106 protein-coding genes, 1 pseudogene and 2 riboswitches (1 of these 109 cut by a window edge) are annotated in these 113878 nt (G+C 72.5%); of the genes and pseudogenes, 43 read left to right on the forward strand and 64 right to left on the reverse strand.

What is annotated here, in order from left to right; all coding sequences use genetic code 11:
• Positions 1 to 212: 212 nt before the first annotated feature.
• From VT52_RS00820 to rsmH, 16 genes are all read right to left on the reverse strand, one after another.
• Entirely contained in the window at positions 213 to 1397 is a 1185-nt protein-coding gene (locus VT52_RS00820) for a DivIVA domain-containing protein (RefSeq protein WP_046426750.1), read from the reverse strand.
• Between the two features lie 54 nt (positions 1398 to 1451).
• Complete coding sequence (locus VT52_RS00825) at positions 1452 to 1742, reverse strand: YggT family protein (RefSeq protein ID WP_037653106.1); 291 nt, start codon at positions 1740 to 1742, stop codon at positions 1452 to 1454.
• 59 nt (positions 1743 to 1801) lie between these two features.
• Complete coding sequence (locus tag VT52_RS00830; RefSeq protein WP_037653104.1) at positions 1802 to 2443, reverse strand: cell division protein SepF; 642 nt, start codon at positions 2441 to 2443, stop codon at positions 1802 to 1804.
• A 127-nt stretch (positions 2444 to 2570) separates the two neighbouring features.
• Positions 2571 to 3290: a YggS family pyridoxal phosphate-dependent enzyme gene (locus tag VT52_RS00835; RefSeq protein WP_046426751.1), complete on the reverse strand. Its 720-nt coding sequence runs from the start codon at positions 3288 to 3290 to the stop codon at positions 2571 to 2573.
• 6 nt (positions 3291 to 3296) lie between these two features.
• Complete coding sequence (gene pgeF / locus VT52_RS00840; RefSeq protein ID WP_046426752.1) at positions 3297 to 4025, reverse strand: peptidoglycan editing factor PgeF; 729 nt, start codon at positions 4023 to 4025, stop codon at positions 3297 to 3299.
• Positions 4022 to 5230, reverse strand: a complete 1209-nt coding sequence (ftsZ, locus tag VT52_RS00845; protein WP_046426753.1) for a cell division protein FtsZ — start codon at positions 5228 to 5230, stop codon at positions 4022 to 4024. Before ftsZ ends, pgeF begins: the two co-directional genes overlap by 4 nt.
• Before the next feature lie 278 nt (positions 5231 to 5508).
• Entirely contained in the window at positions 5509 to 6303 is a 795-nt protein-coding gene (locus VT52_RS00850) for a cell division protein FtsQ/DivIB (protein WP_063888378.1), read from the reverse strand.
• A gap of 26 nt (positions 6304 to 6329) precedes the next feature.
• On the reverse strand, positions 6330 to 7418 hold the full coding sequence (gene murG, locus VT52_RS00855; protein WP_046426757.1) for an undecaprenyldiphospho-muramoylpentapeptide beta-N-acetylglucosaminyltransferase: 1089 nt from the start codon (positions 7416 to 7418) through the stop codon (positions 6330 to 6332).
• Between the two features lie 6 nt (positions 7419 to 7424).
• Entirely contained in the window at positions 7425 to 8786 is a 1362-nt protein-coding gene (gene ftsW, locus VT52_RS00860; RefSeq protein ID WP_046426758.1) for a putative lipid II flippase FtsW, read from the reverse strand.
• 68 nt (positions 8787 to 8854) lie between these two features.
• Positions 8855 to 10291, reverse strand: coding sequence for a UDP-N-acetylmuramoyl-L-alanine--D-glutamate ligase (gene murD / locus VT52_RS00865; protein WP_206306405.1), 1437 nt, complete (start codon positions 10289 to 10291; stop codon positions 8855 to 8857).
• The gene (mraY, locus tag VT52_RS00870; RefSeq protein ID WP_046426762.1) at positions 10273 to 11346 is read right to left on the reverse strand and encodes a phospho-N-acetylmuramoyl-pentapeptide-transferase; all 1074 of its coding nucleotides are present in this window, start codon (positions 11344 to 11346) and stop codon (positions 10273 to 10275) included. Before mraY ends, murD begins: the two co-directional genes overlap by 19 nt.
• Positions 11343 to 12749 carry a UDP-N-acetylmuramoyl-tripeptide--D-alanyl-D-alanine ligase gene (locus VT52_RS00875; RefSeq protein ID WP_046426764.1) on the reverse strand — a complete coding sequence of 469 codons (1407 nt, stop codon included), beginning with the start codon at positions 12747 to 12749 and terminating at the stop codon, positions 11343 to 11345. Before VT52_RS00875 ends, mraY begins: the two co-directional genes overlap by 4 nt.
• A 4-nt stretch (positions 12750 to 12753) precedes the next feature.
• Entirely contained in the window at positions 12754 to 14274 is a 1521-nt protein-coding gene (locus VT52_RS00880; RefSeq protein WP_046426769.1) for a UDP-N-acetylmuramoyl-L-alanyl-D-glutamate--2,6-diaminopimelate ligase, read from the reverse strand.
• A 217-nt stretch (positions 14275 to 14491) separates the two neighbouring features.
• A complete protein-coding gene (locus tag VT52_RS00885) occupies positions 14492 to 16444 on the reverse strand; it encodes a peptidoglycan D,D-transpeptidase FtsI family protein (RefSeq protein WP_276207934.1) in 1953 nt (650 codons plus the stop codon).
• A 5-nt stretch (positions 16445 to 16449) separates the two neighbouring features.
• Complete coding sequence (gene ftsL, locus VT52_RS00890) at positions 16450 to 17010, reverse strand: cell division protein FtsL (protein ID WP_071387339.1); 561 nt, start codon at positions 17008 to 17010, stop codon at positions 16450 to 16452.
• A 57-nt stretch (positions 17011 to 17067) separates the two neighbouring features.
• A complete protein-coding gene (gene rsmH, locus VT52_RS00895) occupies positions 17068 to 18024 on the reverse strand; it encodes a 16S rRNA (cytosine(1402)-N(4))-methyltransferase RsmH (protein WP_079174767.1) in 957 nt (318 codons plus the stop codon).
• Between the two features lie 418 nt (positions 18025 to 18442).
• Between rsmH and VT52_RS00900 the strand changes: the two genes are divergently transcribed.
• The 4 genes from VT52_RS00900 (at position 18443) to VT52_RS00915 (ending at position 24039) form a co-directional block, all read left to right on the forward strand.
• Complete coding sequence (locus VT52_RS00900) at positions 18443 to 18991, forward strand: beta-class carbonic anhydrase (protein ID WP_046421351.1); 549 nt, start codon at positions 18443 to 18445, stop codon at positions 18989 to 18991.
• A 271-nt stretch (positions 18992 to 19262) separates the two neighbouring features.
• A complete protein-coding gene (locus VT52_RS00905; protein WP_046421378.1) occupies positions 19263 to 20303 on the forward strand; it encodes an AAA family ATPase in 1041 nt (346 codons plus the stop codon).
• On the forward strand, positions 20303 to 21664 hold the full coding sequence (locus tag VT52_RS00910; RefSeq protein WP_046421350.1) for a DUF58 domain-containing protein: 1362 nt from the start codon (positions 20303 to 20305) through the stop codon (positions 21662 to 21664). Before VT52_RS00905 ends, VT52_RS00910 begins: the two co-directional genes overlap by 1 nt.
• On the forward strand, positions 21661 to 24039 hold the full coding sequence (locus VT52_RS00915) for a transglutaminase TgpA family protein (protein WP_046421348.1): 2379 nt from the start codon (positions 21661 to 21663) through the stop codon (positions 24037 to 24039). Before VT52_RS00910 ends, VT52_RS00915 begins: the two co-directional genes overlap by 4 nt.
• A 182-nt stretch (positions 24040 to 24221) precedes the next feature.
• Here VT52_RS00915 and VT52_RS00920 read toward each other — a convergent pair whose 3' ends face one another.
• The 3 genes from VT52_RS00920 to VT52_RS00930 form a co-directional block, all read right to left on the reverse strand.
• The gene (locus VT52_RS00920) at positions 24222 to 24605 is read right to left on the reverse strand and encodes a DUF3040 domain-containing protein (protein WP_046421347.1); all 384 of its coding nucleotides are present in this window, start codon (positions 24603 to 24605) and stop codon (positions 24222 to 24224) included.
• 275 nt (positions 24606 to 24880) lie between these two features.
• Positions 24881 to 25708 (reverse strand): class I SAM-dependent methyltransferase, encoded by an 828-nt coding sequence (locus VT52_RS00925; RefSeq protein WP_046421346.1) that lies wholly within the window; start codon positions 25706 to 25708, stop codon positions 24881 to 24883.
• 135 nt (positions 25709 to 25843) lie between these two features.
• A complete protein-coding gene (locus tag VT52_RS00930) occupies positions 25844 to 26428 on the reverse strand; it encodes an SAV_6107 family HEPN domain-containing protein (RefSeq protein ID WP_046421344.1) in 585 nt (194 codons plus the stop codon).
• 163 nt (positions 26429 to 26591) lie between these two features.
• On the opposite strand from VT52_RS00930, the gene VT52_RS00935 reads away from it, so the two are divergent.
• The 5 genes from VT52_RS00935 (at position 26592) to VT52_RS00955 (ending at position 32585) form a co-directional block, all read left to right on the forward strand.
• Positions 26592 to 27368 (forward strand): ATP-binding cassette domain-containing protein, encoded by a 777-nt coding sequence (locus tag VT52_RS00935; RefSeq protein ID WP_046421343.1) that lies wholly within the window; start codon positions 26592 to 26594, stop codon positions 27366 to 27368.
• Positions 27355 to 29439 carry a YhgE/Pip family protein gene (locus tag VT52_RS00940; RefSeq protein ID WP_046421342.1) on the forward strand — a complete coding sequence of 695 codons (2085 nt, stop codon included), beginning with the start codon at positions 27355 to 27357 and terminating at the stop codon, positions 29437 to 29439. Before VT52_RS00935 ends, VT52_RS00940 begins: the two co-directional genes overlap by 14 nt.
• A 47-nt stretch (positions 29440 to 29486) precedes the next feature.
• The gene (locus tag VT52_RS00945; protein WP_046421340.1) at positions 29487 to 30116 is read left to right on the forward strand and encodes a TetR/AcrR family transcriptional regulator; all 630 of its coding nucleotides are present in this window, start codon (positions 29487 to 29489) and stop codon (positions 30114 to 30116) included.
• A 303-nt stretch (positions 30117 to 30419) separates the two neighbouring features.
• Complete coding sequence (locus VT52_RS00950; RefSeq protein WP_046421339.1) at positions 30420 to 31022, forward strand: DUF4126 domain-containing protein; 603 nt, start codon at positions 30420 to 30422, stop codon at positions 31020 to 31022.
• Between the two features lie 57 nt (positions 31023 to 31079).
• Positions 31080 to 32585 carry a phytoene desaturase family protein gene (locus tag VT52_RS00955; protein ID WP_046421338.1) on the forward strand — a complete coding sequence of 502 codons (1506 nt, stop codon included), beginning with the start codon at positions 31080 to 31082 and terminating at the stop codon, positions 32583 to 32585.
• A 72-nt stretch (positions 32586 to 32657) separates the two neighbouring features.
• Here the strand turns inward: VT52_RS00955 and VT52_RS00960 are convergent, their stop codons facing one another.
• The 6 genes from VT52_RS00960 to VT52_RS00985 form a co-directional block, all read right to left on the reverse strand.
• Entirely contained in the window at positions 32658 to 33569 is a 912-nt protein-coding gene (locus VT52_RS00960) for an SCO2102 family sporulation regulator (RefSeq protein ID WP_046421336.1), read from the reverse strand.
• A gap of 56 nt (positions 33570 to 33625) precedes the next feature.
• Complete coding sequence (gene metF, locus VT52_RS00965) at positions 33626 to 34549, reverse strand: methylenetetrahydrofolate reductase [NAD(P)H] (protein ID WP_046421335.1); 924 nt, start codon at positions 34547 to 34549, stop codon at positions 33626 to 33628.
• Positions 34550 to 34658: 109 nt separating this feature from the next.
• Complete coding sequence (gene thiE, locus VT52_RS00970) at positions 34659 to 35306, reverse strand: thiamine phosphate synthase (protein ID WP_046421334.1); 648 nt, start codon at positions 35304 to 35306, stop codon at positions 34659 to 34661.
• 86 nt (positions 35307 to 35392) lie between these two features.
• On the reverse strand, positions 35393 to 35758 hold the full coding sequence (locus tag VT52_RS00975) for an Rv2175c family DNA-binding protein (protein WP_046421332.1): 366 nt from the start codon (positions 35756 to 35758) through the stop codon (positions 35393 to 35395).
• Between the two features lie 133 nt (positions 35759 to 35891).
• Positions 35892 to 37124 carry an NAD(P)/FAD-dependent oxidoreductase gene (locus VT52_RS00980; RefSeq protein ID WP_206306407.1) on the reverse strand — a complete coding sequence of 411 codons (1233 nt, stop codon included), beginning with the start codon at positions 37122 to 37124 and terminating at the stop codon, positions 35892 to 35894.
• Positions 37125 to 37156: 32 nt separating this feature from the next.
• Positions 37157 to 37507 (reverse strand): avidin-fold protein, encoded by a 351-nt coding sequence (locus tag VT52_RS00985; RefSeq protein ID WP_046421330.1) that lies wholly within the window; start codon positions 37505 to 37507, stop codon positions 37157 to 37159.
• A gap of 53 nt (positions 37508 to 37560) precedes the next feature.
• Positions 37561 to 37672, forward strand: a riboswitch (TPP riboswitch).
• Between the two features lie 99 nt (positions 37673 to 37771).
• On the opposite strand from VT52_RS00985, the gene thiO reads away from it, so the two are divergent.
• From thiO to VT52_RS01010, 5 genes are all read left to right on the forward strand, one after another.
• A complete protein-coding gene (gene thiO / locus VT52_RS00990; RefSeq protein WP_046421328.1) occupies positions 37772 to 38938 on the forward strand; it encodes a glycine oxidase ThiO in 1167 nt (388 codons plus the stop codon).
• The gene (thiS, locus tag VT52_RS00995; protein WP_079174768.1) at positions 38935 to 39156 is read left to right on the forward strand and encodes a sulfur carrier protein ThiS; all 222 of its coding nucleotides are present in this window, start codon (positions 38935 to 38937) and stop codon (positions 39154 to 39156) included. The genes thiO and thiS overlap by 4 nt, the downstream gene beginning before the upstream one ends.
• Positions 39157 to 39159: 3 nt before the next feature.
• On the forward strand, positions 39160 to 39954 hold the full coding sequence (locus VT52_RS01000) for a thiazole synthase (RefSeq protein ID WP_046421326.1): 795 nt from the start codon (positions 39160 to 39162) through the stop codon (positions 39952 to 39954).
• Between the two features lie 160 nt (positions 39955 to 40114).
• Entirely contained in the window at positions 40115 to 42025 is a 1911-nt protein-coding gene (gene pknB, locus VT52_RS01005; protein ID WP_046421325.1) for a Stk1 family PASTA domain-containing Ser/Thr kinase, read from the forward strand.
• A 100-nt stretch (positions 42026 to 42125) separates the two neighbouring features.
• Positions 42126 to 43016, forward strand: a complete 891-nt coding sequence (locus tag VT52_RS01010) for a deoxyribonuclease IV (protein ID WP_079174769.1) — start codon at positions 42126 to 42128, stop codon at positions 43014 to 43016.
• Positions 43017 to 43028: 12 nt separating this feature from the next.
• On the opposite strand, the gene VT52_RS01015 is transcribed toward VT52_RS01010, so the two are convergent.
• On the reverse strand, positions 43029 to 43661 hold the full coding sequence (locus VT52_RS01015) for a sulfite oxidase-like oxidoreductase (protein ID WP_046421322.1): 633 nt from the start codon (positions 43659 to 43661) through the stop codon (positions 43029 to 43031).
• 189 nt (positions 43662 to 43850) lie between these two features.
• On the opposite strand from VT52_RS01015, the gene bfr reads away from it, so the two are divergent.
• Entirely contained in the window at positions 43851 to 44360 is a 510-nt protein-coding gene (bfr, locus tag VT52_RS01020; protein WP_046421321.1) for a bacterioferritin, read from the forward strand.
• Between the two features lie 9 nt (positions 44361 to 44369).
• Here bfr and VT52_RS01025 read toward each other — a convergent pair whose 3' ends face one another.
• Positions 44370 to 44597, reverse strand: a complete 228-nt coding sequence (locus VT52_RS01025; protein ID WP_046421320.1) for a (2Fe-2S)-binding protein — start codon at positions 44595 to 44597, stop codon at positions 44370 to 44372.
• A gap of 154 nt (positions 44598 to 44751) precedes the next feature.
• Complete coding sequence (locus VT52_RS01030) at positions 44752 to 46104, reverse strand: class II 3-deoxy-7-phosphoheptulonate synthase (RefSeq protein WP_046421375.1); 1353 nt, start codon at positions 46102 to 46104, stop codon at positions 44752 to 44754.
• A 104-nt stretch (positions 46105 to 46208) separates the two neighbouring features.
• On the opposite strand from VT52_RS01030, the gene VT52_RS39635 reads away from it, so the two are divergent.
• Both VT52_RS39635 and VT52_RS01035 read left to right on the forward strand, forming a co-directional pair.
• On the forward strand, positions 46209 to 46265 hold the full coding sequence (locus VT52_RS39635; protein ID WP_403427590.1) for a trp operon leader peptide: 57 nt from the start codon (positions 46209 to 46211) through the stop codon (positions 46263 to 46265).
• A 114-nt stretch (positions 46266 to 46379) separates the two neighbouring features.
• Entirely contained in the window at positions 46380 to 48239 is a 1860-nt protein-coding gene (locus VT52_RS01035; RefSeq protein WP_046421318.1) for an anthranilate synthase family protein, read from the forward strand.
• Positions 48240 to 48301: 62 nt separating this feature from the next.
• Here VT52_RS01035 and VT52_RS01040 read toward each other — a convergent pair whose 3' ends face one another.
• From VT52_RS01040 to VT52_RS01055, 4 genes are all read right to left on the reverse strand, one after another.
• On the reverse strand, positions 48302 to 49330 hold the full coding sequence (locus tag VT52_RS01040) for a 6-phosphofructokinase (RefSeq protein ID WP_046421317.1): 1029 nt from the start codon (positions 49328 to 49330) through the stop codon (positions 48302 to 48304).
• Positions 49331 to 49485: 155 nt separating this feature from the next.
• Positions 49486 to 50163 carry a response regulator gene (locus tag VT52_RS01045; protein WP_046421316.1) on the reverse strand — a complete coding sequence of 226 codons (678 nt, stop codon included), beginning with the start codon at positions 50161 to 50163 and terminating at the stop codon, positions 49486 to 49488.
• On the reverse strand, positions 50160 to 51380 hold the full coding sequence (gene macS / locus VT52_RS01050) for a MacS family sensor histidine kinase (RefSeq protein ID WP_046421314.1): 1221 nt from the start codon (positions 51378 to 51380) through the stop codon (positions 50160 to 50162). The genes VT52_RS01045 and macS overlap by 4 nt, the downstream gene beginning before the upstream one ends.
• A 29-nt stretch (positions 51381 to 51409) precedes the next feature.
• Complete coding sequence (locus tag VT52_RS01055; protein ID WP_420856251.1) at positions 51410 to 52231, reverse strand: lysophospholipid acyltransferase family protein; 822 nt, start codon at positions 52229 to 52231, stop codon at positions 51410 to 51412.
• A gap of 173 nt (positions 52232 to 52404) precedes the next feature.
• On the opposite strand from VT52_RS01055, the gene VT52_RS01060 reads away from it, so the two are divergent.
• Together VT52_RS01060 and VT52_RS01065 are read left to right on the forward strand one after the other, a co-directional pair.
• Positions 52405 to 53184 carry an alpha/beta hydrolase gene (locus tag VT52_RS01060; protein WP_046421313.1) on the forward strand — a complete coding sequence of 260 codons (780 nt, stop codon included), beginning with the start codon at positions 52405 to 52407 and terminating at the stop codon, positions 53182 to 53184.
• The gene (locus VT52_RS01065; RefSeq protein WP_046421312.1) at positions 53177 to 53815 is read left to right on the forward strand and encodes a hypothetical protein; all 639 of its coding nucleotides are present in this window, start codon (positions 53177 to 53179) and stop codon (positions 53813 to 53815) included. Before VT52_RS01060 ends, VT52_RS01065 begins: the two co-directional genes overlap by 8 nt.
• Positions 53816 to 53900: 85 nt before the next feature.
• Here VT52_RS01065 and VT52_RS01070 read toward each other — a convergent pair whose 3' ends face one another.
• From VT52_RS01070 to VT52_RS01095, 6 genes are all read right to left on the reverse strand, one after another.
• The gene (locus VT52_RS01070; RefSeq protein WP_046421311.1) at positions 53901 to 54677 is read right to left on the reverse strand and encodes an endonuclease/exonuclease/phosphatase family protein; all 777 of its coding nucleotides are present in this window, start codon (positions 54675 to 54677) and stop codon (positions 53901 to 53903) included.
• 107 nt (positions 54678 to 54784) lie between these two features.
• Positions 54785 to 55738 carry an ROK family glucokinase gene (locus tag VT52_RS01075; RefSeq protein ID WP_046421309.1) on the reverse strand — a complete coding sequence of 318 codons (954 nt, stop codon included), beginning with the start codon at positions 55736 to 55738 and terminating at the stop codon, positions 54785 to 54787.
• Positions 55739 to 55805: 67 nt separating this feature from the next.
• The gene (locus VT52_RS01080; RefSeq protein WP_046421308.1) at positions 55806 to 56309 is read right to left on the reverse strand and encodes a DUF5304 domain-containing protein; all 504 of its coding nucleotides are present in this window, start codon (positions 56307 to 56309) and stop codon (positions 55806 to 55808) included.
• 63 nt (positions 56310 to 56372) lie between these two features.
• The gene (locus VT52_RS01085) at positions 56373 to 57551 is read right to left on the reverse strand and encodes an ArsA family ATPase (protein ID WP_046421307.1); all 1179 of its coding nucleotides are present in this window, start codon (positions 57549 to 57551) and stop codon (positions 56373 to 56375) included.
• A gap of 265 nt (positions 57552 to 57816) precedes the next feature.
• A complete protein-coding gene (locus tag VT52_RS01090) occupies positions 57817 to 58254 on the reverse strand; it encodes an SRPBCC family protein (protein ID WP_046421305.1) in 438 nt (145 codons plus the stop codon).
• Between the two features lie 113 nt (positions 58255 to 58367).
• Positions 58368 to 59165 (reverse strand): metallophosphoesterase family protein, encoded by a 798-nt coding sequence (locus tag VT52_RS01095; RefSeq protein ID WP_079174779.1) that lies wholly within the window; start codon positions 59163 to 59165, stop codon positions 58368 to 58370.
• Between the two features lie 298 nt (positions 59166 to 59463).
• On the opposite strand from VT52_RS01095, the gene VT52_RS01100 reads away from it, so the two are divergent.
• Positions 59464 to 61260 (forward strand): AMP-dependent synthetase/ligase, encoded by a 1797-nt coding sequence (locus tag VT52_RS01100; RefSeq protein WP_046421302.1) that lies wholly within the window; start codon positions 59464 to 59466, stop codon positions 61258 to 61260.
• Positions 61261 to 61325: 65 nt separating this feature from the next.
• On the opposite strand, the gene VT52_RS01105 is transcribed toward VT52_RS01100, so the two are convergent.
• Positions 61326 to 62468, reverse strand: coding sequence for a glycosyltransferase family 4 protein (locus VT52_RS01105; RefSeq protein WP_046421301.1), 1143 nt, complete (start codon positions 62466 to 62468; stop codon positions 61326 to 61328).
• Positions 62469 to 62599: 131 nt separating this feature from the next.
• On the opposite strand from VT52_RS01105, the gene VT52_RS01110 reads away from it, so the two are divergent.
• Complete coding sequence (locus VT52_RS01110) at positions 62600 to 63829, forward strand: glycosyltransferase family 87 protein (RefSeq protein WP_046421300.1); 1230 nt, start codon at positions 62600 to 62602, stop codon at positions 63827 to 63829.
• A gap of 11 nt (positions 63830 to 63840) precedes the next feature.
• Here the strand turns inward: VT52_RS01110 and VT52_RS01115 are convergent, their stop codons facing one another.
• The 5 genes from VT52_RS01115 to VT52_RS01135 form a co-directional block, all read right to left on the reverse strand.
• Positions 63841 to 65028 carry a hypothetical protein gene (locus tag VT52_RS01115; protein ID WP_107481210.1) on the reverse strand — a complete coding sequence of 396 codons (1188 nt, stop codon included), beginning with the start codon at positions 65026 to 65028 and terminating at the stop codon, positions 63841 to 63843.
• A gap of 30 nt (positions 65029 to 65058) precedes the next feature.
• Positions 65059 to 66120: a C40 family peptidase gene (locus VT52_RS01120; protein WP_079174770.1), complete on the reverse strand. Its 1062-nt coding sequence runs from the start codon at positions 66118 to 66120 to the stop codon at positions 65059 to 65061.
• Between the two features lie 242 nt (positions 66121 to 66362).
• Positions 66363 to 67397 (reverse strand): C40 family peptidase, encoded by a 1035-nt coding sequence (locus tag VT52_RS01125; RefSeq protein WP_046421298.1) that lies wholly within the window; start codon positions 67395 to 67397, stop codon positions 66363 to 66365.
• Between the two features lie 211 nt (positions 67398 to 67608).
• Positions 67609 to 68952: an NYN domain-containing protein gene (locus VT52_RS01130; protein WP_046421297.1), complete on the reverse strand. Its 1344-nt coding sequence runs from the start codon at positions 68950 to 68952 to the stop codon at positions 67609 to 67611.
• A 52-nt stretch (positions 68953 to 69004) separates the two neighbouring features.
• Positions 69005 to 69244 carry a hypothetical protein gene (locus tag VT52_RS01135; protein ID WP_046421295.1) on the reverse strand — a complete coding sequence of 80 codons (240 nt, stop codon included), beginning with the start codon at positions 69242 to 69244 and terminating at the stop codon, positions 69005 to 69007.
• Between the two features lie 148 nt (positions 69245 to 69392).
• Here VT52_RS01135 and VT52_RS01140 point away from each other — a divergent pair, with 148 nt between their 5' ends.
• A complete protein-coding gene (locus VT52_RS01140; protein ID WP_046421369.1) occupies positions 69393 to 70178 on the forward strand; it encodes a rhomboid family intramembrane serine protease in 786 nt (261 codons plus the stop codon).
• Positions 70175 to 70456, forward strand: a complete 282-nt coding sequence (locus tag VT52_RS01145; protein WP_046421294.1) for an Lrp/AsnC family transcriptional regulator — start codon at positions 70175 to 70177, stop codon at positions 70454 to 70456. The genes VT52_RS01140 and VT52_RS01145 overlap by 4 nt, the downstream gene beginning before the upstream one ends.
• 40 nt (positions 70457 to 70496) lie before the next feature.
• On the opposite strand, the gene VT52_RS01150 is transcribed toward VT52_RS01145, so the two are convergent.
• The 6 genes from VT52_RS01150 to ctaE all read right to left on the reverse strand — a co-directional run bounded on the left by VT52_RS01150 (position 70497) and on the right by ctaE (position 77573).
• Positions 70497 to 71837 (reverse strand): aminotransferase class V-fold PLP-dependent enzyme, encoded by a 1341-nt coding sequence (locus tag VT52_RS01150; RefSeq protein WP_046421292.1) that lies wholly within the window; start codon positions 71835 to 71837, stop codon positions 70497 to 70499.
• 164 nt (positions 71838 to 72001) lie between these two features.
• Positions 72002 to 72118: riboswitch (SAM riboswitch) on the reverse strand.
• Between the two features lie 82 nt (positions 72119 to 72200).
• Positions 72201 to 73265, reverse strand: coding sequence for an anthranilate phosphoribosyltransferase (gene trpD / locus VT52_RS01155; RefSeq protein WP_046421368.1), 1065 nt, complete (start codon positions 73263 to 73265; stop codon positions 72201 to 72203).
• A 122-nt stretch (positions 73266 to 73387) separates the two neighbouring features.
• A complete protein-coding gene (gene qcrB / locus VT52_RS01160) occupies positions 73388 to 75025 on the reverse strand; it encodes a cytochrome bc1 complex cytochrome b subunit (RefSeq protein ID WP_046421291.1) in 1638 nt (545 codons plus the stop codon).
• Positions 75022 to 76080, reverse strand: coding sequence for a cytochrome bc1 complex Rieske iron-sulfur subunit (gene qcrA, locus VT52_RS01165; protein WP_046421289.1), 1059 nt, complete (start codon positions 76078 to 76080; stop codon positions 75022 to 75024). The genes qcrB and qcrA overlap by 4 nt, the downstream gene beginning before the upstream one ends.
• Positions 76077 to 76889: a cytochrome bc1 complex diheme cytochrome c subunit gene (gene qcrC, locus VT52_RS01170; RefSeq protein ID WP_046421288.1), complete on the reverse strand. Its 813-nt coding sequence runs from the start codon at positions 76887 to 76889 to the stop codon at positions 76077 to 76079. The genes qcrA and qcrC overlap by 4 nt, the downstream gene beginning before the upstream one ends.
• A 63-nt stretch (positions 76890 to 76952) precedes the next feature.
• Positions 76953 to 77573, reverse strand: coding sequence for an aa3-type cytochrome oxidase subunit III (gene ctaE / locus VT52_RS01175; RefSeq protein ID WP_046421287.1), 621 nt, complete (start codon positions 77571 to 77573; stop codon positions 76953 to 76955).
• Between the two features lie 157 nt (positions 77574 to 77730).
• Here ctaE and VT52_RS01180 point away from each other — a divergent pair, with 157 nt between their 5' ends.
• Complete coding sequence (locus VT52_RS01180; RefSeq protein WP_046421285.1) at positions 77731 to 78132, forward strand: response regulator; 402 nt, start codon at positions 77731 to 77733, stop codon at positions 78130 to 78132.
• A gap of 56 nt (positions 78133 to 78188) precedes the next feature.
• On the opposite strand, the gene VT52_RS01185 is transcribed toward VT52_RS01180, so the two are convergent.
• The 4 genes from VT52_RS01185 to ctaC all read right to left on the reverse strand — a co-directional run bounded on the left by VT52_RS01185 (position 78189) and on the right by ctaC (position 82694).
• Positions 78189 to 79448 carry a L,D-transpeptidase gene (locus tag VT52_RS01185; protein ID WP_046421284.1) on the reverse strand — a complete coding sequence of 420 codons (1260 nt, stop codon included), beginning with the start codon at positions 79446 to 79448 and terminating at the stop codon, positions 78189 to 78191.
• A gap of 161 nt (positions 79449 to 79609) precedes the next feature.
• Positions 79610 to 80008 (reverse strand): cytochrome c oxidase subunit 4, encoded by a 399-nt coding sequence (locus tag VT52_RS01190; RefSeq protein WP_046421283.1) that lies wholly within the window; start codon positions 80006 to 80008, stop codon positions 79610 to 79612.
• Positions 80005 to 81738, reverse strand: coding sequence for an aa3-type cytochrome oxidase subunit I (gene ctaD, locus VT52_RS01195; RefSeq protein ID WP_046421282.1), 1734 nt, complete (start codon positions 81736 to 81738; stop codon positions 80005 to 80007). The genes VT52_RS01190 and ctaD overlap by 4 nt, the downstream gene beginning before the upstream one ends.
• Entirely contained in the window at positions 81735 to 82694 is a 960-nt protein-coding gene (ctaC, locus tag VT52_RS01200) for an aa3-type cytochrome oxidase subunit II (RefSeq protein WP_046421280.1), read from the reverse strand. Before ctaC ends, ctaD begins: the two co-directional genes overlap by 4 nt.
• A 325-nt stretch (positions 82695 to 83019) precedes the next feature.
• Between ctaC and VT52_RS01205 the strand changes: the two genes are divergently transcribed.
• Positions 83020 to 84399 carry a cysteine desulfurase/sulfurtransferase TusA family protein gene (locus VT52_RS01205; protein WP_046421279.1) on the forward strand — a complete coding sequence of 460 codons (1380 nt, stop codon included), beginning with the start codon at positions 83020 to 83022 and terminating at the stop codon, positions 84397 to 84399.
• Positions 84400 to 84408: 9 nt separating this feature from the next.
• On the opposite strand, the gene VT52_RS01210 is transcribed toward VT52_RS01205, so the two are convergent.
• Positions 84409 to 85383, reverse strand: coding sequence for a carbohydrate kinase family protein (locus VT52_RS01210; RefSeq protein WP_046421278.1), 975 nt, complete (start codon positions 85381 to 85383; stop codon positions 84409 to 84411).
• Positions 85384 to 85513: 130 nt separating this feature from the next.
• Here VT52_RS01210 and VT52_RS01215 point away from each other — a divergent pair, with 130 nt between their 5' ends.
• On the forward strand, positions 85514 to 85750 hold the full coding sequence (locus VT52_RS01215; protein WP_046421276.1) for a hypothetical protein: 237 nt from the start codon (positions 85514 to 85516) through the stop codon (positions 85748 to 85750).
• 111 nt (positions 85751 to 85861) lie between these two features.
• Positions 85862 to 87259, forward strand: a complete 1398-nt coding sequence (locus VT52_RS01220; protein ID WP_046421275.1) for a hypothetical protein — start codon at positions 85862 to 85864, stop codon at positions 87257 to 87259.
• Between the two features lie 150 nt (positions 87260 to 87409).
• Here the strand turns inward: VT52_RS01220 and VT52_RS01225 are convergent, their stop codons facing one another.
• Positions 87410 to 87766: an iron-sulfur cluster assembly accessory protein gene (locus VT52_RS01225; RefSeq protein WP_046421274.1), complete on the reverse strand. Its 357-nt coding sequence runs from the start codon at positions 87764 to 87766 to the stop codon at positions 87410 to 87412.
• 274 nt (positions 87767 to 88040) lie between these two features.
• On the opposite strand from VT52_RS01225, the gene nadA reads away from it, so the two are divergent.
• The gene (gene nadA, locus VT52_RS01230) at positions 88041 to 89225 is read left to right on the forward strand and encodes a quinolinate synthase NadA (protein WP_046421366.1); all 1185 of its coding nucleotides are present in this window, start codon (positions 88041 to 88043) and stop codon (positions 89223 to 89225) included.
• Positions 89226 to 89313: 88 nt separating this feature from the next.
• Here nadA and VT52_RS35165 read toward each other — a convergent pair.
• The 5 genes and pseudogenes from VT52_RS35165 to VT52_RS01250 all read right to left on the reverse strand — a co-directional run.
• Positions 89314 to 89581 (reverse strand): annotated as a pseudogene (locus VT52_RS35165) (efflux RND transporter permease subunit); the annotation flags it as partial.
• Positions 89582 to 89601: 20 nt separating this feature from the next.
• A complete protein-coding gene (locus tag VT52_RS01235; RefSeq protein ID WP_046421273.1) occupies positions 89602 to 90282 on the reverse strand; it encodes a response regulator in 681 nt (226 codons plus the stop codon).
• On the reverse strand, positions 90279 to 91556 hold the full coding sequence (locus VT52_RS01240; protein ID WP_046421271.1) for a sensor histidine kinase: 1278 nt from the start codon (positions 91554 to 91556) through the stop codon (positions 90279 to 90281). Before VT52_RS01240 ends, VT52_RS01235 begins: the two co-directional genes overlap by 4 nt.
• Before the next feature lie 69 nt (positions 91557 to 91625).
• Positions 91626 to 91904: a PspA-associated protein PspAA gene (gene pspAA / locus VT52_RS01245; RefSeq protein WP_046421270.1), complete on the reverse strand. Its 279-nt coding sequence runs from the start codon at positions 91902 to 91904 to the stop codon at positions 91626 to 91628.
• Between the two features lie 37 nt (positions 91905 to 91941).
• A complete protein-coding gene (locus VT52_RS01250) occupies positions 91942 to 92739 on the reverse strand; it encodes a PspA/IM30 family protein (protein ID WP_071387340.1) in 798 nt (265 codons plus the stop codon).
• A gap of 266 nt (positions 92740 to 93005) precedes the next feature.
• On the opposite strand from VT52_RS01250, the gene VT52_RS01255 reads away from it, so the two are divergent.
• The 3 genes from VT52_RS01255 (at position 93006) to VT52_RS01265 (ending at position 95553) form a co-directional block, all read left to right on the forward strand.
• Positions 93006 to 93629: a DUF3043 domain-containing protein gene (locus tag VT52_RS01255; RefSeq protein ID WP_107481211.1), complete on the forward strand. Its 624-nt coding sequence runs from the start codon at positions 93006 to 93008 to the stop codon at positions 93627 to 93629.
• An 83-nt stretch (positions 93630 to 93712) separates the two neighbouring features.
• Complete coding sequence (locus VT52_RS01260) at positions 93713 to 94414, forward strand: class I SAM-dependent methyltransferase (protein WP_046421365.1); 702 nt, start codon at positions 93713 to 93715, stop codon at positions 94412 to 94414.
• Positions 94415 to 94470: 56 nt separating this feature from the next.
• Positions 94471 to 95553, forward strand: coding sequence for a S1C family serine protease (locus VT52_RS01265; protein WP_046421264.1), 1083 nt, complete (start codon positions 94471 to 94473; stop codon positions 95551 to 95553).
• Between the two features lie 66 nt (positions 95554 to 95619).
• Here the strand turns inward: VT52_RS01265 and VT52_RS01270 are convergent, their stop codons facing one another.
• The gene (locus VT52_RS01270; RefSeq protein ID WP_046421263.1) at positions 95620 to 95832 is read right to left on the reverse strand and encodes a hypothetical protein; all 213 of its coding nucleotides are present in this window, start codon (positions 95830 to 95832) and stop codon (positions 95620 to 95622) included.
• 80 nt (positions 95833 to 95912) lie between these two features.
• Here VT52_RS01270 and VT52_RS01275 point away from each other — a divergent pair, with 80 nt between their 5' ends.
• Positions 95913 to 97115: a bifunctional adenosylcobinamide kinase/adenosylcobinamide-phosphate guanylyltransferase gene (locus tag VT52_RS01275; RefSeq protein WP_046421261.1), complete on the forward strand. Its 1203-nt coding sequence runs from the start codon at positions 95913 to 95915 to the stop codon at positions 97113 to 97115.
• 63 nt (positions 97116 to 97178) lie between these two features.
• Here VT52_RS01275 and VT52_RS39640 read toward each other — a convergent pair whose 3' ends face one another.
• Positions 97179 to 97688 carry a methyltransferase domain-containing protein gene (locus tag VT52_RS39640; protein ID WP_420856249.1) on the reverse strand — a complete coding sequence of 170 codons (510 nt, stop codon included), beginning with the start codon at positions 97686 to 97688 and terminating at the stop codon, positions 97179 to 97181.
• A 136-nt stretch (positions 97689 to 97824) separates the two neighbouring features.
• Here VT52_RS39640 and cobT point away from each other — a divergent pair, with 136 nt between their 5' ends.
• The 3 genes from cobT to VT52_RS38385 all read left to right on the forward strand — a co-directional run bounded on the left by cobT (position 97825) and on the right by VT52_RS38385 (position 101588).
• The gene (cobT, locus tag VT52_RS01285) at positions 97825 to 98931 is read left to right on the forward strand and encodes a nicotinate-nucleotide--dimethylbenzimidazole phosphoribosyltransferase (RefSeq protein WP_046421260.1); all 1107 of its coding nucleotides are present in this window, start codon (positions 97825 to 97827) and stop codon (positions 98929 to 98931) included.
• A 77-nt stretch (positions 98932 to 99008) separates the two neighbouring features.
• A complete protein-coding gene (locus VT52_RS01290; protein WP_079174772.1) occupies positions 99009 to 100823 on the forward strand; it encodes a phosphatidylglycerol lysyltransferase domain-containing protein in 1815 nt (604 codons plus the stop codon).
• A gap of 24 nt (positions 100824 to 100847) precedes the next feature.
• The gene (locus VT52_RS38385) at positions 100848 to 101588 is read left to right on the forward strand and encodes a hypothetical protein (protein WP_046421257.1); all 741 of its coding nucleotides are present in this window, start codon (positions 100848 to 100850) and stop codon (positions 101586 to 101588) included.
• Here VT52_RS38385 and VT52_RS01300 read toward each other — a convergent pair.
• On the reverse strand, positions 101522 to 102292 hold the full coding sequence (locus VT52_RS01300) for a hypothetical protein (protein WP_046421256.1): 771 nt from the start codon (positions 102290 to 102292) through the stop codon (positions 101522 to 101524). The genes VT52_RS38385 and VT52_RS01300 overlap by 67 nt on opposite strands.
• A gap of 64 nt (positions 102293 to 102356) precedes the next feature.
• Between VT52_RS01300 and VT52_RS01305 the strand changes: the two genes are divergently transcribed.
• The 8 genes from VT52_RS01305 to VT52_RS01340 form a co-directional block, all read left to right on the forward strand.
• Positions 102357 to 103142, forward strand: coding sequence for an adenosylcobinamide-GDP ribazoletransferase (locus VT52_RS01305; RefSeq protein WP_046421254.1), 786 nt, complete (start codon positions 102357 to 102359; stop codon positions 103140 to 103142).
• Between the two features lie 279 nt (positions 103143 to 103421).
• Positions 103422 to 104957, forward strand: a complete 1536-nt coding sequence (locus VT52_RS01310; protein WP_046421253.1) for a leucyl aminopeptidase — start codon at positions 103422 to 103424, stop codon at positions 104955 to 104957.
• 367 nt (positions 104958 to 105324) lie between these two features.
• Positions 105325 to 106713, forward strand: coding sequence for a dihydrolipoyl dehydrogenase (gene lpdA, locus VT52_RS01315; protein ID WP_046421251.1), 1389 nt, complete (start codon positions 105325 to 105327; stop codon positions 106711 to 106713).
• 60 nt (positions 106714 to 106773) lie between these two features.
• Positions 106774 to 108540 carry a 2-oxoglutarate dehydrogenase, E2 component, dihydrolipoamide succinyltransferase gene (sucB, locus tag VT52_RS01320; RefSeq protein ID WP_046421250.1) on the forward strand — a complete coding sequence of 589 codons (1767 nt, stop codon included), beginning with the start codon at positions 106774 to 106776 and terminating at the stop codon, positions 108538 to 108540.
• Positions 108541 to 108817: 277 nt separating this feature from the next.
• On the forward strand, positions 108818 to 109441 hold the full coding sequence (locus tag VT52_RS01325) for a GntR family transcriptional regulator (protein WP_046421248.1): 624 nt from the start codon (positions 108818 to 108820) through the stop codon (positions 109439 to 109441).
• Between the two features lie 360 nt (positions 109442 to 109801).
• On the forward strand, positions 109802 to 112504 hold the full coding sequence (gene aceE, locus VT52_RS01330; protein ID WP_046421247.1) for a pyruvate dehydrogenase (acetyl-transferring), homodimeric type: 2703 nt from the start codon (positions 109802 to 109804) through the stop codon (positions 112502 to 112504).
• A gap of 80 nt (positions 112505 to 112584) precedes the next feature.
• Positions 112585 to 113562, forward strand: a complete 978-nt coding sequence (locus VT52_RS01335) for a helix-turn-helix transcriptional regulator (protein ID WP_046421245.1) — start codon at positions 112585 to 112587, stop codon at positions 113560 to 113562.
• Between the two features lie 58 nt (positions 113563 to 113620).
• Positions 113621 to 113878 carry the beginning of a DUF4240 domain-containing protein gene (locus tag VT52_RS01340; RefSeq protein ID WP_046421244.1) on the forward strand. 261 nt of this gene lie beyond the right edge of the window, so only the first 258 of its 519 coding nucleotides appear in the window; it begins with the start codon at positions 113621 to 113623; its stop codon lies off the right edge, out of view.

Here is a 113878-nt window from a genome sequence, read left to right on the forward strand (position 1 = left end):
CGAGGGCCTGAGCCTGGTGTTCCGGCTGCGCAAGGCGTAGGCGCCGAGCGGCCTTCGAGAAGGGCCTGTCCCTCCGGTTCCGGAGGGACAGGCCCTTCTTCGCGGGCATGAACGGCCACCGCACGCGAAAGAACGCGGCCCCGGACCGGAGTCCGGGGCCGCGTTCTCAGCGCTGCCGACGCCTATGGCGTACTACTCACCGTCGCCGGTGCTCAGTTGTCGTCCTCGTCGATCAGGAAACCGCGCATCGGCGAGGGGGCCTGGCCCATCGGGGACGGGCCCTGCGGACGGACCGGAGCCATCGGCTGGGTCATGGCGGGCGTCATCTGCTGCTGACCGCCGTAGGACGGACCGGACGTCTGAGCGGGCGAGCCGCCCATCGTCTGGTTGCCGCCGTAGGACGGGGCGCTCGCGCCGGCCGGGGCCATGGAGGGCGCCGGGGACGGCGGCAGGGACGCGGCGGCCGGGGTACGCGGCGGGGCCAGCGAGTCGTCGGCCTGGGTCTCCAGCTGGCGCAGCTGCGACTCCAGGTACGACTTCAGGCGCGTGCGGTACTCGCGTTCGAAGCCGCGCAGGTCCTCGACCTTGCGCTCCAGCGTGGCGCGAGCGGACTCCAGGGAGCCCATCGCGACGCGGTGCTTCTCCTGCGCGTCCCGCTCCAGGGCGTCGGCCTTGGCACGGGCGTCACGCTCCAGACCCTCGGCGCGGCTGCGGGCCTCGCCGACGATCTTGTTGGCCTCGGAGCGGGCCTCGGCGATCGCCTGGTCGGCGGTCTGCTGGGCCAGCGAGAGGACACGGGCGGCGCTGTCGCCGCCGGGGCCCTGACCGGGACCGCCCATGGGACCGCCCATGGGGCCACCCATCGGACCGCCCATGGGGCCGCCCATCTGCTGCTGCATGGGCGGCTGACCGCCCATCGGGCCCTGACCCATGGAGCCCTGACCCATGGACCCCTGACCCATGGACCCCTGACCCATCGGGCCCTGTCCCATCGGACCCTGGCCCATCGGGCCGGGACCCTGCGGACCACCCTGCCCACTGGGACCGGCGGGCAGCTGCGGGGCACCGCTCGGCAGCTGGGGCGGACCACCCATGGGGCCACCCATCTGCTGCTGCGGCGGGCCCGATATGCCGGCGGGTACCGGAGCGCCGGGACCTCGCATGCCCTGCTGCTGCTGTTCCTGCTCCGGGGGCTTCCGGGAGTTCTGCTGGTTCTGCGCCGCGGCCCGCGTGGCGGCCGCGAGCTTCGCGCGCAGGTCCTCGTTCTCCCGGAGCAGACGGGTCAGTTCGGCTTCGACCTCATCGAGGAAGGCATCGACCTCGTCCTCGTCATAGCCTTCTCGGAGGCGGACGGTCGTGAACTGCTTGTTCCGCACGTCCTCGGGGGTCAACGGCATCTCTTCACCTCAACGTAGTCATCGGCAGTCGGCAAGACCGGATCGTCCACACGCTCATCTCACGAAGTTCTGCACGATGGCGATGAGAATGTAGACGATGATCATCAGTACGAAGAAGGACAGGTCGAGCGCCACGCCCCCGAGACGCAGCGGCGGGATGAACCGCCGCAGAAGCTTCAGCGGTGGATCGGTGACAGTGTAGGTGGCCTCCAGTACGACCACCATCGCCTTGCCGGGTTGCCATGAGCGGGCGAACTGGAAGACGTAGTCCATGACCAGTCGGAAGATGAGCACGACGAGAAACACCATCAGCGCGATGTAGATCACCTGCGCGAACACGCCCATGGCCTGTGTTTCCCTCTCCCCTGTTCCGAGCTCTTGCGTACTGCGGTCCGGTCTGCGTCTCAGCTCTGGTTGAAGAACCCGCCCTCTGCGATGCGGGCCTTGTCCTCCGCCGTGACATCGACGTTAGCAGGAGACAACAGGAACACCTTCTGCGTCACCCGCTCGATACTGCCGTGAAGACCAAACACCAAACCGGCCGCAAAGTCGACAAGTCGCTTGGCGTCTGTGTCATCCATCTCAGTCAGATTCATGATCACCGGGGTGCCCTCACGGAAGTGTTCCCCGATGGTACGGGCCTCGTTGTAGGTCCGCGGGTGCAATGTCGTGATCCGGTAAGGCTCTCGTTCCGACACGACCTTGGGCATGATCACCGGCGCGTTCTTCTCCAGGGACTGGCGTTCTTGTGTGATGGACGCCACGGGCGCGATACGCGCCGGGCGACCGGATTCCGCGGGTAGCGAAGCCGCCCGGGACACCGGTTCACGGGGCGCCGGAGGCTGCACCACTCGCACCGATTCATCCCTTTGGGGCTGATGTGCATCATGCGGTTGATGCAGCGGCTCGTGCCGCCGGTGGTCCCGCTCGGGCTCCGGGTCCAGCTCGGGCTCGAAATCGTCATCGGGGTCGAATCCGCGGCCGTCGTACCCATCGTCCTCCACGAGGCCGAGGTAGACCGCCATCTTGCGCATCGCGCCGGCCATGCTCTGAGTCCTCCGCTCTGTGGTGGATCGACTGACGACTGCCAAGTGCCCGCGATCCACGCGGCCGTTGTGTCCGTTTCGCGAACACTGACCATATTTTCTGCTGTGGTCCGACTTCCTGGCGACGTTACCCGAGCCGGGGACGGACACCGAGTACCGCAGTGCCGACGCGCACATGTGTCGCCCCGGCCGCCACGGCCTGCTCGAGGTCCGCACTCATCCCTGCCGACACCATGGTCGCAGCCGGATGGGCTCGGCGCAGGTCGGTCGACAAATCCATGAGGCGCCCGAACGCCGCCTGTTCGCGTCCCGCGTACTCGCCGGTGAGCGGAGCCACGGTCATCAGACCGTCGAGCCGCAGCCCCGGCGAGCCGGCGACGAGGTCGGCCAACTCTTCGATTCCCGCGGGGGCCACGCCCCCGCGCTCCCCCCGCCCGGTCGCGTCCGCGTCGAGCGCGACCTGGACCAGGCACCCCACCTCGCGCCCGGCGCGCACCGCCTCCTTGGACAGCGCGGTGACGAGCCGTGCGCGGTCGATCGACTGCACGACATCGGCGTAACCGACTACGGAACGGACCTTGTTGGTCTGCAACTGGCCGACGAAGTGCCACTTCAGGGGCAGGTCCGCACAGGCCGCGGCCTTCGGCGCGGCGTCCTGGTCCCGATTCTCGGCGACATGCCGCACACCCAGCCCGGACAGGATCCGCACATCGCTCGCCGGGTAGGTCTTGGTGACCACGATCAGGGTCACCTCCTCCCGCCGCCGGCCCGCGGCCGCGCAGGCGCGGGCGATGCGCTCCTCCACATTCGCCAGGTTCTCGGCGAGTTCGGTCTTACGGTCCGTCATTCCCCATCAGTCCAGCCAGACATAGGCCGCGAGCCGCCCCGTGGTGCGGTCGCGACGGTATGAGAAGTGGTCCCTCGACTCCAGCGTGCACACCGGCGAATGCGCCCGGTCGCACACCCCGAGCCTGTCGAGCTGCGCGTGCACTCCGGCGCTCACGTCGACCGCCGGTGTGCCCCAGCTGGTTTCAGCGTGCGCCGTCGGCTCCACCACCGCCACCTCGGCCCGCATGGTCTCCGGCACCTCGTAGCACCGGCCACAGACGGCCGGTCCGGTGCGGGCGACGATCCGCTCGGGCGCGGCGCCGAGTTCGACCATGGCCCGTACGGTGGCGGGGACGACCCCCTCGACCATTCCGGGCCGGCCCGCGTGGGCCGCGGCGGCGACCCCGGCGACGGGGTCGGCCAGCAGCACCGGCACGCAGTCGGCGGTGAGCACGGCGAGGGCGAGCCCGCGCCGGGCGGTGACGAGGGCGTCGACCTCCGGCACCGGGCGGGTGCCCCAGGGCTCGTCCACCACGGCCACCTCGGCGCCGTGCACCTGGTTCATCCACACCACGCGGGCGGGGTCCAGACCGAGCGACCTGGCGGCCAGCTCCCGGTTGGCGGCTACCGCCCCGGGCGTGTCGCCGACCGCGCCGCCGAGGTTCAGCTCCTCATACGGAGCGGCGCTCACCCCGCCCCACCTGTCGGTGAAGGCGAAGTGCGCGCCGCTCACGCTCTCGCGCTGTCCTATCACTTCAGGAAATCCGGGACGTCCAGTTCCTCGGCCGCGCTGTCCGAGTAGGCGGGACGCGGCGCCGGCGTGACCGGCGGGGCGACCGGGATGTCGGCCACCGGCTCGGGGGCCGGCTCCGGCTCCTCCTTCGGCTTCACACTGCCGAGCGAGCCGAAGGACGGACGGCTCTCGGGCTGCCGTACCGGCGCGGGCTCCTCGCGGCGGGCGGGGGCCGGGGCGGCGGCCGAGGTCAGGCCGTTCTCCCGGCGGGCCGGCGGCTGGCCGCCGTCGAAGCCGGCCGCGATCACGGTGACGCGGACCTCGTCGCCGAGGGCGTCGTCGATGACCGCGCCGAAGATGATGTTGGCCTCGGGGTGGGCGGCCTCGCTGACCAGCTGGGCCGCCTCGTTGATCTCGAAGAGGCCGAGGTCGGAGCCGCCGGAGATGGAGAGCAGCACGCCGCGGGCGCCGTCGATGGACGCCTCCAGGAGCGGCGAGGAGATCGCCATCTCGGCGGCGGCCACCGCGCGGTCGTCGCCGCGGGCCGAGCCGATGCCCATGAGGGCCGAACCGGCCTCGGACATGACCGACTTCACGTCGGCGAAGTCCAGGTTGATCAGGCCCGGGGTGGTGATGAGGTCGGTGATGCCCTGGACACCGGAGAGCAGGACCTGGTCGGCGGACTTGAAGGCGTCCAGGACCGAGACCTGGCGGTCCGAGATGGACAGCAGCCGGTCGTTCGGGATGACGATGAGGGTGTCGACCTCTTCGCGCAGCTCGGCGATCCCGTCCTCGGCCTGGTTCGCGCGGCGCCGTCCCTCGAAGGTGAACGGGCGCGTGACCACGCCGATGGTGAGGGCGCCCAGCGAGCGCGCGATGTTGGCCACGACGGGTGCGCCGCCGGTTCCGGTGCCGCCGCCCTCACCGGCGGTCACGAAGACCATGTCGGCCCCCTTGAGGACCTCCTCGATCTCCTCGCGGTGGTCCTCGGCGGCCTTGCGGCCGACGGCCGGGTTGGCGCCGGCGCCGAGTCCGCGGGTGAGTTCCCTGCCGACGTCCAGCTTGACGTCGGCGTCGCTCATCAACAGCGCCTGCGCGTCGGTGTTGATGGCGATGAACTCGACACCCTTGAGACCGACCTCGATCATCCGGTTGATGGCATTGACACCACCGCCGCCGACACCGATGACCTTGATGACTGCGAGGTAGTTCTGCGGTGCTGCCACGTCGAAGGCCTCTCGCCTCGAATTACGTCGCCGCCGCGGGCGGTTGCCCGCGCCGTGACGACAGATGCCGAATGGGACGGTCCGTAGCGCCGACCCGAACCCTAAGCCTGAAGTTTAGGGTTACCAGTGTGTCTGTTCCCTGGAGTCTTCTGAACAGGACACTAAGTCGACAAGTGGCGCCCGTTCAACGAACACGCCGAACCTCCCGTTTTTCTTTTCACCCTATGTGATCAGCCATAGCGGTGCCCAACCAGGGTGCTGGCCTGCACTGATGTCCGTCAACTCGCCGATGACGCAGGGGCGGTGGGGACGCTGACGTCGAAGTGGCGTGCGCCGGAAGCTGCTTTCATGAGTGCGGTGAGGGTCCGTGCCTTGGCACGGCCGTTCTCCCCGCTCCCCCAGGCCACGGTGCGGCCGCCGGTCAACTCCAGCCGGATGTCGTCGTAGGAGTGCACCTCGACGGTGCCGGTGAGGCGCCTGACCTGGCCCGGCAGTTCACCGGCGACCAGGACGGCCTCGCGCACCAGCCGGTCGGTGCCGAAGCGCCGCAGGCTCGCGGCGGCCGAGCCCGACGCGGACGCGGACATCCGCAGCAGCGGAACACCCTTGGGCGCCTGCGCGACCGTGGCGAACCGGACACCCTTGTGGTCGACTTCGACGAAATTCTTTCCTTTTCGCACCAGTAGTACCGGGGTGCGCTCGGTCACCTTCAGCTCGATGTCGTGCGGCCAGGAACGGGACACGTCGACGGTGTCGATTCGCGGCAGTTTGTGGCGCATTCGGGCCGCGACGGCGTCGGTGTCGACCGACGCCAAGGGCGCCCCCACCGGTACGGCGGCGGCGTCAAGCACCTCGGCGGGCGTCAGCACCCGGGTGCCGGACACCGGGACGCGCTCGACGCGCAGCCACGAGGAGCCGTACAACACCCATACGGAGCCTGCCGACACGAGCACCAGGGCCACGGCCAGGATGACGATCGTACGAAGACGTAGTCGCTTTATCCTTCGGACGGGCGACGAGCCGGACGACTCCTGCTGGCGTTCTCCACGTTCGCGAGTCGTCGGTCCGGCCACGCTCACCACCCTTTCGTCATACGGTCCTAACGGCGCGAGGCGATGGCCTCGTACACCATGCCGACGAGCAGCTCGTCGGCGTCCCGGCGGCCGAACTCGCTCGCGGAGCGCGACATCTCGTAGAGCCGGTGCGGGTCGGCGAGCACGGGCAGCACGTTGTTCTGCACCCACTCGGGCGTCAGTTCCGCGTCGTCCACGAGGAGGCCGCCACCCGCCTTGACCACCGGCTGGGCGTTCAGCCGCTGTTCACCGTTGCCGATGGGCAGCGGGACGTAGGCGGCCGGCAGTCCGACGGCGGAGAGTTCGGCGACGGTCATCGCGCCCGCGCGGCAGAGCATCATGTCGGCCGCGGCGTACGCGAGGTCCATCCGGTCCAGGTAACTTACCGGGATGTAGGGGGGCATCCCCGGCATCTGCTGGACCTGCGGCAGTTCGTTCTTCGGGCCGACCGCGTGCAGGATCTGGATACCGGCCTGCTGGAGCCACGGGGCGACCTGCTGGACGACCTCGTTGAGCCGGCGCGCGCCCTGCGAGCCGCCGGAGACCAGCAGCGTGGGCAGGTTGGGGTCGAGGCCGAAGCGGTGCCGGGCCTCCGGGCGCACGGCGGCGCGGTCCAGCGTGGCGATGGAACGGCGCAGCGGGATGCCGATGTAGCGCGAGCCCCGCAGCTTGCTGTCCGGAGTGGAGACGGCGACCTGTGCCGCGTACCGGGACCCGATCTTGTTGGCCAGCCCCGGCCGGGCGTTGGCCTCGTGGATCACGATGGGCACGCCGAGCCGCTTGGCGGCGAGGTAGGCGGGCAGCGCGACATAGCCGCCGAAGCCGGCCACGGCGTCCGCCTTGGTGCGTTCGAGGATCTGCTCGGCGGCCTTGATGGTGCCGCGCAGCCGCCCCGGGACGGTGATCAGTTCGGGAGTGGGCTTGCGCGGCAGCGGCACCGCGGGGATCAGCGCCAGCTCGTAGCCGCGCTCCGGGACGAGCCGGGTCTCCAGACCGCGCTCCGTGCCCAGGGCCGTGATCCCCACGCTCGGGTCCTGCCTGCGCAGGGCGTCCGCGAGGGCGAGCGCGGGCTCGATGTGGCCGGCGGTCCCTCCACCGGCGAGTACGACATGCACCGAAATTCACCGCTCTCCGGACGAACGCGCCGCCGAGGCACGCCGTCGCATCGTGTTCCATCTCCGAGGCCCCCGATCCGCACCGGAGCCTCCCGCCCGCTTTCTACCAAAGCGAGGTTGCCGCAGCGCAAGCGCCGTCCGCGCAGCGGGGTCGTCACGCGCGAACGCGATCAGCAGCCCGATGGCGAACATGGTCGGCAGCAGGGCGGATCCTCCGTAGGAGAACAGCGGGAGCGGAACACCGGCGATCGGCAGCAGACCGAGCACCGCGCCGATGTTGATCACCGCCTGAGCGAGGATCCAGGTGGTCACGCCTCCCGCGGCGTACCTCACGAAGGGGTCTTTCGTGCGTCCGGCCACGCGGATACCCGCATAGCCTAGAGCCGCGAACAGGGCGAGCACCGACAGTGTCCCCGCCAGGCCCAGTTCCTCACCGGTGACCGCGAAGATGAAGTCGGTGTGCGCTTCCGGCAGTTGGCCCCATTTTTCCACACTCGCGCCGAGCCCGGAGCCGAAGAGTCCGCCGGAGGCGAGCGCGTAGATGCCGTGCACGGCCTGCCAGCAGTCGGCGCCCTGGGCCCGGGGCTCGGTGGCGCCGATGCAGGCGAGGCGGGCCATCCGGTTGGGGCTGGTCTCGATCAGGATGACCCCGATCACGACCGCGACCGAGAGCACGCCCGCGAACAGCCGGGTCGGGGCGCCCGCGAGCCACAGCAGTCCGAACAGGATCGCTGTGAGAATGATCGCGGTTCCCATGTCGCCGCCGAGCATGATCAGTCCGAGCAGCAGGAAGGCGGCCGGTACCAGCGGCACCAGCATGTGCTTCCACTGGGTCAGCAGTTTCCGCTCCTGCTTGCGGGCGATCAGGTCGGCGCCCCACAGCACCAGGGCGAGCTTGCCGAACTCGCTGGGCTGGATCTGGAAGGAGCCGCCGAGGGAGATCCAGTTCTGGTTGCCGTTGACCGACATCCCTATCCCGGGGACCTGCACCAGGGCCATCATGACGACGGCGCCGGCGAGGATCGGGTAGGCCAGCGCCCGGTGCAGCTTCACCGGCATCCGGGAGGCCGCGAGCAGCAGGACGCCGCCGATCACCGCGGCCAGCATCTGCTTACGGAAGAAGTACGAGCCCGGCAGCGACATCTGGAGCGCGGTCACCTGGGAGGCCGAGTAGACCATCACCAGGCCGAGCACCGTGATCAGCATGCTGCCGCCGACGATCAGGTAATAGGCGGTCAGCGGCCGGTCCCAGGCCCGCCGGGCCCGCGTGACCAGCCGCTGTACGGGGTTCTCGCGCGCGGAACCGGGGACGGCGGAGCGCCGGGACGCCCGCTGCACAGGGGGCTTTCCGGTACGGCTACTGGGCATCGGCGCCTCCACTGGACGTCGGCCGCCCCACGCGTCCCTCCCAGGATCCGCCCGGCGGGCGGCCGGGGTCAGGCGCGGAGTTCGCCGACCGCCGTCGCGAACGCGTCACCGCGCTGGTTGTAGTTGGTGAACATGTCCATGGAGGCGCAGGCCGGCGCGAGGAGCACCGTGTCCCCGGCGACCGCGAGCCGCTTGGCCTCCGTCACCGCCTGGACCATCGCCCCAGTGTCGGTCCGGTCGAGGTCGACCACGGGTACTTCCGGGGCGTGTCGCGCAAGGGCCTCGCGGATCAGGGCCCGGTCGGCGCCGATCAGGACGACGGCGCGCAGGTGCTTCGCCGAGGCGGCGACCAGTTCGTCGAAGGTCGCGCCCTTGGCGAGGCCGCCCGCGATCCACACGATCGACTCGTACGCCGCCAACGATGCCTGCGCGGCGTGGGTGTTGGTGGCCTTGGAGTCGTCCACGTAGGCCACGCCGTCGATGTCGGCGACGTGCTCGATGCGGTGGGCGTCCGGCCGGAAGGCGCGCAGCCCGTCCCGTACGGCCTGGGCGGGCACCCCGAAGGCCCGTGCGAGGGCCGCGGCGGCCAGGGCGTTGGCGATGTTGTGCGGGACGGGCGGCCGGACGTCGGAGACCTCGGCCAGCTCCTGCGCGTTCTTCTGCCGGTTCTCGACGAAGGCGCGGTCGACCAGGAGGCCCTCCACCACGCCGAGTTGGGAGGGTCCGGGCGTGCCGAGGGTGAACCCGACGGCCCGGCAGCCCTCTTCGACGTCGGCCCCGCGCACCAGGTCCTCGGTGGCCTGGTCGGCCACGTTGTAGACGCAGGCGACCTGGTTGCCCTCGTAGATCCGGCCCTTGTCGGCGGCGTAGGCCGCCATGGAGCCGTGCCAGTCGAGGTGGTCGGGGGCGAGGTTGAGGACGGCGGCGGAGTGGGCGCGCAGCGAGGGCGCCCAGTGCAGCTGGTAGCTGGACAGCTCCACGGCGAGGACGTCGTACGTCTCCTCGCCCAGGACGGCGTCCAGCAGCGAGACCCCGATGTTGCCGACGGCCGCCGTGCGCAGGCCCGCCGCCTCCAGGATGGAGGCGAGCATCCGCACGGTGGTGGTCTTGCCGTTGGTGCCGGTGACGGCCAGCCAGGGGGCCGCGTCGGGCCCCCGGAGCCGCCAGGCCAGCTCCACGTCGCCCCAGACCGGTACGCCCGCCTCGCCGGCCGCCCGGAAGAGCGGCTTGCCGGGCTGCCAGCCGGGGGCGGTGACGATCAGCTCGGTGCCCTCCGGGAGGGTCGCGCCGTCACCCAGGCGCACGGTGATGCCGAGCGCACGGAGTTCCTCGGCCTGCTCGCGGGCGCGGGCGTCGTCGCCGTCGTTGACGACGGTGACGATCGCGCCGCGCGCGTGCAGTGCCTTGGCCGCCGGGACGCCGGAGACGCCGAGTCCCGCGACGGTGACGTGCTTGCCCTGGAAGTCGAAGGGCGCCGAGCCGGTGGTCACTTTTCCGCTGCCCATCCCGCGTAGAAGAGGCCAAGTCCGACGATCACACAGATGCCTTGGATGATCCAGAAGCGGACCACTACCAGGACCTCGGACCAGCCCTTGAGTTCGAAGTGGTGCTGGAGTGGCGCCATCCGGAAGACACGCTTCCCGGTGAGCCGGAAGGAGCCGACCTGGATGACGACCGACATGGTGATGAGGACGAACAGGCCGCCCATGATGGCCACCAGCAGCTCGGTGCGGGAGAGGATGGCCAGGCCGGTGAGGACACCGCCGAGGGCGAGCGAGCCGGTGTCGCCCATGAAGATCTTCGCCGGGGAGGTGTTCCACCACAGGAAGCCCAGACAGGCGCCCATCAGCGCGGAGGCGACCACCGCCAGATCGAGCGGGTCGCGCACCTCGTAGCAGGCGGCCGGGTTGGTGAGGGTCTGCGCGTTGGCGCAGGACTCCTGGTACTGCCAGACGCCGATGAACGTGTAGGCGCCGAAGACGAGGACGGAGGCGCCGGTGGCGAGGCCGTCCAGACCGTCGGTCAGGTTCACGCCGTTCGACATCGCGAGGATCATGAACAGCGCCCAGATGACGAACAGCACCGGGCCGATCGACCAGCCGAAGTCCGTGATGAACGACAGCTTGGTGGAGCCCGGGGTGTTGCCGCGGGCGTCGGGGAACATCAGCGACAGCACGGCGAAGGCGATGCCGACGATCAGCTGGCCGGCCATCTTCGCCTTGGCCCGCAGACCCAGCGAACGGCGCTTGACGATCTTGATGTAGTCGTCCAGGAAGCCGACCAGGCCCATGCCGACCATCAGGCCGAGCACCAGCAGGCCGGAGAACGTCGGCGGCTTGCCGGTGATCACCTTGGACAGGAAGTACGCGGCCACCGTCGCCAGGATGAAGGCGATACCACCCATGGTCGGCGTACCGCGCTTGCTGAGGTGCTCGCGCGGGCCGTCGTCACGGATGAACTGGCCGTAGCCCTTGCGGGCCAGCAGCTTGATCAGCAGCGGGGTGCCGACCAGGGTGAGGAAGAGGCCAATGACACCCGAGAACAGGATCTGGTTCATCATCGGGCCGCAACCTCACCCTCGGCACCGGTCTCCAGCAGCGCCGCGGCGACACCTTCGAGCCCCACCGAACGGGACGCCTTCACGAGGACGACGTCCCCCGGGCGCAACTCGCTGCGCAACAGGTCGATCGCCGCCTGTGCGTCGGACACGTGCACCGACTCCTCACCCCACGAACCCTCGTTATATGCGCCCAGTTGCAGCCAGGAGGCCTCAATCCCCCCGACGGCGACGAGCTTGCTGACGTTGAGCCGGACGGCGAGCCGTCCGACGGCGTCGTGCTCGGCGAGCGCCTCGCCCCCCAGCTCGGCCATCTTGCCGAGCACCGCCCAGGTGCGCCGCCCCTGGCCCATGGCCGCGAGTGCCCGGAGGGCGGCCCGCATGGACTCGGGGTTGGCGTTGTAGGCGTCGTTGACGATGGTCACGCCGTCCGGGCGCTCGGTGACCTCCATGCGCCAGCGGGAGAGGGAGCCCGCCCCGGAGAGCGCGGTGGCGATCTCTTCCGCGGACATGCCCAGCTCATGGGCGACGGCGGCCGCGGCGAGCGCGTTCGACACGTGGTGCTCACCGTACAGGCGCATGGTCACATCGGATGCACCGGAGGGTGTGTGAAGCCTGAAGGCGGGCTGTCCGGTGTCCGTGAGTCGTACGTTCTCGGCGCGTACGTCCGCTTCGGCCGACTCTCCGAAAAGGACCACCTTCGCCTTGGTACGCGGTGCCATGGCGCGCACCAGCGGGTCGTCGGCGTTGAGGACGGCCGCGCCGTCCTCGGGCAGCCCCTCGATGATCTCGCCCTTGGCCTGGGCGATCTGCTCGCGGCCGCCGAACTCGCCGATGTGGGCGCTGCCGACGTTGAGGACCACGCCGATCCGCGGCGGGGTGAGGCCGGTGAGGTAGCGGATGTGGCCGATGCCGCGGGCGCCCATCTCCAGGACCAGGAAACGGGTTTCCTCGGTCGCGGTGAGGGCGGTCAGCGGCAGCCCGATCTCGTTGTTGAACGAACCCGGTGTGAACACCGTCGGCGCCTTGCCGCTCAGCACCTGGGCGATGAGGTCCTTGGTACTGGTCTTGCCCGCCGAGCCGGTCAGGGCGACGAGGGTCGCGCCGAGCCGGGCGACGACGTGCCGGGCGAGGGCGCCGAGGGCGCTCTGGACGTCCTCGACCACGATCGCGGGCACGCCGACCGGGCGCGACGCCAGTACGGCGACCGCGCCCGCCTCGACGACCTGCGGTGCGAAGTCGTGGCCGTCCGCCCGCTCGCCGACGAATGCGGCGAACAGGCTGCCGGGCACCACTTCCCGGGAGTCCCGGACGACCGGTCCGGTGACCTGCACGGACGGATCCGGTATGTCGTGCGTCTGCCCGCCGACGACAGCTGCGATCTCGGCGAGGGAGAGGGCGATCACAAATTCATCCCTGGGTCTTCTGGATAGCTTCGCGAAGCACCTGGCGGTCGTCGAAGGGACGGACCACACCGGCGATGTCCTGGCCCTGCTCGTGGCCCTTGCCCGCGACCAGCACGGTGTCGCCGGCCTGGGCGCGGCCCACGGCGGCGGCGATGGCGGCGGCCCGCTCCTCGAAGAGGAGCACCTCGCCGCGCTCGTGCGCGGGCACGGAGGCCGCGCCCTGGAGCATGGTCGCGAGGATCGCGAGCGGGTCCTCGGAGCGGGGGTTGTCCGAGGTCAGTACGGCCGTGTCGGCGAGCCGGGCCGCCGCGGCGCCCATCGGGGCGCGCTTGGTCTGGTCGCGGTCGCCGCCGCAGCCCAGGACGATGTGCAGCCGGCCCTTGGTGACCTTGCGCAGCGCCTTGAGCACCGACTCGACCGCGTCGGTCTTGTGGGCGTAGTCCACGACCGCGAGGTAGGGCTGCCCGGCGTCGACGCGCTCCAGGCGGCCGGGGACGCCCGGGACGGCGGCGATGCCGTCGGCGGCGGTCTGCGGGTCGAGGCCGGCCGCGGCGAGTGCGACGACGGCGGCGAGGGTGTTCGCCACGTTGAAGGGGCCGGCCAGCGGCGACCTGGCCTGCACCCGCTCGCCGTTCGGGCCGAGGACCGTGAACGTCGAGTCCAGCGGGCCGACCTGGACGTGCTCGGCGCGCCAGTCGGCGTCGGGGTGGCCCTCGGCGGAGAAGGTGACGACGGGGACGGTGGCCTCGGCGGCGAGGCGGCGGCCGTACTCGTCGTCGGCGTTGACGACGCCGAGCCTGCTGCGTGCCGGCGTGAAGAGCTGCGCCTTGGCCTGGAAGTAGTCCTCCATGCCGGAGTGGAACTCCATGTGCTCCGGGCTGAGGTTGGTGAAGACCGCGATGTCGAAGACGCAGCCGTCGACCCGGCCGAGGACCAGGGCGTGGCTGGAGACCTCCATGGCGACCGCCTCGGTGCCGCGTTCGCGCATGACGGCGAAGAGGGCCTGGAGGTCGGTGGCTTCGGGGGTGGTGCGCTCGGACTTGATGCGCTCGTCGCCGATGCGCATCTCCACGGTGCCGACCAGGCCGGTGGCCTTCGCGGTCCGCAGGCCGCCCTCGACCAGGTAGGCCGTGGTGGTCTTGCCGGAGGTGCCGGTGATGCCGATCTGGAGCAGGTCGCGGCCCGGGTGGCCGTAGATCGTGGCCGCCAGTTCGCCCATCAGGGCCCGCGGGTCGGGCACCACCAGGACCGGCAGTCCGGTCGCGGCGGCGCGCTCGGCGCCGGTCGGGTCGGTCAGCACGGCGGTCGCGCCGAGGCCGGCGGCCTGGGTGACGAAGTCGGCGCCGTGCAGGCGGGCGCCCGGGAGGGCGGCGTACAGGTCGCCGGGGCGGACGGCGCGCGAGTCGTGGGTGATCCCGGTGATCTCGGCGGTGGCGTCCGGGGCGGCGGCACCCAGCTGATCGGCCAGCTCCGCGAGGGGTGTGGCGGAGACGTGGACCGGTCGCGGCGGTCCCGGATATGTCACGGAAGCGCCCTTCTGGGTGGTTTGGGACTGATCAGCGTGTGGCACGGCGGTGAGCGTACCGGGCTCACCGGCCCTGGAGCTAAAAAGGGGCCCGCGCGCAGTGCGGTCCGGCACGGGCGGTGGGGGCAGGCGGGCGGACGAGGGCTCGGGGTCCGGACGGTTCCCGGGTCCTGGGGTGATCGTTGTCACTGGCTGGATCCTGTGCTTTCGGTGCTGGTCAGGGCTTGTAGTCGACCGGCAGGTTCGCGGGCGGCGCGCCGGTGGGCGGGACCTGGAGGGTCTTCAGGGCGAACTCCATGACCTTCTTGTAGATGGGCCCGCAGATCTGGCCGCCGAAGTAGCCGCCGGAGGTGGCGTTCTGGATGGCGCAGTAGACCGTGATGCGGGGCTTGTCCGCGGGGGCGAACCCGGCGAAGGACGAGGTGTAGCCGTGGTATCTGCCGGTGGCCGGATCCACTCGGTTGGCGGTGCCGGTCTTGCCGGCCACGTTGTAACCGGGGATGCGCGCGGAGATGCCGGTGCCCTGTTCGTCGTCGACCACGGACTCCAGCATCTCGGCGACCGACTCGGCGGTCTTCGCGCTGACGACCCTCGTCTCCTCGGGCTTGGCCGCGGGGGTGAACCGGCCGTCGGGTCCCTTGGTGCCGCGGATCAGGCTCGGCTGGACCCGGACGCCGCCGTTGGCGATGGTCGAGTACACGGACGCGGCCTGGAGGGCGTTGATGGAGAAGCCCTGGCCGAAAGGGATCGTGTACTGCTGCGAGGTGGACCACTTCTGCGGCGGCGCCAGGATGCCGGGGGTCTCGCCGGGGAAGTGCAGCCCGGTGTAGCTGCCGATGCCGAACTTGCGCAGGTAGGAGTAGAGGACCTTGTTGGCCTGCGGCTGGGTCTTGCCGAGCTGGCCCGTGGCGAGGATGGTCCCGATGTTGCTGGACTTGGCGAGCACGCCGTTGAGCGTGAGGTTCCAGGTGGCGTGGTCGACGTCGTCCTGGAAGAGCCGGTCGCCGCGGTGCAGCCGGTTGGGTACGACGACATGGGTGAGCGGGGTCGCCGCGTTCTCCTGGAGGACGGCCGACATGGACATCACCTTGGCGGTGGAGCCGGGCTCGTAGGCGTCCTGGACGGCCGCGTTGCCGAGCGTGTCCGGGTCCGCCTTGGAGAGGTCGTTGGGGTCGAACCCCGGCGCGTCGGCCATGGCGAGGATCTGGCCGGTACGGGTGTCCTGCACGACGACGTAGCCGCGGTCGGCCTTGGACTTCTTCACCTGCTCGGCGATGGCGTTCTGGGCCGCCCACTGGATGTCGCGGTCGATGGTCAGCTCGATGTCGGAGCCGGGCACGGCGGGCGTCTCGGCGGAGCCCGCGGTGGGCACCTCGCGGCCGCCGGACTGGGCGTAGCGGATCTTGCCGTTCTTCCCGGCGAGCTGCTTCTCCAGCATCCGCTCGATGCCGCCGCCGCCCTGACCGTCGGCGTTCACCCAGCCCAGTATCCCGGCGGCGAGGTCGCCGTTCGGGTACACGCGCTGACTGCTGGGGTCGGCGAAGACCCCGGCGAGGACGTTGACGGTGCCGGCCTTCTGGGCGAGGGCCGACCTCAGGTCCTTGATCTGCTTCCAGACCTGGGGGGTCTGCCGGGTGGCGAGCCGGGTGTAGCGGGAGTTCTTGTCGGCGGGCCGCAGCTTCTTCACCAGGTCCGCCTGGTCCTGCCCGAGGATCGGCGCGAGCAGGGCGGCGGCCCGCTCGGGGCCGTCGGCGATCTTCAGCTGCTCGGCGCTGAACATCGTGGGGTCGGCCGTGATGTCGTAGGCGTCCACGCTGACGGCGAGGGCCACGCCGTTGCGGTCCGTGATGCCGCCGCGCTCGGCGGCCAGCGTGTGCACGACGTACCGGTTCACCTCGGCCTTCGCCGCGTACGCGCTCGCCTCCACGGCCTGCACCTGGAGCAGTCGTACGACGAAGGTGGCCAGCACCAGGCCGAGGGCGAGGCCCACCAGGCGCAGCCGGGGCCGGGGGCTGCCGAGCCGCAGCGGGCGCTGGGCGGGCACCCGGCCCGCGCTCGGGCGCCGGACCGGCCGGGCGCCGGGGCCGGGCTGCCTGCGCGCGGCGCCCTGCGGCCGGGACGGCTTCGCGGGGCGGGGCACGCGGCGGCGCGGGGGTTCCCTGTCGGACACTTCCGTCACCTGCCGGGGGTCGGGGTGGGAACGGGCTGGGGGGTGGTGGAGGCGGTCGCGGCCGGGGCCGCGGCGGCGCCGCCGCGGGGCGGTACCGGGCTCGGTGCCCCGCTCGGCGTGGCCGGGGTGGCCGGGAGGCCGGGCGGCGGGGTGAGAGCCGGGGACTCGGGGGCGGGCGGGCCCTCCAGGACGGCCGGCTCGGGGACGGCGGCGCGGGGGACGCCCTCGACCCTGCCGTTCGGGTCGAGGAAGGCGGGGTCGCCGCCGGGGACCATGCCGAGTTCGTGGGCCCGGCGCTCCAGGGCGTCGGGGGAAGAGTAGGCGTCGATGTCCCGCTGGAGGGCCTGTTCCTCGTCGGTGAGGTTCTGGGTCCGCTTCTGGAGATCGGCGAGTTCGAACGAACCCTCGCTGAGCGCGGAGTTCAGCACCAGCAGCCCGATGAGGCCGCCGCCGAGGAGGAGGACGACGAGGAGGACGAACGGGGTGCGGGCGGCCTTGGCGCGGCCGGCCGGGAAGAGCCGGGCGAGCCGCGCGGCCCTCCCCTTCACTTCGGGATTCCTAGGCACCGCTCCCCCAGTGGGTTCCGGGGACCGCGGTCCCGGGGGCCGGCCCACCCGTACGGCTCACTCGGCGTCCTCCCTGATGCGCTCGGCGCCCCGCAGCCTGGCGGGGGCGGCCCGGCGGTTCTCTGCGATCTCTTCCTCGGTGGGAAGTTCGGCACCGCGGGTGAGCAGCTTGAGCCGCGGCTGGTAGCGCTCGGGCACCACCGGCAGTCCGGGCGGTGCGGTGTTCGCCGCGCCCGCCGCGAACACCTGTTTGACCAGCCGGTCCTCCAGCGAGTGGTACGACAGCACGGCGACCCGCCCGCCGACGGCCAGGGCCCGCACGGCGGCCGGGATCGCCCGCTCCAGGACCGACAGTTCGCCGTTGACCTCGATGCGCAGCGCCTGGAAGGTGCGCTTGGCCGGGTTGCCGCCGGTGCGCTTGGCGGCCTGCGGCAGCGAGTCGCGGATCAGCTCCACCAGGCGGGCGCTGTTGTCGAACGGCTCCTTCTCCCGCTCGCGCACGATCGCGCCGACGATCCGCTTGGCCTGCTTCTCCTCGCCGTACGCGCGCAGGATGCGCACCAGTTCGCCCGCCGGATAGGTGTTGAGGACCTCGGCGGCGCTCATGCCGGTCGTCTGGTCCATGCGCATGTCGAGCGGCGCGTCCTGGGCGTAGGCGAAGCCGCGGTCGGCCTCGTCCAGCTGCATGGAGGACACGCCGAGGTCGAACAGGACGCCCTGGACGCGCGGGACGCGCAGCCGCTCCAGGACCTCGGGCAGTTCGTCGTAGACGGCGTGCACCAGGGTGGCCCGCTCGCCGAAGGGCGCGAGCCGTTCCCCGGACAGGCGCAGCGCCTCCTTGTCCCGGTCGAGGCCGATCAGGCGGACCTCGGGGAAGCGGGTCAGCAGCGCCTCGCTGTGCCCGCCGAGGCCCAGGGTGCAGTCGACGACCACCGCTCCAGGGCGCTCCAGGGCGGGTGCCAGCAGGTCCAGGCACCGCTGGAGCATCACCGGGACGTGTCGACTCTGGCTCAAGGGGGCCTCTCATTCCGGCGAGGCGCCGTGCGCACCGCGGGCTCCCGCCAGCTCGTGAACAGGGCGTCGGCCGGCGCCGGAAGCGTCAGCCGACCGGTGAGCGGGAGGAGGCCGAGCCGTACGTACGCGCCGCGCACGCGGGGAGACTGATCCGGGCGGGTGCCGGGTCTCCGGGGTTTCACCAGCAGGGAGAAGCACGCCTCCCGCTTCGCGCCACTTTAGTCCACGGTGTCTCACGGTCAATCAACCGGCCTGCGCGTCGCGCACCGCCTCCGCGCGGACGCCGTCTTTCGAAGGGATTCACCCTTCCGGCCCCGGTTTGCCGTCCGTATGGGGTAGCTCACAACAAGCCACGATGACGTTCTTTGTCCGCTCTCACAGCAGGCCACGTCCACGAGCGACCAGTAACGTCATGAGTATGTCGACTTCCGCAGCAGTTCCCACTGGATCCGAAGGCGCCATAAGTGGCCGTGGCGCCGTGACCGACCGCCTGGTGGAGGCCAACCAGCGATATGCCGCCGAGTTCGCCGATCCCGGCATGGACGCCCGTCCCGTGCTCAAGGTCGCCGTCGTGGCGTGCATGGACGCCCGTCTCGACCTGCACGCCGCCCTCGGACTCGAGCTCGGCGACTGTCACACCATCCGCAACGCGGGCGGGGTGGTCACCGACGACGTCATCCGCTCCCTGACCATCAGCCAGCGGGCGCTGGGCACCCGCAGCGTGGTGCTCATCCACCACACCAACTGCGGCATGGAGACCATCACCGAGGAGTTCCGGCACGACCTGGAGATGGAGGTCGGCCAGCGCCCGTCGTGGGCGGTGGAGTCCTTCCGCGACGTCGACCAGGACGTACGGCAGTCGATGCAGCGGGTGCGTACCTCGCCGTTCCTGCTGAGCACCGAGGACGTGCGCGGCTTCGTGTTCGACGTGCGTACCGGCGAACTGCGCGAGGTGGACGCGGCCTGACCGGCACCCCGGCCGTCCCGGGGCACTTTCCGTTCCGACTTCCGCCCCCGAGGCGATCCCCACCGAAACGTATCGAAAGCCTGGCCGAAAGGGCCGTACGACCGACATCGTGCGGGCAGTTGTCCACAGGCGGTGACACGAATCGGTAACGGCAGCGAGAATGCGGTGTGCGACATCGCGCGGAACCATTTCCGCGTGGTGTCCGTGTTTCGGGGTGGGCCGGCCGTGACCGAGCGTGCCGGCCCAGGAAGAACGGGCCGAGGAGGGCCGGGTGACGACCTATGACGGTCGAGAGAACCTCAGCGATCTGAGTGCCACCGTGGAACGGGTGCGCGGCTCGGTGGAAGGCGTGATCGAGGGCAAGCCCGAGATCGTACGGCTCGCACTGACCGTGCTGCTCGCCGAGGGCCATCTGCTGATCGAGGACGTTCCCGGCGTGGGCAAGACGATGCTCGCCAAGGCGCTGGCGCGGTCCATCGACTGCTCGGTGCGGCGTATCCAGTTCACGCCCGACCTGCTGCCCTCGGACATCACCGGTGTCTCCATCTGGGACCAGCAGCGCCGCGACTTCGAGTTCAAGCCGGGCGCGGTCTTCGCGCAGATCGTGATCGGCGACGAGATCAACCGCGCCTCGCCCAAGACCCAGTCGGCGCTGCTGGAGTCCATGGAGGAGCGCCAGGTCACCATCGACGGGCAGTCCTATGAACTGCCCAGTCCCTTCATGGTGGTGGCCACCCAGAACCCGGTCGAGATGGAGGGCACCTACCCGCTGCCCGAGGCCCAGCGGGACCGCTTCATGGCCCGTGTCTCCGTCGGCTACCCGAGCGTGGAGGCCGAGCTCCAGATGCTGGACGTGCACGGCGGGGCCAACCCGCTGGACGACCTCCAGCCGGTGGCGCACGCGCACGAGATCGTGAAGCTGATCGACGCGGTGCGCGGGGTGCACGTCGCCGAACCGGTGCGGCGGTACGCGGTGGAGCTGGTCGCCGCCACCCGCGTCCACCCCGACCTCAGACTCGGCGCCTCGCCGCGCGCCACCCTGCATCTGCTGCGCGCCGCGAAGGCGTCCGCCGCCCTGGCCGGCCGGGAGTACGCGCTGCCGGACGACGTCCGGGAACTCTCCGTCGCCGTCCTGGCCCACCGGCTGCTGCCCACCGCCCAGGCCCAGCTCAACCGCCGCAGCGCGGAGCAGATGGTGCAGGAGATCCTCCAGCGCACACCGGTGCCCGCGGCCCCGGGCACGCGCGGCGGACTCGACGGCATCGGCCGCGGCGTGCCGGCCTATCCCCAGCGGCCCCCGCGAGGTCTGTGATGAGCGCCGGGGGGACGGCGCGGACGGCGGGCGGGCGCGCGGACGCGGGCGGCGTCCGCACCGCGCTGGCCGGTCTGACCACCCGCGGCCGCTCCTTCCTGGCGGCCGGGATCGCCGCCGCGATCTGCGCCTACGTGCTGGGCCAGAGCGAACTGCTGCGCGTCGGCCTGCTGCTGGCCGCGCTGCCGCTGACCTGCGCGACGGTGCTCCACCGCACCCGCTACCGGGTGTCCGGCACCCGGGCGCTGTCCCCCGCGCGCGTCCCGGCCGGCGGCGAGGCCCGGGTCCGGCTGCGGATGGACAACGTCTCCCGGCTGCCCACCGGGCTGCTGATGCTCCAGGACCGGGTGCCCTATGTGCTCGGGCCCCGGCCCCGGTTCGTGCTGGACCGGATGGAGCCGGGCGGCCGCCGCGAGGTGTCCTACCGGGTCCGCTCGGACCTGCGCGGCCGCTATCCGCTCGGCCCCCTCCAGCTGCGCCTCACCGATCCCTTCGGGATGTGCGAACTGACCCGCTCCTTCCCGGAGTCCGACACCCTCACCGTCATCCCCCGGGTGACCCCGCTGGCCCCGGCCCGGTTCGCCGGCGAGGCCCGGGGCTACGGCGACGGGCACCGGCGCGCGCCGGCCCTCGCGGGCGACGACGACGTGATCCCGCGCGGCTACCGGTACGGCGACGACCTGCGCCGCGTGCACTGGCGCTCCACCGCGCGCTACGGCGAACTGATGGTGCGCCGCGAGGAGCAGCCCCGGCGCGCCCGCTGCACCGTCCTGCTGGACACCCGCGGCGGCGCCTACGAGGGCGCGGGCCCCGACTCGGCCTTCGAGTGGGCCGTCTCCGGCGCCGCCTCCGCCCTGGTGCACATGCTCGAACGCGGCTTCTCGGTACGGCTGCTGACGGACACCGGCAGCGCGGTGCCCGGCGAGAGCGCCGACGGCTTCGCGGGCGGCGGCCAGGAGTCCGCGGACGCGGCCGGGCTGATCCTGGACACCCTCGCGGTGATCGACCACTCCGGCGGCGAGGACCTCTCCCGGGCCCACGACGCACTGCGCGGCGGCGGCGACGGCCTGCTGATCGCCTTCCTCGGCGACCTGGACGAGGAGCAGGCCACCACGGTCGCCGGCATGAGCAGGCGTGGCGGCGGTGCCGTCGCCTTCGTCCTGGACCCGGCCACCTGGTCCCGCGACCCGTCCGAGCCCCCGCGGCCCGGGGACCCGCACACGGACCGGCTGCGCCTGCTGCGCGACGCGGGCTGGACGGCGGTCAGCGTGCCGCGCGGCGCCGCCCTCGACGAGCTGTGGCACCGGGCGGACCATGAGCGCTCGGGCCTGGCCGCCGTGGCGAGGGAGGCACGGGCATGAGCGGGCGGGCACGCTTGGCGCTGTGCGCGGCGGCGGCCACGCTGATGGCCTCGTGCGCGCTGCTGCCGCTGGTGAACGGGCCGTCCTGGCTGCTGGAGCTGGTGCCGCTGCTGGCCGTGCAGAGCGGGGTGGGCGCGGCGGCGCGGCGGGTGCCGCTCGGGCGGCCGCTGACCGTGGTGGCGCAGGCGGTGGCCACGCTGCTGCTGCTCACCCTGGTCTTCGCCCGCGGGCACGCGATCGCCGGGGTGATCCCCGGCCCCGACACCTTCTCGTACTTCACCGAACTGCTGCGGCAGGGCGCCCAGGACGTGAGCCAGTACGCGATACCGGCACCGCTCACCGACGGCATCCGGCTGATGCTGATCGGTGGTGTGCTGCTGATCGGCCTGCTGGTGGACACCCTCGCGGTGACCTTCCGCAGCGCCGCACCCGCCGGGCTGCCGCTGCTCGCGCTGTACTCGGTGGCCGCCGGACTCTCCCAGGGCGGCCCGGACTGGCTGTGGTTCCTGGTGGCGGCGGGCGGCTATCTGATGCTGCTGCTCGCCGAGGGCCGGGACCGGCTCGCCCAGTGGGGCCGCGTCTTCGGCGCCGCGCCCCACACCCGGGACGGCGCCCCGGACGACGACACGGTCGCCCCGGTGCGCACCGGGCGGCGGATCGGCGCGGTCGCCCTCGGGACGGCCCTGCTGGTGCCGCTCGCGCTGCCCGCGATGCAGGGCGGCCTGCTGGCCGCGGAGGGCGCCGGGGTCGGCGCGGGCCCCGGCCGCGGCGGCACGATCTCGGCGGTCAACCCGCTCGTCTCGCTGCGCGACAGCCTGAACGCCACCGACGACCGCACGGTGCTGTCCGTGCGTACCAACAGCACCGACATCTCGGACCTGTACCTGCGCATCGTCTCCCTGGACGACTTCGACGGCACCACCTGGAAGCCGGCACAGCGGCACATCGTGGGCGTGCCGGACACGTTCCCGGCGCCGCCCGGACTGAACCCGGACGTCCGGCGGGACACGCTGCGGACCACCGTCAAGGCGGCGGACTGGTACGCCCAGGACTGGCTGCCGATGCCCTACCCGCCGAGCCGGGTGCGGATCGACGGCAACTGGCGGTACGAGCCGGTCGGCATGACGCTGGTGGGGGACCACGGCGAGACCACGCGCGGCAAGACGTACCAGGTGACCAGCCTGGACGTGCGACCGACCGCGGGGCAGCTGGCGAGCGCGCCCGAGCCGCCGGCCGCCCTGCGCCGCGAGTACACCGAGGTGCCGGGCTCGCTGCCGAAGGTGGTGGCGCGGACCGCCCGGGAGGTCACGGCGGGCGCGAAGAACCACTACGAGGAGGCCGTCCGGCTCCAGGACTGGTTCTCCACCGACGGCGGCTTCCAGTACGACACCCAGGTGGCCGTCGGCAGCGGTCCGGACGCCATCGCGAACTTCCTGAAGAAGAGGCAGGGGTTCTGCGTCCACTTCTCCTTCGCGATGGCGGCGATGGCCCGCACCCTCGGCATCCCGGCCCGGGTGGCGGTGGGCTTCGCGCCCGGCACCCCGCAGGCGGACGGTTCGGTGACGGTGAGCCTGAAAGACGCGCACGCCTGGCCCGAGCTGTACTTCCAGGGCGTGGGCTGGACCCGGTTCGAGCCGACGCCGACGCGGGGCGTGGTGCCGTCGTACACCCAGTCGGTCACCCCCGGCACCTCGCGGCCGGACCAGTCACTGCCGTCCAAGAACGGCTCCGCGAAGCCGTCGGCGGCTCCGTCGGCCGGTGCGAACTGCGCGGGCGGCCCGGGGGCCTGCGACACGCCCTCGGCGGCGGCGGTCCCGGCCGGGGACGGCGGCGGACCGGGCCCGTGGTGGTCCGCGCTGGCCGTGCTGGCCGTGCTGGTGGTGCTGGCCGTCCCGCTCTCGCCGCTGCTGTGGCGGGCCCGGAGACGGTCGGTACGGCTCAGCGGGCACGCCCGCACCGACGAGGGAGCGGCGGCGCACACCCTGGCGGCGTGGCAGGAGCTGACCGACAGCGCGTGGGACCTGGGCATCCCGCCGGACGAGTCGCTGACCCCGCGGGGCGCGGCCGAGCGGATCATCCGGCTGGGCCGTCTCGACGGGCCGGCGGGCGCCGCGGTCCGTCGCGTCGCCGACGCCCTGGAGCAGGTCCTGTACGCCCCCCGGCCGCGGCCCGCCCCGGGGGTGGCCGACGACGTACGCCAGGTCACGGCCGCCCTTCACGGCACGGCCACCCGCACGGCGCGGCTGCGGGCCCGCTTGCTGCCGCGCTCGGCGGTCCGGGCGCTGTGGGCGGCCTCGGCCCGCTGGTCGACGCTCCGCGCCCGAGCGGCGGCGGCCCGACCGGTGATACGCCGCCCGCGCTCCTCGCAGCGCTAGCCGGCTGCGCACCCCCGCGTCCCGTCAGGGGCGCGGGGAACCGCCCGACCCCGCCACCGCGGCAACGGCAGCCCGTGGCGGCGGGACGGCGCCGGGCCGTGCGAACGCCCGAGGGGTGACCACCAGTACTGGTGGTCACCCCTCGGGAAGACTCGGGAAGGACCGGCCGAAGCGACGGAGCGCTATCGCCCCTGTTCGTCCCGCCGTCTCTGCCATCGTTCCTCGATGCGATCCATCATGGACCGCTTGGCCCGCACCGGGCGCCGCACCGCGCCCACGGGTCGTTCCCCCGGTTTGGGGGCCTTGCGCCAGCCCGTGACCGCGAGCACCGCGCAGCCGAGCATGACGAGGAAACCTACGACACTGACCCAGATCACCTTGGCGACCATTCCGGCCATGAGGAGCGCGATACCGACGAGGAAGCCCGCGACCGCCTGGTAGACCCGCCGCCGGGTGTACGTACGCAGCCCGCTTCCCTCAAGCGCTGACGCGAACTTGGGATCTTCGGCGTACAGCGCTCGCTCCATTTGCTCGAGCATGCGCTGCTCGTGCTCCGAGAGCGGCACGGAGTCCTCCTCATCGTGCGGTCGCCGGGGCGACCCGGGGGGTCCCTTCAGGATAGGCAGGGAATCGCCCCCGTGAAACCCGCCCCTCTGCGCCAATTGACCAACCGGGGTCCCGCCATGGCGGTCCCGGCTCACCGATGCTTCCATTCCCCGGCGGCCGACCCGTCATGCCGGGTGGTGTACCTCGATCATACGGCGCAAACCCCTCGATCGGGGGTCTTGTGCTGTACTCCGTCCGCCGCCGATGCCCTGATCAGCGGCGGGTCGCCGCGCGCTCAGGCCTCGGCGGCGCCCGGCGCCTCGCCGAGCACGTGCAGCTGGGTGGCCACGGAGTGGAACGCGGGCAGCTCGGCCGCCGCCGCCTCCAGCCGCAGCAGCGCGTCCAGCGCGGCGGGCTCGGTGTCCACCAGGACGCCGGGCACCAGGTCGGCGAAGACCCGTACGCCGTGCACCGCGCCGACCCGCAGGCCCGCCCCCTCGACCAGCGCGGTCAGCTGCTCCGCGGTGAAGCGGCGCGGCATCGGGTCGCCGGGGCCCCAGCGGCCGGCGGGGTCCTGGAGGGCGTGCCGGGCGTCGGTGAAGTGGCCGGCGAGGGCGCGGGCGAGCACCGCGCCGCCGAGGCCCGCGGCCAGCACGCTGAGCACGCCCTCGGGACGCAGGGCCGCGACCGCGTTGCGCATGCCCTCGGCCGGGTCGTCCACGTACTCCAGGACGCCGTGGCACAGCACCGCGTCGTAGCCGCCTCGCTCGACCACGTCGAACAGGCCGTGGGCGTCGCCCTGGACGCCCTTGACCCGGTCGGCGACGCCGGCCTCGGCGGCGCGGCGCTCCAGCGCGAACAGCGCGTTGGGGCTGGGGTCGACCACGGTGACACGGTGGCCGGCGCGGGCGAGGGGCACCGCGAAGTTGCCGCTGCCACCGCCGGTGTCGAGGACGTCCAGCGCGTCCCGCCCCGTCGCCTTGACCCGCCGGTCGAGGGCCTCCTGGAGGACCTCCGAGACCACGGCGGTACGCAGCGAGGCGCGGGTGCCGGAGCGGTCGGAACGCAGCGAGGCCGTATGCGGGTGATGAGGGGAGACGGGCGGGCGCATCGGGTCCGACACGGCAGGTGGCTCCTCGGCAGGGCTGGACGTCTTTCAGGCGTCTCCACCCTATTGCCTCCGGCGCTCCGCCCGGTCATCACGAGGGCCGCGGCCGTGTCCGTCTCGCTCGGCGGACGCCGGGCGCACCACCCGTGGTCAGCCCGCATCCGGTAGGTCACCACGGGCCCGGGGACCGCCGCCCTCCCCGGCGTCCCGGCGGGGCCGGGGCAGGACCGGCTGGAGGGCGAGCGTGCGCTCCACGAGGCGCAGGAACACCGCCACGTCCCGCATCAGGTCGTCGGCGTCCCGGCGGGTCGCGGCGCCCCGGATGCCGGCCTCGGCGCGGGCCCGGCGGGCCGCGCCGGAGGCGAAGAGGGCGCTCCACTCGGCCAGTTCGGGGGCGATCTCGGGCAGGACCTCCCACGCGCTGCGGATCCGGGCGCGGCGGCGCGGGGAGGTCTCGGGGCGGCCGCGGACGGCGAGCACGGCGGCGGCGGTGCGCAGGGCGGCGAGGTGGGCGGTCGCATAGCGCTCGTTCGGCGCTTCCAGGGCGGCGGCCTCCGTCAGTCCGGCGCGGGCCTGGGCGAGCAGGTCGAGAGCGGCGGGCGGGGCCGCGGACTGCCGGAGCACGGGGTGCACATCGCTCGCCGGGCCGGTCGCGGAGGGGACGGCGCGGGTCAGTGAGGGGGCAGGGCCGGGGGCGCGGCGCCGGGACGCGGCGGCTGCGGACGAGTGGGCCATGACGAACCTCCTGTCGTCTGGGTGACGGCACGTGTGCCGTATGTACCCATCGTGAGGTACGCCACTGACAATCCGGCCCGACCTGGGCTTTTGCTTCGGCCGAAGGTCGGGCATATTTTTATACTGACCAGTCAGTTCAAAATTACGGACCGCAGGGGGGCTTGTGGACGGCGCGCACGTCACGGCCGAGGGCCTCGGGCTCAGGGGACCACGGGGGTGGGCCTTTCGGGGCGTCACCCTCGACGCGGAGCCCGGCTCGCTGATCGCGATCGAGGGACCGTCCGGCTCCGGCCGTACGTGCCTGCTGCTCGCGCTCACCGGACGGATGAAGTCCACCGAGGGAGTAGCCACCGTCGGCGGATCCACACTTCCCCGGCACCTGGCGGCCGTGCGCCGGGTCAGCGCGCTCGCCAACGTGGCCGGGGTGACGGATCCGGAGCCCGCCCTGACCGTCGGCGAGCACCTGCGCGAACGCTCCCTGCTCCAGCAGCGGTTCGGCGACTCCCTGCGGGAGCTGCTGCACCCGCGGGCCGGCCGCTCGCACGAGGCGCGGCTGCGCGTGGACGCGGCGCTCGCCGCGGCCGGGCTCGATCCGGAGTCGCTGCCCAAGGGCTCCCGGACGGCCGTGCGCGACCTGGAGCGGGTGCAGGAGCTGCGCCTGTCGATCGCCCTGGCGCTCATCGGCCGGCCCCGGCTGCTGGGCGTGGACGACCTCGACACCAAGCTGTCGGAGGCCGAACGCGCCGAGGTGTGGGACCTCCTGCGCTCCCTGGCGCACACCGGCACGACGGTCCTGGCGGTGTGCCGTACGGCCCCCGGGGACTGCCTCACCGTGTCCACGAGCCGTGCGGACGAGAACACGGACGAGAACGCCGCCGAGAACGCCGCGGGCCACAGGCCCGTGAGCCGCACCGAGGAGGACGCCGATGCGCTCGCCTAGGCTCGCCGCCCTCGAACTGCGGCGCTTCGGACGCGGCAGGCTCCCGCGCGCCGCCCTCGTCGCCCTGCTCGTGCTGCCGCTGCTCTACGGCGGCCTGTACCTGTGGTCCTTCTGGAACCCGTACGGCCGCCTGGACCGCGTCCCCGTGGCCCTGGTCAACGACGACAAGGGGGCCACCGCGGGCGGCAAGCGGATCACCGCGGGCGACGACCTCGTGTCCGGGCTGCGCGACAGCAAGACCTTCGACTGGCACGAGGTGAGCGACGCCGAGGCCCGCGAGGGCGTGGAGAACGGCACGTACTACCTGTCGCTCACCATGCCGAGCGACTTCAGCGAGCGCATCGCCTCCAGCTCCGGCGACGACCCCGAGGCCGGCGCCCTCCAGGTGCGCAGCAACGACGCGAACAACTACATCGTCGGCCAGATATCCCGCACCGTCTTCAACGAGGTGCGCTCGGCCGCGTCCAGCAAGGCGTCGCGGTCCTTCCTTGACAAGATCTTCATCTCGTTCTCCGGCATCCACGACAAGACGGTCACGGCCGCCAAGGGCGCCGACCGGCTGAACACCGGCCTGGGCAAGGCCGAGAAGGGCTCCAAGGACCTCGCCGACGGGCTCGTGGACGCCAAGAGCGGCAGCGGAAAGCTCGCCAAGGGCATCAAGAAGCTGAAGACGGGCTCCGGCGACCTCCAGGAGGGCTCCCGGCAGGTCGCCGACGGCACCCAGGCGCTCGCCGACAAGGTCGACGGCGTCTACACCCAGGCGGGCCCGTTCCTGAAGGACCACGAGAAGACCATCGGGGACACCGCGGGCCTGGTCGCCGACTCGGCCAAGACGGTCCAGGACAACCTCGGCACCCTGGTGAAACACGCGCCCCTGGCCGCCGAGGCCGCGCATCTGTCCGCCGCCGCCCTCACGGACGTGTACAAGGAGCGCTGCCAGACCGCCCCCGTCCCCGACCCCGCCTGTCCGCAGCTCCAGAAGGCGAAGCAGGCCGCCGAGGACGTGTCCGGCGTCGCCGACGACCTGGAGACCCTGATCGCCGACCAGAACGGCGACCTGGCGACCATGCGGGACAACCTGGGCACCCTCCGCAAGCAGGCGACCGCCCTCCAGAAGAGCGCGCCCCATCTCTCCGAGGACGTCAGCGACGCCGTCAAGAAGATCGACAAGCTGAACGCCGGCGCGCAGCAGGTCGCCGCCGGCGCCAAGAAGCTGCACACCGGCCTGACCACCGCCGACACGGGTGCGACCACCCTGGACGCGGGCATCGGCACCGCCAAGACCGGCGCCCAGACCCTCGACGGCGGCCTGTACAAGCTGACCGACGGCTCCGGGAAGCTCGCCGGCGGGCTGCACGACGGCGCCAGGAAGATCCCCGACTACGACAAGCACGACCGCGACCGGCGCACCGGCGTCATGGCCGACCCGGTCCAGCTGGCCTCGCACGATCTGCACAAGGCGCCCAACTACGGCACCGGGTTCGCCCCTTACTTCATCCCGCTGTCCCTGTGGGTGGGCGCGATGGTGGCCTACATGCTGATCGCGCCGCTCAACCGGCGCGCCCTGGCGGCCGGTTCACCGGCCTGGCGGATCACGCTCGCGGGCTGGCTGCCGGTGGTCGCGCTGGGCGTGCTCCAGGTGGGCGCGCTGATGGCCGTACTGCACTGGGCGATCGGGCTCCAGATGCTGCGGGCGGCCGGCACGGTCGGCTTCCTGTTCCTGGTCACCGCGTGCTTCGCGGCGATCGTGCAGTGGCTCAACGCCCGCTTCGGCGCGGCCGGCCGCATCCTGGTCCTCGCCCTGCTGATGCTCCAGCTGACCTCCGCGGGCGGCACCTATCCGGTGCAGACCAGCCCGGGATTCTTCAACGCCATCCACCCGTACCTGCCGATGAGTTACGTCGTGTCGGCGCTGCGCCGGCTGATCACCGGCGGCGGGCTGGGCCCGGTGTGGCAGGCGTGCGCGGTGCTGACCGCGTTCACCGCGGGCGCCCTCGCGCTCACCGCGCTCGCGGCCCGCAAGCGGCAGGTGTGGACGCTGGACCGGCTGCACCCGGAGCTGACCCTGTGAGCCCCGGACCGGCACGGCCGGCGCGGGCACCTGTGAGAATCGGTGCCATGGAAAGCAGCAGCGCCAGGTCCGGCGGCAGCACGCGCCGGGAGGCGACCCGGCAGAAGCTCTACGAGGCGGCCGTCACTCTCATCGCCGAGCAGGGCTTCTCCGCGACCACCGTGGACGAGATCGCCGAGCGGGCGGGGGTCGCGAAGGGCACCGTCTACTACAACTTCGCGAGCAAGTCGGTCCTCTTCGAGGAACTGCTGCGGCACGGGGTCGGCCTGCTCACCGCCTCCCTGCGGGAGGCCGCGGAACAGACCGCGCACGAGGGCGGCGGCAAGGTCGACGCGCTGGACGCGATGGTCCGTGCCGGCCTGGTCTTCATCGACCGCTATCCGGCCTTCACCCAGCTGTACGTGGCCGAGCTGTGGCGCACCAACCGGGCCTGGCAGTCCACGCTGATGGTGGTGCGCCAGGAGGCCGTCGCCGTGGTCGAGGGCGTGCTGCGCGAGGGGGTGGCGGGCGGCGAGTTCAGCGAGGAGATCGACGTCCAGCTGACCGCGGCCGCGCTGGTCGGCATGGTGCTGGTGGCCGCGCTCGACTGGAAGTCCTTCCAGCCGCAGCGCTCCCTGGACGACGTGCACGCGGCCCTGTCCCGGCTGCTCCAGGGCCGGGTCAGCGGCAGGGCCTGAGCCGCCGGGTCGGCGGCACACCGCCGAACGGCGCGTGAGGGCGCCGGTCCGCTGCCGGACCGGCGCCCTCACGCTCCCCCGTGACCCCCGTACTCCCCCTGGGTCATGGCCGGGGGCGGACGCCGTTCCGCCGCCCCGTGCCGGCGGTGCCGGGCCGCGCCTCCCTGCCGGACTCCACTCTCGCGTGCCGGCCCCCCGCCGCCCATCCGCGCGCCTACTCATCCGGCGGCCTAGGTACGGATACTCAGAACCGCGCGCACGTGCCCGGGACGGGCGCCCCCGCGCCTCGCTACGATCGCCTGCGTGTCCGTACTCCCCCTCGTCTTCACCAGTGGCTGGGCCAGCGGCGTCAACGCCTACGCGGTGGTGCTCCTGCTCGGTCTGTTCGGCGTGACCGGGGTGAGCGACGACGTCCCCCGGGCCCTCCAGCGGCCCGAGGTGCTGATCGTCGCGGGGGTGCTGTTCCTGTGCGAGGCGGCCGCCGACAAGGTGCCCTACGTCGACTCGGTGTGGGACTCCGTGCACACCGTGATCCGGCCCGTCGCGGGCGCCTGGGTGGGCGCGCTGCTCGCCGGGCACAGCGGCTCGTACTCGGAGGTGACGGCCGCGCTGATCGGTGGTTCGACGGCGCTGGCCAGCCACTCGGTCAAGGCGGGGACGCGGATGGCGGTCAACGCCTCGCCCGAGCCGTTCAGCAACATCGCGCTGAGCATCGGTGAGGATCTGGGCGTCGGCGCACTGGTCTCCTTCGCGCTGTTCCATCCGCGGGCGGCGGCGGTCGTCGCGGCGGTACTGCTGGTCGCGGGGCTGGCCACGCTGTTCTTCCTGGTCTCCCGCATCCGGCGTTTCCTGCGCCGCCGGGCACAGCGCCGCGAGGAGCGCGGGCTGGCCTCGCGGGTGCTCTGAGCCACCCGGACCCGCCCGGGGGCCGGACCGCCGGTGGCGGTCGCTAGAGTCGCGGACATGGCACGGATCGCGGTGATGGGCGCCGGTATGGGCGCGATGGCTGCCGCCGCCCGGCTGGCCGTCGCGGGCCACCGGGTGGTGGTGTACGAGCGCACGGACACCTACGGCGGTGGGGTGCGCCGCCTGGCGCGGGACGGGTTCGGCTTCGACACCGGCCCGGGGCTGCTGACGCTGCCCGCCGTCTACCGTGACCTGTTCGTCAAGACCGGCAAGGAGCCGCTGGAGGACCTGGTCGGACTGGTCCAGGTCGACCCGTCCGCGCGGCATCTCTTCGCGGACGGCACCGAGGCGGCCCTGCCCAACGCCTCGCGCGCGGGCGTCGTCGCGGCGCTGGACGAGGCGCTGGGCGGCGGGGCGGGCGGACGCTGGGGCGACTTCCTGGTCCGGGCCCGCGAGGCATGGGACCGCACCCGCCGGCCGCTGCTGGAGGAGCCGCTGTGGCCCGACTGGCAGGTACTGACGGGCAAGGAGCCGTATCCGGCGGTCCCGCACAAGAGGCTGCTGCGCACCCGGCGGGCGGCCACCCTGGCCGAGATCGGCGCCTGGGAGCTGCGCGACCCCCGGCTGACGGCGCTGCTCGCCGGGTACGCCCTGGCGTACGGCGTCGACCCGGCCACCGCCCCGGCGAGCGCGGCCGTGCTGCCGTACATGGAGCACGCCTTCGGCACCTGGTACGTGCGCGGCGGGACGAGGGAGCTGGCGCGCGCGGTGTACGAGCGGTGCCTGGCACGGCGGGTGGAGTTCGTCTTCGGCGCCGAGATCACCCGGGTGCCGGTGGCGGACGGCCGGGCGGCCGGGGTCGAGCTGGCCGACGGAACCGTGGCCGGGGCGGACTTCGTGGTCGGGTCGCGGCCCTGGCGGCTGGGCGGCCTGGTGGAAGGGGCACCGTATGGACCGGGGGCGGTCGCACCGGCGCCGGAGGACCGGTTCCCGGGACGGATGGTGGTCTGCCTGGCCCTGCGCGGCGCCCGCGATCCCGGTGCCGCGCATCGCACGGTGGTGCACTCGGCCGACACCGAGGGCGAACTGGACCTGTTCCGGCACGGCACCCCGCCGGGCCTGCCGACGGTCCGCGTCGACCGGCCGGACGATCCGGCGCTGCGTCCCGACGACGCGCACGAGTCGATGGTGCTGACGGCGACGGTCCCGGCGGCGACGCGGTACGACTGGGGCGCGCCGGGTGTGGCCGACGCGTTCACCGAGCGCATGATCACCGCCGCCGAGCGGGCCGTGCCCGAGCTGCGGGAGCGGGTCCTGTGGCGCGAGGTGCGCACCCCCCTGGACACCGCGCGGGAGACGGGCGCCACCGGGGGCGCGGTCCCGCCGCCCGCGCTGGCCGGACCGCGGGGCGCGCTGCACCCGGCCAACGCCACCGGTACACCGGGCCTGTTCGCCGTCGGCGGCTGGTCCCACCCGGGCGGCGGGCTGCCGCACGCGGGCATGTCGGGCGCGCTGGTGTCCGGGCTGATCGTGGAGGGGCCGGACTTCCGGGGCTCGCAGTGACCCGCGCGTGAGCCGTGCCCCGGCCGGGGCACGGACCGCGCCCGGGGCCTCACCCCACCCGGCGTCCGCGCCTCAGTAGCGGTACTGCTGCTCGTCGTACCCCGGCTGCTGCTGACCGTGGCCCTGGTAGGGGTACGGCTGCTCCTGCGGGAGTTCGCCGCCGTGGCCCTCGTCGGTGCGCTGCTGCGGCACCCACACCCCGCCGGCCGGGGTCTCCCCGTAACCGCCGGTGGCGTACGGGTCCTGGGGGTAGCCCTGCGTGCCGTACTGCTCGGCGTAGCCGGGGTCGTAGCCGTCGCCGGGATAGGACTGGCTGCCGATGTAGGGGTCCGAGTAGTTGGCGTAGCCCTGCTGCGGGGCGGCGTCGTAGCCGTACCCCTGCTGCTGCCCGTAGTCGGCGTAGTCGTAGGACTGGCCCTGCTGGGGGGCGGCGTGGGTGGCGGTGTCGCCGTAGACGCCGTAGTTGCCGGTGTCGTCGGGCAGCGGCTGCGGCTCGTAGACGGAGGTGTCCCCGGCGGCCGGGGGACGCGCGGGCGAGAAGACGTCGTCGCGGTCGTAGTCGTCGTACGCGTCCGCGGCGGAGCCCTCCTCGGTGTAGGGGTCCTGAGCGGGGGCCAGGTCGTCGTCCGCGCCGGCGGGGGCGGGCGCGGGGGCCTTCGCCGCCTGGGCCTTGCGGTCGCCGCGGCCGCGGCGGCGCTTGCTGCCGCCGGACTCCGCGGCCTCGGCCTCGGACCGCCGCAGCGCCCAGCCGGCCACGAAACCGCGGCGGAAGGAGAGCGTGACGAGGGTCTGGCCGACGGCGAAGGCGATCGCGCCCGCGCCGATCACGAGGACGGACGGCATCAGGACGCCGACCACCACCCCGAGGAAGCCGGTGAAGGCGAGCAACCGCCAGCGCAGTCGCGCCTTGTACTGAAGCAGCACCTCGCCGAGCAACCACAGCGCGACGCCGCCGAATGCGATGTAGAGGACCGTCCAGCCCATGTACGCCCCTCTCCCAGTGGCCGTTACGCAGTGTGTCTCAACACGATGCGGCAGGTCTAGGCCTGCGGGGGGTGGTGCAGGCCCAGGTTCTCGTAGATCTCCAGGGTCGCCGTGGAGCTGTTGAGCGTGATGAAGTGCAGTCCGGGCACGCCTTCGGACAGCAGTCGCGCGCAGAACTCCGTGGCGAAGTCGATACCGATGGAGCGTACCGCCGCCGGATCGTCCTTCGCCGCGAGGATCCGCTCTTTCAGGACGTCCGGGAACCGTGCGTTGCTGAGCTTGGGCAGCCGCTCCAGCATCCGTACGCTCGTGACCGGCAGGATCTCCGGGATGACCGGGGTGTCGCAGCCCGCCTCCGCCACCCGGTCGCGCAGCCGCAGATAGGACTCGGGCTGGAAGAACATCTGGGTGATGGCGTAGTCGGCGCCCGCGCGGCACTTGTCCACGAAGTGGGCGACGTCGGTGTCCCAGTCCGCGGAGCGGGGGTGCATCTCGGGAAAGGCGGCGACGCCCACGCAGAAGTCGCCCGACTCCTTGATGAGGCGCACCAGTTCGGCCGCGTAGGTCAGGCCCTTGGGGTGCGCCACCCACTCGCCCATGGGGTCGCCGGGCGGGTCGCCGCGCACGGCGAGCATGTTGCGGATCCCGGCGTCCGCGTACTGGCCGATGATGTTGCGCAGTTCGGCGATGGAGTGGTCGACCGCGGTGAGGTGGGCGACCGGGGTGAGCGTGGTGTCGGCGACGATCTGCTGCGTCTCCCTGACGGTGCCCGCGCGGGTCGAACCGCCGGCGCCGTAGGTCACCGAGACGAAGTCGGGGGCGACCGCCTCGACCCTGCGCAGCGCGGTCCACAGGTTCCGCTCGCCCTTGGGGGTCTTCGGCGCCGAGAACTCGAAGGAGTACGTGGTCTTGCCGCCGGCGAGCATGTCACGCACGGTGCGCGCGCGATCAGTCCTGGTGGATGCGGTTCCGAGGGCCATACCCGCAGGTTAGCCAGGGGACGGCGGTCCCCCAACCGAACCCCGGAAATTTGCCCGAATTGTCGACTTGTCGTCCACCCCTTGGGACGAGCCCCTGAGACGGGGAGCCTCAGGACCGCCGCAGCCGCCGGGCGAACTCGGCCGCGGCGGCGCCCGGATCGTCGGCCTCGGTGAGCGCGCGCACCACGACCACCCGGCGGGCCCCGGCCTCCAGGACCTCGTCCAGGTTGCCGAGGTCGATGCCGCCGATCGCGAACCAGGGGCGCTCGGTGCCGAGCGCGGCCGTGTACCGGACCAGGCCGAGGCCCGGAGCGGGCCGGCCGGGCTTGGTGGGGGTGGGCCAGCACGGCCCGGTGCAGAAGTAGTCCACGCCCTCCTGGACGGCGGCCGCGGCGGCCTCGTCCTCGGTGTGGGTGGAACGGCCGATCAGCACGTCCTCGCCGAGGATCGCGCGGGCCGCGGTCACCGGCAGGTCGCCCTGGCCGAGGTGGAGCACGTCGGCGCCGACGGCGTGGGCGACATCGGCCCGGTCGTTGACCGCGAGGAGCCTGCCGTGCCGGGCACACGCCTCGGCGAAGACCTCGAGACAGGCCAGTTCCTCGGCGGCCTCCATGCCCTTGTCGCGCAGTTGCACGATGTCGACGCCGCCGGCCAGCACCGCGTCCAGGAACTCGGGCAGGTCGCCCTGGCGCCTGCGGGCGTCCGTGCACAGGTACAGCCGGGCGTCGGCGAACTCGGCGCGGGCGGTGTCGGACATGCGTGGGCCCCCGGGGGTCGGTGTGTGCTGGCTGGGCGGTGGCGTGCGGCGCGGGGCGTCGCACGCCACCCCTCAGGTGGTCGGGCTCAGACGGCGAGCGCCTGGGCGCGGCGCTTCACCTCCGTGCCGCGATTCTCGCTGAGTGCCTGCGCGGGGGTGCCGGGCAGGGTCGGGTCGGGGGTGAAGAGCCATTCGATCATCTCTTCGGCCGTGAAGCCGTCGTCCCGCAGGAGCGTCAGGGTCCCGGTCAGGCCCTTGACGACCTTGTCCCCGTCGATGAAGGCGGCGGGGACGTGCAGCGCGCGGTTCTCGCCTCGGCGCACGGCGATGAGCTGGCCGTCCTTGACCAGCTGCCGCACACGCGTCACCTCGACGCCGAACTGTTCGGCGATGTCGGGGAGGGTGAGCCAGGCGGGGACGAGAGCGTCGATCTTCGTGTCAATCTCGGTCACGGGTACTAGCCTAGGCGTTCGGCCGGGTGTGGTGCTTTACGCCGGTGGCCCGGCGGCCGCTCCGCCGCGGTTTCCCGCACCCGCGCGGGGGAGCCGCGGGCCGGTACCCTCCCCCCGCTCCCCGTCGGCCGCCTCAGTCGGCCGTGGTGTTCTTCAGCGGCCTTCCCGGGTCCGCCAGTGCCTGCGCGTCCAGGACGCGGCCCGCCTCGATCAGCTTGCGGCCCTGGGCGAGATCGCGCGGCCGGCCGACGGCCAGCAGGGCGACCAGGCGGCCCTCGCGCAGCCAGCACACCGTCCAGGCGGGGCCCGTGGGGTCGCCGCGCCAGACCAGCCGGTCGGCGGCGGCGTGGTGGCCGGCGTACTGGACGAAGCGGCCGAACTGCTCGGACCAGAAGTACGGCACCGGGTCGTAGACGGCGGTGGTCTCGCCGAGGATGCCGGCGGCGACGGTGCGCGGGCCCTGGAGGGCGTTGTCCCAGTGGTGCACGAGGAGGCGTTCGCCGTAGCGGGCGGAGGGGAAGGACGCGCAGTCGCCGACGGCGTACACGTCGGGCACCGAGGTGTGCAGCCGGGCGTCGGTGACGACCTCGCCAAACGTGCCCAGCTCGATGCCGGAACCGGCCAGCCAGCCGGTGGCGGGGCGGGCCCCGATGCCGACGACGACGGCGCCCGCGGGCAGTCGGGTGCCGTCGGCGAGCACCACGGCGCCGGGCTCGACGCGCTCCACGCGCGCGCCGGTGCGCAGTTCGGCGCCACTGGCGGCGTACCAGCCGGCCATGGGGGCGGCGACCTCGGCGGGCAGCACTCCGGCGAGCGGCCGGTCGGCCGCCTCGACGACGGTCACCGCGCAGCCGGCCTCGCGGGCGGCCGTGGCGAACTCGGCGCCGATCCAGCCCGCGCCGACGACCACGATGTCGTGCTGCCGGGCGAGCACGGGCCGCAGTCGCGCCGCGTCGTCCAGGGTGCGCAGCAGATGCACGCCGGGGACGCCCTCGGCGCCGGGCAGGGTGACCGGTTCGGCGCCGGTGGCGAGCACCAGGACGTCGTACGGCACCGGGCCCGCCTCGGTGTCCAGTTCGTGGTCGGCGGGGCGGGCGCCGAGGACCTCGCAGCCGAGCCGGAGGTCGACGCCGAGCGCGTCGAAGTCGAGGTCGAAGGCGGAGCCCTCGGCCTTGCCGAGCAGGACGGCCTTGGACAGCGGCGGCCGGTCGTACGGCTGGTGCGGTTCGGCGCCGATGACGGTCACGTCGCCGGTGAAACCCTGTTCCCGCAGGGCGACCGCGGTCTGCACCCCGGCCATGCCCGCACCGGCGACGACCACGTGCCGGATCCCTGCCGTGCCCTCCTGGGCTGTCTGCTCGCTCACCCGGTCACCATAGTCAGATGACGATCAGTCAGTCAGGGGGCGGGCGCGGTGACCTGTTCCACGACGCTGGTGCCGGAGCCGGGTCCCGACTCCCATTCCCAGGTCTCCTCCAGGCGCACCCGGCCGTCGGGCAGCGCCACGACCGTGGACACGCAGTGGCCGCAGGCGGTGCTGCCGTCGGTGCGCAGCTGCACGTACCGGAAGTCGAGGCGGTCGCCCGCGCGGGTGCCGACCAGATGGCCGCGGACGATGTCGCCGCCCCGGTACTCGGCCCAGATCGCGCCGTCCCGCTCGTGGTAGGCGAAGCGGGTCCGGGTACCGACCTGACCCGCGGACTGGTCGGCGACGGGGGCGAGGACGAGTCCGTCCAGCGACGGGGCCATGACCAAGGGCTCCCTTACGGGTGAGGAGTCGGGCGGGCTAGGGTGGCCACCGTACAAGCACTCGCGGGAGCCCGGACGCACCGGGCTGAGAGGGAGGCTGGCGGCCTCCGACCGTACGAACCTGATCCGGGTCATGCCGGCGAAGGGAGGGGCTGGACGCCCATGCCGTCACGTACGTCCGATACGTCACACATGTCATCCACGCCGGGCACACCGAGCGCTCCGGGTACCGCGAGCACCTCGGGTGTTCCAGGTGGTCCGGGCATGTCGAACACACCCGACGTCCTCGTGGTCGGGGGCGGGATCATCGGTCTGGTCACGGCCTGGCGCGCGGCGCGCCGCGGGCTCGCGACGGCCCTGGTGGACCCGGCTCCGGGCGGCGGTGCCGCGCAGGTCGCGGCCGGGATGCTGGCCGCGGTCACCGAACTGCACTACGGCGAGGAGACGCTGCTCGCCCTGAACCTGGAGTCGGCGCGCCGCTACCCCGGCTTCGTGGCCGAGCTGACCGAGGCGAGCGGCCGGGACCTCGGCTACCGGCGGTGCGGCACGCTCGCGGTCGCGTTGGACGCCGACGACCGGGCCCACCTGCGCGAACTGCACGCCCTCCAGCAGCGCTGCGGCCTCGACGCGCAGTGGCTGCCGGGGCGGGAGTGCCGCCGCCTGGAGCCGATGCTGGCGCCCGGGGTGCGCGGCGGGCTGCGGGTCGACGGCGACCACCAGATCGATCCGCGCCGGCTGGCCGCGGCGCTGGTCACCGCGTGCGAGCGGGCCGGGGTGGTGTTCCACCGGGTGCGGGCCGAGCGGCTGGACGTCGTACGGGACCGGGCCGTCGGGGTCACCGCGGCGGACGGCACGGCGCTCACCGCCGGGCAGGTGGTGCTCGCGGGCGGCAGCCTCAGCGGGCGGCTCGCGGGGGTGCCCCGGGAGGTGGTGCCGCCGGTGCGGCCGGTGAAGGGGCAGGTGCTGCGGCTGGCGGTGCCGGAGCGCCACGCGCCGTTCCTCAGCCGGACGGTGCGGGCGGTGGTCCGGGGCGGGCAGGTGTACCTGGTGCCCCGCGAGAACGGCGAGCTGGTCGTCGGCGCCACCAGCGAGGAACTGGGCTGGGACACGACGGTCACCGCGGGCGGGGTGTACGAGCTGCTGCGCGACGCGCACGAACTGGTGCCGGGCATCACCGAGCTGCCGCTCACCGAGACCCGGGCCGGGCTGCGGCCCGGGTCCCCCGACAACGCGCCGCTGCTCGGGCCGTCCGGGCTCGACGGGCTGCTGCTGGCGACCGGGCACCATCGCAACGGGGTGCTGCTCACGCCGGTCACCGGGGATGTGATGGGGCAGCTGCTGGCCGGTGGCCCGCTGCCCGAGGAAGCCCGTCCGTTCACGCCGGGGCGCTTCGGCGCGCCGCGCACACAGCAACTGGAGCAGACCGCATGAGCGCCGTGCCGTCCACCATCACCGTCTCCGTCAACGGGCAGCGCCGCGAGATCGCGCCGGGGACCGCGCTCGACGCCGTCGTACGGTCCCTCGTGGGGGCCCCCGCCGGGGTGGCGGCGGCCGTCAACGAGACGGTCGTGCCGCGGACCCGCTGGGCCGGGACCGCGCTCGCCGAGGGCGACCGGGTCGAGGTGCTCACCGCGGTGCAGGGGGGCTGAGCCATGACCGACGACCGCCTTGTCATCGGGGACACGGCCTTCGGGTCGCGGTTGATCATGGGTACGGGCGGGGCGCCCAGTCTCGACGTGCTGGAGCGGGCGCTGGTGGCGTCCGGGACGGAGCTGACGACGGTCGCGATGCGGCGGATCGATCCGTCCGTGCACGGCTCGGTGCTGTCCGTGCTGGAGCGGCTCGGCATCCGGGTGCTGCCGAACACGGCGGGGTGCTTCACCGCCGGGGAGGCCGTGCTCACGGCGCGGCTCGCCCGGGAGGCGCTGGGTACGTCGCTGGTGAAGCTGGAGGTCATCGCCGACGAGCGGACGCTGCTGCCGGATCCGGTGGAACTGCTGGAGGCGGCGGAGACGCTGGTGGACGACGGGTTCACGGTGCTGCCGTACACCAACGACGACCCCGTGCTGGCGCGGAAGCTGGAGGACGTGGGGTGCGCGGCGGTGATGCCGCTGGGGTCGCCGATCGGGTCGGGGCTCGGGATCCGCAACCCGCACAACTTCGAGTTGATCGTGGAGCGGGCGGGGGTGCCGGTGATCCTGGACGCGGGGGCGGGGACGGCGTCGGACGCGGCGCTGGCGATGGAGCTGGGGTGTGCGGGGGTGATGCTGGCGTCGGCGGTGACGCGGGCGCGGGAGCCGGAGGTGATGGCGGCGGCGATGCGGTACGCGGTGGCCGGCGGCAGGCTCGCGCGGGTGGCGGGGCGGATACCCCGCCGCTACCTGGCGCAGGCGTCCTCGCCGGCGGCGGGCCTCGCCGCGCTCGATCCCGAGCGTCCCGCGTTCTGATCCCGCGCCCCCGCCGCGCTGCGGCGGCCCGTCCGTCGCCGGGGTCGCCCCCGGCGGAACATCGCGGCCCCGCGTGGGAAGCGTCACAGGTCCGCTGCAGTGCGCGGGCGGGGGCGGGCGCGGGGACGGTGATGTCCGCGGGGACTCGTAGACTCGGCGTGTGGACATGACCCTTCAGGACGCCCTCGTCGGGCACGTGATCGACGGCCGGTATCGCGTGGACGCGCGGATCGCGGCCGGCGGTATGGCGACGGTGTACCGGGCGCTGGACATGCGCCTGGACCGGGTGCTCGCGCTGAAGGTGATGCATCCCGCGCTGGCGGCCGACGGCGCCTTCGTGGAGCGGTTCATCCGCGAGGCGAAGTCCGCGGCCCGGCTCGACCACCCGAACGTGGTGCAGGTCTTCGACCAGGGCACCGACGGCTCGTACGTGTACATGGCGATGGAGTACGTCGCCGGGTGCACTCTCCGTGACGTGCTGCGCGAGCGCGGGGCGCTGCGCCCGCGCGCCGCCCTGGACATCCTGGAGCCGGTGCTCGCCGCGCTCGGCGCCGCGCACCGGGCCGGTTTCGTGCACCGGGACATGAAGCCCGAGAACGTGCTGATAGGCGACGACGGGCGGGTCAAGGTCGCCGACTTCGGACTGGTCCGCTCCGTGGACACCGTGACCAGTACGACCGGCTCCGTGCTCGGCACCGTCGCCTACCTCGCCCCCGAGCAGATCGACCAGGGCACCGCCGACCCCCGGGTCGACGTGTACGCCTGCGGTGTCGTCCTCTACGAGATGCTGACCGGCGCCAAGCCGCACTCCGGGGACTCCCCCGCGCAGGTGCTCTACCGGCACATCAACGAGGACGTGCCGCCGCCCTCCGCGCTGGTCCCGGGGCTGGCCCCGCAGCTGGACGAGCTGGTCGCGTCGGCCACCGCCCGCGACCCCGAGGTGCGCCCGTACGACGCGGTCGCGCTGCTCGCCGAGGCCCGTGCGGCCCGTGCCGCGCTGGCCGAGGAGCAGCTGGACGCCGTACCGCCGGGGGCGAGGACGGTGGAGCACGAGAACGCGGAGAACCGTACGAGCGTGATCCCGCGCGCGCTCACCGTGCCCCGGCCGCTGCCGGTCGACGAGGACGGCGACGGCGTCAGCCGCACCACCCGCTTCACGGCCGCGCCCGTGCCGCCCCCGCGCCGGTCCCGGCGGCTCGTGCTCACCGTCGCCGTCGCCGTGCTCCTGCTGCTCGGCGCCGGCACCGGGGTCTGGTACATCAACTCCGGCCAGTTCACCAAGGTCCCGCCGCTCTTGACGAAGACCGAGGCGCAGGCGCGGGACCGGCTCAAGGACGCCGGGCTGCACGTCGGGAAGGTGCGGCGGGCCTACGACGACACCGTCGAGCGCGGCGCCGTGATCAGCACCGACCCGGCGCCAGGAGCCCGGATCCGGGACCATGACGCGGTGGCGCTGACCGTCTCGCTCGGCCCGGAGACGGTCAAGGTGCCGGACCTGTCCGGCCTCCCGCTCGCGAAGGCGCGGCAGAAGCTCAAGGCGGCCGGTCTGGAGCCGGGCATGGTCACCCGGGAGTTCAGCGACGACGTCGACCGGGGCGCGGTGGTCTCCACGTCCCCCGCGTCGGGGACCGAGCGGCACGCGGGTTCGGCGATCGCGCTGACTGTCAGCAAGGGCAGCCCGATCGACGTGCCGGACGTGACCGGGGACGACCCGGCCGACGCGCGGCAGGAGCTGACGAGCGCCGGGCTCAAGGTGCGGATCGCGAGCGAGCAGGTCAACTCCGGGTTCGACAAGGGCAAGGTGGCCCGGCAGAGCCCCGGCGACGGCAAGCAGGCCGCCGCCGGCGACACGGTGACGCTCACCCTGTCCAAGGGCCCGCAGATGATCGAGGTCCCGGACGTGACCGGCGACAGCGTGGACGACGCCCACCAGGCGCTGGAGGACGCCGGGTTCAAGGTCAGCGAGGACCGCGGCCTCCTCGGGCTGTTCGGCGACACCGTGCGCAAGCAGTCCGTCGAGGGCGGCAGGACCGCGCCCAAGGGGTCCACGATCACGATCACCATCCGCTGAGCCCGGCGTTCCCGGCACCCGGCCGGTCCGGTGCGGCCGGTGACCGGGTTCACCCCCGGCGCCGGTCCGGGCGGCTTCCCGGACATGACACCCTGGACAGGTGAGTTCCGTTTCCCCGCCCCTCCCCCGGTCCCTGTCGCGCAATCCCGTCGGCGGCCATGTCCCGGTGGCCGGCGGTCTGCACTCCGTGGGGCTGTCGTACGCCCATGAGCTGAAGGCGGAGACCGTCCAGGTCTTCGTGGCCAACCCGCGCGGCTGGGCCACCCCGGCCGGGAACCCGAAGCAGGACGAGGCGTTCCGCGCGGCCTGCGCCGAGGAGTCGATCCCGGCGTACGTCCACGCCCCCTACCTGATCAACTTCGGCTCGCACACCGAGGCGACCGTGGAGAAGTCGGTGGAGTCGCTGCGGCACTCGCTGCGGCGCGGCCGGGAGATCGGCGCGCTGGGCGTGGTGGTGCACACCGGCAGCGCGACCGGCGGACGGGCCCGTGAGGTGGCCCTGAAGCAGGTGCGGGAGCACATGCTGCCGCTGCTGGACGAGCTGACCCACGACGACGATCCGTTCCTGCTGCTGGAGTCCACCGCGGGTCAGGGCGCCTCGCTGTGCTCGCGGACCTGGGACTTCGGGCCGTACTTCGAGGCGCTGGACGCCCACCCCAGGCTGGGTGTGTGCCTGGACACCTGCCACATCTTCGCCGCCGGGCACGATCTGACCGGCCCGGCCGGCATGCGCGGCACGCTCGACCTGCTGGTGGAGACCGTCGGCGAGGGGCGGCTGAAGCTGATCCACGCCAACGACTCCAAGGACGTGGTCGGCGCGCACAAGGACCGGCACGAGAACATCGGCTCCGGCCATATCGGCGAGGAACCCTTCCGCGCCCTGATGAACCACCCGGCGACCGCAGGGGTCCCGCTGGTGATCGAGACCCCCGGCGGCAAGGAGGGCCACGCGGCCGACGTGGCCCGGCTCAAGCGCCTCAGGGACGGCTGACCGGCCGCGGTCTCACAGCTCCGGGCCCTCGCCCGGCTCCTCCTGGTAGGAGTAGCGCTGCTCCTTCCAGGGATCACCCACGTTGTGGTACCCGCGCTCCTCCCAGAACCCGCGCCGGTCGGCCGTCATGTACTCGATGCCCCGCACCCACTTGGGTCCCTTCCAGGCGTACAGGTGGGGCACCATCAGGCGGACCGGGAAGCCGTGCTCGGCGGTGAGGAGCTCGCCGTCCTTGTGGGTGGCGAAGAGGGCGCGGTCGGAGAGGAAGTCCGCGAGCCGCAGGTTGGAACTGAACCCGTACTCCGCCCAGACCATCACATGGGTGACGTCCGGGGCCGGCGGGGCCAGGTCCACGATCGTGGCGGCCGGGACCCCGCCCCACTCCGCGCCGAGCATGCTGAACTTGGTCACGCAGTGCAGGTCGGCCACCACGGTGGCGTACGGCAGGGCCGTGAACTCCTCGTGGTTCCAGCAGTGCTTGTCGCCGTCGGCGGTGGCGCCGAAGACCCGGAAGTCCCAGCGCTCGGGCCGGAACTTGGGGACGGGTCCGTAGTGCGTGACGGGCCAGCCGCGCTGGAGTCGCTGCCCCGGCGGAAGCTCGGACCCTGCCGCTGCTCCAGACTCTCGCTCCACCGGATGACCCATGTAACCATCCTGACAGACCTCGGGCAGTGCCCTTGACCACCCCTCTCCGAAACGGGCAAATACCACTAAATCCCGTCACACTTACTAAGTCAGCACTTACTGGACGATCTTCGCGTCCGATGCAATCATGCGGCCCACACCTCCCCCGATATCCGTGCGGGAGACATCCGTGTGGAAGGAGCCGCTGCGATGCAGGGCGACCCCGACGTCATCGAACTGCTCAACGAACAGTTGACCGCCGAGCTGACGGCGATCAACCAGTACTTCCTGCACTCCAAGATCCAGGACCACCGGGGGTGGTCCAAGCTCGCGGAATACACCCGGCGCGAGTCGTTCGACGAGATGCGGCACGCGGAGATCCTGACCGACCGCATCCTGCTGCTCGACGGGCTGCCGAACTACCAGCGGCTCTCCCACATCGAGGTGGGGCAGACGGTGACCGAGATGTTCCGGGCCGACCGGCAGATCGAGGTCGAGGCGATCGACCGGCTGCGCCGGGGCGTGCAGATCATGCGCGACAAGGACGACATCACGTCCGCGAACATCTTCGAGGCGATCCTGGCCGACGAGGAACACCACATCGACTACCTGGACACCCAGCTGGAACTGGTCGACAAGCTGGGCGAGGCGCTGTACATCTCGACGCTGGTCGAGCAGAGCCAGCCGGACCCCTCGGGGCCGGGCACCGGCAGCTTCTAGGGCGGAGCCTCAGGCGGCGTCGTCCAGCCGGTCGAGCGTCGCCGGGGCGCGCCGTTCGATCAGCTCGCGGCGGGGGCAGGCGTCCCGGCCGAGCAGGGCCTGGATGCGCCGTACGCAGCGGCCGCAGTCGGTGCCGGCCTTGCAGGCGGAGGCGATGTGGCGCGGGGTGGAGGCGCCGTCGTCCGCGTGCTGCCGGACCTGCGCCTCGGTGATGCCGAAGCAACTGCACACGTACACCCGGACTCACCTCCCGACGGGATCGCCGTATCTCTGCCACCCCGTTCCCGGTGAGGCAAACCTAACCTTACCCGTCGCTTCGCGACCGCAAAAGAGCGAGGGGCGCGGATTCCATGTGATCCGCGCCCCAGCACGCCCTCGGTGAAGGGATCGCCTACTGGTCCCGGTACATCTCCGCGACCAGGAAGGCCAGGTCGAGGGACTGGCTGCGGTTGAGCCGCGGGTCGCAGGCCGTCTCGTAGCGCTGGTGCAGGTCGTCCACGAAGATCTCGTCGCCGCCGCCCACGCACTCGGTGACGTCGTCGCCGGTCAGCTCCACATGGATGCCACCCGGGTGGGTGCCGAGGCCCTTGTGCACCTCGAAGAAGCCCTTGACCTCGTCGAGCACGTCGTCGAAGCGGCGGGTCTTGTGCCCGGAGGCCGCCTCGAAGGTGTTGCCGTGCATCGGGTCGGTCACCCAGGCCACCGTGGCGCCGGACGCCGTGACCTTCTCGACCAGCTCGGGCAGCCGGTCGCGGATCTTGTCGGCGCCCATCCGGACGATGAAGGTCAGCCGGCCCGGCTCCCGCTCGGGGTCGAGGCGGTCGATGTACTTCAGCGCCTCCTCGGCCGTGGTGCTCGGGCCGAGCTTGATGCCGATCGGGTTGCTGATCCGCGAGGCGAACTCGATGTGCGCGTGGTCCAGCTGGCGGGTGCGCTCACCGATCCACACCATGTGCCCGGAGACGTCGTACAGCTTGCCGGTGCGGGAGTCGACCCGGGTCAGGGCGGACTCGTAGTCCAGCAGCAGCGCCTCGTGCGAGGCGAAGAACTCGACGGTCTTGAACTCCTCCGGGTCGGTGCCGCAGGCCCGCATGAAGTTCAGCGCGTTGTCGATCTCCCGGGCCAGCTGCTCGTAGCGCTGGCCGGAGGGGGAGGTCTTCACGAAGTCCTGGTTCCAGGCGTGCACCTGGCGCAGGTCGGCGTACCCGCCGGTGGTGAAGGCGCGCACCAGGTTCAGCGTGGACGCCGAGGCGTGGTACATCCGCTTCAGCCGCTCGGGGTCCGGGACACGGGCGGCCTCGGTGAAGCCGAAGCCGTTGACGGAGTCGCCCCGGTAGGTGGGCAGCGTCACCCCGTCGCGGGTCTCGGTCGGCTTGGAGCGCGGCTTGGAGTACTGCCCGGCGATGCGGCCGACCTTCACCACGGGCACGGAGGCCGCGTAGGTGAGGACGGCGCCCATCTGGAGCAGGGTCTTGAGCTTCTGCCGGATCTGGTCGGCGGACACCGCGTCGAACGCCTCGGCGCAGTCGCCGCCCTGGAGGAGGAACGCCTCTCCCTTGGCGACGGCCGCCATCCGGGCGCGCAGCTGGTCGCACTCGCCCGCGAAGACGAGCGGCGGATACGACTCGAGGTCCGCGATCACTGCGCGCAGAGCCTCGGTGTCGGGGTACTCGGGCTGCTGCGCCGCGGGCAGGTCTCGCCAGGTGTTGCCAGCGCTCGCGCTGGTCTTAGCGTTCACGGTCACCTCGTACACATTACGGGGTCGTGTCCCGTGTTCCACGAGTCGCCCGGAAAATGAGACGCGACGACTGATTCGTGGACCGGCCGGGGTGGGGTAGGGTCTTGCGCATGTTCGCGCTTTCCGACCAGAACTGGTGGTGGACCGCTCCTTCGGCGGCCCACTGATCGCGCGCACCCAGACTTCGCGAAGGCCGCCCGAGGGCGGCCTTCGGCGTTTTCCGGGGTCGTTCCTCCCCCTCCTCGCGATTTCCCTCGTCCGACCGAGTAGGAGACCGACCCGTGGACCTCAGGGACCTGCTGTCCGACCCCCGCCCCTTCGCCCTGCTGCGCCGCCGGGTGCCCGGCCGTACCGACCACCCGGTGGAGGTGCTGATCGGCCCGGTCGGCAGCCGCGACCGGCTCGCCGAGCTGCCGGACGAGGGCCTCGCCCTGGTGCCGTTCCGGCAGATCCGCGAGCGCGGCTTCGACGTCCGCGACGACGGCACCCCGCTCCTGGTGCTGACGCCCGAGGAGTCGTACGAGATCCCGCTGGACGAGGCGCTGCGGCGGCTGCCGGCGCACCGGGTGCGGGTCGAGGGCGGCGGCTTCGACGTCGGCGACGAGGAGTACGCCGGGATCGTCGGGCGGGTCCTCGAAGAGGAGATCGGCGGCGGCGAGGGCGCGAACTTCGTGATCCGGCGCACCTACGAGGGCGAGATCCCCGGCTTCGGCCGGGCGGACGCGCTGGCGCTGTTCCGGCGGCTGCTGGAGGGGGAGCGCGGGGCGTACTGGACGTTCGTGGTGCACACCGGGGACCGGACGCTGGTCGGCGCGAGCCCCGAGGTGCACGTGCGGATGTCCGGCGGCACGGTCGTGATGAACCCGATCAGCGGCACCTACCGCTATCCCGCCGAGGGGCCGACGCCCGAGCACCTGCTGGACTTCCTCGCCGACGGCAAGGAGATCGAGGAGCTGTCGATGGTGGTCGACGAGGAGCTGAAGATGATGTGCACCGTCGGCGACATGGGCGGGGTCGTCGTGGGACCGCGTCTGAAGGAGATGGCGCACCTCGCGCACACCGAGTACGAGCTGCGCGGGAAGTCCTCCCTGGACGCCCGGGACGTGCTGCGCGAGACCATGTTCGCGGCGACGGTCACCGGGTCGCCGGTGCAGAACGCGTGCCGGGTGATCGAGCGGCACGAGGTCGGGGGGCGCGGGTACTACGCCGGGGCCCTGGCCCTGCTCGGGCGGGACGCGGGCGGCGCCCAGACCCTGGACTCCCCCATCCTGATCCGCACCGCCGACATCGGCGCGGACGGACGGCTGCGGGTGCCGGTGGGGGCCACGCTGGTGCGTGGCTCGGAGTCGGCGGGCGAGGTCGCCGAGACCCATGCGAAGGCGGCGGGCGTACTCGCGGCCCTCGGGGTGCGGTCCGGGCGGCCGCCCGCCGAGCGGGGGCTGCCCCGGCTGGCCGACGACCCCCGGGTGCGGGCCGCGCTCGACGGGCGGCGGGCCTTCCTCGCCCCGTTCTGGCTGCGGATGCAGCAGCCGGCCGCCGAGGTGAGCGGCCGTGCCCTGGTGGTCGACGGCGAGGACACCTTCACCGCGATGCTGGCCCATCTGCTGCGCGCGACGGGCCTGGAGGTGACGGTACGGCGCTACGACGAGCCGGGGCTGCGGGCCGCGGCGCTCGCGCACGAGGGCCCGGTGGTGCTCGGCCCCGGCCCCGGGAACCCCTCCGACCTGGCCGATCCGAAGATGCGGTTCCTGCGGGAGCTGGCCCGGACCCTCGTCCGGGAGCACCGGCACGGAGTGCTGGGCGTGTGCCTGGGCCATGAACTGCTGGCCGCCGAGCTGGGGTTGGAGATCGTCCGCAAGGAAGTGCCCTACCAGGGGGCGCAGACGGAGATCGAGCTGTTCGGACGCCCCGAGACCGTCGGCTTCTACAACAGCTTCACCGCCCGCTGCGACGAGGAGGCGGCGCGGGAACTGGCGGCGCACGGGATCGAGGTGAGCCGGGCGGCGGGCGGCGAGGTGCACGCCGTACGAGGACCCGGGTTCGCTGGTGTGCAGTTCCACCCGGAGTCGGTGCTGACGCTCGACGGGACGGCGATCGTCGGGGAGCTGATGGGCCGGCTGCGCGGCGCGAGCGCGTTCTGAGGCGGCCGGCCCGGGGCCGCGGGCCGGTGTTCCGGCCCACGGCCCGGCGCGCCCGCCGGCGCTCAGCCGAAGAACACCCCGACCTCCTCGTACAGCTTCGGGTCGACCGTCTTCAGTCTGGCGGTCGCCTCGGCGAGGGGCACGCGCACCACGTCGGTGCCGCGCAGGGCGACCATCTTGCCGAAGTCGCCGTCGCGGACGCAGTCCACGGCGTGCAGTCCGAAGCGGGTGGCGAGCCAGCGGTCGAAGGCGCTGGGGGTGCCGCCGCGCTGGATGTGCCCGAGGACGGTGGTGCGGGCCTCCTTGCCGGTGCGCCTCTCGATCTCCTTGGCCAGCCACTCGCCGACCCCGGACAGCCGCACGTGCCCGAAGGAGTCCAGCGACTGGTCCTTGAGCACCATCTCGCCGTCCTTGGGCATGGCGCCCTCGGCGACCACCACGATCGGGGCGTACGACGCCGTGAAGCGCGAGGTGATCCAGGCGCACACCTGGTCGAGGTCGAAGCGCTGCTCGGGGATGAGGATGACGTTGGCGCCGCCGGCCAGGCCCGAGTGCAGGGCGATCCAGCCGGCGTGCCGGCCCATCACCTCGCAGACCAGGACCCGCATATGGGACTCGGCGGTGGTGTGCAGCCGGTCGATGGCCTCGGTCGCGATGTTGACGGCGGTGTCGAAGCCGAAGGTGTAGTCGGTGGCGGAAAGGTCGTTGTCGATGGTCTTGGGCACGCCGACGCACGGCACGCCGTACTCGCCGGACAGTCGGGCGGCCACCCCGAGGGTGTCCTCGCCGCCGATCGCGATCAGGGCCTCGACCTCCTGCTTGGCGAGGTTCTCCTTGATCCGGCGGATGCCGTCCTCGATCTTGAGGGGGTTGGTCCTGGAGGAGCCGAGGATGGTGCCGCCGCGGGGCAGGATGCCGCGTACGGCGGGGATGTCGAGACGGACGGCGCGGCCTTCGAGGGGGCCCCGCCAGCCGTCCCGGAAGCCGACGAACTCGTAGTCGTAACTCTGCACGCCCTTGCGCACGATGCCCCGGATGACGGCGTTGAGCCCGGGGCAGTCGCCGCCTCCGGTCAGTACTCCGACCCGCATGGAAATGTCCCTTCACCCGCAGTGCCTGACGCTTTGTCACGCTAATGGTGATGCGCGTCACACTGGGAGAGGCGGTACGGGTGAATCGGGGGGATTTCCGCGGACGCCGGAGAGCCGTCGCGGGAGCCGGGGGCGCGGACCCGGGTCGCGGGGCGCTACTCCCCGTCGAGGCCGCGTTCGATCGCGTACCTCACCAGCTCCACGCGGTTGTGGAGTTGGAGCTTGCCGAGGGTGTTCTGGACGTGGTTCTGCACGGTGCGGTGGGAGATGACGAGGCGTTCGGCGATCTGCTTGTAGCTCAGGCCCTTGGCGACCAGCCGCAGCACCTCCGTCTCCCGCTCGGTCAGCCGGGGCGTGCCCGGGACGCCGGCGTCGGGCGCGGACGCCGGTTCGGCGGCCAGGCGCCGGTACTCGCCGAGGACCAGTCCGGCGAGGCCCGGCGTGAACACCGCGTCGCCGACGGCCGTACGGCGCACCGCGTCCAGCAGTTCGCCGGTGGACGCGGACTTCAGCAGATAGCCGGTCGCGCCGGACTTCACCGCCTCCAGTACGTCGGCGTGCTCACCGCTCGCGGACAGGACCAGGACGCGCAACGCCGGGTTGTGGGCGACCAGTTCCTTGCACACCTGGACGCCCGGCTTGGCGGGCAGGTTGAGGTCCAGGACCAGCACATCGGGGGCGGCGGCCATGGCACGGCGCACGGCCTGCTCGCCGTCGCCCGCGGTGGCGACCACCTCGAAGCCGGACTCGGCCAGGTCCCGGGCGACCGCGTCGCGCCACATGGGGTGGTCGTCCACCACCATGACCCTGATCGGGTCCTGCCGCTGTGTCATCGCCGCTCCGCCTTCTTCCCCCGCGCCGTCACGGCGCCCTTCGGTACCTTCAGTTCGACCTCCGTGCCCTGGCCGGGCACCGAGATCAGCTCGGCGCTGCCGCCGAGGTCGCGCAGTCTGCCGCGGATGGACTGGGTGACGCCGAGCCGCCCCTCGCGCTCCGCCTCGGCGAGCCGCCCCTCGGGGATGCCGGGCCCGTCGTCCCGGACGGTGACGAGGACGTCCGCCGGTTCGTCCTCGACCAGGATCCAGGCCCGCGCACCCTCGCCGGCGTGCCTGCGCACATTGTCCAGGGCGGCGCCGACGGCCGCGGCCAGCTCCCGGGCGGCGGCCGGCGGCAGCGGCACCGGGGCGCCGGGCTCGGCCAGGCTCACCCCGTCGCGGGCGAACGGGGCGAGGAGGGTGCGCAGATCGACCGGGCCGCCGTCGTCCGGCGGGCCCGCCGGCTCCACGACGGGTACGGCGCCGTCCCCGGCCGTCCGGGCGGCCGGCAGCGGACCACCCGAGACCAGGGTGCGCAGGGCCACCTCCTGCTCCCCGGCCAGTCTGCCCAGTTCGGCCGCCTCGCCGCCGAGGGCCGTGCCGCGCCGCTTCACCATCGCGAGCACCTGGAGCACGCTGTCGTGGATGTCCCGGGCCAGCCGCTCCCGCTCCCGGGTCGCGGCGTCGACCTCCAGGGCGCGGGCGAGGGTGCGTTCGGAGGCGCGGGCCACCTCCACGACGTAGCCGATGCCGATGGAGGCCACCCAGACCAGGATCAGGCTGTGCACGGTGTCCCGCGCGAACTGGCCGCGCTCGACCAGGTTGGCGGCGGCCACCACCGTGGAGGCGACGGCGGCCCAGCGCCAGCCGCCCTTGACCGCGAAGGCGAGGACCGCGCCGCCGGTCCATATCGTCGGCAGGGTGGGGCCGCCCGCGACCCGCTGGTGACTGTCGGCGAACGCGGTGAGCATGACGCCGGCGAGGGCGATGGTCAGGTCGGCGGCGAGGAAGCCCCTGGTGCAGCCGGCCGCGCCGCGCACCCGGGGCAGGGTGGCGAGGGTCCAGACGACGAGGACGGCGTCGTAGCCGACCGCGATCCACGGGCGGGTGAACCGGTCGTAGGAGGTGGCGCACAGGCCGAGCGCGTACAGCATGGTCAGCACGCGGTACCCGGCGAGCGCACGCCACAGCGGCAGCTCCACCGACATCCTCAGCACGCGCTCGCGCCCGGCCATCCCCCGTGCCCCCCGTCAGCCCCGCGCGGTTACCTGCTCTCCGCGTCCTCGGCCTGCTCCGCCTTCTCGACGTCCTTGGCCTTCTCCGCCTTCTCGACGTCCTTGGCCTTCTCCGCCTTCTCGACGTCCTTGGCCTTCTCCGCCTTCTCCGCTTCCTTGGCCGCCTTCGCCGCTTCCGCGATCTGCCGCTTGGCCGCGGTCGCGTACATGTCGACGTACTCCTGGCCGGAGAGCTTCATGATCTCGTACATGACCTCGTCGGTCAGCGCGCGCAGCACGAAGCGGTCGTGCTCCATGCCCTGGTAGCGGCTGAAGTCGAGGGGCTTGCCGATCCGGATGCCGGGCCGCATCAGCTTCGGCATCACCTTGCCGGGCGGCTGGATCTTCTCGGTGTCGATCATCGCCACCGGGATCACCGGGGCACCGGTCGCGAGCGCCACCCGGGCGAGGCCGCCGGGCTTGCCCCGGTAGAGCCGGCCGTCGGGCGAGCGGGTGCCCTCCGGGTAGATGCCGAACAGCTCGCCGCGCTCCAGCACCTCGATGCCGCTCTTGATCGCGGCCTCACCGGCGCCGCGTGCCCCCGAGCGGTCCACCGGGAGCTGGCCGACGCCCTTGAAGAACGCGGCGGTGAGCCGGCCCTTCACCCCGGGCGTGGTGAAGTACTCGGCCTTCGCGATGAAGGTGACCTTGCGGTCGAGCATCGTCGGCAGGAAGAACGAGTCCGAGAAGGACAGGTGGTTGCTGGCCAGGATGGCCGGGCCCTCGGCCGGGATGTTCTCCAGCCCCTCCACCCAGGGCCTGAAGGCGACCTTCAGCGGCCCTCCGATGGCGACCTTCATCGTGCCGTACAACACCCGTGTGCCTCCCGTTTCCGTCGAACAGACCTTAACCCCCTGGACCGTCAAAGCACCCGACGGCCCTGGTCGGTGTCCGTGCGGTCGCGTACGGTGAAGCACATCCGCGTGTTCTCAACGCCCCCGCCGGACGGCGGCGGGGCCCTTCCCCAGGAACAGGAGCGTCTAAGGTGCCGGTTCTCCCTGGAGCCGAGCCGTACCGCCACTCCGGCGGCGAGGTGGGCGTCCTCTTCTGTCACGGCTTCACCGGCTCGCCGCAGTCGATGCGCCCGTGGGCGGAGCACCACGCCGCGCACGGCCTGACGGTGTCGCTGCCCCTGCTGCCGGGACACGGCACGCGCTGGGAGGACATGCAGCTCACGGGCTGGCAGGACTGGTACGCGGCGGTGGACCGCGAGCTGCGGCTGCTGTCCGAGCGCTGTTCCCAGGTGTTCGTCGCGGGCCTGTCGATGGGCGGCGCCCTCGCGCTGCGGCTGGCCGCCCTGCACGGCGACCGGATCAGCGGCGTGGTCGTCGTCAACCCGGCGAACAAGGTGCACGGCCTGTCCGCGTACGCGCTGCCGGTGGCCCGGCACCTGGTGCGCTCCACCAAGGGCATCGCCAGCGACATCGCGAAGGGCGGCGCGGCCGAGACGGGTTACGACCGGGTGCCGCTGCACGCGGCGCACTCGCTGCGCCGGTTCCTGCGCCGGCTGGACGGCGAGCTGCCCCGGATCGCCCAGCCGCTGCTGCTGCTGCGCAGCGCCCAGGACCATGTCGTACCGGCCGTCGACTCGGCCCGGGTGCTGGAGCGGATCTCGTCCGCGGACGTCCGGGAGATCGTGCTGGAACACAGCTACCACGTCGCGACGTTGGACGTGGACGCGGACCGGATCTTCGAGGAGAGCCTCGGTTTCATCGGCCGGCTCGCACCGATTCCGGGCAAGGAAGGGACGGCCGCAGTTGGCTGAGCACGACCCGGGTCCCGAGGGCCGCGAGGACCGGGAGGACCGGGAGGAGCGGCGGGACCGGGAGCCGGAGGAGAACGGGCTGCGTTTCGACGAGGACGCCGCCTGGCGGGCCATCGTGGCCGGGTACGGCGAGGAGCCGCCGGACCCGCCGGGCAGCAAGCCCTTCAAGCCGGTGGAGGACCTGGCGCTGCTGGAGAAGGACGCGCTGCTGGAGAACCTGGAGAAGGACGCCGCGACGGCGGACGAGGGCGAGGGCGGGAAGAAGCCGCAGGAGCCGCGGCCCGCCCGGCCGCTGGGCGGCTCCGTCTCCTTCGCGCCCGGCGTCGGCCCCCGCGACCACCGCGTGCCGGAGCCGTCCGAGGACGACTTCGACGAGGACGACGAGGGCCACTTCGTGCCGCCCGAGCCGCCGCCGCTGGACACCGGCGACACCACGTCGAGGTTCGCCTGGCTGGGTGTGGTCGGCGGGCCGGTCCTGCTGCTGGTGGCGGTGCTGCTCGGCTGGGAGATGACCTGGTGGCTGACGACCCTCGCCGTCGGCGGCTTCCTCGGCGGCTTCGCGACGCTGGTGGCACGGATGCGGACGGACGAGGACGACGACGACGATCCGGGCCGGGGAGCCGTGGTCTAGGGTCTTCCGTCCGGATCAGGCCGGCTCCGGGCAACGGCGCCCTCTCGCCGGGCCCGCGGCCCCGAGAAGATCCGGAAGAGGGGCCTCAGCGGCCCTGGGCGGGCTCGGGCCGCTCTCCGGCGGCCGGGACACGCAGGGCTGCCAGGACCGGGAGGTGGTCCGTGGCGGCGGCCAGGTCGGCGCGGCTGAGGCCCGGCAGGTCCTCGGGGACCCCGCAGCCGAGCACCTCGATGCCCTTGGAGGCGAACACCGCGTCGATACGGCGCGCCGGCGCACCGCGCGTCCAGGTCTCCTCGCCGCCCCAGGGGGCGACGGCCCGGCAGTCCTGGAGGGCGCCGGCGAGCAGACCGAAGGTGTGCCCGTCCGGGCCCTCGTTCAGATCCCCGCCCACCAGGGCGTGCTCCGCGCCGAGTCCGTCGAGCCGGTCGAGGAGCAGACCGCCCTGGGCCTGCCGCTCGGTGTCGTCGAGGCTGAGGTGACAGCTGATCACCCCGAGCCGGGCACCGCCGAAGCGGACCACCGCGGTGGCGAGACCGCGCCGGTGCAGACCGGGGGTGAGGGGCAGCAGGACGTCCTCGGCGCGCTCCACGGTGGCGCGCAGCGAGCACAGGATCGCGGGCCCCGCGGCAGCGCCGCCTCCGGTGAGGACGACGAGTCCGGCGGCCGCCGCGAGCCGCGCGAGCTTCTTGCGCCAGCGGAAGAACCGGGGCGCTTCCTGGACGAGGACCAGGTCGGGCGCGCAGGCGGTGATCACCCGGGCGAGGGCGTCGGTGTCGTCGCGCAGGGACCGGATGTTGTAGCTCAGCACGCGGACGACGGCTGAACCATCGGGCTCTGTGTGGGAGTTGGGGAGCGGCGCCATGTGGATCAATGTACGCCCAGGGGGTGGAACGCGAGGAGCGCCCGCGACCGCCGGGGGTGCCCGGCCGGTCGCGCGGTTCCTCGCGTCCCTTCTGGCCCGGACGTGTCCTACATGATCGGGTCGGGCTCGCGAGCCAGGTCCGCCGCGCCGACCATGCCCGCCTTGTTGCCGAGCTGCGCGGCGATGACGTCGGCCACCGGGCGCCAGTTCCCGCCCACCAGCCACCGCTTGTACGACTTGCGGATCGGGTCGAGGACCAGCTCGCCCTCGTCGGACAGGCCGCCCCCGACGATGAAGGCGGACGGGTCGAAGAGGGAGGCCAGGTCGGCGAGGCCGGCGCCGGCCCAGCGGGCCAGCTCACGGTAGGAGTCGACGGCCACCGGGTCGCCCTGCCGGGCGGCCATGGAGATGTGCTTGCCCTCGATGCCCTCCGGGGTGCCGTCGCCGAGCGAGAGCAGCAGCTCCGCGTGCTCGGGGGTGGCGTTGGCGCGCTGCTTGGCGTACCGGACCAGCGCGCGCCCGGAGGCGTACTGCTCCCAGCAGCCCTGCGAGCCGCAGCCGCACAGCAGGCCGTCCGGGACCATCCGGATGTGGCCGAACTCGGCGGCCACGCCGAAGTGGCCGCGGCGCAGCTTGTTGCCGATGATGATGCCGCCGCCGAGGCCGGTGCCGAGGGTGATGCAGATGACGTTGCGGTGGCCCTTGCCGGCGCCGAACCTGTACTCGCCCCAGGCGGCGGCGTTGGCGTCGTTCTCGACCACGACGGGCAGGCCGGTGCGGGCCTCGACCTTTTCCTTGAGCGGCTCGTTGCGCCAGTCGATGTTGGGGGCGAAGTAGACGGTGGAGCGCTGCCGGTTGACGTAACCGGCCGCACCGATGCCCACGCCGACGATCTCGTGCCCGGCACGCGCGCCCTCCACCGCGGAGGCGATGGCGTCCACGATGGCCTCGGGCGTGGTGGGGGTCGGCACCTTGAAGGTCGAGAGGATGTTGCCTTCCTCGTCGACCACGCCGGCCGCGATCTTCGTACCGCCGATGTCGACGCCGATGGTGAGTCCCATGAATCCCTCAGTTCCGGTCGAGCCCCGCTACGGCCAACCGTACCCGAGGCCCCTGCCGACGAGGGCTTCAGTCCAGGTCGATGCGCTCCGAGGAACCGGTGCCCTCACCCCGGTCGCGCCCCTTGCCGCCGTCGTCCCCGCGCTCCTTGCGCCACTCGTCCGCGACATCGTCCGGACCGGCGGTCCAGCGCTGCTCCTGGGACTGGACGGCGGAGCGGTAGGCGGCGAGCAGTTCGCCGCCGGCGGCCGCGAGGTGGTCGAAGACGCCGGGGTTGCGCTCTATGACGGGTTCGACGGCGGCCTTCGCCTGCTGGACGACCTGCCTGACCATCTGCTGGGCGGCGGGTCCGGCGAGGGCGCCGAGGGGGGACTGGAGGCCGGACAGCTTGTCGGCCACCGTGTCCACGAGCTTCTTCAGTTCCTCGGCGGCGGAGCCGGGGGGCGGCGCACCGTGGGTGGCGCGGTGGCGGGCCTTCTCGGCTTCCAGGTCCTCGGCACAGGCCGTGGCCCAGGCGTCGGCGTCGCTCACCCGCGGCTCCTCGTGCGGTTCGGCGGGGCGCTCTTCGCTCATGGCGGACTCCTGACTGCGGTACGCCCTTACGCGTACGACGTTACCCGAACAGGGGTGACCCGTTCACCGTGCGGCGGCGGGCCACAGGCCGGGGTCCGGGGCGAAGCGCACCCGCAGCTCGCCCTCGCGCAGGCCCGCGCCCGAGACGGTGCAGCGGCGCAGGGCGGAGGGCAGGGAGACGATCCGCCGGAAGGCGCTCGCGGTGATCACGAGTTCGTCGCCGCGCCGGATCAGGTCGAGCTCCTCCCGTATGGCGCCGGGCAGCGGGATGTGCCAGACCAGCACCCCGTCCTCGGCGATCCGGTCGGCGACCTGCCACTCGACGGGGCGGTCCGCGTCGGTGACGGCGGGTACCGCGAGGGCGGCGAGGTCGTCGGGGCCGTGCGGGTCGCGGCCGAGGTGCGGCACGGGGTGCACGTCGTGGTCCCCCTCGCCCTCCCATTCCCCGAGCGCCTTGCGCTGCTGGGCGGCCAGGCCGGCGAGCCAGGGGTCGGGGGTGGTGTCGGGCAGGGTGCGGTTGGCGACGAGGACCTCGGTCCGCAGACCGCGCAGGGCGAGGCCGAGGCGGGCGGCGCGCAGGGCCTGTGCGGCGGCGGGGGAGGGTTCGGCGACGAGGCGCACGGTGGTGTCGCGGTCGGTGAGCACGGCCTCCACGGCGGCCAGCTCCACGTCCCAGCGGCCGGCCGTCTCGTACAGCCAGTCCGTGGGCATGGGGACACCGGCGAGCCGGCCGAGCACGGGGCGCAGGGCGCGGGCGGCCTGACGCTCGGGGGGCAGCAGCCGGCGCAGGTAGCGGCGCAGTTCCTCGGGGAGGGCGAGCAGGGCGAGGGCCCCCGGGAGGGGCGGCAGGTCCACGACGAGGAGGTCGTACCGCTCGCAGAGCGCGGCGTCGCGCAGCGCGCGCAGGAACGTCAGCTCCTCGGCGCCGGGCAGCGGGGTGACCTCCTCGGCGTCCAGCCGGGAGGCGCCGAGCAGGTCGAGGACGCCGGCGGCGCGGCGCTGGAAGTCGGCGAGGTCCTGGCGGAAGCCGGCGGCGGCGTCGGGGCGCCAGGCGGTGAGCCGGGGTTCGATCTCGACGGGCCGGGCCCCGGTCGGCGTGCCCAGCACCGTGCCGGGGGTGTCCGCCCGTTCCGCGCTCAGCAACAAGGTCCGGCTGCCCTCGCGGGCTGCGCGCAGCGCGGTGGCGGCGGCGACGGTGGTCCGCCCGCTGCCACCGGGCCCCGTGATCAGGATGGTCCGCATGAGTCCGAACGGTAACGGACGCGGGGGCGGCGGTGCGGGGAGCGGCGGCCGGCCGGGCACCCGGCCCGGCGGCGGACGCCCCGGCCGGGGGCGGTCGTGCCGCCGGGGCGCTGGGGTCCCCCGCCCGGTCTGGGCCGGGAGGTCCTCCGCCCGGTCTGGGCCGGGAAGGGGGAGGGCGGGCGCGGGCGGCGCGCCGGAAGCGCCGGGCCGCGCACCCGCCCCCGGCCGGCCGGGCCAGGGGAACGGGCGGGCGGACGTCAGGGGATCAGGGGGTTTCGACGCGCTTCTTCAGGCCCGCCAGGGCGCGGTCGATGATGACCTTCTCCGCCTTGCGCTTGATCATGCCGAGCATGGGGATCTTGACGTCGACGGTGAGCCGGTACGTGACCTCCGTGCCGCCCGGACCCGCCGGCGCCAGGAGGTAGGACCCGTCGAGGGACCGCAGCATCTGGGACTTGACCAGCGTCCAGGAGACCTCGTTGTCACCGGCCCAGGTGTACGCCAGCGTCTGGTCGTCCTTGATCGCACCGGCGTCCATGACGAGCCGTACCTCCTGGGCACGCCCCCGCTCGTCGGTCTTGAGGACCTCCGCCTCCTTCACCTCACCGGTCCAGTCCGGGTAGCGGGCGAAGTCGGCGATCACCGCCATGACGTCGGCCGGAGCCGCCCCGATCGTGATGCTCGAACTGGTGTGTTCCGCCATCGCCGTGGCTCCTCCAGATGCGGACCGAAGAGACTCTTGCCGTTGTGCTGCCTGCGCACGTGTGTGCAGCGTGAAGGCTACCGTGCGCCCGCCGCGCCCCGGCCCTCGCCCCGTCACCACTCCAGGGCCCACGGCCTGCCGCTGCCCGCGAAGTGCCCCACGTTCACGCACTCCGTCGCCCCGATCCGCATCCTGCGCGCCAGCGGCTGGTGGACATGCCCGAAGAGCGAATAGCGGGGCCGGGTGCGCCGGATGGCGTCCAGCAGAGCCCGGCTCCCCCGCTCGAAACGGCGCGCGACGGTGTCGTACACCAGCTCCGGCACCTCCGGGGGGATGTGCGTGCACAGCACGTCGACCTCCCCGACCGCCTCGATCTTCGCGGCGTACTCCTCGTCGGAGATCTCGTACGGCGTCCGCATGGGCGTGCGCAGCCCCCCGCCGACGAAGCCGAACGTCCACCCGCCGATCTCCACCCGCTGCCCGTCCAGGACGGTGGTGCCGGGACCGGCGTATTCCGGCCACAGCTGCGGCATGTCGACATTGCCGTAGGTGGCGTACGTCGGGGTGGGGAACGCCGTGAAGAGTTCGGCGTACTGCTTGCGCACCGCCTTCTCGATGGCGGTGAAGCGGTCCCCCTCGATCCCGCCCCACAGCTCGGCGCCGAACGCGCGGGCCTCCTCGAAGCGGCGGGCGGTGCGCAGTTCCACGATGCGGTCGGCGTTCTCCTCGCCGAACAGGTCGGGGAAGATGCCGCGCGAGTGGTCGGCGTAGTCGAGGAAGAGCACCAGGTCACCCAGGCAGATCAGAGCATCGGCACCCTCGCCGGCCCGCGCCAGGTCCCGGGCGTTGCCGTGCACGTCGCTGACCACGTGGACGCGGTGCCGGCTGCTTCGAGGGGGTGTGGATGCCATGGCGATCAAGGGTAGGCGTGTGTGCCGCAGGTGAACAGTCCCGTTCGTGGCCTGCGGTTACTCGCCGGTCGGAGAGGCCGTGGACTACTGTGCGCGAAGGAACGCCATCGTGTGTGACGCAGCGAACATCTGGCCGGGACCCCCTGTCGGGAACCGCATACCGACGGGTAACGTCCGGGCAGTCCAGTCGTGCTCTGGGTTTCAGCCACCGGTAGCCCCGAGCACCAGCCCGAGCCTTGGACCGCACCGTCGCAGCACACAACGTCGTGGCGCCGGCGCCCTATGAGGAGCAGCAGTCTTGCGCGAGTTCAGCCTTCCGGCCTTGTACGAGGTCCCTGCGGACGGAAACCTGACCGACATCGTCCGCAGAAACGCCGCGCAGCATCCCGACGTAGCCGTGATCGCCCGCAAGTCCGGCGGCACCTGGCAGGACGTGACGGCCCGGAAGTTCCTGGCCGAGGTGCACAGCGCGGCCAAGGGCCTCATCGCCGCCGGGGTGCAGCCGGGCGACCGCGTGGGCCTGATGTCCCGGACGCGCTACGAGTGGACGCTCCTCGACTTCGCCATCTGGAGCGCGGGCGCGGTGACCGTGCCGGTGTACGAGACCAGCTCGCCCGAGCAGGTGCAGTGGATCCTCTCCGACTCGGGCGCGACCGCCTGCGTCGTGGAGCTGGACGCGCACGCGGCCGCCGTGGAGGCGGTACGCGACACGCTGCCCGCGCTGAAGAACGTCTGGCAGATCGAGGCCGGCGCCATCGAGGAGCTGGAACGGCTCGGCCAGGACGTGTCGGAGGAGACGGTGGACGAGCGCTCCTCGCTCGCCTGCGCCGACGACCCGGCCACCATCGTCTACACCAGCGGCACCACCGGCCGCCCCAAGGGCTGTGTGCTCACCCACCGCAGCTTCTTCGCGGAGTGCGGCAACATCGTGGAGCGGCTGCGGCCGCTGTTCCGTACCGGCGAGTGCTCGGTGCTGCTCTTCCTGCCGCTGGCCCACGTCTTCGGACGGCTGGTGCAGATCGCGCCGATGATGGCGCCCATCAAACTCGGCTGCGTCCCGGACATCAAGCACCTCACCGACGAACTGGCGGCGTTCCGGCCGACGTTGATCCTCGGTGTGCCGCGCGTGTTCGAGAAGGTCTACAACTCCGCGCGCGCCAAGGCGCAGGCGGACGGCAAGGGTGCCGTCTTCGACAAGGCGGCCGACACCGCGATCGCGTACAGCAAGGCCCAGGACAGCCCGTCCGGACCGTCGCTGGGGCTGAGGATCAAGCACAAGGTCTTCGACAAGCTGGTCTACGGCAAGCTGCGCGCGGTCCTCGGCGGCCGGGGCGAGTACGCCATCTCGGGCGGCGCCCCGCTGGGCGAGCGGCTCGGCCACTTCTTCCGGGGCATCGGCTTCACTGTGCTGGAGGGGTACGGCCTCACCGAGTCCTGCGCGGCGACCGCGTTCAACCCGTGGGACCGTCAGAAGATCGGCACGGTGGGGCAGCCGCTGCCCGGTTCCGTGGTGCGGATAGCGGACGACGGCGAGGTGCTGCTGCACGGCGAGCACCTGTTCAAGGAGTACTGGAACAACCCGGGCGCGACGGCGGAGGCGCTGGCCGACGGGTGGTTCCACACCGGGGACATCGGCACCCTGGACGAGGACGGGTACCTGCGGATCACCGGCCGCAAGAAGGAGATCATCGTCACGGCGGGCGGCAAGAACGTGGCCCCCGCGGTGATCGAGGACCGTATCCGCGCGCACGCGCTGGTCGCGGAGTGCATGGTGGTCGGCGACGGGCGCCCGTTCGTCGGCGCCCTGGTCACCCTGGACGAGGAGTTCCTGGCCCGCTGGGCCGCCGAGCACGGCAAGCCGGCGGGGTCCACGGCGGCGTCGCTGCGCGACGACGCGGAGCTGAACGCCGCGATCCAGGAGGCCGTGGACGACGGAAACGCCGCGGTGTCCAAGGCCGAGTCGGTGCGCAAGTTCCGCGTCCTCGCGTCCCAGTTCACGGAGGACTCGGGCCACCTCACCCCCTCCCTGAAGCTCAAGCGGAACGTGGTGGCGAAGGACTACGCGGACGACATCGAGGCGATCTACGCCAAGTAGGCCGACCGCGCCGACCGCCCGCTCCCGAAGGGGTCCGACGGTCCGTCACCCCGGTCGGCGGACCGTCAGAGCAGGTCCCTCAGCCGCTCCGCGAGCAGGTCCCAGCGCCACTTCTCCTCCACCCACCGGCGGCCCCGCTCCCCCATCGCGCGGCGGAGTCCGGGATCGCCGAGCAGGGTGACGACGCGGTCGGCGACGTCGAGGTGTTCGCCGCCGCGGACCACCCAGCCCGTCTCCCCGTCGAGGACCGCGTCCGGGGCGCCGCCGGAGTCGCCCGCGACGACCGGCAGTCCGGTCGCGGACGCCTCCAGGTAGACGATGCCGAGGCCCTCCACGTCGAGGCCGCCGCGGCGGGTGCGGCAGGGCATGGCGAAGACGTCGCCCGCGCCGTAGTGGGCGGGCAGCTCGGACCAGGGGACGGCGCCGGTGAAGCGGACCGAGGCGTCGACGCCGGTCTCCCGGGCGAGGCGGCGCAGGTCCTGCTCGTAGGGGCCGCCGCCGACGATCAGCAGCACGGCGTCCGGCTCGGCGGCGAGGATCCGGGGCAGGGCCCGGATCAGGGTGTCCTGGCCCTTGCGCGGCACCAGCCGGGAGACGCAGACGACGACCGGGCGGTCGGTGAGGCCGAGCCGGGCGCGCACCTCGTCACCGCCGGAGCCCGGGTGGAAGGTCTTCTCATCGACGCCGGGCGGCAGTTGCGCCATCCGCGCGGCCGCCCCGGGGGTGAGCGCGCCGGCGATCCGGGAGCGGGTGTACTCGCCCAGGTAGGTGATCGTGTCCGTGGCCTCGCCGATCCGGCGCAGCAGCTGCCGGGCCGCGGGCAGCTGGGCCCAGCCGGCCTCGTGCCCGTGGGTGGTGGCCACCAGCCGCCGGGCACCGGCCCGGCGCAGCGCGGGCGCCATCAGCCCGAGCGGTGCCGCGGCCCCGAACCAGACCGAGGTGCAGCCGTGCTCGCGCAGCAGCCCCGCCGCGCGCCGGGTCGCCCCGGGGGTGGGCAGCAGCATGGTCGTACGGTCGCGTACGACGGTGAAGGGCTGTTCGGCGTCGAAGGCGGCCGTCGCCTCGGCGCCCTCCCGGCCGCGCTTCCAGGTGGAGGCGTAGACGACCAGCCGGTCGGGGTCCAGGCGCAGCGCCATGTTGTGCAGGAATGCCTGGATGCCGCCCGGCCGGGGCGGGAAGTCGTTGGTCACGATCAGGGTCTTGTGCATCGCCGCCGACCCTACCGAACCGGCCGTCCGGCACCGGGCGGCGGCCGGTGCGTTGGCACGGCCCGGGGCGCTCGGGACATCATGGTCCCCCGGCACGGGACTCGGACCGCAATCGAACGGCAGGGGAACACGTGGAGACCAAGGACGCCCGGCGGTCGCCGGCGTACCTGCTCGCGACCTGGTGCGTCACCCGTGCGGTGCTGCTGCTCTTCGTCCTCGGGGTGTACGTCTTCCCCGGTCCCGACGTCACCACGGACGTCTCGGTGATCTACCACAACTGGTACCAGGTGCTGCACCAGGGCACGTTCCCGCTGGACGACGTCACCTGGCAGTACCCGCCGGCCGCGGCGCTGGCGATCCTCGCGCCCGACCTGCTGCCCTTCCTCTCCTACCCGCACGCCTTCTTCGCGCTGGCGTTCCTCGCCGACCTGGTGGTCCTGGCGCTGCTGCTGCGGTCGGCCCGGCGGCCCGGCCGGTCGCGGCGCGGGGCCTGGGTGTGGGTGGCCGGCGTACCGCTGCTCGGGCCGACGGTGTACGCGCGCTACGACGTGATGGTGACCGCGGTGGCCGTGGCGGCGCTGCTCGCGGGGGCACGGCATCCCCGGGTGATGGGGGCGCTGACGGCCTTCGGGGCGCTGCTGAAGGTGTGGCCGGCGCTGCTGCTGGCCGGTGCGGTGCGGCGCCGGGCGTGGGTGTCGGCGGCGGTGACCGGGGTGGCGCTCGCGGCGGCGTTCGCGGTGTGGATGCCGGGCGCGTTCGCCTTCCTGACCTTCCAGCGGGAGCGGGGCACGGAGGTGGAGTCGCTGGGCGCCCTGGTCTTCCACGTGGCCCGGCACTTCGGCTGGAGCGGGCAGGTGCTGCTGAACTACGGCTCGATCGAGTTCCTGGGCCCGTACGTGCCCGAGGTGAGCGCGGCGGCGCTGGCCCTGACGGCGGGCGCGTTCGGCTGGCTGCTGCTGTGGCGCCTCAGGGCCCGCCGCTTCCCGCCGCCCACCCTGACGGACGCGGCGCTGACCGCCGTGCTCCTCTTCACCACCACCAGCCGCGTGATCAGCCCCCAGTACCTGGTCTGGCTGATCGGCCTGGCCGCCGTCTGCCTGACCCACCGCGCCTCCCGGATGACCGCCCCCGCGCTCCTGGTCCTGGCGGCCTCCTTCCTGACCGTCCTGGAATTCCCCGTCGGCTTCGTCCACGTGGTCACCAGCGACTGGTACGGAATCACCCTCCTGCTCCTGCGCAACGCCCTGCTGGCCGCCGCGACCCTGCTCGCGGCCCACCACCTGTGGCGCACCACGGCCTCCCCCACGCCGACCCCTCTCCAGCCCCTCCCCACCACCACGGAAACCCCGGTCTCCCCCTGAGCCGCGTGCGCTCAGCCCAGCTCCGTCCTGACGTACTTCTGCCAGCGGGCGGTGAAGGTGGCCGGGGTCAGGCCGAGGATGTCGTGCAGGGCGGTCTCGACGGCGCCGGGGCGGGTGGTGTGGGTGCCGACGGCGCGGTAGAAGGCGGTGAGGCGGGCCGGGCTCCACTGGTCGGCGATCATGCGGCAGGCCAGCCAGCCGCTCTCGTAGGCGCGGGCCAGTGCGGTGGGGTCGCTGGTGAAGCCGAAGTCCTTGTCGGCGGGGAGCGCGGTGGGTACCCGGCCGTCGCCGACGGCGCGGGCCAGCTCCGGGGCGGCCTGCGCCGGGGTGCGGTCGGTGCCCAGGTAGCCGATCCAGTCGGCGTAGCCCTCGGAGAGCCACAGGGGGGTGGCCGCGGTGGTACGGGTGCGGGTGGCGACGTGGGTGGTCTCGTGGGTGAGGACGACCTGTCTGCCCATCGTGCCGAGGACCGCGTACGCGTCCGGGTTGATCACCACCCGGTCGGCCGGCGTCCGCCCCGCGCCGCCCGCCTCTCCGGTGGTCACGGCGGCGATCCCCCGGTAGTTCGCGGCGGGCGAGCCGAGCAGGCCCGCCATGCCCGTCAGGGACGCGGGGACCAGGACGACCACCCGGCGCGTCCAGTCGGTGCCCCACTCCTCGGACACCGCCGGTACCGCCCGGTCGGCCATCCGGGCGTACGCGCGCAGCTTCGCCACCGGCTGCCCGGTGCCCAGCACCAGGCTGTGCGCGCCGGGTACGGCGGTCACCGCGCCCTGGTCCCACAGCTGCTGCCCGGACTTCCCGGCCGGCCGGTCGGCGGTGACGTACCAGGTGCCGGAGGCGGTGCGGGCCAGGGTGAGGGTGCGCCGGGTGTCGACGGGGGCCTGGTCGTACCCGGCGACCCGGTAGGCGAGGTCGGCGTCCGCGGTGGCCCCCGCCGCGGTGCGCCGCAAGGTGGTGATCCGGTAGTCCCAGGAGGCCAGCGGCAGGGCGCGCAGCCTGGTGTACTCGGCGCTCGCGCCCGTCGCGCCGTACGCCTGCGCGTCATGCCGCAGCAGCGCCGCCGAGCGCAGGTCGAGGAGGTGCTGCACCTCGCCCTTCGCGGAGTCGGCCGCCGTCCGCCCGGCGCATCCGGCCAGGGGCAGCAGCAGGCACAGGGCCAGCGCCCCGACGCTTCTCACCCGCCTGCCACCGGCCATCACACGATCGTACGGCGCGCCGCCGGGGCGTCAGGGCCGGGTCACCGAGGAGACCGGCATCATCCCCACCGGGTCGTAGCGCACCGCCGCTCCCGGATGGGGCGCGTGGATGACCTGGCCGTGGCCGACGTACATCGCCACATGGCTGGCGTCGGAGCGGTAGATCACCAGGTCGCCGGGGCGGGCCTGGGAGAGCGGGACGCGCCGCCCCGCGAACCGCTGCTCCTGGGAGGTGCGGGGCAGCTGGATGCCGGCGTGCGCGTACGACCACTGCATCAGGCCCGAGCAGTCGAAGCCGGCGGGCCCGTTGGCGCCCCACACATAAGGGCGGCCGAGCGCGGAGCGGGCGGCGGCCAGGGCCGCGGCGGCACGCACGCCGGGGGCGCCGGCCACGCCGGGCAGACCGGACAGACCGGGCAGGCCGAGCCGGTCGGGGCCGGCCGAGCGGGAGGACCGTTCGTAGGCGGCGCGGTCGGACGCGGACAGCGAGTTCAGCAGCTGCCGGGCCCGCGCGAGTTTGTCCTCCACCGCCCGCTTGTGCGCGGCGACCGCCCGGCGGCTGCGGTCCAGCGCGTCGAGCTCGTCGGCCGCCTCCGCCCGCTCCTGGTCCAGCTCGCGCAGTGCGGAGCGCAACTCCCGCAGCCGGCCCGCCTCCTGGGCGCTGATCCGGTCGAGGGTGGCCGCCTTGTCGAGGTAGTCGTCCGGGTCGTCGGAGAACAGCAGCGCGACGGCCGGGTCGATGCCGCCCGAGCGGTACTGCGCCCCGGCCAGCGAACCCAGCTCCTCGCGCAGCGTGTTGACGTCCTGCTGGCGGCGGGCGACGCGGTCCTGGGCGTAGCGGACCTCGCGGCGCAGCGCGTCGGTGCGCTCCTGGGCCCGGTCGTAGGCCTGGGTCGCCTGCTCGGCCTGCGTGTAGAGCCGGTCCACCTCGGCGCGGGCGTCGGGATGCGGCGCGGCCTGCGCCGGTACCGCTCCGAGGGCCGCGACGGCGGCCGACAGGGCGCACAGGGCTGCGGCACCCCGGTCGAACCGGTCGAATCCGGCCGGTACGCGGCGCTGACCGGACGGTGCAAGGCGACGATGGGACCCCACGGGCTGCCGAACCCCTTCCACTGGCTGACACGGACGGCGTTCCCCGGCGCCTGGGGACGGGGAGGCCCCGGCGTCGGGGAAACGCGGCAGACAGTAGCCGTGCGGAAGGGCCGCGGCCAAAGACCGCGACGGCGACAAAGAGTGACGCCCCGACGCTGACGCAGGTCACCGGCGGGGCGTGGAGTCAGTTCGCGTCCCGTGGATTCGCCCGATCGGGCGCCCTCCCCGGGAGCGTCGGGGGTTTAGACCCGGACGCCGAACTGGAACGGCATGTCGGACATCGCCTCATAGCGCACCACCGCACCGGTGTGCGGCGCGTGCAGCACCTGGCCGTTGCCCGCGTACAGACCGACGTGGTGGATGTCGCCGTAGAAGAACACCAGGTCGCCGACCTTGAGCTGGCTCTGGCTGTAGATCCGGGTGCCTATGTTGGCCTGCTGCTCGGAGGTGCGCGGGATGGAGACGCCGGCCTGCGCGTAGGCGTAGGAGGTCAGACCCGAGCAGTCGAAGGAGGAGGGGCCGGTGGCGCCGTAGACGTACGGCTTGCCGAGCTGGCCCTGGGCGGCGGCGAAGGCGGCCGCGGCCCTGCCGGAGGCGGGCGGGGCGTCGCCGAGGTTCACCCGCTCGCTGGAGGAGCGGTCGGCACGCTGCTGCTGGGCGGCGAGGTCGGCCTTCTCCTTGGCGGTGAGGCTGTTGAGGATCTTCTGGGCGGCGGCCAGCTTGCCCTGGACTTCCTTCTTCTTGTTGCCCAGTTCGGTGCGGGTGTCCGCGAGGTCCTTGAGCTTCTCGGTGGCCTCGGAGCGCTCCTGGGCGAGCTCGCGCTGCTTGCTCTGGATCTTGCGCAGCGCGTCGACCTGCTGGCTGCTGAGCTGGTCGAGGGTGGACGCCTTGTCGAGGAAGTCGTCCGGGTTGGAGGAGAGGAAGAGCTGGACCGAGGGGTCGATACCGCCGGAACGGTACTGCGCCGTGGCCAGCGAACCCAGGCCGTCGCGCAGCTTGTTGAGGTCTTCCTGACCCCGCGCGACGTTGTCCTGGATCGTGGAGATCTCCTTCTGGAGCTTCTGCTGCTTCTCCTTGGCCCCGTCGTACTTCTCGGTGGCCTGCTCGGCCTGCTCGTACAGCTTGTCGACCTTGGACTTGACCTGGTCCTTGCTGAGCTTCTCGCTCGGCGCGGCGTTCGCGGCGTTCGCGCTGAGCACGACGGCGGCGGCTGCTGCGGTGGTCAGCACGGTCACGCGTGCACGGCTCTGCTGCTTGGGTCGACGGTGGGACGCCACGGAGGACGAACTCCTTCTTGTGAGTGTTCACCCGTTCGGAGGTTCGAGGCCCGACCCTAGTGACCATGTTGTGATCATTCAAATCCTCACGGCAAAAATTCCCGTCACGCAATGCATTCTTTGCACACAATCCACGAGCAGTGATGGCCGATTGACCCTACGTCGTGTGACAGGGCGCCCAATTCGGGCATTCGATGCGCTTGTTGGGCCTTCAGGACAGTCGCTTCAGAAGTACCGCAGAGGCCACGGGACGGGCACCCGCCCGCGCCACGCCGTCGGCCACCTCGCGGTCGGTGGAGGCGACGATGACCGGCCGGCCCGGCGGCTCCGCGCGGACCAGCTGGCGGATCAGCTCGTCGGCCGTGACGCCCGGCTTGGAGAACAGCACCCGCACCCCGCGCGGCGGCGCGAGCAGCACCGGCGCGGCCAACTCGGCGCCGTCGAAGACGCAGGTCACCTCGGCGCCGGTCTGCGCGGCGAGCGCGGACAACTGGCCCAGCAGCCGCAGCCGCTGCTTCTCCAACGGCATCTGCGGATAACCGGTCTTGGTCACGTTGTAGCCGTCGACGACCAGATGCGCCTGCGGCAGCGCGAGCAACTGGTCGAGAATCGCCGGGTCGTGCTCGGACAGAGCGCGCGCCGCGATGTCCTTCGGCGTCATCCGGCCCGGCTCCACCGCGTCGACGGTCTCCGCCGGGCGCACGGACACCGGCGGCAGCGCCAGCTCGCGCCGCAGGCCCTGGGTGGCGTCCAGGAGGGTGTCGAGGAGTAGCCGTACCCGCATGTCTTCCACGCTGCGCCCCTCGCGGGCGGCCTTGCGGGTGGCCTCCAGGGCCGCCTCCGCCTCGCCGAGCCGCGCCTTGAGCCGCCGGGACTCGCTCTCCGCGGCCGACACCCGGGTGCCCGCCTCGGCGCGCACGGCGTCCATCTCGCCCTGCGCCTTGCGCAGGGCGGCCTCGCCCCGGCGCACATCGCTCTGCGCCGAGCGCAGCTTGCGGTTCAGCGACTCCAGGTCGCGCTTCGCCGACTCCAGCTCCGCGCGCAGCCGTTCGGTCTCGGCTCTGGTGTGCTCGCGGGCGCGGTCCAGTTCGGCGCGCAGCCGCTCCAGTTCGGCGCGGCTCTCCTCGTCGGCCCGCTCGGCGTCGGCCCGCTGGGCCTCCTCGCCGGCCGCGGTGACCAGCTTCACCCAGCCCGCCGGGCGCAGCACATAGGCGGCCGCAGCCACGTCGAGCGGGTCGACGGCCGCGGGCGCGGAGCCGGCCTCCAGGGCGCCGGCCAGCTCCGGCTGCGCGGCGCGGAACTTCTCGCCGATCCGCTGCCGGAACAACGTGTCGGTCTCCAGCGCCGCGGCCATCGCGTTCCCGGCGAACTTCGCGCGGCGATTCGGGGCGAAACGGGCGTACTGCCGCAGCTGTGCGGGCAGTTCGGCCACGGTCAGCTTGCCGAAGCACTCCGAGACGATCGCGACGACCCTGCGGCGCACCCCGTCGGGCAGCGGACGGTCAAGCACCTCAGCGGTGCCGTCGCCCGGCCCCCCGCCTGCGCTCTCCACCATCCGTCACACCCCACTACCTTGCCGAAGAAATGCCTCTTCGGGCCCGGCCCCCTCAGGAGCCGGTGCCCGGCCTGTCCACGAGTTCCACCTGGTCCACCGCGTTGCACCAGCGGCAGCGCACCGATTCGATGGTCTCACTGACCACCTGGCGCTCCTCCACCGTCGGCTCGCCCGCGAGGTCGAGGTGGACATACTCCACGACCTTCGAGGAGCGCGTGACGTCGAAGCGGGTGAGGTTGCCGCACAGGGTGCAGCGCCATCGCGTCGTGGCGGTCGGCTGGGGAACCGTCATCGTGCCCTTCCCGGGTCGGTCGGACCACGCCGGCGGGCCGACGGGTGTGGCTCGTAACCCTACGGCCTGGCGGCCTCTCGCCGCCCGTCCATCCGAGGCGGCGAGGCGGTCTGTCGGCTTGCGTCCGGTTACGTCATGCTCTGTGTTCATGATCAGCGAGTGGAGTGCGGCGGCCGGCAGGACCTTCAGGACACTCCGGGACGCGCCGATGACGTACGGCCTGATCGCCCTGTGCTGTCTGATCTTCGTATTGGGCCCCGCCTCCGGGATCGTCCCCGGGTACGGCACCGGATACGTGCTCCAGGACGCGCAGCGGGTGTACTTCCGGACCTGGGGGGTGGTCCCGGCCGAGCTGTTCGCCGCGCCCCGGGCGCACGCGCTGACCCCGGTCACGGCGCTGTTCGTGCACGGGAACTGGGTGCATCTGCTCGGCAACATGCTCTTCCTCCTCGTCTTCGGCGTGCTGACCGAGGAGCGGATGGGCCGGGTGGAGTTCACTCTCTTCTACATCGGCTGCGGCTATCTGGCACTGCTGGGGTACGCCGTCGCCAACGACACCTCCGAACAGTCGCTGGTGGGCGCGTCGGGGGCGATCTCGGCGGTGCTCGGGGCGTTTCTCTTCCTGTTCCCTCGGGCCCGTGTCACCAGTCTCCTGCCGTTCCTCTTCTTCCTGCCGCTGCGCTTTCCCGCGTGGGTCGTGCTGCCGTTCTGGGTCACGCTCCAGTGGCTGGCGGCGGGACGCTCGGCACAGGGGCCGGGGGTGGCCTACCTGGCGCACCTGGTGGGGTTCGGTACCGGGTTCGTCTACGCCTGGGTGCGCTACGGCAGGTGGAGGGGCCCGAGGGGCGGCCTCGCGAGGGCGGTGGCGGGAGACGGGCGGGCTAGAGTGAAATGCGCACCCGAACCGGCCCCCGAGGGAGAGAACCAGCCGTGATCACCGCGATCGTCCTCATCAAGACCAGCGTGGACCGGATTCCCGAGATCGCCGAGCAGATCGCCTCGCTGGAGTCGGTGAGCGAGGTCTTCTCCGTCACCGGTACGTACGACCTGATCGCCATGGTGCGGGTGCGGGAGCACGAGGATCTGGCCGATGTGATCCCGGGCCGGATCAGCAGGATCCCGGGCGTCGAGGCGACGGACACGCACGTCGCGTTCCGCACGTACTCGCAGCACGACCTGGAGGCGGCGTTCGCGATCGGCCTGGACTCCTGACCGTCCGCCGAAAGGCCGCCCCACCGGCCGTCGCCGCCCGCTACGCCACCGGCACGCAGCGGCCCTCCTCCGTACGGTAGGTCCACTTCGCGCCCTCGGTCACCAGCCGCCGCACGGCCGTGACGAAGCGGTCCACGTGCTCGTCCGGGGTGCCCGCGCCGAAGCTCGCGCGGATGGCGTTCAGGGACGGGGCGCCGCACTCGGCGGGGGTCTGAGGGGCCGTGCCCAGCAGGGTGCGCAGCAGCGGATGGGCGCAGAAGAGGCCGTCGCGGACGCCGATGCCGTACTCGGCGGAGAGCGCGGCCGCGAAGTGGGAGCTGTTCCAGCCGTCCACCACGAAGGAGAGCACGCCGACCCGCGGGGCGTCGTCCCCGAACAGGGACAGGACCCTGACCTGCGGGATCTCGGCGAGCCCCGACCGCACCCGGTCGATCAGGTACTGCTCGCGGGTGACCAGCGCGTCCCAGCCGGCCTCGGTGAGGGCCGTACAGGCGGAGGCGACGGCGTAGGCGCCGATGACGTTCGGGGAGCCCGCCTCGTGCCGGGCGGCGCTCTCGTGCCACTCCACCTCCACTCGCCCGTCCGCGCGCCGGGCGACCCTGCGGCTGGCGCCGCCGCCCGCGAGGTACGGCTCGGCTTCCCGCAGCCAGTCGGCACGCCCGGCCAGCACGCCCGCGCCGAAGGGGGCGTACAGCTTGTGCCCGGAGAAGGCGACCCAGTCCACGTCCAGGTCGGTGAGGGAGACCGGGTGGTGCGGGGCCAGCTGGGCGGCGTCCAGGACGATCCGCGCCCCGTGGGCGTGTGCGGCGGCGGCCAGCTCGCGCACCGGCCACAGCTCCCCGGTGACGTTGGAGGCGCCGGTGACGCAGACCAGGGCCGGACCGTACGGGTCCCGGCCGGCGAGGGCCCGCTCCAGCGTCTCGACGGCCTGCCGCGGGCTGCGCGGCGCGTCCAGGTAGGTGACCCGGTCGTCCTGCCAGGGCAGCAGCGCGGCGTGGTGCTCGGTCTCGAAGACGAAGACCCGGCAGTCGGCCGGGACCACCCGGGCCAGCAGGTTCAGCGAGTCCGTGGTCGAGCGGGTGAAGACCACCTGGTCGTCGGCGCGGCAGCCGAGGAACTCCGCGACCGTGCGGCGGGCCTTCTCGAACAGGTCGGTGGAGAACTGGGAGAGGTACCCGGCGCCCCGGTGGACGCTGCCGTAGTAGGGCGCGTAGGCGGCGACGTCGTCCCAGACGCGCTGGAGGGCGGGGGCGCTGGCCGCGTAGTCGAGGGCCGCGTACGCGATGGTGCCGCCGGTGACGAGCGGGACGGTGACATCACGCCCCAGAACGGGCAGCGGGGAACAGATCGACGCGTCGACGGCAACGGTGGAGACGGACATGGGGGAACTCCCGTGAGAACGCACGCCGGAACAGGCGTACGGAAGAAAGGTGAAAGGGGTGCGCGGAGGCGGGGCTCGGCGGCCCTAGCGCATTCGCTTGCTCACAGGAGGCTCCCTCGTACCGACCAGGACCCCTGGCCCGGCGCCGTCAAGAGCGCCCGAGGGGTCCGCGCTTGCCGTAGACCTCGCTGCCTACGACCTGGTCCTCACCCGGGGCACCCCGCCACGGACGGAGGGTTGCCGGACAGTCGGCCGGGGCCTCATGACTGTCACTCATGACCTGGTACGGAAAGTACGCGAAGAGATCGATGTCCCGCAACCCGTGTCCGGATCGCGGGACGATCAGCCGTCGCAGGACGCCGCTCAGGCGTTGCTGGCGGCCACCCAGCGCTCCAGCGTCCGCTTCGCCGCGCCCGAGTCGATGGACTCGGCGGCCCTCGCCATCCCGGCGCGCAGCTGTTCGGCGAGCGGGGCGTCGGCCGGCTCCAGGGCGATGAGGGCCGCCGCCGAGTTCAGCAGCACGGCGTCCCGTACGGCACCCCGCTCGCCGTCCAGCACCCGGCGGGCGACCTCCGCGTTGTACGCCGCGTCCGCGCCGCGCAGGGCCTCCACGGGGGCCGGCTCGATGCCGACGTCCCGCGGGTCGAAGACCTCCTCGGACACCTTGCCGTCGCGCACCACCCACACCCGGGAGGTGGCGGTGACGGTCAGCTCGTCCAGGCCGTCGTCACCGCGGAAGACCAGCGCGGAGTTGCCGCGCTCGGCGAAGACCCCGGCCACCACGGGCGCCATGCGCGGGTCCGCGACGCCCACCGCCTGGGCCCGCACCTTCGCCGGGTTGGTCAGCGGACCGAGCACGTTGAAGGTGGTGCGGATGCCCAACTGGCCGCGCGCGGCGGCGACGTGACGCAGCGAGGGGTGGAACTTCACCGCGAAGCAGATGGTGATGCCGGCCTCCTCGGCGACCTCGGCGACCCGCTTCGGGGTCAGCTGGAGGTTGATGCCCAGCTTCTCCAGGACGTCGGAGGAGCCGGAGGCGGAGGAGGCGGCGCGGTTGCCGTGCTTGACGACCTTCGCGCCGGTGCCCGCGACCACGATCGAGGACATGGTGGAGATGTTCACCGTCTTGGCACCGTCGCCGCCGGTGCCGACGATGTCCACGGCCGGACCCGGCACCTCGATCACGTTCGCGTGCTCGTACATGGTGCGCACGAGTCCGGAGATCTCCTCGACGGTCTCGCCCTTGGCGCGCAGCGCCACCATGAACCCGGCGATCTGGGCGTCGGTCGCCTCGCCCCGCATGATCAGGTCCATCGCCCAGGCGGTGTCGTCCGCGGACAGGTTCTGGCCGGTCAGCAGGCCGTTCAGCAGGGCGGGCCAGGAGCGGCCCGCCGCGGTGTCGCCTCCAGCGGGGGTCACAGCGCTCATCAGCCGCTCCTTGTTGTACACAGTGGTGGAAACTCGTACACCACCTTATCGAGCCCCCGGCACGGGGAAGGGCCCCGTCCGGCTCGCGGACGGGGCCCCTCTGTGGCGTGGCGACGCGGGGATCAGTGGTGGCCGTGGCCGCTCGTGATCTCCTTGTACTCCTCGGAGGTCGGCTTCGGGATCTGGTTGTCCTCGCCGTAGTAGGCGTTGGACAGCTTCGCCCGGAGCTTCTCGGACGCCGTCACCTTGCGCTCGACACCGTTCTCGTCGACCGCGGGGCCGATCTCGGCCGGCGCGTACTGCGTGTGCGTGGTGAGCGTGTGCAGCTGCTCCTGGCTGAGCGGCTCGTGCACCTCGATGAACTCACCGTGCGGCAGCCGCTTGATGATGCCGGTCTCGCGACCGTGCAGCACCTTGTCGCGGTCGCGGCGCTGGAGGCCGAGGCAGATCCGCTTGGTGGCGATGAACGCGATGACCGGGCCGACGAAGAAGAAGATCCGGACGAACCAGGTCACGGCGTTGATCGACAGATGGAAGTGGGTGGCCCACAGGTCGTTGCCACCACCGACCAGCGTGATCATGTACATCGTCACCCAGGCGACACCGAGACCGGTACGGGTCGGGGCGTTGCGCGGGCGGTCCAGGATGTGGTGCTCGCTCTTGTCGCCGGTGATCCAGGACTCGATGAACGGGTAGACCGCCATCGCGCCCAGGACCACGCCGAAGATCACCAGCGGGATGAACACGCCCAGGACCAGGGTGTGGCCCCAGAAGTTGATCTCCCAGCCCGGCATGAAGCGGATCAGACCCTCGGCGAAGCCCATGTACCAGTCGGGCTGGGCGCCGGTGGACACCTGGTCCGGCCGGTAGGGGCCCATGGCCCAGATCGGGTTGATCTGCGCGACCGCGGCGATGGCCGCGATGACACCGAAGACCAGGAAGAAGAAGCCTCCGGCCTTGGCCATGTAGACCGGCAGCAGCGGCATGCCGACGACGTTGTTGTTGGTCTTGCCCGGACCCGCGAACTGCGTGTGCTTGTGGTAGAAGACCAGGATCAGGTGCGCCACCATCAGGCCGAGCATGATGCCCGGCAGCAGCAGGATGTGGATCGAGTAGAACCGGGCGACGAAGTCGTGGCCGGGGAACTGACCGCCGAAGAGGAAGTACGAGATGTACGTGCCGACGATCGGCATGGACAGGATCGCACCCTCGGTGAAGCGCACACCGGTGCCGGAGAGCAGGTCGTCCGGGAGCGAGTAACCGGTGAAACCGGTGAACATGCCGAGGACGAACAGCAGGAAGCCGAACAGCCAGTTGATCTCACGCGGCTTGCGGAACGCGCCGGTGAAGAACACGCGCATCATGTGCACGAACATGCCGGCGAGGAAGATCAGCGCGGCCCAGTGGTGGATCTGCCGGACGAGCAGACCACCGCGCACGTCGAAGGAGATGTGCAGGGTCGAGTTGAACGCCTCCGACATCGTCTGCCCCTGGAGCGGGACATAGCTGCCGTGGTACACGACCTCGTTCATCGACGGGTGGAAGAACAGTGTCAGATAGACACCCGTCAGGATGATGATGATGAAGCTGTACATGCACACTTCGCCCAACATGAACGACCAGTGGTCGGGGAAGATCTTGCGCATGTTGGCCTTGGCCAGGGAGTAGATCCCGAGCCGGCCGTCGGCCCAGTCGGCGATGCGCTCGCCGGCCGGTGCCTTCCCGCGTGCGCGGGAGGTGTCGTTCGCTGCAGTACTCATCCGCGCTCCCAGAATGCAGGACCGACGGGCTCCTCGAAGTCGCCGAGCGCCTGGAGGTAACCCTCACTGTCCACACCGATGCGCAGCTGCGGCAGGGCGTGGCCGGCGGGGCCGAAGATCACTCGGGCGCCGTCGGAGAGGTCGAAGGTGGACTGGTGGCACGGGCACAGCACGTGGTGCGTCTGCTGCTCGTACAGCGAGATCGGGCACCCGACGTGGGTGCAGATCTTGGAGAACGCGACGACGCCCTCGTGCGACCAGTCGAGCTCGCGCTTGTCCTTGATGTTGTCCGGCTGGAGCCGGACGATCATCAGCGCGGCCTTGGCCATCTCGTTCTGGAACTCCTCGTCCGTCTCCTCCAGGCCGTCCGGCTTGGCGAAGGTGAGGGACCCGACCGCGATGTCCTCGGGACGCAGCGGCTGGTTGGTGTTCATGTTGACCAGGCGCTTGCCCTTGGCCCACAGCGTGTGCCGCAGCGAGGTGCCGGGCAGCGGGCCGAGGTCGCGCAGCAGCATGACGCCGGAGAGCGGCACCAGGGCCAGCGCGCCGAACATCGTGTTGCGGATCAGCTTGCGGCGGCCGAGCGCCGACTCCTTGGCGCCCTCGCGGAAGTCCGCGTGGACCTTCGCCCGGACCTCGGGGGTGGCCGCGATCGCGTGCCGGTCGTCTGCGACCTCGACGTCGGACATCAGGGTGCGGGCCCAGTGGACCGCGCCCGCGCCGATGCAGAACAGCGCCACGCCCAGGGTCAGGCCCAGCGCGAAGTTCAGCGCGCTGATGCGCCCGATCGGGAACACGAAGATGTTCTTGTCGTGCGGGATCGTCACGTACGAGACGATGAAGCCGACGGTGGCCAGCATCGAGACCGTGAACAGCAGGGCGACCATACGCTCGGACCGCCTGGCGGCCCGCTCGTCGATGTCCTGGATGCGGTGCTCGTGGGGCGGCAGCCCCGGGTCGGCGAACGGGTGGACCTCGTCCGCGACCGCTACGGCGCCGTGCGCGTGGTCCTGCTCAGCGGGCAGGTTCTCTTCTGGAATGTCTTGGCTACTCATGACTTCTTGGCCTTTGCGGTCCGAGCGGCGACCCAGACGGCGACGGCGATCAGCGCGCCGAGACCGAAGATCCAGGCGAACAGGCCCTCACTGACCGGCCCGAGGCCGCCCAGCTCCAGACCGCCCGGGTTCGTCGTCTCGCTGCTGTCGACCGCGTGCAGGTACGCGATGATGTCCTTCTTGTTCTGCGAGGACATCGTGGTGTCCGGGAAGGACGGCATGTTCTGCGGGCCCGTCTGCATGGCCTCGTAGATGTGCTTCGGGGCGACACCCTCCAGCGAGGGGGCGTACTTGCCCTCGGTGAGGGCACCACCCTTGCCGCTGAAGTTGTGGCACTGCGCGCAGTTGGTGCGGAACAGCTCGCCACCCTTGGCGACGTCCGCGCCGTTCGGACCGTACTGCTGCTTGGTCGGCACGACCGGACCCGCGCCCAGCGACGCGACGTACGCGGCGAGCTGGTCGATCTGGGCCTGGGTGTACACGGTCTTCTTGCGCGGGACCTGGGCGCCCTGCGAGGTCGCGGCCGGCATACGGCCGGTGCCGACCTGGAAGTCGACGGCCGCGGCGCCCACGCCGACCAGGCTCGGCCCGTCGGAGGAGCCCTGCCCACCGGTGCCGTGGCAGCTGGCGCAGCCGACCTCGAAGAGCTTCCTACCCTCCTTGATGGTCAGGGACTGGGAGCCTGCGTCGGCCTGCGCCTTGCCCGCGGGCGCGAACGCGGCGTACAGCCCCCCCGTGGCCGCCAGCGCGAGGAGTAGGACGACGACCGCCGCCAGCGGATGGCGTCGTCGTGCGGAGAGCTTTTTCACGGATTACCCCGGTGTCAGGATCTTCTGCGTCGGTGCTTCTGGACTTAGCGGGAGCGGTCCCGGCTACTTGATCAAATAGATCGTGGCGAAGAGGCCGATCCAGACGACATCGACGAAGTGCCAGTAGTAGGACACGACGATGGCGGCCGTCGCCTGCTCGTGAGTGAACCTCTTGGCCATGTAGGTGCGGCCGAGGACCAGCAGGAAGGCGATGAGACCGCCCGTCACATGCAGGCCGTGGAAGCCGGTGGTCAGGTAGAACACCGAGCCGTACGGGTCGGAGGAGAGCGAGAGGCCGTCCTCCTTCACCAGGCTCGTGTACTCGTAGATCTGACCGCCGATGAAGATCGCACCCATGATGAAGGTGATGATGAACCAGCCACGGAGCTTCTTCACATCGCCCCGCTCGGCCGCGAACACGCCGAGCTGACAGGTGAGCGACGAGAGCACCAGGATCGTGGTGTTCGTCGCGGAGAAAGGCACATTGAGGCTTGAAGCCATGTGCTTCCAGTGAGCCGGTCCGGTCACCGACCGGAGGGTGAAGTACATCGCGAAGAGGGCCGCGAAGAACATCAGCTCGGAACTCAGCCAGATGATGGTTCCGACGCTGGTGAGGTTCGGCCGGTTGACCGACGGGTGCGCGTGCCCGGTTTCTACTGTCGTTGCTGTCGCCACGACCGACATTATGTCGGTCGCTTATCTCGCCCTCACTCCGGGGGGTGCCGTTCGGAGTGTTGCTGCCCTCCGAACCGGTGTTGACGTGGTGTTCATGGGAGTAACATCCGCCCAAACGGCCCCGTCCGTCCTGTCCGTACGACGCCGACGTCGACCCGGAGGAACAATGCAGCCGACCGCCACCGTGCTGGTCTACAGCGACGACTCCAACACCCGCGAGCAAGTACGGCTGGCCACGGGGCGGCGTCCCGCCCCGGACGTGCCCCAGGTGGAGTTCCTGGAGTGCGCCACGCCCGCGGCGGTGCTGCGCGAGCTGGACCGTGGGGGCATCGATGTGTGCGTGCTCGACGGCGAGGCCGTCCCGATGGGCGGCATGGGGGTGTGCCGGCAGATCAAGGACGAGGTGTTCCGGTGCCCGCCCGTGCTGCTGCTCATCGGCCGGCCCCAGGACGCCTGGCTGGCCACCTGGAGCCGTGCGGACGCCGCGGTGACCCTGCCGGTGGACCCGGTGGAGTTCGCCGCCTCGCTGGCCGCCCTGCTGCGGCAGAAGCGGCTCGTGAGCGCCTAGCGTGACGGGGCGCGGGCCGTGCGCCGGCACGGTCCCGCGCCCCGTCGGGGCGCCGCTCACACGGCCGCTGGCCGGAGGCGGACCGCGTCCGAGGAGGACTGGCCGTTGGTCCGGGCGCCCGTCAGGGCGGAGCCGTCCCGCCACTTCTTCCAGGTGACGTTCCAGTCGCCGAAGCCGTTGCCGAAGGGTTCCATCGGCTGGCCCTTGGAGTTGACGACCCGGACGATGTCGCCCTCGTGGACGGTGTCGAAGAACCACCGCGCGTTGGCCGTGCTCATGCCGGTGCAGCCGTGGCTGACGTTGGCGTAGCCCTGTGAGCCGACCGACCAGGGCGCCGCGTGCACGTACTCGCCGGACCAGGTGACGCGGGTGGCGTAGTACACCGGCAGGTCGTAGTTGTCCCGGCTGCCCTCGGCGATGCCGACGGTGGTGCCGCGCATGCGTACGAAGTACTGCTTCTCCAGGACCACCTTGACGCCGTTGCGGGTCTCGTAGCCGGGCTTGCCCGTGGTGACCGGGATGGATTTGATCACGGCACCGTTCTTGAGCACCGTCAGCTCGTGCGCGGCGGCGTCCGTGAGGGCCTCGATCCGGTCCCCCGTGGTGAGTTTCACCGGCTTGGACTTGCCGCCCCGCAGCCGGTCGCCGATCTTCACGCCGTCCAGGTTGCTGTGCACCAGGATCGTGGCGTGCGCGGGCCAGTAGTCCTTGGGCCGGTAGTGGAGTTCCTTGCCGCTCACCCAGTACCAGGAGCCGGACACGGCGGGCACGGAGTCCACCCGCAGGGCGCGCTCCACGACGGCCCGCTGCGCCTTGTCCTTGACCTCCTCGCTGAGCTGGGCGGTGATGATCTGCCCGACGCCGTACTCGCCCGCGTCCGGCCCGAAGGTGACGCCCAGCTGCTTCTTGGCGGTCGGCCGGGTGGTGTCGAAGCTGAGGACCTTCCGGCCGGGAGCCCCGTCGTCGTCCTCGGTGCTCACGGTGACCGTGTAGTGGGCGCTCGCGGCCAGCGGGGAGGTGCTGTGCCAGCGACTGCCGTCGGCGCTGAGTTCGCCCGCCACGAAGCGCCCTGTGGAGTCCTTGGCGGTCACATCGGTGATGCGCCCCTCGTCCTTGACACTGATCTCCAGGGGCTTGTCCGGGTCGGCCCGCTTGCCCGCCCCGGTGGGGGCGTTGAAGGAGATCAGGCCCGCTGCGTCATACGGCGTAGCGGACAGGGAATCACCGTCCGAACCGCAGGCGGTGATGCCCGCGCCCAGGGCGGTCACCAGCGCGACGCAGCTGACGACGGTACGGGTCCGCGGAATGTGGTTCATACGATCACGCTATGAGCTGGAGACCCTACTGGCGCGGTACGTAACCCATACGAGGGAACGACACTCCCGCATCCGAAGGACACCGGGTTCGGACGCGAAAAGGCCGGGAGCCCGGACCCTCCTGACGGAGGGTCCGGGCTCCCGGGGTGGTGCTCGGGGTGTTACTGGGTGCGGTTCTCACCGTGGTAGTACTCGAACACCCAGCCGAACAGACCGATCACGATGAACGGCGCCGAGAAGTAGATCAGCCACCAGCCGACCGCGATGCTGAGGAAGGCGATCGCGCCGCCGAAGCCCAGCATGAGCGGCTGCCAGCTGTGCGGGCTGAAGAAGCCCAGCTCGCCCGCGTCGTCCGCGACATCGGCCTCCTTGTCGTCCTGCGCACCGGCGTCCACCCGGCGGGCGGTGAAGCCCAGGTAGAAGCCGATCATGATCGACAGGCCGAAGGCCAGGAAGAGCGCCGTGGTGCCGGCCGGCTCCTTCGACCACACGCCGTACACGACGGCCATGATCAGGATGAAGAAGCTCAGCCAGATGAACATCCGGCCCTGGATCTTCACTTGCCGGCCTCCTTGCTGTCCGCGACGGCAGGCGCGTGACCGGCGTACTCGAGCTGCTCGAGCGCGGCGATCTCGGGGTGGTGCAGGTCGAACGCCGGGGATTCACTGCGGATCCGCGGCAGGGTGGTGAAGTTGTGCCGCGGCGGCGGGCAGGAGGTCGCCCACTCCAGCGAGCGGCCGTAGCCCCACGGGTCGTCCACACCGACCGGCTTGCCGTACTTGGCCGTCTTCCAGACGTTGTAGAGGAACGGCAGGATCGACAGGCCGAGCAGGAACGAACCGATGGTGGACACCGTGTTCAGCGCGGTGAAGCCGTCGGCCGCCAGGTAGTCGGCGTAACGACGCGGCATGCCCTCGGCGCCCAGCCAGTGCTGGACGAGGAAGGTGGTGTGGAAGCCGATGAACAGCGTCCAGAAGGTGATCTTGCCGAGACGCTCGTCCAGCATCTTGCCGGTGAACTTCGGCCACCAGAAGTGGAAGCCGGAGAACATGGCGAACACGACCGTACCGAAGACCACGTAGTGGAAGTGGGCCACCACGAAGTACGAGTCGGAGACGTGGAAGTCCAGCGGCGGCGCGGCCAGGATGACACCGGTCAGACCACCGAACGTGAAGGTGATCAGGAAGCCGGTCGCCCAGAGCATCGGCGTCTCGAAGGACAGCGAGCCCTTCCACATGGTGCCGATCCAGTTGAAGAACTTCACACCGGTCGGTACCGCGATCAGGAAGGTCATGAAGGAGAAGAACGGCAGCAGCACACCGCCGGTGACGTACATGTGGTGCGCCCACACCGTCACGGAGAGGCCGGCGATGGAGATCGTCGCGGCGATCAGGCCCATGTAGCCGAACATCGGCTTACGGGAGAAGACCGGGATGACCTCGGAGATGATGCCGAAGAACGGCAGGGCGATGATGTACACCTCTGGATGGCCGAAGAACCAGAAGAGGTGTTGCCACAGCAACGCGCCGCCATTGGCCGCGTCGAACACATGCGCACCGAATTTGCGGTCCGCCTCCAGGGCGAACAGCGCGGCGGCCAGCACCGGGAAGGCCAGCAGGACCAGCACACCGGTCAGCAGCACGTTCCACACGAAGATCGGCATGCGGAACATCGTCATGCCCGGAGCGCGCATGCAGATGATCGTAGTGATGAAGTTGACCGAGCCGAGGATGGTGCCGAAGCCGGACAAGGCCAGACCCATGATCCACATGTCGGCACCGGCGCCCGGCGAGCGGACCGCGTCCGACAGCGGGGAGTAGGCGAACCAGCCGAAGTCGGCCGCGCCCTCGGGGGTGAGGAAGCCACCCACCGCGATCGTCGAGCCGAACAGGTACAGCCAGTAGGCGAACATGTTCAGTCGCGGGAAGGCGACGTCGGGCGCGCCGATCTGGAGCGGCATGATCCAGTTCGCGAAGCCCGCGAACAGCGGCGTCGCGAACATCAGCAGCATGATCGTGCCGTGCATCGTGAACGCCTGGTTGAACTGCTCGTTCGTCATGATCTGCAGGCCCGGACGGGCCAGCTCGGCACGCATGAGCAGCGCCATGACGCCGCCGATCAGGAAGAACGCGAACGACGTGACGAGGTACATCGTCCCGATCGTCTTGTGGTCGGTGGTCGTCAGCCACTTCACCGCGGAATTGCCGGGCTGCTTGCGCCGAACCGGCAGCTCGTCCACGTACGAGCCTTCAGCGGCCGCGGCACCCTGGGGTTCGTTGAGGATGCTCACAGGTTGTTCGTCTCCCGGTTCTTCTCGTGGCTCGTCTGCGCGATGCCGGCGGGAATGTAACCGGTCTGCCCCTTCTTGGCGAGGTCCTTGAGGTGCTGCTCGTACGCCGCCGGGGAGACGACCTTCACGTTGAACAGCATCCGGGAGTGGTCGACGCCGCAGAGCTCGGCGCACTTGCCGAGGAAGGTGCCCTCCTTGTCGGGAGTCACCTGGAAGGCATTGGCGTGGCCCGGGATGACGTCCTGCTTCATGAGGAACGGCACCACCCAGAAGGAGTGGATGACGTCACGCGAGGTCAGGACGAAGCGGACCGTCTTGCCCTTGGGGAGCCAGAGCGTCGGACCAGGGTTGCCGGTCTGCGGGTTGCGCGTGCCCGGGGTGCCGACGTCGTAGACGCCGCCGGCGTTCGCCGGGAAGGCGGCCTTGAACCGGTCGGGGATCGCGGACAGGTTGGTGTCCGTCTTCGCGTCACCCGAGACACCGGGGACGTTCTCGATGTAGTTGAAGCCCCAGCTCCACTGGAAGCCCACCACGTTGACCGTGACGTCGGGCTTCTTGTCGAGGCTCAGGAGCTTCGTCTCGTCCCGGGCCGTGAAGTAGAACAACACCGAGATGATGATGATCGGGACCACCGTGTACAGGGCCTCGATCGGCATGTTGTACCGGGTCTGCGGAGGTACCTCGACCTTGGTGCGGCTGCGCCGGTGGAACATGGCGCTCCACAGGATCAGGCCCCACACCAGCACGCCGACGGCGAGCGCGGCAGCCCAGGAGCCCTGCCACAGGGAGAGGATCCGCGGAGCCTCTTCCGTGGTCGGGGTGGGCATGCCAAGGCGGGGGAAGTCCTTGTATGTGCAACCGGTTGCGGTCGCCAGGACCAGGCCCGCGGTCAGTGCCTGCAGCAGCTTCCGCCGCATCGGGCGCCGCGGCGAGCGGTCGGAGCCGTTGGGACTCACGTAGCGCCTTCCCGAGAGTCTCGCCCGCGCGGTCGGCTGCGGCCTTCTCGCTGGTCGGTCGCCGCCCTGCGTCGGGCAGGGGTTTGGATGTTTATGCGGACCAAACCCTAGCCGACGCCCTCCAGGGGTTCGCGGGGAGGGGGGCATACGCGTCGCGCCTCACTCAGTTGGGGTGCGGATGGGCGCCTATTAGCTCGGGTTGTGGGGGTTTGAGGGGCGGGTGCGGGTGGGTCGCGGACGCTCCCGCCCCACGGCGGAGCCGCGGTCGGACACCACCCCGCGCCCCTCGGGCCGGCTCGGCCCACCTGCGCTTTAACGTTGGAACGTGGCCTACTTCGACGCGGCTTCCGCCGCCCCCCTCCATCCCGTCGCCCGTCAGGCGCTGTTGGCCGCCCTCGACGACGGGTGGGCCGATCCCGCGCGCCTGTACCGGGAGGGCCGCAAGGCGCGGATGCTGCTGGACGCGGCGCGGGAGGCGGCGGCCGAGGCGGTCGGGTGCCGGGCGGACGAGCTGGTCTTCACCCCGTCGGGGACGCGGGCCGTACATACGGGTGTCGCGGGGGCGTTGGCCGGCCGGCGGCGGGTGGGACGCCACCTGATCGTGTCAGCGGTCGAACACTCCTCTGTCCTCCATTCGGCGGAAGTGTTCGAATCGGAGGGCGGCTCGGTGACCCGGGTGCCGGTGCACCGGACGGGTGCCGTGTCCCCCTCGGGCTACGCGGCCGCCCTGCGTGCCGACACCGCGCTCGCCGTGCTCCAGTCGGCCAACCACGAGGTGGGGACCACCCAGCCGGTGGCGGAGGTGGCCGAGGTCTGCCGGTCGGCCGGGGTGCCGCTGCTGGTGGACGCGGCGCAGTCACTGGGGTGGGGGCCGGTCGAGGGCGGCTGGTCGCTGCTCGCGGCCAGCGCGCACAAGTGGGGCGGCCCCCCGGGGGTCGGGCTGCTCGTCGTGCGCAAGGGGGTGCGGTTCGCCGCCCAGGGCCCGGCGGACGAACGGGAGTCGGGGCGCGCGCCGGGGTTCGAGAACATCCCGGCCGTGGTGGCGGCGGTCGCGTCCCTGCGCGCGGTACGGGCCGAGGCGGCCCGGGAGTCGGTACGGCTGCGGGAGCTGACGGAGCGGATCCGGGTCCGGGTGCCGCGGCTGGTGCCGGACGTGGAGGTGGTGGGCGACCCGGAGCGGCGGCTGCCGGGGACCGTCACCTTCTCGTGTCTCTATGTCGACGGGGAGACACTGCTGCACGAGCTGGACCGCGAGGGCTTCGCCGTCTCCTCCGGGTCCTCCTGCACCAGCGGCACCCTGACCCCGAGCCATGTGCTGAAGGCCATGGGCGTGCTCAGCGAGGGCAATGTCCGGGTGTCGCTGCCGCCGGGCACGGCGGCGGAGGACGTGGAGCGCTTCCTGGCCGTGCTGCCCGACGCCGTCGCCGGGGTACGGGAGAAGCTGGGCGCCCCCGCGGCCGCCGCCACGGCCGCCGAGCCGGCCGCCCTGGTCGTGGACGCCCTCGGCAAGCGCTGCCCCGTTCCGGTCATCGAACTGGCCAAGGTGTTCCCCGGCGTCCCCGTGGGCGGCACCGTCCGCGTCCTGTCGGACGACGAGGCGGCCCGCCTGGACATCCCGGCGTGGTGCGAGATGCGGGGACAGGAGTACCTGGGCGAGGAACCGGCGGAGGGGGGAACGGCGTACTCGGTCCGCCGGCTCGGCTGAACGGCGTCGTCAGCGCAGGTGCGCCCGGACCTCCTCGCCGGCCTCGTCGCCGTACGCCTTCACGAACCGCTCCATGAAGTGGCCGCGGCGCAGCTGGTACTCCTGGGTGCCCACGGTCTCGATGACCAGCGTCGCGAGCATGCAGCCCACCTGCGCCGCCCGCTCCAGCGAGACGCCCCAGGCCAGCCCGGACAGGAAGCCGGCGCGGAAGGCGTCGCCGACGCCCGTGGGGTCGGCCTTGCGCTCCTCCTCCGCGCACCCGACCTCGATCGGGTCGGCGCCGGCCCGCTCGATGCGCACGCCCCGCGAGCCGAGGGTGGTCACCCGGTGGCCGACCTTCGCGAGGATCTCCTCGTCGGTGAGGCCGGTCTTGGTCTGGATGAGGCCCTTCTCGTACTCGTTCGAGAAGAGGTACGTCGCGCCGTCCAGCAGGATCCGGATCTCCTCGCCCTCCATGCGGGCGATCTGCTGCGAGAAGTCCGCGGCGAACGGGATCGAACGGGACCGGCACTCCTCCGTGTGGCGGAGCATCGCCTCGGGGTCGTCGGCGCCGATCAGCACCAGGTCGAGGCCGCCCACCCGGTCGGCGACCGTCTTGAGCTCGATCAGCCGGGCCTCGCTCATCGCGCCGGTGTAGAAGGAGCCGATCTGGTTGTGGTCGGCGTCGGTGGTGCAGACGAAGCGCGCGGTGTGCAGGGTGTCGGAGATGCGGACCGACTCGGTGTCGACGCCGTGCCGGTCGAGCCAGGCCCGGTACTCGTCGAAGTCGAAGCCGGCCGCGCCGGCCAGGATCGGCCGGGTGCCCAGCTGGCCCATGCCGAACGCGATGTTCGCGGCGACACCGCCGCGGCGCACGTCGAGGTTGTCGACGAGGAAGGAGAGCGAAACCGTGTGCAGCTGGTCCGCGACGAGCTGGTCGGCGAACCGGCCGGGGAAGGTCATGAGGTGGTCGGTGGCGATGGAGCCGGTGACTGCGATGCGCACGACGGGGATTCTCCTGCGGGAGGCTTCAATGACAGTTCACGCTACCCGGTCAGGGGCCGGCGCTGTAGTTGACGAAACTACCCGATAGTAGATCTTTCTTCGCGGGCTCGGCCGTGCCTACGGTTCCCTCATGACGAACCTCAAGGGCTCCTCGTCCGCCGCTCCCGGCGCTTCCGTCTCCCCCGCTCCCGGCGATCTCGAAGGCGGTCTCGACACCCTGCGCGGCGACTGCGCCCGGATGGCCCAGCGCTGGCCGGCGCCCGCGCGCACCGCGTCCCGTCCGGTGCCGCCGTCCCACATCCACAAGGTCTCGGTGCCGAAGCGTTCCGTCCGGCTGCTGGAGGGCATGTCCGACTACGGCGACTGATCCCGCTCACCCGTACGGCGTAGGCCCGGGAACCTCCCGCCCCCCTCCCTCGTCCCATGGTCGTCCCCCCACCCGGGGCACGCGGGACACGGACCGGCGAGGAGCGATGCGGTGAACACGGAGCGGCCTGAGAACCAGGGGGAAGCCCCCGAGACACCGGACGAGCGGGAGACCCCGGCGGCTCCTTCCCGGCGGCGCTCCCGTGCCGTCGTCCTCTCCGTCGCGGCCGCCGTCCTGCTGGTCGGCGGCGGCGGCGCGTACGTCGCCGCGAGCGACGGTCCCGCCGGCGGCCGTACGACCCCCGCCGCGGCGGACCCCACCACTCCCCCGCCGCTCGCCCTGGACGACGCGTCGGACCCCTACGGCGCCCACTACACGGCCCAGGGCGCGCTGCCGAAGGGGCCCGGCTCGGCGGCGGTTTACGGAGCCGGGGCGGAGGTCCGCGAGGAGCAGGTGGTCCGGCTGGCGAAGGCGCTCGGGGTGACCGGGACGCCGGTGGCCGAGGGGCACGGCTGGCGGATCGGCGGCAAGGACGGTTCGGGGCCGGTTCTCCAGGTGAACCGGGACGCGCCGGGCAGCTGGACCTTCAGCCGGTACGCGCCGGGCACCGACGACTGCGGGAAGGGCCCCCGGTGCGCGACCGGCCCGGTGGGCCCGACCGGAGCGCCGGTGAGCGCGGCGGCGGCCGAGAAGGCGGCGGCGCCCGTGCTGCGGGCGGCGGGTCTGGACGGCGCGAGGACCGATGCCGGCCAGGTCATGGGCAAGCAGCGGGTGGTGACGGCCGATCCGGTGGTGGGCGGGCTGCCCACCACCGGCTGGGCGACCGGGCTGACGATCAGCGCGCGGGGCGAGGTGGCCGGCGGGCACGGGCTGCTGTCGGTGCCGGTGAAGGGGGCGACGTACCCCGTCCTGGACGCGGAGAAGACCCTCGCGCTGATGAACGCGGCGCCGAAGGGCGACCACCGGATGGGCCCCGGGGGCTGCCCGAGCCCCGCGCGGTTCGCGACGCGGCTGGAGGGGCCGTGCCGGGCGGCCTCCCCGGCGTCCCCGGGGTCGGTCACCGTGGACAGGGCCGTGTTCGGGCTGGCCGCGCACTCGGTCGGCGGGCGGCAGACCCTGGTGCCGTCCTGGCTCTTCGGGACGCGGGGCTCGGGGACGGTGTCGTACCCGGCGATCGACCCCCGCTACCTGGCCTCCTCGACGGCACCGACGAGCACCGGGAACCCGGTCGAGGTCACCGGCTACACGGCCGACGACCGGAACCTCACCGTGAGCTTCTACGGCGGCCTGTGCGCCGACTACACGGTGGCGGCCCGGGAGAGCGCCACCCGGGTGACGGTCACGGTCACCGAGCACCGGCAGGAGGGCAAGGTCTGCCCGATGATCGCCAAGGAGTTCGTGCGGACCGTGCGACTGAAGGCGCCGGTGGGCGACCGGTCGGTGGTCGGCGCGGACGGCGCGCGGATCCCGCGGGCGAAGCCGGGCGCGCTGCGGCCGCGGTCCTCCTGACGGCCCGTTCCCGGACCGGCCGGCGATCCGCACCCGGCGGCCGCCCGCCGGCGCGGCCCGGCCCCGGGCGCGTACGGCAGAGGCGGCGAGCCCCGCTCACGGGGGCCGCCGCCTCTGTCCTCAGCGTTCTTCCGGCGCGATGGCGACGGCTCAGCTGAAGGAGTCGCCGCAGGCGCAGGAGCCGGTCGCGTTCGGGTTGTCGATCGTGAAGCCCTGCTTCTCGATCGTGTCCACGAAGTCGACGGTGGCGCCGCCCAGGTACGGGGCGCTCATACGGTCGGTGACGACCTTGACCCCGCCGAAGTCCTTCTCCACGTCGCCGTCGAGGGAACGCTCGTCGAAGAACAGCTGGTACCGCAGACCCGAGCAGCCGCCGGGCTGGACGGCGACGCGCAGCGCGAGGTCGTCACGGCCTTCCTGGTCGAGCAGGGCCTTGACCTTGGCCGCGGCGGCGTCGGTCAGGATGATGCCGTCGCTGACGGTTGTGGTCTCGTCCGATACGGACATCTACATCTCTCCCGGGTTGTACGGAGACTGCTTGCCGACGAGTGCAACCGGCACTTCCGCGGATTCATTCCGGGCCGGGCGTCACGTGGTCGCGATTTTGCTTTCCGCCACTCATGCTCGCATACACGCGCGCAGGCGCACAGCGGCCCGCGGCGGGACCCGGGCCGGCGGTCCGGGATTCACGTCACATGGACACGATGGCCATCGTCAAACTGACGTGAAGCGTTTATGATAGATAGCGTCAGATAGACGAGAAATAGAAAGGGTGCGTGACGTGACCACCGCCCAGACCCCGGAACTCGACGTCCAGCCGACTCCGCTCGCCCTGTTGCTGCTCGGCCGCGAGGCCGACCCGAAGAGCGAGCGGGGTGTCGAGTGTCCCGGCGATCTGCCCTCGCCGTCCGACCCGGCCCTGGTCGAGCGCGCCCGCGCCGCCAAGGAGAAGCTCGGCGACAAGGTGTTCGTGCTCGGTCACCACTACCAGCGTGACGAGGTGATCCAGTTCGCCGACGTCACGGGCGACTCCTTCAAGCTGGCCCGGGACGCGGCCGCTCGTCCGGAGGCCGAGTACATCGTCTTCTGCGGTGTGCACTTCATGGCCGAGTCGGCGGACATCCTCACCTCCGCCGGGCAGAAGGTCGTCCTGCCGGACCTCGCGGCCGGCTGCTCCATGGCCGACATGGCGACGGCCGAGCAGGTCGCGGAGTGCTGGGACGTGCTGACCGAGGCCGGGATAGCCGAGCAGGTCGTCCCGGTGTCGTACATGAACTCCTCGGCCGACATCAAGGCGTTCACCGGCAAGCACGGCGGCACCATCTGCACGTCCTCCAACGCGAAGCGTGCGCTGGACTGGGCGTTCGAGCAGGGCGAGAAGGTGCTCTTCCTGCCCGACCAGCACCTCGGCCGCAACACCGCCGTGCGGGACATGGGGATGTCCCTGGAGGACTGCGTCGTCTACAACCCGCACAAGCCCGGCGGCGGCCTGACGGCGGACGAGCTGCGCGCCGCGAAGATGATCCTGTGGCGCGGCCACTGCTCGGTCCACGGCCGCTTCAGCCTGGACTCGGTCGACGACGTGCGCGCCCGCATCCCCGGGGTGAACGTCCTGGTCCACCCGGAGTGCAAGCACGAGGTCGTGGCCGCGGCCGACTACGTCGGCTCGACCGAGTACATCATCAAGGCCCTCGAAGCCGCCCCGGCCGGCTCCAAGTGGGCCATCGGCACGGAGCTGAACCTGGTCCGCCGTCTGGCGAACCGCTTCGCCCCCGAGGGCAAGGAGATCGTCTTCCTCGACCGCACGGTCTGCTTCTGCTCCACCATGAACCGCATCGACCTCCCGCACCTGGTCTGGACCCTGGAATCCCTCGCCGAGGGCAACCTGGTCAACCACATCCAGGTCGACCAGGAGACCGAGGCCTTCGCCAAGCTGGCCCTGGAGCGCATGCTGGCCCTGCCGTAGCCACCGGCGGGACGACGCTCGGGCCGCCAGGGCGCCGAGCAGCGAAGGGGCGCCCCCGACGGGGGCGCCCCTTCGCGTGCGGTGGTCGTCAGACCTGGGCCAGATCCGGCTCCGCCGGTGCCGGCGGCCGGCGCTCGGCCGGCTTCTTCCGGGCCCGGCGTTCCTTGCGCGGCTCCAGCATGGCGTAGAGGGGGCGGGACCAGCAGGAGGGTCAGCAGGGTGGAGGTGACCAGGCCGCCGATCACCACGACCGCCAGCGGCTGGGCGATGAAGCCGCCCTCTCCCGTGACGCCCAGGGCCATCGGCAGCAGCGCGAAGATCGTGGCCAGGGCGGTCATCAGGATGGGGCGGGGCCGGCGGTGCGCGCGGGTGGAGATCACTCCACCCGCGGCCGGACGAGACCGGACTCGTACGCGATCACCACGAGCTGCGCCCGGTCGCGCGCGCCGAGCTTGGCCATGGCCCGGTTGACGTGCGTCTTGACCGTCAGCGGGCTGACCGCGAGGCGTTCGGCGATCTCGTCGTTGGAGTGTCCGCCGGCGACCTGGACGAGCACCTCGCGCTCGCGTCCGGTGAGCGCGTCGAGCCGCTCGGCGCGGACCGGGGCGCGGCCGTCGTCGCCGTCGCCCTGGGCGAGGAAGCGGGCGATCAGGCCCTTGGTGGCGACCGGGGAGAGCAGGGCGTCGCCGCCCGCGGCGATCCGGATGGCGCTGAGCAGTTCCTCCGGTTCGCTGCCCTTGCCGAGGAAGCCGGAGGCGCCGGCGCGCAGCGACCGCACCACGTAGTCGTCCACCTCGAAGGTGGTCAGGATGACCACGCGGACCTCTGCGAGATCGGCGTCCTCGCTGATCAGACGGGTGGCGGCGAGGCCGTCGGTGCCGGGCATGCGGATGTCCATGAGGACGACGTCGGGGCGCCGCTCCTTGGCCAGCAGGACCGCCTGCGCACCGTCGGACGCCTCCCCCACCACTTCCATGTCCGGCTCCGAGTCGACCAGCACCCGGAACGCGCTGCGCAGCAGGGCCTGGTCGTCGGCGAGCAGGACACGGATCGTCATACGGGCTCTCCCGGTGCCGTCGTACGGCCGTCGACGCGGGTGTCGGTGGTGTCGACCGGCAGGATCGCATGGACGCGGAAGCCGCTGCCGTAGCGGGGGCCGGTGGTGAGGGTGCCGCCGAGGGAGCCGACGCGTTCGCGCATGCCGAGCAGGCCGTGGCCGCCGCCCTTCTCGGGGACGGAGCCGGGGTGGTGCCCGGGGTGGGCGCCGGGGGCGGGGGTCTCGCCGGAGCCGTCGTCCACCACCGTGATCTCGATGTTCCGTCCGGCGCGGACGACGCTCACCTCGGCCCGCGCGCCCGCCCCCGCGTGCTTGCGGACATTGGTCAGGGCCTCCTGGACGATCCGGTAGGCGGCGAGGTCCACGGCCGCGGGCAGGCGGGTGTCCTGGTCGGTACGGGCGACCCGCACGGGCAGGCCCGCGCTGCGGAAGGTGCCGGCCAGGTCTTCCAGGAGGCCGAGGCCGGGGGCGGGTTCGGTGGGCGCCGCCGGGTCGCCGGACTGGCGGAGCAGGCCGACGGTGGCGCGCAGCTCGTCGAGCGCGCTGCGGCTGGCCTCGCGGACGTGGGCGAGGGCCTCCTTGGCCTGGTCGGGCCGCTTGTCCATGACGTGGGCGGCGACCCCGGCCTGCACATTGACCAGGGCGATGTGGTGGGCGACGACGTCGTGCAGGTCGCGGGCGATGCGCAGGCGCTCCTCGGCGACCCGGCGGCGGGCCTCCTCCTCCCGGGTGCGCTCGGCGCGTTCGGCGCGTTCGCGGATGGCCTGGACGACGGCCCTGCGGCTGCGCACCGCGTCGCCCGCGGTGGCGCCGATGCCGGTCCAGGCGAGGACGCCCAGGTTCTCCTGCGCGTACCAGGGCAGGGGCCCGGCGAGCATCGCGACGGCGGTGAGCACGGTCATGGTGAGCAGGCCGACGCGGAGGGTGGTGGTGCGGTCGGTGGTGGAGGCGACGGTGTACAGGGCGATGACGGCGGACATCGTGACGGGGGCACGGGGGTCGCCGGTGACGCACTCCACGACGGAGAGGGTGCCGGTGAGGGCGAGGACGGTACGGGGCGCGCGGCGGCGGAAGACGAGGGCGACGGCGGCCAGCAGCATCAGCAGCAGGCTCAGCGGCGCGGCGGCGCGGGTGTTCCAGGTGACGCCGTCGCCGTCCTGGGGAGCGGCGAAGGAACCGGCGACCATGCAGAGGAGAACGGCCGCGGCGAGCGCCGCGTCGAGCGCGAGCGGGTGGGCCTTGAGCTCGCAGCGGGCGCGTTCGAAAGTGGTCACCCGATGAACAGTACGGCCCGGGTACCGGCGGACGGCGGCGTTCGCCGCAAGGAGGCCGGGGGCACGGGCTCAGTCCGGGATCAGGCCGTCCTCGCCGAGCATCGTGCGGACCTCCGCGAGCGACGCGTCCGGAGCCGGGAGGATCAGGTCCGAGGGTTCCAGCGCGTCGTCCGCGAGGGGCGCGCCGAGCCGGCGGACCGCGTCGAGGAGGGCGCCCAGGGTGCGCCGGAAGCCCTCCTCGTCGCCGCTCTCCGTCTCGGCCAGCAGCTCGTCGTCGAGCTTGTTCAGCTCGGCGAAGTGGGAGTCGTCCAGCCTGACCTGGCCCTCCCCCAGGATCCGTACGATCACGTCGGCCTCCTCGGCTCGTCTCCCGGCTGCGGCCCCGCTACTGCTTGTCGAAGCGCGGGGTGTCCTGCGGCTGCTGCTGCGCCTGGGCCTGCCCCTGACCGGTGCCGCCCTCGATGGCCTGCTGCTGGGTGCCTCCGGCCAGCTCGGCCTTCATGCGCTGCAGCTCCAGCTCTACATCACTACCACCGGAGAGCCGGTCCAGCTCGGCCGCGATGTCGTCCTTGGCCATGCCGGTCGGGTCGTCCAGGGCACCGGAGGCGAGCAGCTCGTCGATGGCGCCGGCGCGGGCCTGGAGCTGCTGCGTCTTGTCCTCGGCGCGCTGGATCGCGAGGCCGACGTCGCCCATCTCCTCGGAGATGCCGGAGAAGGCCTCGCCGATCCGGGTCTGGGCCTGGGCGGCGGTGTAGGTGGCCTTGATGGTCTCCTTCTTGGTGCGGAAGGCGTCCACCTTGGCCTGGAGGCGCTGGGCCGCCAGGGTGAGTTTCTCCTCCTCGCCCTGCAGGGTGGCGTGCTGGGTCTCCAGGTCGGTCACCTGCTGCTGGAGCGCCGCGCGCCGGGACAGCGCCTCACGGGCCAGGTCCTCGCGGCCGAGCGCGAGCGCCTTGCGGCCCTGGTCCTCCAGCTTCCCGGACTGCTGCTGGAGCTGGTTGAGCTGGAGTTCCAGGCGCTTGCGGCTGGTCGCCACGTCGGCGACCCCGCGGCGCACCTTCTGGAGCAGCTCCAGCTGTTTCTGGTACGAGTAATCGAGGGTCTCGCGCGGGTCCTCGGCCCGGTCAAGGGCTTTGTTCGCTTTCGCGCGGAAGATCATCCCCATACGCTTCATGACACCGCTCATGGGCTTCGCGCGCCCCCTTCTGACGGACTCCGGCTCACCGATCCTGCGACAGGACCCACAGTACGGGCCCTGCCTCCATTACCGCACTGTCCGGAGCGTGATGGGCTCATCCCAGAGAACGACTGCGGACGGCACCGCTCCGGCGCAGGGAGGAGGCGGTCCCCCGGCCGGCCCTCGCCCGAACCCGCTCGAACCCGTCGGAACGCCCCCTCCGCGTCGTACAGACGCGCGGCGTTGCCGGATCGTTCCCAGCCGGGCTGGGGTCCATGCCTCGAATGGCTTTACCCTTGGTGTTTGTGTTCCGTAGCCGTGCCAAGGAAGAGAAGTCCCAGGCCGACAAGCCGGTGAACTTCTCCAAGCAGCCCCGTGACCCGCAGGCCCCCAAGGGCAGGCCCACGCCCAAGCGCAGTGAGGCCCAGTCCCAGCGCCGCAGCGTCGCCAACACGCCGACGACGCGCAAGGACGCCTCCAAGCGCCAGCGCGAGGACCGCCGCCAGGCGCTCCAGAAGCAGCGCGAGGCGCTGGCCGGCGGCGACGAGCGATATCTGCCGGCCCGTGACAAGGGCCCGGTCCGCAGGTTCGCCCGTGACTGGGTGGACTCGCGGTTCAACGTGGCGGAGTTCTTCCTGCCGCTCGCCATCGTGATCCTCGTGCTCAGCGTCGTGCGGGTGCCCTCGATCCAGAACATCGCGCTGCTGCTGTGGGCCGTGGTGATCGTCCTGATCGTGCTGGACGCCGCCGTCAGCGGTTTCCGGCTGAAGAAGCGCCTCAAGGAGCGCTTCCCGGACGGCAACACGCGCGGCGCGGTGGCCTACGCCCTGATGCGCTCTCTCCAGATGCGCCGGCTCCGGCTGCCGAAGCCGCAGGTCAAGCGCGGAGAGCGGCCCTGAGCGCAGACGCTTTCACCGGGGGTGCGGCGCACTCCTGGCTGGACAAGACGGGCGGGCTCCGGGATGTCGTGCGCCAGGAACTGGTGGCGCGGCAGCTGGACGAGCAGATAGCCGGGCGGTTCCCGGTCGGGCGGCGGCTGCGGGTGCTCGACGTGGGGATCGGGCAGGGCACCCAGGCCCTGCGCCTGGCCCGCCTCGGTCATCAGGTGACCGGGGTCGAGCAGGATCCGGTGATGGTCGCGGCGGCTCGGGAGGCGCTGGCCCGGGAGCCGGAGGGCATCCGGGAGCGGGTGCGGCTGGTGCAGGGCGACGGCCGGGACACCGGGGTGCACTTCCTGCCGGGCAGCTTCGACCTGGTGCTCTGCCACGGTGTGCTGATGTACGTCGCCGAGCCCGATCCGCTGGTGGCGGGCCTGGCGCGGATGCTGGCACCGGGCGGACTGCTCTCGCTGCTGGTGCGCAACGGCGACGCGCTCGCCATGCGGCCCGGTCTCGCCGGTGACCCGGCGGGCGCGCTGGCCGCCTTCGACACCACCGCGTACACCAACCGCCTCGGCCTGAACGTGCGGGCCGACCGGCTGTCCGAGCTGACCGCGACCCTCGCGGGCATCGCCGCCCCGCTGCACGCCTGGTACGGCGTGCGGGTCTTCACGGACCTCGCGGGGGACGACGCGCCGCTGCCGGACGACCTCGGGACGCTGCTCGCGGCCGAGGAGCGGGCGGGCCGCACGGACCCCTACCGGGGCGTCGCGGCGCTGCTGCATCTGTGCGGGGTACGCGGCTGAGCCCGATCGGGGCAACACGGCGGGCCCGCTGATCGACGCGCGGCCAGACTCGGTGCATGGACGCTTCCGCTCCCCGTGCCCCTGTCCTGTGCCGCGTCTTCCTCTGCGTCGCACTCCTGTGCTGCGCGGCGCTGACGACGGGCTGCGAGGGCCCCGGCGCGCCGGGCGCGCGGCGGCCCGGCGCGGCGACGGCGAGCCCCGTGACCGTGCCGGTGGCGGCGGGCGATCTCCAGAGCGCCTACCAGCGGGTGATCCGGCAGGCACTGCCCTCGGTCGTGCAGATCGAGGCGAGCCGCGATCTGGGCTCCGGGATCGTGTACGACGACCGGGGGCACATCGTCACCAACGCGCACGTGGTCGGCGACGAGAAGACCTTCCGGGTGACCACGGCGGGAAACGAGGAGCCGCTCACCGCGAGCCTGGTCTACTCCTACCCCCAGCAGGACCTCGCCGTGATCAAGCTGGACCGGGTGCCGGACGGGCTGAAGCCCGCGGTGTTCGGGGACTCCGAGAAGGTGGAGGTCGGCCAGATCGTGCTGGCCATGGGTTCGCCGCTCGGACTGTCGTCCAGCGTGACCCAGGGGATCGTGTCGGCGACCGGGCGTACCGTCAGCGAGGCCGGCGGCGGCGGGGGCACCGGCGCGACCATCGCCAACATGGTGCAGACCTCGGCGGCCATCAACCCGGGCAACAGCGGCGGCGCCCTGGTCAACCTCGAAGGGCAGGTCGTCGGCATCCCGACGCTGGCCGCGGCCGACCCCAGCCTGGGCAACGCGGCGGCCGGGATCGGTTTCGCCATCCCGGCGTCGATGGCGCGGACCGTCGCCGGTCAGATCGTGCGCGAAGGCCGGGTCGTGGACTCGGGCCGGGCGGCGCTCGGCATCACCGGGCGGACCGTGGTGGACGACCGCCTCCAGCCGGCCGGGGTCGCCGTCGCGACCGTCCGCGCCGGGGGTCCCGCCGCACGGGCCGGGCTGCGCACCGGTGACATCATCACCAAGGTCGGCGACCGGTCCGTCACCACCGTCACCTCGCTCCAGGAGGCCCTCGCGGCGTACCGGCCGGGCCGGCGGACGACGGTGACGTACCTGCGCGACGGGGTGGAGCGGACGGCGCCGGTGACCCTGGGGGAGCAGTGAGGATGAGGAGGGGTACGGCCTTCCGGGTGCCCGGCTCGTCGCGGGGTGCCCCTCCTCACCGCGGCGTCAGGAGGCGTCGGCGTGCAGGCTCATCGGGCCGTAGATCTCCGTGGTCTCCTCGAACAGCCGCACCTGGTCGGCGCCGCCCTCCATCAGCGCCCGCCAGTGCTCCCCCACCCAGGACTCGGCGTCCCCCTGGGTGCTGAACTCCTCGGGCTGGACCGCGGGCTGGACCTCCGTCCCGTCGGCCTTCTCGAACCGCCACGTCCATGCCGTCATGTGGGCCTCCTAGTGATCCGACACCTGCTGGAAGAGTAGACGGAAGCGCAATACCCGATCGGACAGGCGAAAATCGTTCCGTGGAAGTGACTCTGCTCGGTACCGGTGCCCCCGCCGGCCTGCCCCGCCCCGACTGCCCCTGTGCCGCCTGCGCGACGGCGCTGGGTCCCGACGCGCGGGCGGCCACCGCGCTGCTGGTGGACGGCGCGCTGCTGCTCGACCTCACCCCGGGCGCGGCCTTCGCGGCGGCGCGGGCCGGGCACTCGCTGGGCGGGGTGCGCCAGGTGCTGCTCTCCCACCCGCACGACGGCCCTCCGGTGGAGGTGCCGGCCGGGCTGCCGCATCCGGTACGGGTGCCGGACGGGCGGGAGCTGACGCTGCTGACGGGGCATCGGGTGCGGGCGGTGGCGATGGACGCGGGCGGCACCGGGTACGCGGTGACCGGTCCGGACGGTCAGCGGCTGCTGTACCTGCCGCCGGGCGGGGCGCCGGCGGGGCTGGAGACGGCGGCGGCACAGTCGTACGACATGGTCCTCGCGGACGTCGTCGGCCGGCCCGACGCGCTGGCCCGGCTGCGGGCGGTCGGTTCGACGGGGCCGACCACGGATGTGCTCGCGGTCCATCTCGGCCACGATGTGCCGCCCGGCGGCGAGTTGCGGCGACGGCTGGCCGCGGCGGGGGCGCGGGTGGTGCCCGACGGTACGACGCTGGTGGTCGGCGCGTACGAGGACGTGCCCGACGTGCCGCGGCGCACGCTGGTGCTCGGCGGGGCGCGCTCGGGCAAGTCGGTCGAGGCGGAGCGGCGGTTGGAGTCCTTCCCCGACGTGCTGTACGTGGCGACCGGTGGGACGCGGGGCGGGGACACGGAGTGGGCGGCGCGGGTGGCGGCGCACCGGGAGCGGCGGCCGGGGTCGTGGCGCACGGCCGAGACGACGGATCTGTTGCCGGTGCTCGCGCAGGACGGGCCGCCGGTGCTGATCGACTGCCTGTCGCTGTGGCTGACGGACGTGATGGACGAGGTGGGGGCGTGGGACGACGCGGAGTGGGCGGGCGGGGGCGAGAAGGCGTTGCGCCGGCGGGTGCGGGAGTTGACGGAGGCGGTGCGGTGCGCACGGCGGACTGTGGTGGCCGTGTCGAACGAGGTGGGCTCGGGGATCGTCCCCGCGACGGCGTCCGGGCGGCGGTACCGGGACGAACTGGGCCGGCTGAACGCGGCGTTCGCGAACGAGTGCGAGCAGGTGCTGCTGATCGTGGCGGGGCAGGCCGTGGTGCTGCGGGGGTGAGGGCCGAGCGCCCCGCCCGGCGCGGGCGCGCGGGCGGGGCCACGGGCCGCGGCGGAGCCGGGGTCAGGCGGTCTTGCGGGCCACGAACCGGTGGTCGTGGAGGAGCGGGATCCGGCGGAGGCCGGACAGGACGGCGCAGCCGGGGATCTCCGCGTCGGCGGGCGTCCAGCCGGCGCCCAGGACGATGTGGCCGCCGGGGCGCAGCACGGTGAGCGCGCAGTGGAGTTCGGCCGGGTCGGCCGGCGGGCCGAAGACGCTCACCACGTCGTAGCGGGCGCGGAGCCGGGGCGCCACGTCGGCCAGGTGGCCCCGGTACGCCTCCTCCACCCGGCCCCGCGCCAGCGCGTGCTCCACGCGGCCGGTCGGGTCGACGCCGTCGAAGCTCGTGTAGGGGAAGAAGCGCTTCGCCGCCTCCGGGAAATGGCCGTACCCCGTGCCCACGTCCAGCCAGCTCTCCGGTTCGGGCAGTGCCGACAGCGCGCGGGCGGTGAGGCGGTGCCGGATCCGGGCCCAGTGGTGGGCGTAGAAGCTTCGTCGGAGGAGGGGCTCCGGTGTGCGGGGCGAGGTCGGCATGGACGGCGGCTCCCTGTGCGACATTTCGCTGCAAAACGGAACGTATGGGATGCCGATCCCGGGTGCAATGACATCGCCCGGCCGTGGTGGCGATGTGGCGCGGAACCGTTCGCCCGCTGGCGGTACTGTTCGGCGAATGAGCAGGATTGATCTGGACGACTTCACCGATCTGATCGAGCGCCCGGACGCGGGCGTGCGCCGTGACGCCGAGACCCGGCGGGAGCGCCAGATCGTGCCTCCCGGGGCGCTGGGGCGCCTGGACGAGCTGGGCGAGTGGCTGGCCGCCGCGCAGAGCGCCGTACCGGTGCGGACCGTCGAACGGCCGCGGCTGATCCTCTTCGCCGGCGACCACGGCGTCGCCCGGCTGGACGTCTCGAAGCGGCCCGCCGGCGGCGCGCGGGAACTGGTGCGGGACGCGCTGGAGGGCACGAGCCCCGCCGCGGTGCTGGCGCGCCGGCTCCAGGTGCCGGTCCGGGTCGTGGACATGGCCCTGGACTGCGATCCGGCCGACCTCCCCGAGGACGTCGGGCGGCACCGGGTGCGGCGCGGCAGCGGCCGTATCGACATCGAGGACGCGCTCACCGAGGAGGAGGCGGACGCCGCCCTGCGGGCCGGCATCGCCGTGGCCGACGAGGAGGCCGACTCCGGTACGGACCTGGTGGTGCTCGGCGACATCAGCGTGGGCGGCACCACCGCGGCCGCGGTGCTGATCGCGGCGCTGTGCGGGACCGACGCGTCGGTGGTGACCGGGCGGGGCGGCGTCGCGATCGACGACCTCACCTGGATGCGCAAGTGCGCGGCGATCCGGGACGCGCTGCGGCGGGCGCGGCCGGTGCTCGGCGACCAGGCGCAACTGCTGGCCGCGGTCGGCGGGGCGGACCTCGCGGCGATGACCGGGTTCCTGCTCCAGTGCGCGGTGCGCAAGCTGCCGGTGATCCTGGACGGCGTGGTGAGCGCGGCGTGCGCGCTGGTGGCGCAGCGGGTCGCGTTCCGGGCGCCGGACTGGTGGCTGGCGGCGCACGACAGCGGCGAGCCAGGGCAGGCGAAGGCGCTGGACCGGATGGCCCTGGAGCCGCTGCTCCAGCAGGGCGTGCGGGTCGGCGAGGGCATGGGCGCGCTGCTGGCGCTCCCGCTGGTGCGGGCCGCGGCGGCACTGGCCGCGGAGATGCCGGAGCGGCCGGAGCCCGGCCAGGAGACGGAGGCCGCCGCGGCCGCCGCGGAGCCGGAGGCCGAGGAGGCGTAGCCGGACGACGGGAAACAGCCGGCCCCTAGAGGCGATAAGTGCCGTTCGCTCAGGCAACCCCCATATGATCCATCACCATGGGAGATGCCCGAATTGCCGCCCCGCCGCGCGTCGGGACGGAGCGGTCGGTCGAAGCGGAGCGGTCGCACGGGGCCGGACGGCGGTCGGGCGGGGTGTCACCCCGGGCCGCCGCCTTCGCGGTCTGGTACCTGCGGGTCGTCGCGTTCATCAACTTCCTCACCGCGGTGTGGGTCTCGCTGTACCAGGACGTGCGTCGGCACAACCAGGACGACTTCTTCACGCCGTACCTGCTGACCGCCGGCTTCGCCTCCGGCGTGTTCACCGCGTTCCTGGCGATCACGATGCGGCGCCGCAAGCGCGCGGCGTGGATCCTCAACCTCGTGCTCAGCGGCGTCTTCCTCGCGCTGTTCGCGTTCGCCATGGCGTTCCCGGAGATCCACCGGTACGCGCAGAACTGGGTGTCGCTGGCGCTGACGGCCGCGTTCGTCGGGGCGCTGCTGATGGGGCGGCGGGAGTTCTACGCGAAGGGCGACCGCGCGAACCCCCGGCTGGCGGCCACCGTCGCCGTCGGCGGCGGCCTGGCCGCCGGCCTGCTGGCCGGGCTGCTGGTGACGGTCACCAACCAGGCGCCGGACGCGGCCCGTTCGACGTTCTGGGAGCGCTGGCACTACGGCACCCTGCGCCTGGTCTCGGTCTCCGCCGACGAGCGCCACTTCCCCGGCATCGCCCCGCCCAACTGGGCCAACGTCGTCATCAACGTGCTCAGTACGGCCCTGGTCCTCGCCGTGCTCTACGCGGCCTTCCGCTCCCGGCGCGCCGTCGACCCGCTCACCGCGGACGACGAGAGGCGGCTGCGCGCGCTGCTGGAACGGCACGGCGAGCGTGACTCGCTCGGCTACTTCGCGCTGCGCCGGGAGAAGAGCGTGGTGTGGTCGCCGACCGGCAAGGCGGCCGTCGCCTACCGCGTGATCGGCGGGGTGAGCCTCGCCTCCGGGGACCCGCTCGGCGACCCCGAGGCGTGGCCGGGCGCGATCGCGCCGTGGCTTGACGAGGCGCGGGCGCACGGCTGGATCCCGGCGGTGATGGGGGCCGGCGAGGAGGCGGGCACCGTCTACCGCCGGCACGGCCTGGACGCCCTGGAACTCGGTGACGAGGCGCTCGTGGAGGTCGCCGACTTCACCCTGGAGGGGCGGGCGATGCGCACCGTGCGACAGGCGTACAACCGGGTGCGGCGGGCCGGCTACGAGGTGCGCGTGCGCCGTCACGAGGACATCCCGGCGGCCGAGATGGCGCTGCTGGTCGAGCGCGCGGACGACTGGCGGGACGGGGCGACCGAGCGCGGGTTCAGCATGGCACTGGGGCGGCTCGGGGATCCGGCGGACGGCCGGTGCGTGATGCTGGAGTGCACGGACGCCGGGGGCCGGCCGCGCGCGCTGCTGTCCTTCGTGCCGTGGGGCCCGGGTGGGCTGTCGCTGGATCTGATGCGCCGCGACCGCGCCTGTGAGAACGGGCTGGTGGAGTTCATGGTCATCGAACTGCTGCGGCGCGCCGGGGAGATCGGTGTCACACAGGTCTCACTGAACTTCGCGATGTTCCGCTCGGTCTTCGAGCGTGGCGCACGGCTCGGTGCCGGGCCGGTGCTGCGGCTGTGGCGCTCGCTGCTCAGCTTCTTCTCCCGCTGGTGGCAGATCGAGTCGCTGTACCGCGCCAACGCCAAGTACCGGCCCATCTGGGAGCCGCGGTTCCTGCTCTTCGAGAAGAGCGCGGACCTGCCGCGCATCGGCCTCGCCTCGGCCCGCGCGGAGGGCTTCCTGGAGGCGCCGGGGCTGCCCAAGTGGCTGCACCGGGGACGACTCGGGGCGCGCCGATGACCGAACCGGGGTAGGGGTTTTCGCATGGGATCGCTCGTCCGCTGGGCCCGCGCCGAGTGGGGACCGCTGTACGGCACCGTGCGCGGGCCCCTGCTCGGGCCGCGGCCGTGGGCGATGCCGGTGACCGCGATGCCGATGACCGCCGTGGCGGTGTCCCTGACCGCGCTGCTCCAGTTCGCGCAGAACCGGCCGTGGGGCTTCCGGCTGGTACAGAGCCTCGGCGCGGTCCGGGCCGAGGACCCCCTGTGGCTGAGCCTGCTGCGCACCCCCCTGTCGCTGTTCGTGCCCGCCCTCGACCTGCCGGTGTGGGGGGCGCTGGCGCAGATCCTGCTCGTGTTCGGGATCGCCGAGCTGTGCCTGGGCTGGCGGCGCACGCTCGGCATCGCGTATCTCGCCACGCTCGCCGGAACGCTGTACGCGCGCCTCGGCATCACCCTCGGCGCGCACGTCCCCTTCGGGCTGCCGTGGACGGACGCGCAGGTGGTGGACACCGGGCCGTCGGCCGCCGTGGTGGGCCTCGCGGTGTTCGTGGCCTGGCGGCACGGCGCGTACGCCACGACGGGCGCGGTGACGGTGGCGATGGTCGCGGAGGTGCTGCTCAAGGAGAACCTGGCGGGCAAGGAGCACCTGGCCGCGCTGATGGCGGTGGGCTCGCTGTGCCTGGCGGTGGCGGTACGGCACCACCCCTGCCGCCCGCTTCAGCGGCCGCCGGGCAGCCGGGCCGGATCCGGGTCGGGGTCGGGCCTGCCGCCGATCCAGTCCTGAACGGCCCGGCTGCGGGGGGTCCAGCAGCGGTCGTGTCGGTAGGCGCGCAGGGTGGCCCGCGCGCGGGCGCGGGGGCGGCGGACGTAGAAGCGGCGGGCCCAGAAGGAGTCGGGGCGGGCCAGGCGGAGCGCGCCGACCAGCGCGACCAGCGGCACGATCGCCCCGAACACCGCGGTGCGGGTCTTGCCCTTGCTCAGGGCGACCAGGGAGAGCATGAAGTTGGCGGCCGTGTTGGCGATGACCGTGCCGCGGTCGGTGAGTTCCTCCTGGGTCAGGTCGTTGACGCCGAACGGCGCGAACCCGGCGAGCAGCAGGCCCACCAGGGCGGCGGTGAGCACGACGGCCTCGACGCTCTTGCGGCCCTCCTCGGTCCAGTAGACGTCGTGCAGGTGCAGGATCAGCGCGAACTCGTCCAGGACCAGGCCCGCGCCGATCCCGAACACCACGGCGGCCAGCGCCCCGCCGGCGCCGTGCCGGTCGCTGGCGATCGCGCCGAAGCCGCCGACGACGGTGAGCACGACCCCGGGGACGACATGGTGGATGTGCAGCCCGCCCGCGTTGACGTTGCGGAACGGGCCCCTGCCGGCCCGGATCAGACGGGTGATCACCCGGGTGACGGCGAACGTCAGCACGAAGGCGCTGAGGGCGAGCAGCAGCGGAAGCTTGCCCGGTTCGATGATGTTCCGCATCCACCAGTGCCCCATGTGCGCACTTTATCCCCGGAGCCCGGCCCACGGCGGCCCCGAGGCCGCCGGGTAACCTGCGCCGATGCGCACGTCCTCGCCCCTCGACGGTCTCCGGTTCGCCTTCGGCACGCTCACCGTGCTGCCCGTCCGGGTGCACCGCTGGGACCGCGGGGCCGCGCGCGGGGGCATGCTGGCCGCCGTCCTGGTGGGCCTGGTCGCCGGCGCCCTCTCGGTGGCCCTCGCGCTGCTCCTGCTCCTCCTGGGCGCGGGCCCGCCGCTCGCCGCCGTCGGCTCGGTCGCCGTACCCGCCGTCCTCACCCGCGGGCTGCACCTGGACGGGCTCGCCGACACCGCCGACGGGCTGGGCAGCGGCAAGCCGGCCGAGGAGGCGCTGCGCATCATGAAGCGTTCGGACATCGGCCCGTTCGGGGTCCTCACCCTCGTGCTGACGCTGCTGGCCCAGGCGGCCGTGCTGGCACAGTCGTACGACGACTCGTGGGCGCGCGGCGCGGCGGCGGCGGTGACCTCCGCGGTGACCGCCCGGCTCGCGCTCACCCTGGCCGCCCGCGGCGGGGTGCCGGCCGCGCGGCCCGAGGGGCTCGGCGCGGCCGTCGCCGGGGTGGTGCCGGCGACGGGCGCGCTCGCGCTCACCGTGCTGTGCGCCGCCGGCGCGGCCGCCTGGGGCGCCGCGTTCGGCCCGTACGGCGCCCTGCGCGCCGCGGCCGCCGTGCTGTTCGCGCTCGCCGTCGCCGAACTCCTGCTGCACCGCTGTGTGCGCCGCTTCGGCGGGGTGACCGGGGACGTGTTCGGCGCGCTCGCGGAGACGGCCGCGACGGCGTCCCTCGTGGTGCTGGCCTTCGGACCCTGACGGGGCGGCCGGCAACTCCTCCGTTCGAGGGGGTACTTGACGGCGAAAGGGAAGGTCACGGGGCCTGCTCCGGCAGACGGTGGCGGCCGCCGCGCCACGTACGGGTGAACACCGCGGGCACGAGCGCGGGCGGGCACGCGCGTACCCTCGTCCCGGGTGTCCGCCTACGAGGCGGGGACCCCGGTTGCCACCTGCCCCCAGACCTGGACCTAGGGTCGGCTGTCGGGCCCGGTCGACCCACCCCAAGCAACTTCACACCGGAAGCGAGAACTCACCACCGTGACTGCTCTGACTCTCAGCACCGCCGCGGCGCCCGGCCTGCGGGCCGACGCGATCGTGATCGGTGTCGCCAAGGGCGCCAAGGGACCCGTCGTCGCGCCGGGTGCCGAGGCCGTGGACAAGGCGTACGACGGCAGCCTGGCCGGCGTCCTGGAGACCCTCGGCGCCTCGGGTGCCGAGGGCGAGCTGACGAAGCTGCCCGCCCCCGCGGGCTTCAAGGCCCCGCTCGTGGTGGCGGTGGGCCTGGGCGCGGAGCCCGACGCCGAGACCGGTTTCGACGCCGAGGCGCTGCGCCGGGCCGCGGGTACGGCGGCCCGGGCGCTCACCGGCGTCAAGAAGGCCGCGCTCGCGCTGCCCGTGGACGGCCCCGGCGCCCTGGAGGCGATCGGCGAGGGCGTGCTCCTCGGCGCGTACTCCTTCGACTCCTACAAGGAGAGCAACAGCAAGGCGAAGGGCGCCCGCGCGAAGAACGGCAAGGCCCCGCTGGGCGAGGCCGTGCTGCTCGGCGGCAAGCCGCGCGACGCCGCCCACAAGGGTGCCCTGGCCCGCGCCCTCGCGGTCGGCGAGGAGCTGAACCGCGCCCGCGACCTGGTCAACACCCCGCCGAACGACCTCACCCCCGCGAGCTTCGCGAGCATCGTGCAGGCCGCGGCCAAGGAGCACGGCCTCAAGGTGCAGGTGCTCGACGAGAAGGCGCTGACCAAGGGCGGCTACGGCGGCATCCTCGGCGTCGGCGGCGGTTCGGCGGCGGCCCCGCGCCTGGTCAAGCTGGCGTACACGCACCCGAAGGCCGAGCGGAGCCTCGCCTTCGTCGGCAAGGGCATCACCTACGACTCGGGCGGCATCTCGCTGAAGCCGGCCGGTCACAACGAGACGATGAAGTGCGACATGGCGGGTGCCGCGGCGGTGTTCGCGGCCGTCGTCGCCGCGGCCCGGCTCGGCCTGGAGGCGAACGTCACCGGCTGGCTCGCGCTGGCCGAGAACATGCCGTCCGGCTCGGCGGTGCGCCCGGGTGACGTGCTGCGCATGTACAGCGGCAAGACGGTGGAGGTGCTCAACACCGACGCCGAGGGCCGGCTGGTCCTCGCCGACGCGCTGTGGGCCGCGTCGCAGGAGGAGCCGGACGCGATCGTGGACGTCGCGACGCTGACCGGCGCGATGATGGTGGCACTGGGCAGCCGGACGCTGGGTGTCATCGCCAACGACGACGCCTTCCGCACCGCGGTGTACGAGGCGGCGGAGGAGACCGGCGAGCCGGCGTGGCCGATGCCGATGCCGGAGCACCTGACCAAGGGCCTGGAGTCCCAGGTCGCCGACATGACCAACGTCGGCGAGCGCTGGGGCGGCGGCCTGCTGGCCGGCCTCTTCCTGCGCGAGTTCGTGGGCGACGGCATCGCCTGGGCGCACCTCGACATCGCCGGCCCGGCCTTCAACGAGGGCGCGCCCTTCGGGTACACGCCGAAGGGCGGCACCGGCACGGCCGTGCGTACGCTGGTCCGGCTCGTGGAGCTGACCGCCGAGGGCGAGCTGGGCTGACGCCCGAGCGGCGGCCCGGACCGCACGGTCCCCGCCGCGTCCCGAGGGGTGCGGAGAGCTGCCCGCACGGTTCCCCGCACCCCTCCGGGCCGGCTGCCGCCCGACTCCGCGGCAGGTGAGACCCCACGAACCCGCGCGCCCGCAGGGCGCGGCCGCGTGTCGGACGGCGGCCCGCGCCCCTTCGGCGCCCCCGCAGTGGGACGTCTCACACACCAGCCCGGCGTCTCGTCCGCCCCCAACAAGTGCAAAGATGGAGCCCGGCAGGACAGGGCCCCCACCGAAGGGCCGAAGCATCAAGCGGCCGGACACCAGCCGCCCGCCGGTCATCGGAGATCGGCGCAAGGCGCACATGCATGGAGGACGTGACGTGGCGAACGACGCCAGCACCGTTTTCGACCTAGTGATCCTCGGCGGTGGTAGCGGTGGTTACGCCGCGGCCCTGCGCGGGGCGCAGCTGGGCCTGGACGTCGCCCTGATCGAGAAGGACAAGGTCGGCGGCACCTGCCTGCACCGGGGCTGCATCCCCACCAAGGCCCTGCTGCACGCGGGCGAGATCGCCGACCAGGCCCGCGAGAGCGAGCAGTTCGGCGTCAAGGCCACCTTCGAGGGCATCGACGTCCCGGCCGTCCACAAGTACAAGGACGGCGTGATCGCCGGCCTGTACAAGGGCCTCCAGGGTCTGATCGCCTCCCGCAAGGTGACGTACATCGAGGGCGAGGGCCGGCTGTCCTCCCCCACCTCCGTCGATGTGAACGGCCGGCGCGTCCAGGGCCGCCACGTCCTGCTGGCGACCGGCTCCGTGCCGAAGTCGCTGCCGGGCCTGGAGATCGACGGCGACCGGATCATCTCCTCCGACCACGCCCTCGTCCTGGACCGCGTGCCCAAGTCCGCGATCATCCTGGGCGGCGGTGTCATCGGCGTCGAGTTCGCCTCCGCGTGGAAGTCCTTCGGCTCCGACGTGACCGTGATCGAGGGCCTCAAGCACCTCGTCCCGGTCGAGGACGAGAACTCCTCGAAGCTTCTCGAGCGCGCGTTCCGCAAGCGCGGGATCAAGTTCAACCTCGGCACCTTCTTCCAGAAGGCCGAGTACACCCAGGACGGCGTCAAGGTCACCCTCGCCGACGGCAAGGAGTTCGAGGCCGAGGTCCTCCTCGTCGCCGTCGGCCGCGGCCCGGTCTCCCAGGGCCTCGGCTACGAGGAGCAGGGTGTCGCCATGGACCGTGGCTACGTCCTGGTCGACGAGTACATGCGGACCAACGTCCCGACCGTCTCCGCCGTCGGCGACCTGGTCCCGACCCTCCAGCTCGCGCACGTCGGCTTCGCCGAGGGCATCCTGGTGGCGGAGCGCCTGGCCGGTCTGAAGGCCGTCCCGATCGACTACGACGGTGTCCCGCGGGTGACGTACTGCCACCCCGAGGTCGCCTCCGTCGGCATCACCGAGGCCAAGGCCAAGGAGATCTACGGCGCGGACAAGGTCGTCGCTCTGAAGTACAACCTCGCGGGCAACGGCAAGAGCAAGATCCTGAACACCGCGGGCGAGATCAAGCTCGTCCAGGTGAAGGACGGTGCCGTGGTCGGCGTCCACATGGTCGGCGACCGCATGGGCGAGCAGGTCGGCGAGGCCCAGCTGATCTACAACTGGGAGGCGCTGCCGGCCGAGGTGGCCCAGCTCATCCACGCCCACCCGACGCAGAACGAGGCGATGGGCGAGGCCCACCTGGCCCTGGCCGGCAAGCCGCTGCACTCCCACGACTGAGCCCTCGGTCACGGGCGCGACGACACAGACTTCCGCAATTCGTAAGGAGCAACCGAAACCATGGCGGTTTCCGTAACCCTTCCGGCGCTCGGTGAGAGCGTCACCGAGGGCACCGTCACCCGCTGGCTGAAGGCCGAGGGTGAGCGCGTCGAGGCCGACGAGCCGCTGCTCGAGGTCTCGACCGACAAGGTCGACACCGAGATCCCCTCGCCCGTCTCCGGCGTGCTGGCGTCCATCAAGGTCGCCGAGGACGAGACCGTCGAGGTCGGTGCCGAGCTGGCCCTGATCGACGACGGCAGCGGCGCCCCCGCCGCGGCCCCGGCCCCGGCCGCCGCCGAGGCCCCCGCCGCCGAGGCCCCGGCCCCGGTGGCCGAGCCCGCCCCGGCGCCCGCCGCCGAGGCCCCCGCCGCGCCGGCTCCGGCCGCCGCCCCCGCCGGTGGCGCCCAGGGCACCGACGTGGTCCTGCCCGCGCTCGGCGAGTCCGTCACCGAGGGCACCGTCACCCGCTGGCTGAAGTCGGTCGGCGACTCCGTCGAGGCCGACGAGCCGCTGCTCGAGGTCTCCACGGACAAGGTCGACACCGAGATCCCGGCGCCCGCCTCCGGCGTGCTGCTGGAGATCGTGGTCGGCGAGGACGAGACCGCCGAGGTCGGCGCCAAGCTCGCCGTCATCGGCGCCCCGGGTGCCGCCCCGGCCGCCGCTCCGGCTCCGGCCGCCCCGGCCCCGGCCGCCGAGCCCGCTCCGGCGCCCGCCCCGGCGGCTCCGGCGGCCCCCGCGGCTCCGGCTCCGGCTCCGGCCGCCCCGGTGCAGCCCGCCGCCCCGGCTCCCGCTCCGGCTCCGGTCACCCCGGCCACCGCGCCGACCTCCCCGACCGCCACCCAGGCGACGGACGAGGGCGCGTACGTGACCCCGCTGGTGCGCAAGCTCGCCGCCGAGAACGGCGTCGACCTGGCCACCGTCAAGGGCACCGGCGTCGGCGGCCGTATCCGCAAGCAGGACGTCATCGCCGCCGCCGAGGCCGCGAAGGCCCCCGCCGCCGCCCCGGCTCCGGCCGCCGCGGCCGCCGCCCCGGCCGCCAAGAAGGCCCCGGCGCTCGAGGTCTCCCCGTTGCGCGGCCAGACCGTCAAGATGACCCGCATCCGCAAGGTCATCGGCGACAACATGGTCAAGGCGCTGCACGAGCAGGCCCAGCTGTCCTCGGTCGTCGAGGTCGACGTGACGCGTCTGATGAGGCTGCGCGGCCAGGCGAAGGACTCCTTCGCGGCCCGTGAGGGCGTCAAGCTCTCCCCGATGCCGTTCTTCGTCAAGGCCGCCGCGCAGGCGCTGAAGGCCCACCCGGTCATCAACGCCAAGATCAACGAGGCCGAGGGCACGATCACCTACTTCGACACCGAGAACGTCGGTATCGCGGTGGACTCCGAGAAGGGCCTGATGACCCCGGTCATCAAGCACGCCGGCGACCTCAACATCGCGGGCATCGCCAAGGCCACGGCGGAGCTGGCGGGCAAGGTCCGCGCCAACAAGATCACCCCGGACGAGCTGTCCGGCGCGACCTTCACCATCTCCAACACCGGTTCGCGCGGTGCCCTGTTCGACACGATCATCGTGCCGCCGGGCCAGGTCGCGATCCTCGGCATCGGTGCCACGGTCAAGCGTCCGGCCGTCATCGAGACCGAGGAGGGCACGGTCATCGGCGTCCGCGACATGACCTACCTGACCCTCTCCTACGACCACCGCCTGGTCGACGGCGCCGACGCGGCCCGTTACCTGACGGCGGTCAAGGCGATCCTGGAGGCGGGCGAGTTCGAGGTCGAGCTCGGCCTGTAAGGCGCGAAAGCCCCCATGGCGTCACGAACGCGCGGCGTCACGACGGAGCCCCCGTCCGGAGTCCTCTCCGGACGGGGGCTCCGCCCGTTGCGGGGCCTCCCGGGCGCACACGCCCCGTACTCGTCCGGCAACCACCGAACCGAACCGAAAGGCGCCCGTTTGCGCCTCCGCGTCCCGTGTAAGCCTCGTCTCACCTGCACCGAAGCGCCCCCCGCACACGCTCCCGCCGAGCGAAGCCGCCGTATTGTCTAAATGTCAGCCCCCGGGAGGAGCCCTCATGACCGCGCCCGTAGTCCACTCGCTGCGCGAACAGATCCGCGAGCACATCGTGGAGGGGATCGTCAGCGGGCGCTGGCAGCCGGGTGAGCGCATCGTGGAGCGCCGTATCGCCACCGAGCTGGAGGTCAGCCAGACCCCGGTGCGCGAGGCGCTGCGGGAGCTGGAGACACTGCGGCTGATCGAGTCCGCGCCGAACAAGGGCGTCCGGGTCCGCAATCTCACCGCGGCCGACCTGGAGGAGAGCTACCCGGTCAGGGCCGGCCTGGAGGCCATCGCCGCCGAGCTGGCCGCCGACCGGCTCTCCACCGACTGCTCGGCCCTGGAACCCCACGTGCTGGCCCTGTACGAGGCCGACCGCGCCGCCGACGGCACCGCGCAGGTGCGGCACACCGTCGGCTTCCACCGCGAACTCGTGCGTGCCGCCGACAACTCGGTGCTGCTGCACACCTGGGAGGGGCTCGGCATCGAGGTCTTCACCGCCCTGTCGATCCGCTGGCTGGGCACGGTGCAGCAGTCGTACGCCGAGGAGCACGAGGAACTGGTGCAGGCGTTCAAGCGCCGGGACCCGCGGATCGCGGAACTGGTGAAGGCGCATGTCCTCGGCTGCGCCCCGCGCGCCTGACGTCCCCCTGACACCCTCCTGACGCCGGCGCCCGCACACGCCTGACGCGCGGCCGGCACCCGGCCGAGGAACGCCCGACACGGCGCCCCGAAGGCCCGGCGCACCCGAGCATACCCCCGCTCACCTGCGAAACCCCTGATCAAAGTCGGCACCCGGTGCCCAGTTCCAAGGCACCGGGTGCCTACTTTCTTGGAATCGAGAGGTTTTCCCGCTCAACCCTTTGATCGATCATCGATCAGGGAGTTACAGTCACCGACGGACTTCCCACCCGGAGTCCTCTGCCCTGTCCTGCCAAAGACCAAGGGCACCCCCGAACCCTTACCGATGAGGGAACCCCCTTCGACTGAGGAAGGCGGCGACATGACCGACCCCAACGCCATCCAGCCGAGCGAGCTCGACCAGCTCCCGGACCGCGACCCGGAGGAGACCGCCGAATGGCAGGCCTCCCTGGACGCCGTGGCCAGGGAGGCAGGCCCGCATCGCGCCGCGTACCTGATGCGGCGCACGCTGGAGCGCGCCGAGGCGGGCGGCATCGCGCTGCCGAAGCTGCTGGAGACGGACTACGTCAACACCATCCCCACCTCCGCGGAACCGGGCCTGCCCGGCGACCCGGAGATGGAGGCCCGGATCACCGCCTGGAACCGCTGGAACGCGGCCGCGATGGTCACCCGGGGCAGCAAGCACGGCGTCGGCGGCCACATCGCCACCTTCGCCTCCGCGGCCTGGCTCTACGAGACCGGCTTCAACCACTTCTTCAAGGGCAAGGAGGGTGACGGGTCCGGCGACCAGCTGTACATCCAGGGCCACGCCTCCCCCGGCATCTACGCCCGCGCCTTCCTGGACGGCCGTCTGAACGAGGCGCAGCTGGACAACTTCCGCCAGGAGGCGGGCGGCGACGGTCTGCCGTCGTACCCGCACCCGCGCCGGCTGCCCTGGCTCTGGGAGTTCCCGACCGTCTCCATGGGCCTCGGCCCGCTGTCGGCGATCTACCAGGCGCGCTTCAACCGCTACCTCACCAACCGCGGCGTCAAGGACGTCTCGGCCTCGCACGTGTGGGCGTTCCTCGGCGACGGCGAGATGGACGAGCCGGAGTCGACCGCGGCCCTCGCGCTCGCCTCCCGCGAGGGTCTCGACAACCTGACCTTCGTCATCAACTGCAACCTCCAGCGCCTGGACGGCCCGGTCCGCGCCAACTTCAAGATCGTGCAGGAGCTGGAGGCCCAGTTCCGCGGCGCCGGCTGGAACGTCGTCAAGACGCTGTGGGGCACCGCCTGGGACGAGCTGTTCGCGCTCGACACCACGGGCGCGCTGGTCCGCCGGCTGCGCCAGGTGCCGGACGCGCAGGTGCAGACGTACCAGACCCGCGACGCCGCCTACATCCGCCAGGACTTCTTCGGCGCCGACCCGGCGCTGGCGGAGATGGCGAAGCTGCTCTCGGACGACAAGATCCTGGAGTGCTTCCACCTCTCGCGCGGCGGTCACGAGGCGCGCAAGGTCTACGCCGCGTACAAGGCGGCCGTCGAGCACAAGGGCGCGCCGACCGTGATCCTGGCCCAGACGGTCAAGGGCCACACCCTGGGCGAGGGCTTCGCGTCGAAGAACGCCAACCACCAGATGAAGAAGCTGACGGTGGACGAGTTCAAGACGATGCGCGACCTGCTCGGGCTGCCGATCAAGGACAGCGACTTCGCCGACGGCGTGGTGCCCTACGGCCACCCGGGCGCCGACTCCCCCGAGGTCCGCTACCTCCAGGAGCGCCGCGCGGCCCTCGGCGGTCCGGCCCCGGCCCGCCGCACGCACGCGCTCGCGCCGCTGCCCGCCCCGGCCGAGAAGGCGTTCGCCTCCTTCGACAAGGGCTCCGGTTCGCAGAACGTGGCGACCACGATGGCCTTCGTCCGCCTCGTCAAGGACCTGGTCCGCGACAAGGAGACGGGCAGGCGCTGGGTGCCGATCGTCCCGGACGAGGCGCGCACCTTCGGTATGGAGTCGCTCTTCCCGTCGCTCGGGATCTACTCCCCCAAGGGCCAGACGTACGAGCCGGTCGACCGCGACCAGCTGATGTACTACAAGGAGGCCAAGAACGGCCAGATCCTCAACGAGGGGATCACCGAGGCCGGCTCGATGGCCGACTTCATCGCCGCGTCCACCGCGTACGCGACGCACGGCGAGGCGATGATCCCGTTCTACATCTTCTACTCGATGTTCGGCTGGCAGCGCACCGCCGACCAGATGTGGCAGCTCGGCGACCAGCTCGGCCGCGGCTTCCTCGTCGGCGCCACGGCCGGCCGTACGACCCTGACGGGCGAGGGCCTCCAGCACGCCGACGGCCACTCGCCGGTGATCGCCGCGACCAACCCGGCCGCGCTGTCGTACGACCCCGCGTTCGCCTACGAGATCGCGGTGATCGTCCGCGAGGGTCTGCGCCGGATGTACGGCGAGGCCAAGCCGGGCGAGGACCAGAACGTCTTCTACTACCTCACCGTCTACAACGAGCCGCTGCCGCAGCCGGCCAAGCCGGGCACCGAGGGCGTCGACGAGGGCATCGTCAAGGGCCTGTACCGGTTCAACACCGCGGAGTCCGCGGGCGTGACCGTCCCGGCCAACGCCCCGCGCATCCAGCTGCTGGGCTCCGGTACGGCGATCCACTGGACGCTGGAGGCGCAGCGCCTGCTGGCCGAGGAGTGGGGTGTCGCGGCCGACGTCTGGTCGGCGACGTCCTGGACCGAGCTGCGCCGCGACGCGCTGGAGGCCGACGCGGCCCTGCTGCGCGGCGAGGAGCGCGTGCCGTTCGTCCGCCAGGCGCTCCAGGGTGCCGAGGGCCCGGTCCTCGCCGTCTCCGACTACATGCGCCAGGTCCCGGACCAGATCGCGCAGTGGGTCGACCAGGACTGGTCCTCCCTCGGCACCGACGGCTTCGGCATCTCGGACACCCGGCCGGCCGCCCGCCGCCACTTCGGCGTGGACGCCGAGTCCGTCGTGGTCGCCGCCCTCGCCCAGCTCGCCAAGCGCGGCGAGGTCAAGGCGACGGCGGTGAAGGAGGCCCGGGAGAAGTACGGGCTGTGATCACCGCGCGGTGACGGGAGAAGGGGTACGGCGGACCGCCGTACCCCTTCTCTGTCGGTGCCTCCCGGCATCATGGGTCCATGCGTGCGGCCCGGCTCATCAAGATGGTCCTGCTCCTCCAGTCGCGTGCGGCCATGACCGCCGGTGAGCTGGCGCGGGAGCTGGAGGTGTCGGAGCGGACGGTGATCCGGGACGCGCAGGCACTGTCGGAGGCGGGGGTGCCGGTGTACGCGGACCGCGGGCGGGCCGGCGGGTACCGGCTGGTCGGGGGGTACCGGACCCGGCTGACGGGGCTGGGGCGCGACGAGGCGGAGGCACTGTTCCTCAGCGGGGTGCCGGGGGCGCTGCGGGAGATGGGGCTCGCGGACGTGGCGTCGGCGGCCCGCCTGAAGGTGGCGGCGGCGCTGCTGCCCTCCCTCCGGGACGCCCCCCGTGCCGCGGCCCAGCGCTTCCACCTGGACGCGCCTGCCTGGTTCCGGGCACCCGAGACGCCCGCGCTGCTGCCCGCGCTCGCCGAGGCGGTGTGGGACGACCTGTGCGTCACGGCCCGCTACCGGCGCGGGGACGGCGAGGTGGAGCGGCTGCTGGAGCCCTACGGGCTCGTGCTGAAGGCGGGCGCCTGGTACCTGTGCGCCCGGGTGCCGGACCCGGGGGCCTTCCGCACCTACCGCGTCGACCGGTTCACCTCCGTCGAGGCCAGGGACACCCGCTTCCACCGGGACGAGGACTTCGACCTCCCCGGCCACTGGTCCGCCCAGGCCGAGCGGTTCGCGCGCTCGATCCTGCGCGCCGAGGCCGTCGTACGGCTCTCCCCCGAGGGTGTGCGCGGGCTGCCGGGCGCCGTCGACGCACCGGCCGCCCGCGAGGGGCTGGCCGGTGCCGGGGAGCCGGACGGGGCCGGGTGGGTGACGGTGACGCTGCCGGTGGAGTCGGAGGAGGTCGCGTACGCCCAGCTGGCCGGGCTCGGACCCGAGGTGGAGGTGCTGGCGCCGGGCAGCCTGCGGGAGCGGTTCGCGCGGGACGCGGCACGGCTCGCGGCGCTGTACGGACAGGCATGACGCGGCCGTCGTACTCCCGCGTGCGCCCCACCGGCCGAGGCCCGATGCTGGAGCGGTGATGGACGAGACGGAGTTCTGGGAGCTGGTCGACAGCACGCGCGAGGCCGCCGGGGGCGATCCCGAGGACCAGGCCGAGCTGCTGGTGGACCGGCTCACCCGGCTGGACCCCGAGCGGGTCCTGGACTTCGCCCGTCACTTCGAGGCCCGCTACAACCGCGCCTACCGCTGGGACCTGTGGGGCGCCGCCTGGGTGCTCCTGGACGGGGCCAGCGACGACGCGTTCGACTTCTTCCGGTGCTGGCTGATCGGCCAGGGC

Origin of the sequence: Streptomyces malaysiense, assembly GCF_000980885.2 — a bacterium.
Lineage (GTDB): Bacteria > Actinomycetota > Actinomycetes > Streptomycetales > Streptomycetaceae > Streptomyces > Streptomyces malaysiense.

Coding starts and splice junctions, on each gene's coding strand:
- VT52_RS01070 (WP_046421311.1), bottom strand. CDS start 54,677: ATGGCGCCGCTCCCCAACTCCCACACAGAGCCCGATGGTTCAGCCGTC.
- VT52_RS00820 (WP_046426750.1), bottom strand. CDS start 1,397: ATGCCGTTGACCCCCGAGGACGTGCGGAACAAGCAGTTCACGACCGTC.
- VT52_RS01075 (WP_046421309.1), bottom strand. CDS start 55,738: ATGGGACTCACCATCGGCGTCGACATCGGCGGTACGAAGATCGCGGCC.
- VT52_RS01085 (WP_046421307.1), bottom strand. CDS start 57,551: ATGCGGACCATCCTGATCACGGGGCCCGGTGGCAGCGGGCGGACCACC.
- VT52_RS01290 (WP_079174772.1), top strand. CDS start 99,009: ATGGGAGATGCCCGAATTGCCGCCCCGCCGCGCGTCGGGACGGAGCGG.
- VT52_RS00940 (WP_046421342.1), top strand. CDS start 27,355: ATGCGCTCGCCTAGGCTCGCCGCCCTCGAACTGCGGCGCTTCGGACGC.
- VT52_RS00900 (WP_046421351.1), top strand. CDS start 18,443: ATGTCGACTTCCGCAGCAGTTCCCACTGGATCCGAAGGCGCCATAAGT.
- VT52_RS01185 (WP_046421284.1), bottom strand. CDS start 79,448: ATGAACCACATTCCGCGGACCCGTACCGTCGTCAGCTGCGTCGCGCTG.
- VT52_RS00835 (WP_046426751.1), bottom strand. CDS start 3,290: ATGACGGACCGTAAGACCGAACTCGCCGAGAACCTGGCGAATGTGGAG.
- VT52_RS01235 (WP_046421273.1), bottom strand. CDS start 90,282: ATGACGATCCGTGTCCTGCTCGCCGACGACCAGGCCCTGCTGCGCAGC.
- VT52_RS01045 (WP_046421316.1), bottom strand. CDS start 50,163: ATGACACAGCGGCAGGACCCGATCAGGGTCATGGTGGTGGACGACCAC.
- aceE (WP_046421247.1), top strand. CDS start 109,802: ATGACCGACCCCAACGCCATCCAGCCGAGCGAGCTCGACCAGCTCCCG.
- ctaE (WP_046421287.1), bottom strand. CDS start 77,573: ATGTCGGTCGTGGCGACAGCAACGACAGTAGAAACCGGGCACGCGCAC.
- VT52_RS01000 (WP_046421326.1), top strand. CDS start 39,160: ATGACCGACGACCGCCTTGTCATCGGGGACACGGCCTTCGGGTCGCGG.
- mraY (WP_046426762.1), bottom strand. CDS start 11,346: ATGATGAACCAGATCCTGTTCTCGGGTGTCATTGGCCTCTTCCTCACC.
- VT52_RS01265 (WP_046421264.1), top strand. CDS start 94,471: ATGGACGCTTCCGCTCCCCGTGCCCCTGTCCTGTGCCGCGTCTTCCTC.
- VT52_RS00830 (WP_037653104.1), bottom strand. CDS start 2,443: ATGGCCGGCGCGATGCGCAAGATGGCGGTCTACCTCGGCCTCGTGGAG.
- cobT (WP_046421260.1), top strand. CDS start 97,825: ATGAGCAGGATTGATCTGGACGACTTCACCGATCTGATCGAGCGCCCG.
- VT52_RS00960 (WP_046421336.1), bottom strand. CDS start 33,569: ATGGGCTGGACGGTCCTCTACATCGCATTCGGCGGCGTCGCGCTGTGG.
- VT52_RS38385 (WP_046421257.1), top strand. CDS start 100,848: ATGGGATCGCTCGTCCGCTGGGCCCGCGCCGAGTGGGGACCGCTGTAC.
- macS (WP_046421314.1), bottom strand. CDS start 51,380: ATGGCCGGGCGCGAGCGCGTGCTGAGGATGTCGGTGGAGCTGCCGCTG.
- VT52_RS00985 (WP_046421330.1), bottom strand. CDS start 37,507: ATGGCCCCGTCGCTGGACGGACTCGTCCTCGCCCCCGTCGCCGACCAG.
- VT52_RS01300 (WP_046421256.1), bottom strand. CDS start 102,292: ATGGGGCACTGGTGGATGCGGAACATCATCGAACCGGGCAAGCTTCCG.
- metF (WP_046421335.1), bottom strand. CDS start 34,549: ATGGCCCTCGGAACCGCATCCACCAGGACTGATCGCGCGCGCACCGTG.
- murD (WP_206306405.1), bottom strand. CDS start 10,291: ATGGGCAGCGGAAAAGTGACCACCGGCTCGGCGCCCTTCGACTTCCAG.
- VT52_RS01015 (WP_046421322.1), bottom strand. CDS start 43,661: ATGGGTCATCCGGTGGAGCGAGAGTCTGGAGCAGCGGCAGGGTCCGAG.
- VT52_RS00910 (WP_046421350.1), top strand. CDS start 20,303: ATGAGCGCCGGGGGGACGGCGCGGACGGCGGGCGGGCGCGCGGACGCG.
- VT52_RS01090 (WP_046421305.1), bottom strand. CDS start 58,254: ATGGCGGAACACACCAGTTCGAGCATCACGATCGGGGCGGCTCCGGCC.
- VT52_RS39640 (WP_420856249.1), bottom strand. CDS start 97,688: ATGCCGACCTCGCCCCGCACACCGGAGCCCCTCCTCCGACGAAGCTTC.
- qcrA (WP_046421289.1), bottom strand. CDS start 76,080: ATGAGTAGCCAAGACATTCCAGAAGAGAACCTGCCCGCTGAGCAGGAC.
- VT52_RS01105 (WP_046421301.1), bottom strand. CDS start 62,468: ATGCACAAGACCCTGATCGTGACCAACGACTTCCCGCCCCGGCCGGGC.
- VT52_RS01250 (WP_071387340.1), bottom strand. CDS start 92,739: ATGAGCGGTGTCATGAAGCGTATGGGGATGATCTTCCGCGCGAAAGCG.
- VT52_RS01130 (WP_046421297.1), bottom strand. CDS start 68,952: ATGGTGGAGAGCGCAGGCGGGGGGCCGGGCGACGGCACCGCTGAGGTG.
- VT52_RS01150 (WP_046421292.1), bottom strand. CDS start 71,837: ATGTCCGTCTCCACCGTTGCCGTCGACGCGTCGATCTGTTCCCCGCTG.
- VT52_RS00825 (WP_037653106.1), bottom strand. CDS start 1,742: ATGGGCGTGTTCGCGCAGGTGATCTACATCGCGCTGATGGTGTTTCTC.
- VT52_RS00930 (WP_046421344.1), bottom strand. CDS start 26,428: ATGGCCCACTCGTCCGCAGCCGCCGCGTCCCGGCGCCGCGCCCCCGGC.
- VT52_RS01135 (WP_046421295.1), bottom strand. CDS start 69,244: ATGACGGTTCCCCAGCCGACCGCCACGACGCGATGGCGCTGCACCCTG.
- VT52_RS01255 (WP_107481211.1), top strand. CDS start 93,006: ATGCCTCGAATGGCTTTACCCTTGGTGTTTGTGTTCCGTAGCCGTGCC.
- VT52_RS01225 (WP_046421274.1), bottom strand. CDS start 87,766: ATGTCCGTATCGGACGAGACCACAACCGTCAGCGACGGCATCATCCTG.
- trpD (WP_046421368.1), bottom strand. CDS start 73,265: ATGAGCGCTGTGACCCCCGCTGGAGGCGACACCGCGGCGGGCCGCTCC.
- VT52_RS01115 (WP_107481210.1), bottom strand. CDS start 65,028: ATGGCCGGTGGCAGGCGGGTGAGAAGCGTCGGGGCGCTGGCCCTGTGC.
- sucB (WP_046421250.1), top strand. CDS start 106,774: ATGGCGGTTTCCGTAACCCTTCCGGCGCTCGGTGAGAGCGTCACCGAG.
- ftsW (WP_046426758.1), bottom strand. CDS start 8,786: ATGCCCAGTAGCCGTACCGGAAAGCCCCCTGTGCAGCGGGCGTCCCGG.
- VT52_RS01305 (WP_046421254.1), top strand. CDS start 102,357: ATGCGCACGTCCTCGCCCCTCGACGGTCTCCGGTTCGCCTTCGGCACG.
- thiS (WP_079174768.1), top strand. CDS start 38,935: ATGAGCGCCGTGCCGTCCACCATCACCGTCTCCGTCAACGGGCAGCGC.
- VT52_RS01140 (WP_046421369.1), top strand. CDS start 69,393: ATGATCAGCGAGTGGAGTGCGGCGGCCGGCAGGACCTTCAGGACACTC.
- VT52_RS01080 (WP_046421308.1), bottom strand. CDS start 56,309: ATGAGCGAAGAGCGCCCCGCCGAACCGCACGAGGAGCCGCGGGTGAGC.
- bfr (WP_046421321.1), top strand. CDS start 43,851: ATGCAGGGCGACCCCGACGTCATCGAACTGCTCAACGAACAGTTGACC.
- VT52_RS01325 (WP_046421248.1), top strand. CDS start 108,818: ATGACCGCGCCCGTAGTCCACTCGCTGCGCGAACAGATCCGCGAGCAC.
- VT52_RS01040 (WP_046421317.1), bottom strand. CDS start 49,330: ATGCGGGTCGGAGTACTGACCGGAGGCGGCGACTGCCCCGGGCTCAAC.
- VT52_RS01335 (WP_046421245.1), top strand. CDS start 112,585: ATGCGTGCGGCCCGGCTCATCAAGATGGTCCTGCTCCTCCAGTCGCGT.
- VT52_RS00945 (WP_046421340.1), top strand. CDS start 29,487: ATGGAAAGCAGCAGCGCCAGGTCCGGCGGCAGCACGCGCCGGGAGGCG.
- VT52_RS01215 (WP_046421276.1), top strand. CDS start 85,514: ATGACGAACCTCAAGGGCTCCTCGTCCGCCGCTCCCGGCGCTTCCGTC.
- VT52_RS01270 (WP_046421263.1), bottom strand. CDS start 95,832: ATGACGGCATGGACGTGGCGGTTCGAGAAGGCCGACGGGACGGAGGTC.
- thiO (WP_046421328.1), top strand. CDS start 37,772: ATGTCGAACACACCCGACGTCCTCGTGGTCGGGGGCGGGATCATCGGT.
- VT52_RS00955 (WP_046421338.1), top strand. CDS start 31,080: ATGGCACGGATCGCGGTGATGGGCGCCGGTATGGGCGCGATGGCTGCC.
- thiE (WP_046421334.1), bottom strand. CDS start 35,306: ATGTCCGACACCGCCCGCGCCGAGTTCGCCGACGCCCGGCTGTACCTG.
- VT52_RS00915 (WP_046421348.1), top strand. CDS start 21,661: ATGAGCGGGCGGGCACGCTTGGCGCTGTGCGCGGCGGCGGCCACGCTG.
- VT52_RS01180 (WP_046421285.1), top strand. CDS start 77,731: ATGCAGCCGACCGCCACCGTGCTGGTCTACAGCGACGACTCCAACACC.
- VT52_RS01095 (WP_079174779.1), bottom strand. CDS start 59,165: ATGGCATCCACACCCCCTCGAAGCAGCCGGCACCGCGTCCACGTGGTC.
- qcrB (WP_046421291.1), bottom strand. CDS start 75,025: ATGAGTACTGCAGCGAACGACACCTCCCGCGCACGCGGGAAGGCACCG.